Annotated in this window: 98 protein-coding genes, 1 tRNA gene and 1 pseudogene; 38 read left to right on the top strand and 62 right to left on the bottom strand. The window is 64.9% G+C overall.

Annotation, left to right across the window (positions count from 1 at the left end; all coding sequences use genetic code 11):
• Positions 1-480 precede the first annotated feature (480 nt).
• From zapE to G7Z99_RS14165, 3 genes are all read right to left on the bottom strand, one after another.
• The gene (gene zapE / locus G7Z99_RS14175) at positions 481-1,575 is read right to left on the bottom strand and encodes a cell division protein ZapE (protein ID WP_181094820.1); all 1,095 of its coding nucleotides are present in this window, start codon (positions 1,573-1,575) and stop codon (positions 481-483) included.
• 83 nt (positions 1,576-1,658) lie between these two features.
• Complete coding sequence (locus G7Z99_RS14170; protein ID WP_181094818.1) at positions 1,659-3,008, bottom strand: tryptophan--tRNA ligase; 1,350 nt, start codon at positions 3,006-3,008, stop codon at positions 1,659-1,661.
• Between the two features lie 25 nt (positions 3,009-3,033).
• Positions 3,034-3,669 carry an alpha/beta hydrolase gene (locus G7Z99_RS14165; protein WP_181094816.1) on the bottom strand — a complete coding sequence of 212 codons (636 nt, stop codon included), beginning with the start codon at positions 3,667-3,669 and terminating at the stop codon, positions 3,034-3,036.
• 139 nt (positions 3,670-3,808) lie between these two features.
• On the opposite strand from G7Z99_RS14165, the gene G7Z99_RS14160 reads away from it, so the two are divergent.
• On the top strand, positions 3,809-4,243 hold the full coding sequence (locus G7Z99_RS14160) for a YhcB family protein (RefSeq protein WP_060394913.1): 435 nt from the start codon (positions 3,809-3,811) through the stop codon (positions 4,241-4,243).
• Between the two features lie 239 nt (positions 4,244-4,482).
• Here the strand turns inward: G7Z99_RS14160 and G7Z99_RS14155 are convergent, their stop codons facing one another.
• The 4 genes from G7Z99_RS14155 to G7Z99_RS14140 form a co-directional block, all read right to left on the bottom strand.
• Positions 4,483-5,679, bottom strand: a complete 1,197-nt coding sequence (locus G7Z99_RS14155) for a methionine gamma-lyase (RefSeq protein WP_181094814.1) — start codon at positions 5,677-5,679, stop codon at positions 4,483-4,485.
• A 231-nt stretch (positions 5,680-5,910) separates the two neighbouring features.
• Positions 5,911-7,812, bottom strand: coding sequence for a sulfate adenylyltransferase subunit CysN (gene cysN / locus G7Z99_RS14150; RefSeq protein WP_181094812.1), 1,902 nt, complete (start codon positions 7,810-7,812; stop codon positions 5,911-5,913).
• Between the two features lie 15 nt (positions 7,813-7,827).
• A complete protein-coding gene (gene cysD, locus G7Z99_RS14145; protein ID WP_181094810.1) occupies positions 7,828-8,745 on the bottom strand; it encodes a sulfate adenylyltransferase subunit CysD in 918 nt (305 codons plus the stop codon).
• Between the two features lie 253 nt (positions 8,746-8,998).
• Complete coding sequence (locus G7Z99_RS14140; protein ID WP_181094808.1) at positions 8,999-9,757, bottom strand: Nif3-like dinuclear metal center hexameric protein; 759 nt, start codon at positions 9,755-9,757, stop codon at positions 8,999-9,001.
• Between the two features lie 203 nt (positions 9,758-9,960).
• Between G7Z99_RS14140 and algW the strand changes: the two genes are divergently transcribed.
• The 3 genes from algW to rhlB all read left to right on the top strand — a co-directional run bounded on the left by algW (position 9,961) and on the right by rhlB (position 13,503).
• Positions 9,961-11,130 (top strand): Do family serine endopeptidase AlgW, encoded by a 1,170-nt coding sequence (gene algW / locus G7Z99_RS14135; protein WP_181094801.1) that lies wholly within the window; start codon positions 9,961-9,963, stop codon positions 11,128-11,130.
• Positions 11,131-11,277: 147 nt separating this feature from the next.
• On the top strand, positions 11,278-11,934 hold the full coding sequence (locus tag G7Z99_RS14130) for an alpha/beta hydrolase (protein ID WP_181094799.1): 657 nt from the start codon (positions 11,278-11,280) through the stop codon (positions 11,932-11,934).
• A gap of 102 nt (positions 11,935-12,036) precedes the next feature.
• Positions 12,037-13,503 (top strand): ATP-dependent RNA helicase RhlB, encoded by a 1,467-nt coding sequence (gene rhlB / locus G7Z99_RS14125; RefSeq protein ID WP_308812294.1) that lies wholly within the window; start codon positions 12,037-12,039, stop codon positions 13,501-13,503.
• A 389-nt stretch (positions 13,504-13,892) separates the two neighbouring features.
• Here the strand turns inward: rhlB and G7Z99_RS14120 are convergent, their stop codons facing one another.
• The 6 genes from G7Z99_RS14120 to G7Z99_RS14095 all read right to left on the bottom strand — a co-directional run bounded on the left by G7Z99_RS14120 (position 13,893) and on the right by G7Z99_RS14095 (position 18,956).
• On the bottom strand, positions 13,893-14,342 hold the full coding sequence (locus G7Z99_RS14120; protein ID WP_181094795.1) for a GNAT family N-acetyltransferase: 450 nt from the start codon (positions 14,340-14,342) through the stop codon (positions 13,893-13,895).
• A 489-nt stretch (positions 14,343-14,831) separates the two neighbouring features.
• On the bottom strand, positions 14,832-15,278 hold the full coding sequence (gene moaE / locus G7Z99_RS14115) for a molybdopterin synthase catalytic subunit MoaE (protein ID WP_181094793.1): 447 nt from the start codon (positions 15,276-15,278) through the stop codon (positions 14,832-14,834).
• Positions 15,279-15,280: 2 nt separating this feature from the next.
• On the bottom strand, positions 15,281-15,526 hold the full coding sequence (locus G7Z99_RS14110) for a MoaD/ThiS family protein (RefSeq protein WP_181094826.1): 246 nt from the start codon (positions 15,524-15,526) through the stop codon (positions 15,281-15,283).
• On the bottom strand, positions 15,526-15,996 hold the full coding sequence (gene moaC, locus G7Z99_RS14105; RefSeq protein WP_181094791.1) for a cyclic pyranopterin monophosphate synthase MoaC: 471 nt from the start codon (positions 15,994-15,996) through the stop codon (positions 15,526-15,528). The genes G7Z99_RS14110 and moaC overlap by 1 nt, the downstream gene beginning before the upstream one ends.
• Before the next feature lie 99 nt (positions 15,997-16,095).
• Complete coding sequence (locus G7Z99_RS14100; RefSeq protein ID WP_181094789.1) at positions 16,096-17,490, bottom strand: PhoH family protein; 1,395 nt, start codon at positions 17,488-17,490, stop codon at positions 16,096-16,098.
• Positions 17,491-17,756: 266 nt separating this feature from the next.
• A complete protein-coding gene (locus tag G7Z99_RS14095; protein WP_181094787.1) occupies positions 17,757-18,956 on the bottom strand; it encodes a polysaccharide deacetylase family protein in 1,200 nt (399 codons plus the stop codon).
• A 129-nt stretch (positions 18,957-19,085) separates the two neighbouring features.
• Between G7Z99_RS14095 and yaaA the strand changes: the two genes are divergently transcribed.
• Positions 19,086-19,862, top strand: coding sequence for a peroxide stress protein YaaA (yaaA, locus tag G7Z99_RS14090; RefSeq protein WP_181094785.1), 777 nt, complete (start codon positions 19,086-19,088; stop codon positions 19,860-19,862).
• Between the two features lie 72 nt (positions 19,863-19,934).
• Here yaaA and G7Z99_RS14085 read toward each other — a convergent pair whose 3' ends face one another.
• Positions 19,935-20,801, bottom strand: a complete 867-nt coding sequence (locus G7Z99_RS14085; RefSeq protein WP_181094783.1) for a hypothetical protein — start codon at positions 20,799-20,801, stop codon at positions 19,935-19,937.
• 167 nt (positions 20,802-20,968) lie between these two features.
• Here G7Z99_RS14085 and G7Z99_RS14080 point away from each other — a divergent pair, with 167 nt between their 5' ends.
• Complete coding sequence (locus G7Z99_RS14080; RefSeq protein ID WP_181094781.1) at positions 20,969-21,433, top strand: multidrug transporter; 465 nt, start codon at positions 20,969-20,971, stop codon at positions 21,431-21,433.
• A 31-nt stretch (positions 21,434-21,464) separates the two neighbouring features.
• On the top strand, positions 21,465-22,289 hold the full coding sequence (locus G7Z99_RS14075; RefSeq protein WP_181094779.1) for an SDR family oxidoreductase: 825 nt from the start codon (positions 21,465-21,467) through the stop codon (positions 22,287-22,289).
• A 401-nt stretch (positions 22,290-22,690) separates the two neighbouring features.
• On the opposite strand, the gene G7Z99_RS14070 is transcribed toward G7Z99_RS14075, so the two are convergent.
• The 4 genes from G7Z99_RS14070 to G7Z99_RS14055 form a co-directional block, all read right to left on the bottom strand.
• A complete protein-coding gene (locus G7Z99_RS14070) occupies positions 22,691-24,121 on the bottom strand; it encodes an efflux transporter outer membrane subunit (RefSeq protein ID WP_181094777.1) in 1,431 nt (476 codons plus the stop codon).
• Positions 24,118-25,179: an HlyD family secretion protein gene (locus G7Z99_RS14065; RefSeq protein ID WP_181094775.1), complete on the bottom strand. Its 1,062-nt coding sequence runs from the start codon at positions 25,177-25,179 to the stop codon at positions 24,118-24,120. The genes G7Z99_RS14070 and G7Z99_RS14065 overlap by 4 nt, the downstream gene beginning before the upstream one ends.
• Positions 25,180-25,206: 27 nt before the next feature.
• On the bottom strand, positions 25,207-26,745 hold the full coding sequence (locus tag G7Z99_RS14060) for an MFS transporter (protein ID WP_181094773.1): 1,539 nt from the start codon (positions 26,743-26,745) through the stop codon (positions 25,207-25,209).
• Between the two features lie 183 nt (positions 26,746-26,928).
• Entirely contained in the window at positions 26,929-27,840 is a 912-nt protein-coding gene (locus G7Z99_RS14055; RefSeq protein ID WP_181094771.1) for a LysR family transcriptional regulator, read from the bottom strand.
• Positions 27,841-28,039: 199 nt separating this feature from the next.
• On the opposite strand from G7Z99_RS14055, the gene G7Z99_RS14050 reads away from it, so the two are divergent.
• The gene (locus G7Z99_RS14050) at positions 28,040-28,486 is read left to right on the top strand and encodes a universal stress protein (RefSeq protein ID WP_181094769.1); all 447 of its coding nucleotides are present in this window, start codon (positions 28,040-28,042) and stop codon (positions 28,484-28,486) included.
• Between the two features lie 40 nt (positions 28,487-28,526).
• On the opposite strand, the gene G7Z99_RS14045 is transcribed toward G7Z99_RS14050, so the two are convergent.
• From G7Z99_RS14045 to G7Z99_RS14030, 4 genes are read right to left on the bottom strand one after another with little or no spacing between them, the layout of a single operon-like run.
• Positions 28,527-29,387 carry an efflux RND transporter periplasmic adaptor subunit gene (locus G7Z99_RS14045; RefSeq protein WP_181094767.1) on the bottom strand — a complete coding sequence of 287 codons (861 nt, stop codon included), beginning with the start codon at positions 29,385-29,387 and terminating at the stop codon, positions 28,527-28,529.
• 10 nt (positions 29,388-29,397) lie between these two features.
• Positions 29,398-29,598: a DUF1656 domain-containing protein gene (locus G7Z99_RS14040; RefSeq protein WP_181094765.1), complete on the bottom strand. Its 201-nt coding sequence runs from the start codon at positions 29,596-29,598 to the stop codon at positions 29,398-29,400.
• Positions 29,588-31,765, bottom strand: coding sequence for an FUSC family protein (locus tag G7Z99_RS14035; protein ID WP_181094763.1), 2,178 nt, complete (start codon positions 31,763-31,765; stop codon positions 29,588-29,590). Before G7Z99_RS14035 ends, G7Z99_RS14040 begins: the two co-directional genes overlap by 11 nt.
• A complete protein-coding gene (locus G7Z99_RS14030) occupies positions 31,762-33,288 on the bottom strand; it encodes an efflux transporter outer membrane subunit (RefSeq protein WP_181094761.1) in 1,527 nt (508 codons plus the stop codon). The genes G7Z99_RS14035 and G7Z99_RS14030 overlap by 4 nt, the downstream gene beginning before the upstream one ends.
• A gap of 177 nt (positions 33,289-33,465) precedes the next feature.
• Here G7Z99_RS14030 and G7Z99_RS14025 point away from each other — a divergent pair, with 177 nt between their 5' ends.
• The gene (locus G7Z99_RS14025) at positions 33,466-34,413 is read left to right on the top strand and encodes a LysR family transcriptional regulator (protein WP_181094759.1); all 948 of its coding nucleotides are present in this window, start codon (positions 33,466-33,468) and stop codon (positions 34,411-34,413) included.
• Between the two features lie 202 nt (positions 34,414-34,615).
• Positions 34,616-35,590, top strand: a complete 975-nt coding sequence (locus G7Z99_RS14020) for a 2-hydroxyacid dehydrogenase (protein WP_181094757.1) — start codon at positions 34,616-34,618, stop codon at positions 35,588-35,590.
• Between the two features lie 31 nt (positions 35,591-35,621).
• On the opposite strand, the gene G7Z99_RS14015 is transcribed toward G7Z99_RS14020, so the two are convergent.
• From G7Z99_RS14015 to G7Z99_RS14000, 4 genes are read right to left on the bottom strand one after another with little or no spacing between them, the layout of a single operon-like run.
• Positions 35,622-36,560, bottom strand: coding sequence for a glycosyltransferase family 2 protein (locus G7Z99_RS14015; RefSeq protein WP_181094756.1), 939 nt, complete (start codon positions 36,558-36,560; stop codon positions 35,622-35,624).
• A complete protein-coding gene (locus G7Z99_RS14010; protein WP_181094754.1) occupies positions 36,557-36,925 on the bottom strand; it encodes a GtrA family protein in 369 nt (122 codons plus the stop codon). The genes G7Z99_RS14015 and G7Z99_RS14010 overlap by 4 nt, the downstream gene beginning before the upstream one ends.
• Positions 36,922-38,421, bottom strand: coding sequence for a glucosyltransferase domain-containing protein (locus tag G7Z99_RS14005; protein WP_181094752.1), 1,500 nt, complete (start codon positions 38,419-38,421; stop codon positions 36,922-36,924). The genes G7Z99_RS14010 and G7Z99_RS14005 overlap by 4 nt, the downstream gene beginning before the upstream one ends.
• A gap of 40 nt (positions 38,422-38,461) precedes the next feature.
• Positions 38,462-39,388: a DMT family transporter gene (locus tag G7Z99_RS14000; RefSeq protein ID WP_181094750.1), complete on the bottom strand. Its 927-nt coding sequence runs from the start codon at positions 39,386-39,388 to the stop codon at positions 38,462-38,464.
• 136 nt (positions 39,389-39,524) lie between these two features.
• Here G7Z99_RS14000 and G7Z99_RS13995 point away from each other — a divergent pair, with 136 nt between their 5' ends.
• Complete coding sequence (locus G7Z99_RS13995; protein ID WP_181094748.1) at positions 39,525-40,412, top strand: helix-turn-helix domain-containing protein; 888 nt, start codon at positions 39,525-39,527, stop codon at positions 40,410-40,412.
• Here G7Z99_RS13995 and G7Z99_RS13990 read toward each other — a convergent pair.
• From G7Z99_RS13990 to G7Z99_RS13980, 3 genes are read right to left on the bottom strand one after another with little or no spacing between them, the layout of a single operon-like run.
• Positions 40,398-40,724 carry a DUF3325 domain-containing protein gene (locus G7Z99_RS13990; protein ID WP_181094746.1) on the bottom strand — a complete coding sequence of 109 codons (327 nt, stop codon included), beginning with the start codon at positions 40,722-40,724 and terminating at the stop codon, positions 40,398-40,400. The genes G7Z99_RS13995 and G7Z99_RS13990 overlap by 15 nt on opposite strands.
• Positions 40,724-42,307 (bottom strand): PepSY-associated TM helix domain-containing protein, encoded by a 1,584-nt coding sequence (locus G7Z99_RS13985; RefSeq protein WP_181094744.1) that lies wholly within the window; start codon positions 42,305-42,307, stop codon positions 40,724-40,726. The genes G7Z99_RS13990 and G7Z99_RS13985 overlap by 1 nt, the downstream gene beginning before the upstream one ends.
• Positions 42,304-42,609 (bottom strand): DUF3649 domain-containing protein, encoded by a 306-nt coding sequence (locus G7Z99_RS13980; RefSeq protein ID WP_181094742.1) that lies wholly within the window; start codon positions 42,607-42,609, stop codon positions 42,304-42,306. The genes G7Z99_RS13985 and G7Z99_RS13980 overlap by 4 nt, the downstream gene beginning before the upstream one ends.
• A gap of 384 nt (positions 42,610-42,993) precedes the next feature.
• Between G7Z99_RS13980 and G7Z99_RS13975 the strand changes: the two genes are divergently transcribed.
• Positions 42,994-43,422, top strand: a complete 429-nt coding sequence (locus tag G7Z99_RS13975) for an HPF/RaiA family ribosome-associated protein (protein ID WP_181094740.1) — start codon at positions 42,994-42,996, stop codon at positions 43,420-43,422.
• Positions 43,423-43,594: 172 nt separating this feature from the next.
• Positions 43,595-43,897: a DUF3509 domain-containing protein gene (locus G7Z99_RS13970; RefSeq protein WP_181094738.1), complete on the top strand. Its 303-nt coding sequence runs from the start codon at positions 43,595-43,597 to the stop codon at positions 43,895-43,897.
• Positions 43,898-43,923: 26 nt separating this feature from the next.
• Here the strand turns inward: G7Z99_RS13970 and G7Z99_RS13965 are convergent, their stop codons facing one another.
• Positions 43,924-44,394: a phosphate-starvation-inducible protein PsiE gene (locus tag G7Z99_RS13965; RefSeq protein ID WP_181094736.1), complete on the bottom strand. Its 471-nt coding sequence runs from the start codon at positions 44,392-44,394 to the stop codon at positions 43,924-43,926.
• A 228-nt stretch (positions 44,395-44,622) separates the two neighbouring features.
• On the opposite strand from G7Z99_RS13965, the gene G7Z99_RS13960 reads away from it, so the two are divergent.
• On the top strand, positions 44,623-44,883 hold the full coding sequence (locus G7Z99_RS13960; protein ID WP_181094734.1) for a YebG family protein: 261 nt from the start codon (positions 44,623-44,625) through the stop codon (positions 44,881-44,883).
• 102 nt (positions 44,884-44,985) lie between these two features.
• Positions 44,986-45,792, top strand: a complete 807-nt coding sequence (locus G7Z99_RS13955; protein WP_181094732.1) for a SirB1 family protein — start codon at positions 44,986-44,988, stop codon at positions 45,790-45,792.
• A gap of 504 nt (positions 45,793-46,296) precedes the next feature.
• On the opposite strand, the gene maiA is transcribed toward G7Z99_RS13955, so the two are convergent.
• From maiA to hmgA, 3 genes are read right to left on the bottom strand one after another with little or no spacing between them, the layout of a single operon-like run.
• Positions 46,297-46,926, bottom strand: coding sequence for a maleylacetoacetate isomerase (gene maiA / locus G7Z99_RS13950; RefSeq protein ID WP_181094730.1), 630 nt, complete (start codon positions 46,924-46,926; stop codon positions 46,297-46,299).
• A 10-nt stretch (positions 46,927-46,936) separates the two neighbouring features.
• On the bottom strand, positions 46,937-48,229 hold the full coding sequence (gene fahA, locus G7Z99_RS13945) for a fumarylacetoacetase (RefSeq protein ID WP_181094728.1): 1,293 nt from the start codon (positions 48,227-48,229) through the stop codon (positions 46,937-46,939).
• Between the two features lie 3 nt (positions 48,230-48,232).
• Positions 48,233-49,534, bottom strand: a complete 1,302-nt coding sequence (hmgA, locus tag G7Z99_RS13940) for a homogentisate 1,2-dioxygenase (RefSeq protein ID WP_181094726.1) — start codon at positions 49,532-49,534, stop codon at positions 48,233-48,235.
• A gap of 171 nt (positions 49,535-49,705) precedes the next feature.
• Here hmgA and G7Z99_RS13935 point away from each other — a divergent pair, with 171 nt between their 5' ends.
• Positions 49,706-50,512, top strand: a complete 807-nt coding sequence (locus G7Z99_RS13935; RefSeq protein WP_181094724.1) for an IclR family transcriptional regulator — start codon at positions 49,706-49,708, stop codon at positions 50,510-50,512.
• A gap of 227 nt (positions 50,513-50,739) precedes the next feature.
• Here G7Z99_RS13935 and G7Z99_RS13930 read toward each other — a convergent pair whose 3' ends face one another.
• Positions 50,740-51,195, bottom strand: coding sequence for a flavodoxin (locus G7Z99_RS13930; protein ID WP_181094722.1), 456 nt, complete (start codon positions 51,193-51,195; stop codon positions 50,740-50,742).
• Between the two features lie 249 nt (positions 51,196-51,444).
• On the opposite strand from G7Z99_RS13930, the gene G7Z99_RS13925 reads away from it, so the two are divergent.
• The 4 genes from G7Z99_RS13925 to G7Z99_RS13910 all read left to right on the top strand — a co-directional run bounded on the left by G7Z99_RS13925 (position 51,445) and on the right by G7Z99_RS13910 (position 53,487).
• On the top strand, positions 51,445-52,059 hold the full coding sequence (locus G7Z99_RS13925; RefSeq protein WP_181094720.1) for a hypothetical protein: 615 nt from the start codon (positions 51,445-51,447) through the stop codon (positions 52,057-52,059).
• A 93-nt stretch (positions 52,060-52,152) separates the two neighbouring features.
• Positions 52,153-52,845, top strand: a complete 693-nt coding sequence (folM, locus tag G7Z99_RS13920; protein ID WP_181094824.1) for a dihydromonapterin reductase — start codon at positions 52,153-52,155, stop codon at positions 52,843-52,845.
• A 10-nt stretch (positions 52,846-52,855) separates the two neighbouring features.
• Positions 52,856-53,149 carry a DUF1244 domain-containing protein gene (locus G7Z99_RS19900; RefSeq protein WP_181094718.1) on the top strand — a complete coding sequence of 98 codons (294 nt, stop codon included), beginning with the start codon at positions 52,856-52,858 and terminating at the stop codon, positions 53,147-53,149.
• The gene (locus tag G7Z99_RS13910) at positions 53,146-53,487 is read left to right on the top strand and encodes a HopJ type III effector protein (RefSeq protein ID WP_181094716.1); all 342 of its coding nucleotides are present in this window, start codon (positions 53,146-53,148) and stop codon (positions 53,485-53,487) included. Before G7Z99_RS19900 ends, G7Z99_RS13910 begins: the two co-directional genes overlap by 4 nt.
• 49 nt (positions 53,488-53,536) lie before the next feature.
• Here the strand turns inward: G7Z99_RS13910 and G7Z99_RS13905 are convergent, their stop codons facing one another.
• Together G7Z99_RS13905 and fabV are read right to left on the bottom strand one after the other, a co-directional pair.
• Positions 53,537-54,217, bottom strand: coding sequence for an N-acetyltransferase (locus tag G7Z99_RS13905; protein ID WP_181094714.1), 681 nt, complete (start codon positions 54,215-54,217; stop codon positions 53,537-53,539).
• Between the two features lie 157 nt (positions 54,218-54,374).
• On the bottom strand, positions 54,375-55,586 hold the full coding sequence (fabV, locus tag G7Z99_RS13900) for an enoyl-ACP reductase FabV (protein ID WP_181094712.1): 1,212 nt from the start codon (positions 55,584-55,586) through the stop codon (positions 54,375-54,377).
• A 273-nt stretch (positions 55,587-55,859) separates the two neighbouring features.
• Between fabV and G7Z99_RS13895 the strand changes: the two are divergent.
• Positions 55,860-57,017: pseudogene (locus G7Z99_RS13895) on the top strand (5-methyltetrahydropteroyltriglutamate--homocysteine S-methyltransferase); the annotation flags it as partial.
• A 65-nt stretch (positions 57,018-57,082) separates the two neighbouring features.
• On the opposite strand, the gene G7Z99_RS13890 reads toward G7Z99_RS13895, so the two are convergent.
• Together G7Z99_RS13890 and G7Z99_RS13885 are read right to left on the bottom strand one after the other, a co-directional pair.
• Positions 57,083-57,547 carry a hemerythrin domain-containing protein gene (locus G7Z99_RS13890; protein ID WP_181094707.1) on the bottom strand — a complete coding sequence of 155 codons (465 nt, stop codon included), beginning with the start codon at positions 57,545-57,547 and terminating at the stop codon, positions 57,083-57,085.
• Between the two features lie 171 nt (positions 57,548-57,718).
• A complete protein-coding gene (locus G7Z99_RS13885; RefSeq protein WP_181094706.1) occupies positions 57,719-57,952 on the bottom strand; it encodes a hypothetical protein in 234 nt (77 codons plus the stop codon).
• 158 nt (positions 57,953-58,110) lie between these two features.
• On the opposite strand from G7Z99_RS13885, the gene G7Z99_RS13880 reads away from it, so the two are divergent.
• The 7 genes from G7Z99_RS13880 to G7Z99_RS13850 all read left to right on the top strand — a co-directional run bounded on the left by G7Z99_RS13880 (position 58,111) and on the right by G7Z99_RS13850 (position 65,361).
• A complete protein-coding gene (locus G7Z99_RS13880; RefSeq protein WP_181094705.1) occupies positions 58,111-59,910 on the top strand; it encodes a putative bifunctional diguanylate cyclase/phosphodiesterase in 1,800 nt (599 codons plus the stop codon).
• A gap of 432 nt (positions 59,911-60,342) precedes the next feature.
• Positions 60,343-61,716: a DUF6861 domain-containing protein gene (locus G7Z99_RS13875; RefSeq protein WP_181094704.1), complete on the top strand. Its 1,374-nt coding sequence runs from the start codon at positions 60,343-60,345 to the stop codon at positions 61,714-61,716.
• A gap of 16 nt (positions 61,717-61,732) precedes the next feature.
• Positions 61,733-62,350, top strand: a complete 618-nt coding sequence (locus G7Z99_RS13870; protein ID WP_181094703.1) for a GAD-like domain-containing protein — start codon at positions 61,733-61,735, stop codon at positions 62,348-62,350.
• A 135-nt stretch (positions 62,351-62,485) separates the two neighbouring features.
• The gene (locus tag G7Z99_RS13865) at positions 62,486-63,109 is read left to right on the top strand and encodes a GAD-like domain-containing protein (RefSeq protein ID WP_181094702.1); all 624 of its coding nucleotides are present in this window, start codon (positions 62,486-62,488) and stop codon (positions 63,107-63,109) included.
• Between the two features lie 160 nt (positions 63,110-63,269).
• A complete protein-coding gene (locus G7Z99_RS13860) occupies positions 63,270-63,890 on the top strand; it encodes a GAD-like domain-containing protein (protein ID WP_181094700.1) in 621 nt (206 codons plus the stop codon).
• Positions 63,891-64,033: 143 nt separating this feature from the next.
• Positions 64,034-64,651: a GAD-like domain-containing protein gene (locus G7Z99_RS13855; RefSeq protein WP_181094698.1), complete on the top strand. Its 618-nt coding sequence runs from the start codon at positions 64,034-64,036 to the stop codon at positions 64,649-64,651.
• Positions 64,652-64,866: 215 nt separating this feature from the next.
• The gene (locus G7Z99_RS13850) at positions 64,867-65,361 is read left to right on the top strand and encodes a GNAT family N-acetyltransferase (RefSeq protein ID WP_181094696.1); all 495 of its coding nucleotides are present in this window, start codon (positions 64,867-64,869) and stop codon (positions 65,359-65,361) included.
• A gap of 7 nt (positions 65,362-65,368) precedes the next feature.
• Here the strand turns inward: G7Z99_RS13850 and G7Z99_RS13845 are convergent, their stop codons facing one another.
• On the bottom strand, positions 65,369-65,941 hold the full coding sequence (locus G7Z99_RS13845; RefSeq protein WP_181094695.1) for a plasmid pRiA4b ORF-3 family protein: 573 nt from the start codon (positions 65,939-65,941) through the stop codon (positions 65,369-65,371).
• A gap of 427 nt (positions 65,942-66,368) precedes the next feature.
• Here G7Z99_RS13845 and G7Z99_RS13840 point away from each other — a divergent pair, with 427 nt between their 5' ends.
• Positions 66,369-67,121: a hypothetical protein gene (locus G7Z99_RS13840; RefSeq protein ID WP_181094694.1), complete on the top strand. Its 753-nt coding sequence runs from the start codon at positions 66,369-66,371 to the stop codon at positions 67,119-67,121.
• Here G7Z99_RS13840 and thrH read toward each other — a convergent pair.
• From thrH to G7Z99_RS13825, 3 genes are read right to left on the bottom strand one after another with little or no spacing between them, the layout of a single operon-like run.
• Positions 67,118-67,792: a bifunctional phosphoserine phosphatase/homoserine phosphotransferase ThrH gene (gene thrH / locus G7Z99_RS13835; RefSeq protein WP_258197035.1), complete on the bottom strand. Its 675-nt coding sequence runs from the start codon at positions 67,790-67,792 to the stop codon at positions 67,118-67,120. The genes G7Z99_RS13840 and thrH overlap by 4 nt on opposite strands.
• On the bottom strand, positions 67,792-68,409 hold the full coding sequence (locus G7Z99_RS13830) for a LysE family translocator (protein ID WP_181094693.1): 618 nt from the start codon (positions 68,407-68,409) through the stop codon (positions 67,792-67,794). Before G7Z99_RS13830 ends, thrH begins: the two co-directional genes overlap by 1 nt.
• A gap of 44 nt (positions 68,410-68,453) precedes the next feature.
• Positions 68,454-69,233 carry a 2OG-Fe dioxygenase family protein gene (locus G7Z99_RS13825; protein ID WP_181094692.1) on the bottom strand — a complete coding sequence of 260 codons (780 nt, stop codon included), beginning with the start codon at positions 69,231-69,233 and terminating at the stop codon, positions 68,454-68,456.
• A 110-nt stretch (positions 69,234-69,343) separates the two neighbouring features.
• Here G7Z99_RS13825 and G7Z99_RS13820 point away from each other — a divergent pair, with 110 nt between their 5' ends.
• Positions 69,344-70,228: a LysR substrate-binding domain-containing protein gene (locus G7Z99_RS13820; RefSeq protein ID WP_181094691.1), complete on the top strand. Its 885-nt coding sequence runs from the start codon at positions 69,344-69,346 to the stop codon at positions 70,226-70,228.
• A gap of 339 nt (positions 70,229-70,567) precedes the next feature.
• On the opposite strand, the gene G7Z99_RS13815 is transcribed toward G7Z99_RS13820, so the two are convergent.
• From G7Z99_RS13815 to G7Z99_RS13750, 14 genes are all read right to left on the bottom strand, one after another.
• Positions 70,568-71,086, bottom strand: a complete 519-nt coding sequence (locus G7Z99_RS13815; protein WP_181094690.1) for a cysteine hydrolase family protein — start codon at positions 71,084-71,086, stop codon at positions 70,568-70,570.
• A gap of 283 nt (positions 71,087-71,369) precedes the next feature.
• Positions 71,370-72,464 (bottom strand): fatty acid desaturase family protein, encoded by a 1,095-nt coding sequence (locus tag G7Z99_RS13810; protein ID WP_181094689.1) that lies wholly within the window; start codon positions 72,462-72,464, stop codon positions 71,370-71,372.
• Positions 72,457-73,593 carry a sterol desaturase family protein gene (locus tag G7Z99_RS13805; RefSeq protein ID WP_181094688.1) on the bottom strand — a complete coding sequence of 379 codons (1,137 nt, stop codon included), beginning with the start codon at positions 73,591-73,593 and terminating at the stop codon, positions 72,457-72,459. The genes G7Z99_RS13810 and G7Z99_RS13805 overlap by 8 nt, the downstream gene beginning before the upstream one ends.
• On the bottom strand, positions 73,590-74,210 hold the full coding sequence (locus G7Z99_RS13800; protein WP_181094687.1) for a phosphatase PAP2 family protein: 621 nt from the start codon (positions 74,208-74,210) through the stop codon (positions 73,590-73,592). The genes G7Z99_RS13805 and G7Z99_RS13800 overlap by 4 nt, the downstream gene beginning before the upstream one ends.
• A complete protein-coding gene (locus G7Z99_RS13795) occupies positions 74,207-75,490 on the bottom strand; it encodes a F390 synthetase-related protein (RefSeq protein ID WP_181094686.1) in 1,284 nt (427 codons plus the stop codon). Before G7Z99_RS13795 ends, G7Z99_RS13800 begins: the two co-directional genes overlap by 4 nt.
• On the bottom strand, positions 75,487-76,293 hold the full coding sequence (locus G7Z99_RS13790; RefSeq protein ID WP_181094685.1) for an MBL fold metallo-hydrolase: 807 nt from the start codon (positions 76,291-76,293) through the stop codon (positions 75,487-75,489). The genes G7Z99_RS13795 and G7Z99_RS13790 overlap by 4 nt, the downstream gene beginning before the upstream one ends.
• The gene (locus tag G7Z99_RS13785) at positions 76,286-77,302 is read right to left on the bottom strand and encodes an NAD-dependent epimerase/dehydratase family protein (RefSeq protein ID WP_181094683.1); all 1,017 of its coding nucleotides are present in this window, start codon (positions 77,300-77,302) and stop codon (positions 76,286-76,288) included. Before G7Z99_RS13785 ends, G7Z99_RS13790 begins: the two co-directional genes overlap by 8 nt.
• The gene (locus tag G7Z99_RS13780) at positions 77,299-78,306 is read right to left on the bottom strand and encodes a 3-oxoacyl-[acyl-carrier-protein] synthase III C-terminal domain-containing protein (protein WP_181094681.1); all 1,008 of its coding nucleotides are present in this window, start codon (positions 78,304-78,306) and stop codon (positions 77,299-77,301) included. The genes G7Z99_RS13785 and G7Z99_RS13780 overlap by 4 nt, the downstream gene beginning before the upstream one ends.
• A 273-nt stretch (positions 78,307-78,579) precedes the next feature.
• Positions 78,580-79,155 carry a PIN domain-containing protein gene (locus G7Z99_RS13775; RefSeq protein ID WP_181094679.1) on the bottom strand — a complete coding sequence of 192 codons (576 nt, stop codon included), beginning with the start codon at positions 79,153-79,155 and terminating at the stop codon, positions 78,580-78,582.
• Complete coding sequence (locus tag G7Z99_RS13770) at positions 79,152-79,619, bottom strand: helix-turn-helix domain-containing protein (protein WP_181094677.1); 468 nt, start codon at positions 79,617-79,619, stop codon at positions 79,152-79,154. The genes G7Z99_RS13775 and G7Z99_RS13770 overlap by 4 nt, the downstream gene beginning before the upstream one ends.
• Positions 79,620-79,826: 207 nt before the next feature.
• Positions 79,827-81,551 carry a ubiquinone-dependent pyruvate dehydrogenase gene (poxB, locus tag G7Z99_RS13765; protein ID WP_219854219.1) on the bottom strand — a complete coding sequence of 575 codons (1,725 nt, stop codon included), beginning with the start codon at positions 81,549-81,551 and terminating at the stop codon, positions 79,827-79,829.
• A gap of 223 nt (positions 81,552-81,774) precedes the next feature.
• Complete coding sequence (locus tag G7Z99_RS13760) at positions 81,775-82,254, bottom strand: DUF6882 domain-containing protein (RefSeq protein ID WP_181094675.1); 480 nt, start codon at positions 82,252-82,254, stop codon at positions 81,775-81,777.
• Between the two features lie 249 nt (positions 82,255-82,503).
• Positions 82,504-82,579 (bottom strand) — tRNA-Thr (locus G7Z99_RS13755).
• 79 nt (positions 82,580-82,658) lie between these two features.
• A complete protein-coding gene (locus G7Z99_RS13750; protein ID WP_181094673.1) occupies positions 82,659-83,069 on the bottom strand; it encodes a pilin in 411 nt (136 codons plus the stop codon).
• A gap of 325 nt (positions 83,070-83,394) precedes the next feature.
• On the opposite strand from G7Z99_RS13750, the gene G7Z99_RS13745 reads away from it, so the two are divergent.
• The 6 genes from G7Z99_RS13745 to G7Z99_RS13720 all read left to right on the top strand — a co-directional run bounded on the left by G7Z99_RS13745 (position 83,395) and on the right by G7Z99_RS13720 (position 88,914).
• A complete protein-coding gene (locus G7Z99_RS13745; RefSeq protein WP_181094671.1) occupies positions 83,395-84,603 on the top strand; it encodes a type II secretion system F family protein in 1,209 nt (402 codons plus the stop codon).
• A 50-nt stretch (positions 84,604-84,653) separates the two neighbouring features.
• On the top strand, positions 84,654-85,475 hold the full coding sequence (locus G7Z99_RS13740) for a prepilin peptidase (protein ID WP_375139159.1): 822 nt from the start codon (positions 84,654-84,656) through the stop codon (positions 85,473-85,475).
• Complete coding sequence (coaE, locus tag G7Z99_RS13735) at positions 85,472-86,095, top strand: dephospho-CoA kinase (RefSeq protein ID WP_181094667.1); 624 nt, start codon at positions 85,472-85,474, stop codon at positions 86,093-86,095. Before G7Z99_RS13740 ends, coaE begins: the two co-directional genes overlap by 4 nt.
• Positions 86,092-86,292 carry a DNA gyrase inhibitor YacG gene (yacG, locus tag G7Z99_RS13730; protein WP_181094665.1) on the top strand — a complete coding sequence of 67 codons (201 nt, stop codon included), beginning with the start codon at positions 86,092-86,094 and terminating at the stop codon, positions 86,290-86,292. Before coaE ends, yacG begins: the two co-directional genes overlap by 4 nt.
• Before the next feature lie 308 nt (positions 86,293-86,600).
• Complete coding sequence (locus G7Z99_RS13725; RefSeq protein ID WP_181094663.1) at positions 86,601-87,230, top strand: DUF1780 domain-containing protein; 630 nt, start codon at positions 86,601-86,603, stop codon at positions 87,228-87,230.
• A 388-nt stretch (positions 87,231-87,618) separates the two neighbouring features.
• Complete coding sequence (locus G7Z99_RS13720) at positions 87,619-88,914, top strand: NAD(P)/FAD-dependent oxidoreductase (RefSeq protein WP_181094661.1); 1,296 nt, start codon at positions 87,619-87,621, stop codon at positions 88,912-88,914.
• A gap of 48 nt (positions 88,915-88,962) precedes the next feature.
• On the opposite strand, the gene G7Z99_RS13715 is transcribed toward G7Z99_RS13720, so the two are convergent.
• Positions 88,963-90,156, bottom strand: coding sequence for an MFS transporter (locus tag G7Z99_RS13715; protein ID WP_181094659.1), 1,194 nt, complete (start codon positions 90,154-90,156; stop codon positions 88,963-88,965).
• Between the two features lie 149 nt (positions 90,157-90,305).
• On the opposite strand from G7Z99_RS13715, the gene G7Z99_RS13710 reads away from it, so the two are divergent.
• A complete protein-coding gene (locus tag G7Z99_RS13710; RefSeq protein ID WP_181094657.1) occupies positions 90,306-91,655 on the top strand; it encodes an aminotransferase-like domain-containing protein in 1,350 nt (449 codons plus the stop codon).
• Between the two features lie 73 nt (positions 91,656-91,728).
• Here the strand turns inward: G7Z99_RS13710 and G7Z99_RS13705 are convergent, their stop codons facing one another.
• From G7Z99_RS13705 to G7Z99_RS13685, 5 genes are read right to left on the bottom strand one after another with little or no spacing between them, the layout of a single operon-like run.
• Positions 91,729-92,979, bottom strand: a complete 1,251-nt coding sequence (locus G7Z99_RS13705) for an NAD(P)/FAD-dependent oxidoreductase (protein ID WP_181094655.1) — start codon at positions 92,977-92,979, stop codon at positions 91,729-91,731.
• Positions 92,980-92,982: 3 nt separating this feature from the next.
• Complete coding sequence (locus G7Z99_RS13700; RefSeq protein WP_181094653.1) at positions 92,983-94,560, bottom strand: aldehyde dehydrogenase (NADP(+)); 1,578 nt, start codon at positions 94,558-94,560, stop codon at positions 92,983-92,985.
• A 54-nt stretch (positions 94,561-94,614) separates the two neighbouring features.
• Positions 94,615-95,562, bottom strand: coding sequence for a dihydrodipicolinate synthase family protein (locus G7Z99_RS13695; RefSeq protein ID WP_181094652.1), 948 nt, complete (start codon positions 95,560-95,562; stop codon positions 94,615-94,617).
• Between the two features lie 37 nt (positions 95,563-95,599).
• Complete coding sequence (locus G7Z99_RS13690; RefSeq protein ID WP_181094651.1) at positions 95,600-96,526, bottom strand: 4-hydroxyproline epimerase; 927 nt, start codon at positions 96,524-96,526, stop codon at positions 95,600-95,602.
• 22 nt (positions 96,527-96,548) lie between these two features.
• Positions 96,549-98,174, bottom strand: coding sequence for an APC family permease (locus tag G7Z99_RS13685; RefSeq protein WP_181094650.1), 1,626 nt, complete (start codon positions 98,172-98,174; stop codon positions 96,549-96,551).
• A gap of 326 nt (positions 98,175-98,500) precedes the next feature.
• Here G7Z99_RS13685 and G7Z99_RS13680 point away from each other — a divergent pair, with 326 nt between their 5' ends.
• The gene (locus G7Z99_RS13680; RefSeq protein ID WP_181094649.1) at positions 98,501-99,277 is read left to right on the top strand and encodes a helix-turn-helix transcriptional regulator; all 777 of its coding nucleotides are present in this window, start codon (positions 98,501-98,503) and stop codon (positions 99,275-99,277) included.
• Positions 99,278-99,445: the final 168 nt, after the last annotated feature.

Here is a 99,445-nt window from a genome sequence, read left to right as displayed (position 1 = left end):
TATAACCTCAAGCGCCTCCACAGCTACAACGGCTACGAAACTCCCGTAGCCATGGAGGAAAAGCTCAAAGCGGCGGCATAAACCTTAATCGGTGTCCAAAATTACTTGACCAGTTCAGGGCCGCTCCTACAGGAGGGCCGCAGTGCTGATCTGACAGAACACCATCGCTCCGGTGTAGGAGCGGCCCCTGTGCCGCGATCGGCCCCGCAGGGGCCGTAAAATCAGCCACTCAACCCCTCCAGGCACAACGCGTGGGCCTCATGCAGCGGCAACTCGCTCGGCAGCTCCAGGGAGTGAGCAAGTTATAGCGTCAACCGAGACACAGGCGGCGCCCTGGCACATCAGCGCGCGGCCCATCTGTGGGGCTTGCCCGCAATGCAGGCGGTGCCTGAGCAGGCCCTGTCGCTGGCAAGCCAGCTATCACTGGCCCTCATTCCAAGCCACGGCCCCGGCATCAGCCTACTGACTGCCCCCCTGCACTCAAGGCTTGTGCGCCCGCGACAGGAACTCGTGGGACTGCATCTCCAGCAACCGGCTCAAGGTCCGCTGGAATTCGAAGCTCAGGCGCCCGCCGGTATACAGGTCCTTGAGCTCCACTTCGGCCGAGATGATCAGCTTGACGTTGCGGTCGTAGAACTCATCGACCATGTTGATGAAGCGGCGCGCGATGTCGTCGGTGGCAACGCCCATCTGTTCCACGTTGCTGAGCAGCACGGCGTGGAAGATCTTGCCCAGTTCGATGTAGTCGTTCTGGCTGCGCGGGCCGTCGCACAGGGCGCGGAAGTCGAACCAGGCCACGTCGTCGCAGGTGCGCAGCGCGTGGATCTCGCGGTTCTCGATCACCAGCACGTCGTTCTCCACCGCCTCGGTGCACTCGGGCGTCAGGGCCTTGAAACTCTGGCGCAGGCTTTCGTGGGCAGCGTCGTTGAGCGGGTAATGGAACAGCTCGGCCTGCTCCAGATGCCGCAGTCGGTAGTCCACGCCGCTGTCGACGTTCACCACCTCGGTATTCTGCTTGATCATCGCGATCGCCGGCAGGAAGCGCGCACGCTGCAGGCCATCCTTGTACAGGCCGTCGGGCACGATGTTGGAGGTCGCCACCAGGGTCACGCCGTTCTTGAACAGCTCTTCCATCAGCGTGCCGAGGATCATGGCATCGGTGATGTCGGAGACGAAGAACTCGTCAAAGCAGATGACCCTGGCCTCCTGAGAGAAGCGCTTGGCGATGAGCGTCAGCGGGTTCTTCTCGCCCTTGAGCGTTTTCATCTCTTCGTGCACGCGCTTCATGAAGCGGTGGAAGTGCGTGCGCATCTTCTGCTTGAACGGCAGCGCCTCGAAGAAGGTGTCGACCAGGTAGGTCTTGCCGCGCCCCACGCCACCCCAGAAGTACAACCCCTTGACGGGGGCCTGCTCCTTGCGGCCGAACAGCTTGCCGAACAGGCCAGGCTTGTCGTGCTCGGCGGCCAGCAGATCGTCGTACAGCCGCTGCAGGTGGCGCACTGCCGTTTCCTGCGCCGCATCGTGGAAGAAGTCGGGGCGTTTCAGATCGGCTTGATAGCGTTCTAGAGGCGTCATAAGTGGTCAGCAAGGCAACAAAAGCGGGCCGTCACTGTAGCGACGGCCCCGGGTAATGGCAATCGGACTTGCGTCAGATTGTCTCAGTCCTGAACGGGCTGCAGCGCAGCGCGCAGGCCTTCGATGGCGCGGTCACGCGCTGCGACGTCGGCGAACGTCGGGCTGTCGGCGACCTGCTCGCCGTCGAGCCAGACGCTGAAGCCCGTCGCCTCGGCGCGCAGGTCGAGCGCATCGCCTTGCTGCAGACGCTTGCTCACGGCGCCAGCGGCCTTGCCGTCGGCGAAACGGCGCGACAGCAACAGTTGCTCGCCATCGGCAGCCAACAGACGGAAGCGGAAGCTGCCATCGTCGTCACGGAAACTGACGAAGCGCGCAGCCTTGGCAGCCTTCTTCTTGGCCCCGCTGGCCACTTGAGCGCTGGCACGGAACGAGCGCAGGCCGACGGCTTCACGCAACTGCTCGAGGAACGGCGATGCGGTACGGCGTGCTTTCTGCGCGCCGGCCAGGAGGATGTCTTCCAGATCCGCCGGACGCTCGATCAAGTGGTGATAGCGCTCGCGTGCCTCGCCCAGCTGACCGTCGAGCAGCTGGAACAGACGCTGCTTGGCCTCGCCCCAGCCCAGCCCTTCCAGAAGCGCCTGCCGGAACTCGCCGGCCTGGGCAGGCGTGGCGAACGCCTGGTAGAGGGTGAACAGGTGCGACTGGTCGGGATCCTTCGGCTCGCCTGGCGCGCGCGAGTCGGTGACGATGCGCGAAATGGCGTCCTTCATGTCCTTGGCGCTGCTGAACAACGGGATGGTGTTGTCGTAGCTCTTGGACATCTTGCGGCCATCGAGCCCCGGCAGCGTGGCCACGCTCTCCTCGATCAGGGCTTCGGGCATGACGAAGAACTCCCTGCCCTGGCCGAACAGGTGGTTGAAGCGCTGACCGATGTCACGGGCCATTTCCACGTGCTGGATCTGGTCACGCCCGACCGGCACCTTGTGCGCGTTGAACATCAGGATGTCGGCAGCCATCAGCACCGGGTAGCTGTACAGCCCCATGCTCACGCCGGCATCCGGGTCTTCGCCGTTTTCCAGGTTCTTGTCCACCGAGGCCTTGTAGGCGTGGGCGCGATTGAGCAGGCCCTTGGCGCTGACGCAGGTCAGCAGCCAGGTCAGCTCGGGGATTTCCGGGATGTCCGACTGCCGGTAGAAGGTCACCTTGTCCGGGTCCAGGCCACCGGCCAGCCAGGTCGCGGCGATTTCCAGGCGCGACCGCTGGATGCGCAGCGGGTCGTCGCACTTGATCAACGCGTGGTAGTCGGCGAGGAAGTAGAACGAGTCGGCGCCAGGCTGCTGGCTGGCGAGGATCGCCGGGCGAATGGCGCCGGCATAGTTGCCCAGGTGCGGCGTGCCAGTGGTGGTGATACCGGTGAGAATCCGTGTCGTCATGGGTAATCGCTTGATCAGGCTTGGCTCAGTTCGAAAGACGCGGCAGCAGCAGATCCTTCAGATCGGTCAGCTTGCCATGAAAGAAGTGTCCGCATTCTGCCACTTTCAGCAGTTCGTGGGGGCGCGCCAGTGCGTCGGACCATTCGTAGACCAGCGTCGGCGCCACCACTTCGTCGGCATCCGGCTGCACCACGGTCAGGGTGCAGCGTTCTGGCAGCGGGAAGTCTGGGCCGAGCCGCATCACAGCTGGTGCGATCATGAACAGGTGCTGCACCGGCGTGTCGCGCGCCTCGAGTCGGCCGACCAGGCTGGCCGCGACGAAGCCGCCGAACGAAAAGCCCAGCACGACCAGCGGCAGGCCAGGATAACGCTCGCCGAGCCAGGCGGCGACGGCCTCGGCGTCGGCCACTTCGCCGGCGCCCATGTCATGGCTGCCGGCGCTCTGGCCGACGCCGCGGTAGTTGAAGCGCAGCGTCGCGTAGCCGGCGTCGCGTGCAGTGCGCTGGAGGGTCGAGACCACCTTGTTGAGCAGGGTGCCGCCCTGGACCGGGTTGGGGTGGCAGATCAGCGCGACGCCACGTGCGTCGGTGACGTCCAGGTGCAACGCTTCCAGCGGGCCGCAGGGGCCGTCGATGAACAGCGGGGTTTCGCGGATGAGCAAGGCACTACTCCGTGACCTCAGGACAGGTCGACTCGTCTAGCTTGGGAATTCTGTTCTGGCATATTGGCGATCGCTCGCGGTATACAGCGCAGGTCTGAGCCGGTAACGTAAAGCAAAGCCGTTTAGAGAGGAAGGACTCGTGGAACACTCGCTTCTAGTTTGGTTGCTACCCACCCTGGCCCTCGTGGTCGGCGTCGTGGTCGGTTTCGCCCTCGCTCGTCTGCTGCCCAAAGCGGTGCCGAGCAGCACCCAGCGTCAGCTGGATGACATTCAGCAGCGCTTCGACACGTACCAGAACGAAGTGGTCACCCACTTCAACAGCACCGCCACCCTGGTGTCGCGCCTGACCCAGAGCTACCAGGACGTCCAGAATCACCTGGCCGACGGCGCCAACCGCCTGGCCCTGGACGAGCTGACCCGTCAGCGTCTGCTGGCGTCGCTGCACGCCGAAGCCGCGCAGCCGCACCGCGATCGCCTGACCCCGCCCAAGGACACCGAGGCGCCTCGCGACTACGCGACCAAGGCGCCCGATGCGCCGGGGATGCTCGATGAAAGCTATGGACTGAAGCGCTGAATCGCGCAGTGACACCAAGGCCTCGCAAGAGGCCTTTTTTGTGGGCGGCGGCGAATGCCGCTCAAGGCAGGACGAGCAGGACATGAACGCAGTGCCTGCACCGCCCTCATCGCGGGCAAGCCCGCTCCCACAGGATAGACCGCTCTAGAGAGCCGTACGGCTCGCATGACCCGGTGACCGCTACAGGTGTGGGAGCGGGCTTGCCCGCGATGAGCGGTAAAGCACCGCGTTGAAGCTCATCATCCACAGGCCAGCAACGCCTGATCGACGTCCGCCAGTAGGTCTTCTACATCCTCCAACCCGACCGACAGCCGCACCAGCCCTTCGGAAATGCCATGCTGCAGACGCTCCTGGGGGCTGTACGCGCTGTGCGTCATGCTGGCCGGGTGCTGCGCCAGGGATTCGGCGTCCCCCAGGCTGACAGCCCGGCTGAACAGCTGCAAGGCATTCATGAAACGCTGCCCTGCCCTCACGCCACCTTTGAGTTCGAAGGCGATCATGCCGCCCGGCAGGCGCATCTGCCGTTGCGCCAGGGCATGCTGGGCGAAGCGTTCCAGCCCTGGGTAGCGCACCTGCTCGACCTGAGGCGCCCGATCGAGCCGCTGCGCCACGGCCAGGGCGTTGCTGCAGTGACGGTCCATACGCAGCGCCAAGGTCTTGATCCCGCGCATCAGCAGCGAGGCATCGTGCGGCGACATCACGGCGCCGGTCATGTCCTTGAGCCCTTCCAGACGAATCCGCCCCACCAGTGCTGCGCTGCCCACGACCAGACCGGCCGTGATGTCGCCATGGCCGCTGAGGTACTTGGTCGCCGAGTGCACCACCAGGTCGGCCCCCCATGCCAACGGGCGTTGCAGGTAAGGCGTGCAATAGGTGTTGTCCACCACCACCAGCACGTCATGGCGACGCGCCACCTCGACCACGCGGGCGATGTCCACCAGGCGCATGGTGGGGTTGGCCGGGGTTTCGAAGAAGATCATTCGCGTACGCGGCGTGAGGGCGGCGGCCAACGCCACCGGGTCGTCCAGGTCGACGTGCCGGACCGTGACGCCGAACTGGCCGATGCCGTGGTGCATGAATGCGAAGGTGCAGCCATAGACGGTCAGGCCGACGATCAGCTCATCGCCTGGCCGCAACAAAGTCCACAGGGTCGAGGTGATGGCGCCCATCCCCGAGGCCAGGGCGAGGGCCGCCTCGCCCCCCTCCAGGGACGCCACGCGCTGTTCCAGCACGGCCAGGGTCGGGTTGGAAATACGGCTGTAGAAGTGTCCGTCGATTTCGCCTGCGAAACAGGCCGCGCCGTGCTCGACGGTGGGGAAGGCATACGTTGAGGTCTGGTAGATCGGAGGCACCAGGGCGCCTTGATGGGCCTGGGGATCGTAGCCATGGTGGATGGCCCGTGTGGAAAAACCGTAGCGGTCGTCAGCATCGCCCATGACCTAATGCCTCCAGTGGTTTGGCATAAGCTTATGCCACCGTTGCGATCTGCGCGCTCGGACATGACTGAAGGTGTTGCGAAGGGTCCTGGAGTCGCGATCGTCTACACGCTGCTGCTGGTCGCGCCGCCTTGCCAGCCTGGCAGGGCTTCATCCTTCTGCCTGTCGATCATCCATGAAAAAACCCGCCAGGCTCATCGCCATGGCGGGTTTTCAGTCGAGCGTCGTGCGTCAGATCGCGCCACGCGTGCGCAGCACGTCCAGCACCTGCTTGACGCCTTCCTCCACGCTCGCGCTCTGGGTGTCGATCACCAGGTCGGCCTCCAGCGGCACGTCGTACGGGAAGCCTTCGCCCGGAATGTTGTCACCACCGGCGGCATACAGGCCCTGCGGGTCGCGCTCGCGGCACACCTGGGGCGATGCCTGTACGTAGACGGTGATCAGGCGCTCGCTGCCGATCAGGGCCTTGGCCTGTTCGCGGCCCTCGGCATCCGGCGCGACGAAGGCAGCCAGGGTCAGCAGGCCGGCTTCGTTGAACTGACGCGCCACGTGCGCAGCACGGCGCCAGTTCTCGGTACGACCGGCGCGGTCCTGCGGCAGGCCCTTGTTCAGGTCGTGACGCAGGTTCTGGCCGTCGAGGACGTAGACCGCACGGCCCATGTCGAAGAGCTTGCGCTCCACGGCATAGGCCAGGGTGCTCTTGCCCGCGCCGGACAGGCCGCTGAACAGCACCGTGGCAGGCTGCTGGCCGAAGCGCAGCGCACGCTCTTCGGTACTCACGTGCGACGAAGTGCCATGCTGACCCGTGCCACCGTGCGGCAGCACCGGCGGTGCGATGATCATGCCGGCGCCGACGGTGCCGTTGGTCAGGCGATCGATGACGATGAAGGCGCCCGTGGTGCGGTTGCTCTCGTACCCATCCAGCGCGATCGCCCAGTCGAGGCTGACCTTGACCTTGCCGATCTCGTTGAGCTGCAAGGCACTGGCCGCGCCCCGCTCCAGGGTGTTCACGTCGACCTTGTGGGCGATGCTGGCGATCGAGCCCGGCACGTAGCTGGTGGCACGCTTGATGTCGTACTTCTTGCCCGGCAGCATCGGCTCTTCGGCCATCCACACCAGCATGGCGTCGAACTGGTCGGTGACCGGCGGCACGTTGTCGGCATGCACCAGCAGGTCGCCACGGGAGATGTCGATCTCGTCTTCCATGGTCAGGGTCACGGCCTGGCCAGGGCCGGCGTGCTCCAGTTCACCTTCGTAGGTGACGATCGACTTGACCCGGCTGCTCTTGCCCGACGGCAGGACCACGACCTCGTCGCCCTTGTGCACGATGCCACTGGCCAGGGTGCCGGCGAAACCGCGGAAGTTCAGGTTGGGGCGGTTGACGTACTGCACCGGGAAGCGCAGGTCGGTGAAGTTGCGATCGGCCGCGACTTCCACCGTTTCCAGGATTTCCATCAGCGCCGGGCCGGTGTACCACGGCGAGCGCTCGCTGCGGTTGACCACGTTGTCGCCCTTGAGGGCGGACATCGGTACGAAGTGCAGGCTGCTGGGCTGCAGGTCGATGGCGTCGGCGAAGGCCAGGTAATCGGCCTTGATCGACTCGAAGACGCCTTCATCGAAGCCTTTCAGGTCCATCTTGTTGACGGCGACGACGATGTGCTTGATGCCCAGCAGGGAGGCGATGTAACTGTGGCGACGGGTCTGGGTCTGCACGCCATAGCGCGCGTCCACGAGGATGATCGCCAGGTCGCAGGTCGAGGCGCCGGTGGCCATGTTGCGGGTGTACTGCTCGTGGCCGGGCGTGTCGGCGATGATGAACTTGCGCTTGGCGGTGGAGAAGTAGCGGTAGGCGACATCGATGGTGATGCCCTGCTCGCGCTCGGCCTGCAGGCCATCGACCAGCAGCGCCAGATCGATGTCCTCGCCGGTGGTGCCGGATTTCTTCGAGTCCCGGGTGATGGCCTCGAGGTGGTCCTCGTAGATCATCTTGGAGTCGTGCAGCAGGCGCCCGATCAGGGTGCTCTTGCCGTCATCCACGTTGCCGCAGGTGAGGAAACGCAGCAGTTCTTTGCGCTCGTGCTGAGCCAGATAAGCGAGGATGTCTTCGCTGATCAAATCGGATTGGTGCGACATGGAGTAACCCTGAAGTTAGAAGTAGCCCTGACGTTTCTTGTCTTCCATGGAGCCGGCGCCGTCATGGTCGATGACCCGGCCCTGGCGCTCGGACGTTCGCGTCAGCAGCATTTCCTGGATGATGTCGGTGAGCGTCTCGGCCTCGGACTCCACCGCACCCGTCAACGGGTAGCAGCCGAGCGTGCGGAAACGCACCTTCTTCTTGACGATGCGGGCCTTCTCCTCGTCGGAGAGGTGCTCCAGGATGCGATCGTCGTCGATCATGATCAGGGTGCCATTCTTCTCGATGACGTCGCGCTCGGCGGCGAAGTACAGCGGCACGATCGGGATGCCTTCGAGGTAGATGTACTGCCAGATGTCCAGCTCGGTCCAGTTCGACAACGGGAAGACGCGGATCGACTCGCCCTTGTTGACCTTGCCGTTGTAGACGTTCCACAGCTCCGGGCGCTGGTTCTTCGGGTCCCAGCGGTGCTTGCTGTCGCGGAACGAGTAGACGCGCTCCTTGGCGCGGGACTTCTCTTCGTCGCGACGCGCGCCACCGAAGGCGGCATCGAAGCCATGCTTGTCCAGCGCCTGCTTCAGGCCCTGGGTCTTCATGATGTCGGTGTGCTTGGCACTGCCGTGGGTGAACGGGTTGATGCCCTGCGCCACGCCTTCCGGGTTGACGTGGGTGATCAGCTCCAGCCCCATCTCCTCGACCATGCGATCACGGAAACGGTACATCTCCTGGAATTTCCACTGGGTGTCGACGTGCATCACCGGGAACGGCAGCTTGCCTGGGAAGAAAGCCTTGCGCGCCAGGTGCAGCATCACGGCAGAGTCCTTGCCGATCGAGTAGAGCATCACCGGGTTATCGAACTCGGCGGCCACCTCGCGGATGATGTGGATGCTCTCCGCCTCCAGCTGTTTCAAGTGCGTCAGTTTGTCGACCATGGCTACTCACGAAAAACGATCTTATGGACGGCCGTCGGGCCGTGTTCGAGCAGGGCACTCTATCACAGCGACACTGTTCTATTTAGGCAGCGGGATAGACCGAAACAGTCTAACCATATGCCGTGAGGTTTGAGGGTTTCGGGCTGCGAGCAACGCGTTTTGAACCTGTGGGGCTTGCCAGCGATGACAGCGGTGTCGGCACTGTCGCTATCGCTGGCATGCCCCACAGGTTGCTGCTGGACTGTAGCTGTCGTCAGACCGGATTGGGGCAGTCGATGAACAGGTGCTCGACGGCAAAGCGCCGGGCCAGGTAGTCGCCCAGGGCCTGGACGCCGTAGCGCTCGGTGGCATGGTGGCCGGCGGCGATGAAACCGATGCCGTTCTCGCGGGCGCTGTGGACGGTCTGCTCGGACGCCTCGCCACTGAGGAACAGGTCCACGCCTGCGGCGATGGCATCGTCAATGTAGCCCTGCCCGCCCCCGGTGCACCAGCCCACGCGGCTGACCAGTCGCTCGCTGTCGATCAGCAGGGGTTCGCGGCCGAGCGCCTCATGGACGCGACGCGCGAAGTCGCGGGCCGGCATCGGTTCGGCCAGCGAGCCGATCAGGCCGATGACCTTCGGGTTGCCGGGATCGAGCGGCCCTTCGACCGTGATGTCCAGTTGCCGTGCGAGCTGGACGTTGTTGCCGACCTCGGCGTGCACGTCCAGGGGCAGGTGGAAGGCCAGCAGGCTGAGGTCGTTGCGCAGCAGGGTGGCGAGCCGTCGCTGCTTCATGCCGGTGATGCACGGGTTCTCGCCCTTCCAGAAATAGCCATGGTGCACCAGCACCAGGTCGGCGTCGGCCTGCACCGCCGCATCGAGCAAGGCCTGGCTGGCAGTCACGCCGCTGACGATGCGGCGTACCTGGGGCCGGCCCTGGACCTGCAGACCATTGGGGCAGTAATCCTGGATCTTCGCGCTGGCCAGGTAGCGTTCGGCTTCCTCGACCAAGGTATTCAGGGCAACGGCCATCGGGTATCTCCTCCATACGGCGGGTGGTCGGACCTGCGCCCGAAAAGGCCTCCATTATACGAAGGGCGGCCGTCACACGGGCAAACCCGTCGCCTGGCGGGCGCGATCGCACGCCGGCATCGTCGTCGCGACACGGGATGTGTATGATCGCGCGCGTTCCCGGGTGTGCCGTCACCCACCCTGCCCTTTCCAGGATGTGATCGATGTTCAAGTCCATGCGTTACTTTGCCTGGCCATTGCTGACCGGCGTGCTGATCGCCTTGCTGGTGATCCAGCGCTTTCCCCAGTGGGTGGGCCTGCCCAGCCAGGACGTCAACCTGCAGCAGGCGCCACAGACCACGCAGACCGTGCAGGGCCCGGTGTCCTACGCCGACGCGGTGACCGTGGCGGCGCCGGCCGTGGTCAACCTGTACACCACCAAGGCCAGCAAGGCCGCCGGCAAGAACGCCCACCCGCTGTTCGAGGACCCGCAGTTCAAGCGTTTCTTCGGCGACAACCTGCCCAAGCAGCGGCGCTGGGAGTCCAGCCTGGGGTCGGGGGTGATCATGAGCCGCGAAGGCTACCTGCTGACCAACAACCACGTGACCGCCGGTGCCGACCAGATCGTGGTGGCGCTCAAGGATGGCCGCGAGACACTGGCACGGGTCATCGGCAGCGACCCGGAAACCGACCTGGCGGTGCTGAAGATCGACCTCACCGACCTGCCGGCGATCACCATCGGCCGCTCCGACACCATCCGCATCGGCGACGTCTCGCTGGCCATCGGCAACCCGTTCGGGGTCGGCCAGACCGTGACCATGGGCATCATCAGCGCCACCGGGCGCAACCAGCTGGGGCTGAACAACTACGAGGACTTCATCCAGACCGACGCGGCCATCAACCCCGGCAACTCGGGGGGTGCACTGGTCGATGCCAACGGCAACCTGATCGGCATCAACACCGCGATCTTCTCCAAGTCCGGCGGCTCGCAAGGCATCGGCTTCGCCATCCCGGTCAAGCTGGCCCTGGAGGTGATGAAGTCGATCATCGAACACGGCCAGGTGATTCGCGGCTGGCTCGGCATCGAGGTCCAGCCCCTGAGCCAGGAGTTGGCCGAATCGTTCGGCTTGAAAGGCCGCCCCGGCATCGTCGTGGCCGGCATCTTCCGCGAAGGCCCGGCGCAGCGCGCAGGCCTGCAGGTCGGCGACGTGATCCTCAGCATCAACGGCGAGCCGGCCGGCGACGGGCGCAAGTCGATGAACCAGGTGGCGCGGATCAAGCCGAGCGACAAGGTGGTGATCGAAGTGATGCGCAACGGGCAGCCGCTCAAGCTGGTCGCCGAAGTCGGCATGCGACCGCCACCGGCGCCGGTCGCCACCCCGCCGGAAGGGTGAGCCTGGGTCGGGCTGCCGCGGCGGCCCGACCTCGATCGACGCATGTGCATAGGAAATTTCGCGGGGCCGTGACATGCTTCGAGGTCTTTCACGCCTCCGTCACGTTCCCCGTTCCGCGCAGAGCGTGCGTCTTTTCCAGGAGCTTTCATGACCGACCCGCTGATCCTCGAACCGCAACAGACCGCCGACGCCTGTGTGATCTGGCTGCATGGCCTGGGCGCTGACCGCTATGACTTCATGCCCGTGGCCGAGTTTCTCCAGGAACGTCTGCTGAGCACGCGCTTCATCCTGCCCCAGGCGCCGACCCAGCCCGTCACCATCAATGGCGGCTACGCCATGCCCAGCTGGTACGACATCAAGGCCATGACGCCGGCACGTGCCATCGACGAGGCGCAGCTCGAAGCCTCCGCCGAGCGGGTGATCGCCTTGATCGAGGCCGAGCGGGCCAAGGGCATCGACTTGACTCGCATCGTACTGGCCGGCTTCTCCCAGGGCGGCGCCGTGGTGTTGCACACGGCCTACGTCCAGTGGCAGGAAGCGTTGGGCGGCGTGCTGGCGCTCTCGACCTACGCCCCCACCTTCGGCGACGAGCACCAGCTCAGCGCCTGCCAGCAGCGCACGCCAGCCCTGTGCCTGCATGGCGTGCACGACCCGGTGGTGGTGCCGTCCATGGGCCGCACGGCGTTCGAGTACCTCAACACCTGGGGTGTCCCGGCGCGCTGGCAGGAATACCCCATGGAGCATGAAGTGGTGGTCGCCGAACTGAGCGACATCCACGACTGGTTGAGCGAAAAACTACGCTGAGCGCGCCCTTGGCCAGGCTCGTCGCGGCAATAACCTGCGCCGAGCCGGGTTCTTGCATTACACTGCCCGCCGTACATTCCTTAACCAATCGACGAGATGACCGTGCTCAAGGCACTCAAGAAACTCTTTGGCATGGGTGAGGCCGGCGTTCAGCCAGCCGCCGTCCCCGCTGCCATGGCGCCCCGCACGGCGCCCGTCCAGGCTGCCGAAGCGGCCCCGACGACACCTGCGCCTGCCGTGTCGCAGCCCGCGCCCACGCCGCCCACACCGCCGGTCGCCGCCCCGACTGTCGCGCCTGCCGCGAACACGCCGCAGCGCGCACGACCACCGCGTCCCAAGCCTCAAGCCTCTTTGTGGAAACGCGAGGACTTCGTGGTCGAGCCCCAGGAGGGCAAGACACGCTTTCATGATTTCGCGCTGTCCGACACGGTGATGCACGCGATTCACGACCTGGGCTTCCCCTACTGCACGCCCATTCAGGCCCAGGTGCTGGGCCATACCCTGCGTGGTGAGGACGCCATCGGCCGTGCCCAGACCGGCACCGGCAAGACCGCCGCGTTCCTGATCTCGATCATCTCGCAGCTGCAGCAGACACCCCCGCCCAAGGAGCGCTACATGGGCGAGCCACGGGCGCTGATCATCGCGCCGACCCGCGAGCTGGTGGTGCAGATCGCCAACGATGCCAAGGCCCTCACCCGCTACAGCGGCCTGAACGTGATGACCTTCGTCGGCGGCATGGACTTCGACAAGCAGCTCAAGAGCCTCGAGGCGCGCTACTGCGACATCCTCGTGGCCACGCCGGGCCGCCTGCTGGACTTCCAGCAGCGCGGCGAAGTGCACCTGGACATGGTCGAGGTGCTGGTGCTGGACGAAGCCGACCGCATGCTCGACATGGGCTTCATCCCGCAGGTCCGTCAGATCATCCGGCAGACGCCCCCCAAGAGCGAACGCCAGACGCTGCTGTTCTCCGCGACCTTCACCGAAGACGTGATGAACCTGGCCAAGCAGTGGACCACCGACCCGGCGATCGTCGAGATCGAGCCGGAGAACGTCGCCAGCGACACCGTCGAGCAGCATGTGTATGCGGTGGCCGGCAGCGACAAGTACAAACTGCTGTACAACCTGGTGACCCTCAACCAGTGGCAGCGGGTGATCGTCTTCGCCAACCGCAAGGACGAGGTGCGCCGCATCGAGGAGCGTCTGGTGCGCGACGGCATCAACGCCGCCCAGCTGTCGGGCGACGTGCCGCAGCACAAGCGCATCCGCACCCTGGAGAACTTCCGCGAAGGCCGCGTCAGCGTGCTGGTGGCCACCGACGTGGCTGGCCGCGGCATCCACATCGACGGCATCAGCCACGTGATCAACTTCACCCTGCCCGAAGATCCGGACGACTACGTGCACCGCATCGGCCGCACGGGCCGCGCCGGAACCAGTGGTGTGTCGATCAGCTTCGCCGGCGAGGACGACTCCTACCAGCTCCCCGGGATCGAAGCCCTGCTCGGCCGCAAGATCAAGTGCGAAATGCCGCCTCAGGAGCTGCTGGCGGCGGTGCCCAAGCGCACGCCTTGAACGGCAGGCTGCAACCGTCCGGCGAATGCATTTTTCAAATGCCAGCTTCAAGGAAGAAGGTGGCCGCGTATGTTCAAGCGGCCACCCTCACTCTTGTCGCCAAGCGTTTCACGCGATGACAAGGCGTTGGCCAGCCCCCTTCAAAGCTTGGGGCGCTCAGAAACGTCTACAACTGGCACAACCCTGTCCCGTGTTGCCATCAGCCATGGCATCGAAGCCAGCGTTATCAGCAAATCAGGTGGCTGTAATCATGTTCCTGATCCATCGGCGCACATGAGTGAGCATGATCCATATTGCTGTCTGGGAATGTACTGACGCGCTCGCTGGCCCGGAGAGCGCATGATATCGCTAAACCATTGCCTGCCAGATGGTAGATAGTGGGGCTGATCCTAAAGCCGTTTTTCCATAACGATGGTGCGCTCAGCTCCATGCACTTCGTCGCGGACTTTCTGATAACCCAACGCGCTATAGAACTCTTCAGCTGTGATCGACGATGGCACGCGTAGAGTCCCGATGCCGGCATGAACAGCAGTTGCGTGAATAACCTCCATCAAATACCGACCTATACCGACCTTTTGGTGAGCTGGATCAACGAAAACACTTCTGACTACGTCGCCGTCGAGCCCAGCAGTGCCGATAATTTTTTCGCCCAGCAATGCTACGAAAACCCTGCGCTTAGCAAGTTGTGCGATGACGACTTCAGGAGCAAAGCTCCGTTCAACCTGAGCAATCACATCAGGCGGGTAATCTTGTGAATTTGACTCACGCAGGGCGGCTAGCACTACACGGCTAATCGCTGCTGCATCTGCGCTTGTTCCAGGACGAACGTGATATTTCATGAAGAGACCTCAAGCCTAAAGACCACAGCTTAGTGCATCGTACATTCTCCTCCTGAGGGCTCACAGCAAGCTGAATGCTGGTAGACGGCGCAGGAATGCACAACAGCGCTCATAAAGACATTGTTGATCTTGGAGGGAATGATTTACAGACCTTGTGAGCCCTGCGTGTCTAACCGCGGCCAGTCCGGCGTCATGGGTTTGGACCGCATTGCTGGTCTGACAGACCGGCACACGCCCTTTTGTGGGAGCGGGCTTGCCCGCGATGCAGGCGGTGACGGACCGGACGCCATCGCGGGCAAGCCCGCTCCCACAGGGCCGTGACAGCCGGTCTTGTGACGAGATGGCTACAAATGAGCGGCTCCGGAAATCGCTCAGCGATCAAGCCTTTCAATCCTGCTGGTCATCACCCTATCCTCTGCGCGACCGCGCAGCGCAAAGGCGGCGAGTGGATTCCCCATAGCTACAGAACCCTGCCACTTGCCGCCCTTCTCACCACCGCTGCGCCGCGTCCTGATCGCTCTGGCGCCCTTCGACCCAACGGGGGCCGTCGGGCGTGGTTTCCTTTTTCCAGAACGGCGCCTGGGTCTTGAGGTAGTCCATGATGAAGTCGCAGGCCTGGAACGCGGCCTGGCGATGGGCGCTGGCCACGCCGACGAAGACGATCGGCTCGCCCGGTGCCAGGGCACCGATACGGTGCAGCACCTGCACGTTCAACAGGGGCCAGCGCGCATGTGCCAATGCCACGATCTTGGCCAGGGCCTTCTCGGTCATGCCTGGGTAATGCTCGAGGAACATTCCGGCGACGTCGCGCCCATCGTTGAAGTCGCGCACGTAGCCGACGAAGCCGACCACCGCCCCCACGCCGACGTTGGCAGCATGCAAGGCCTCCAGTTGCTGGCCGGGCTGAAAGGGGGCCTGCTGGACCTGAACGCTCATGCTCAACCCCCGGTCACGGGTGGGAAGAAGGCGACTTCATCGCCCTCGGCGACCGGTTCGTCGAGCCGGCACAGGTCCTGATTGCGCGCGCACATCAGGTTCTGCTCGCCCAATACCGCATAGGCATCGCCCTTGGCCAGCAACGCACGGCGCACGTCGTCGAGCACGGTGAACGTGCCTTCCAATGTGTCGCCCTCGCGTCCGATCCGCTCGCGGTAACGCGCGAAGTACACCACTCGAACCTGCATCATGCCTCCGCCTGGTAAGGGCCGCTCTTGCCGCCGGTCTTTTCCAGCAGACGCACCTGCTCGATGACCATGCCTTTGTCGACGGCCTTGCACATGTCGTAGATCGTCAACGCGGCGATGCTGGCGGCGGTCAGGGCCTCCATCTCCACGCCCGTCTGCCCGGCCAGCTTGCAACGCGCACGGATGTGCACCGCGTCGGTGCCCTCGGCGTGCAGCTCGACCTTGACGCTGGTCAGCATCAGCGGGTGGCACAGCGGGATCAGGTCGCTGGTCTTCTTGGCGGCCTGGATGCCGGCGATGCGGGCCACGGCGAACACGTCGCCCTTGGGGTGCTCGCCGTCGACGATCATGCGCAGCGTCTCCGGGCGCATGCGCACCCGCGCTTCGGCGATGGCTTCACGGGCGGTGACGGCCTTGTCGGTGACGTCGACCATGGCGGCGCGCCCTTGGGAATCGAGATGGGTCAGCACGGTTTTCCTCCGGTAAGAGGCAAAGAGTGTAAACCCGACGCCGAGGTTCCCGGAACGGAAAAAGCCGGGCGGCCAGGCGCCCGGCGGGAGGGAGAAGCCTTACAGGTGCGATTCGGCGTATTCGGCCAGGACCGAACGTGGCACGCCTTGCAGGGTGATGTGCACGCCGTGGGGGAAGTCCTTGAAGCGTTCGGTCAGGTAGGTCAACCCGGAACTGGGGGCCGACAGGTAAGGGGTGTCGATCTGCGCCAGGTTGCCTAGGCAGACCACCTTGGAACCCGCGCCAGCCCGGGTGATGATGGTTTTCATCTGGTGCGGCGTGAGGTTCTGGCACTCGTCGATCAGGATCAAGCTCTGCTGGAAGCTGCGGCCGCGGATGTAGTTGAGCGACTTGAACTGCAAGGGCACGCGCTCGAGGATGTACTCGACACTGCCGTGGGTGTTCTCGTCGTCCATGTGCAAGGCTTCGAGGTTGTCGGTGATGGCGCCCAGCCAGGGCTCCATCTTCTCGGCCTCGGTGCCGGGCAGAAAGCCGATCTCCTGGTCGAGCCCCTGCACGCTGCGGGTCGCGATGATGCGCCGGTAACGCTTGCTGACCATGGTCTGCTCGATGGCGGCGGCCAGGGCCAGGATGGTCTTGCCCGAGCCGGCGGCGCCAGTGAGGTTGACCAGGTGGATGTCCGGGTCGAGCAGCGCGAACAGCGCCAGCGCCTGGTGAATGTCACGCGGCTTGAGGCCCCAGGCCTCCTGGTGCAGCAAGGGCTCCTGATGCAGGTCGAGCAACAGCAACTCGTCGCCGCGCACGCCCTTGACCCAGCCGACGAAGCCCTGCTCGTCGATGATGAACTCGTTGACGTGCACCGGGGCGATGGTTTCGTTGAGGTGGACGCGGTGCCAGGTGCGGCCACGCTCCTGGCGCGTCTCGACCTTGTCGACCCGGTCCCAGAACGAGCCGGTCACCGAGTGGTAGCCCTTGGACAGCAGCGACACGTCGTCGACCAGCTGGTCGGTGCTGTAGTCCTCGGCGGCGATGCCGCAGGCCCGCGCCTTCAGGCGCATGTTGATGTCTTTGGTGACCAGCACCACGCTCAGGTCCTTGCGTCGGGCACGCACTTCCAGGACCTGGTTGATGATGATGTTGTCGTTGAGGGTTTCCGGTAGCAGCTGGGCCGGGTCGTTGCGCGGGGTCATCAGGATCGAGAGGTAGCCTTTCGGGCCGCTCTTGCCGCGCTGGATCGGCACGCCGCGCTCGACGTCCTGGGGCGAGGCGTCGCCCAGGGTCTGGTCGATCAGGCGGATGGCCTGGCGACACTCGGCGGCGACGGTGTGCTTGCCGGCCTTGAGCTTGTCGAGCTCTTCGAGCACGGTCATCGGGATGGCGACGTAATGCTCCTCGAAGTTGAGCAATGCATTGGGGTCGTGGATCAGGACGTTGGTATCGAGCACATACAGGATTGGCTGGTCGGAAGAAGGGGTGCGTCCTTGGTCATCCATACTCTGTCACCTTATGTGGGAGCCAGACGGCGCGCTATCACCGCGCCGCGAAGTGACACCGTTCTCCCCGTATCCGCGTCGTTACGGGCGGGGAGCGCACCTGCAGCCATGCGGGCCTGGATGACGCCACCTGTGCTGCAGGATTCGGCTGTCCATCTCCTACATACCGCAAACCCATGGCAGGCAAAAGTCTTTTCCCGTGGTTGCGCAGTTTATTTCTTCCGACTGACCACACGCCTTGGTTTGTCGTCCAGGTGCGACTACAGTCAGTGGTCAACCTCCTCGTGTTCATCCTCCGCCGGCACGAACACCTCGGTGCCCTGCTCGGCCTCACGCACGGGCGGCGCCTGGAAATCCCCATGGCAATCGGCCCAGCCGATGCCGCTCTGCGCAGTGAGCGTCAGCACCTGCTGCACCGCAGGTTGCGCCTTGGCCGAGGTCTCGTTGAACTGCACGATGCCGTGGCGCCAGAGCAGCATCAGGCTGAGCACGCGCTGCGCCGACTGCTCGGCGCTGAGCGGCCCGTTGTCCTGGGCGTCGATGTCCCACAGCGAAACCCGTAGCTGGCGAGCGGCCATGAACGCCTGGCCATCTTGGCGCCGTTGCCCATAGGGCGGGCGGAACCAGCCGACGTATTGCTGGGGCGCATCGCCCTGGATCCTGGCCTGGCTGCGCTGCAGCGAGGTTTGCCAATCCTGCCACTGCGCGTGGGAGCGGTACTCCCACCCTTGCAGGCCGACGCAGTGACCGGCATAGCGCTCGCGCAGCGTGGCGGCGGACGTGGCGTCGCGACGCTGCTGCCAGCGGCTGCCCAGCACGAAGAACAGCGCGGAGACCTGCTGCTCGCGCAAGTAGTGGGCGAGCGTTTCGGACGCGCCATCCGTCAGGTCAGGGCCGCCGACGACGCTGAGCAGGAACAGGCGGTCGCCGAACGTACCGCCCGTGCCTTCAGGGTCCAGGAACCGTTGGACCTCGCTTTCCAGGCGCGGCAGCAGCGCGGCCTTGCGCAGCAGGTCATCCAGGTAGCGCACGTGGAACTGCCGGCTGGGCTCGATCCAGCCGGCGTAGAACGCGCCGACCTGGGTATCGAAGGTCGCGGCCAAGGTGCGCAATTCGGCCAGGGACTCGGCCGGGAAGCAGAACGAGGCATCCAGATCACAGCTCTGCAGGGCCTGCTGGTAGTTGTCCCACAGTCGCCCCCACATCCTGGCGCGCACGGCACGCACCGACTGCAGGTTGATCTGGCGCAGCTGCAGGCGGTCGGCCAGGGCCTGCTCATCGAGCCCCTCACTGTCGTGCAGGACCTGGGCGAAGGAGAGAATCTGCGCGCGCGAGGCGACGTCGAACAGCACCGGGCTGTCCAGCCGCTCCGGCCAGACGCTGCGGTCGAGGCTGACGAACGGCGTCGGCGCGGCCTGGGCCACGGTGGCGAGGAAAACGGCCAGGACGATCCAGGCGACACGCATGCGGCAACTCCCTGTGGACGAGCCGCGTACTATAGCCGTCGTCAGCCGATCGTGGCAGTTCGAGGCCATGGGGTTTGGCGTGACCTGCCAGCCGCTTTAGAATCGTCCGCTGACTTCAGGAGCCGAACCATGCTGGCCGTACTTTCACCTGCCAAGACCCTCGACTACGAAACCCCGCCGGTCACCCAGCGCCATACCCTGCCGCAGTACCTGGACCATGCCCAGCTGCTGATCGATCAATTGCGCGATTTTTCGCCCCAGCAGATCGCCGAGCTCATGCACCTGTCGGACAAGCTGGCCGGGCTGAACGCCGCGCGCTTCGGCAGCTGGTCGGCGCACGTCACGCCAGACAACGCCAAGCAGGCACTGCTGGCGTTCAAGGGCGACGTCTATACCGGACTGGACGCCGACAGCCTGAGCGAAGATGACTTCGACTACGCCCAACAGCACCTGCGCATGCTCTCGGGGTTGTACGGCCTGCTGCGACCGCTGGACCTGATGCAGCCCTACCGGCTGGAGATGGGCACGCGCCTGGCCAATGCCCGGGGCAAGGACCTGTACGCCTTCTGGGGCACGCGCCTGAGCGAGGGGCTGAACCAGGCCCTGGCCGACCAGGGCGACGACGTGCTGTTGAACCTGGCGAGCAACGAGTACTTTGGTGCGGTCAAGCGTGACGCGCTCAAGGCACGCGTGGTCGACATCGAGTTCCGCGACTTCAAGAACGGGCAGTACAAGATCATCAGCTTCCACGCCAAGAAGGCCCGTGGACTGATGGCGCGCTTCATGATCCAGGAGCGTGTCGAGGATCCTGCGCGACTGAAGGCGTTCGATGCGCAGGGGTATCGGTATGAACAAGACGCCTCGAACGCAGACAGACTGGTCTTTCTGCGCGACGAGGCGCCTTGAGGCGACACGGCACAGGTGCCCTGACGCCAGGGCACGGCGTCAGGTGCCAGGCTCAGGATGACCCATCGGCAATCAGCCACGTCTCACATCAAGCTTGCCATTCACAACGGTCAGTGGTTCGTTCGAGCGTCTGAGGTTGAACGTGTAGGTGAAGGCCACGTGCGTCCTGTCCTCATTCCATGAAGCCTCTGTGATGGTGAAGGTGTCAGGGTCTGCCGGGTACAAGCCATACCCAACCAGGAGTGCAGCCTTGTCAGGCATCACGACGCCTTCAGCCACGCTGAAGCCAAGGCGTGCGCCTGCACGTCCCACGTTTTGCTCATCGTACTCCACCAAGGTGACAAAGCCTTTGGATGCATTGGCGTCGTAATGAAGCTCGAAGCGGTTGGCCGTGAACTGATCGATCGTCATGAACGCCGGACTGATCGACGCCGAGCCGGAGCCAGTCGCCGTCAACTCGCTGCTGTCGAAGGATGACAGCGCGTTCTCACCTTCGACATAGAACCTCCCGTCAGTGATGGAAAACGCTTTATCGTTCTCGGCTTTGCCGTCGAATTCGAAGTGAGCGACTTGCAGGGTGCCTGCGTCCTTGTCCCACTTGAGGCCTCCAACCTTGCCACCTGTGGCATAACCGCCCGTCGAGCCGGCAAAATAGGCCCACACGCCTGTCTCCTTATCGCCAATCTCATGATCGCCATCCTTGATGCTGGTGGGGAAGCCCAGGAACATGTAGATCGGATCGGAGGCTTGAGCGCCGTCAGAGCGCTCCTCGCGGATCATGCCCAGGACACCCACCGTGCTCTCGGTCCGAGAGAAATGAACCGACGTTGCGACGAATTGATTGCCAGGTACCCATCCAGCGGGCGAAACCGTGGCGGACAGCGAGCCGGTGGCGTTGTCGGTCTGCAAAGCGCCAGCGACCATGTGTTCGATTTGCATGTTCTTACCCTCTGATGACTGCGTGATGCAGCGTTGTAAAAACCCTAAAGGTTTTGCTCAAAGCCGGACCACTGGCAGAAGTGCTAGCCCTTGCCGCGACACAGGCCTTTTGAAGGCACACCCCTGACGGGATAGGATGTCACCTTCACTCCAAGGACATGGCCCTCATGATCATCGGCGCATTGCTCATCCTCACCTGGCTGGTGTTGCTGCTGCGTTATCCGGCCAAGGCGCTGGTGATTTCGCTGGCGGCGGTCTGTGGGCTGGGGCTGGTCGCCGTCTGGGTCGCCTGGCAGGATCATCGCGAGGCGACCCAGCTGGCGCGCCTCGCGCTTGGCCTGCACTACGCGCCTGACCAATGCCCGGCCGATCGCGCCTTGCGGGTCGAGATGAAGAATGGCAACGACGTGCCCCTGGTCGCGCTGCGCTGGCAGGTCGCTGCTTATGCGCCAGGCGATACGATCAACCTGGCCGAGAACACCTACGACTCGCCACGCTACCAGGGCCCGGGCCAGTTGCAGCCGGGCGCCGCCTGGGCCGACTGCCTGCCTCTGCCACCGGTACGGGCCGGCTATCGGGTGCAGACGCTGACGTTCCGCGCCGAGCAGGTGCAAGGCCGCTTCGCGGATTGACCCGCCCCTTCACGTTGACAGGTAACCCTGCATGTCCGTCGTTCTGATCACCGGTTGTTCCAGTGGCATCGGCCACGCCCTCGCCGAAGCGTTTCGCGATGCGGGCCATCGCGTCTGGGCCACGGCGCGCCGCCATGAGGACGTCGAACGGCTCAATGCTGCCGGCCTGCGTGGGTACGCCCTGGACGTGACCGACGCCGCGGGCGTGTCGCGCCTGGCCGAGCGGCTCGAGGCCGAGGAAGGCGGGCTGGACGTGCTGATCAACAATGCGGGCTACGGCGCCATGGGGCCGTTGCTGGACGGTGGCGGCGAGGCGCTGCGTCGGCAGTTCGAGACCAACGTGTTCGCGCTGGTGGACGTGACGCGCGCGCTGTTCGCGTTGCTGCGCCGCAACCGAGGCCTGGTGGTGAACGTCGGCAGCGTCTCGGGCGTGCTGGTGACGCCGTTCGCGGGTGCCTATTGCGCGTCCAAGGCGGCCGTCCATGCGGTAAACGATGCATTGCGCCTGGAGCTGGCGCCATTCGGTATCCAGGTGATGGAGGTGCAGCCAGGGGCCATCGCTTCGCGCTTCGCCACGCACGCGGAGCGTCAGGCCGAGCAGGTACTGACCCCCGACTCGCCGTGGTGGCCACTGCGCGACGGCGTCCGTGCCAGGGCCCGCGCCTCGCTGGACCGACCGACGCCGGCGACGGTGCTGGCGCATGACGTACTGCAGGCGTGTTCACGCCGTCCGGTCCCGATCCGCGTGCGGGTAGGCAACGGCAGCCTGGCGCTGCCCTGGCTGGCCCGCTGGGTGCCGCGACGGTGGTTGGATTGGGTACTGAAGAGACGTTTTGGTTTGCTGCGTTCGCTTTAGGCCACGGTTGGGTACGTGTCCCCATGCAGACGATAACTGGTCAGGCGCCGTCGCTGGCAAGCCAGCGTCCGCCAAGGGCGGTGCGAGCTGCCAGAAGGCAGGTCGTGCACGTCCGTATCAATGCTCCATCCCATGGGCTGATTCCATGAGCCCTGCGGGCCCAATCACTGATCTGACAGAGCGGTTCACCCTCTGTGTGGGAGCGGGCTTGCCCGCGATGCAGGCGGTGATGGGCCGGACGCTATCGCGGGCAAGCCCGCTCCCACAGGAGGACTGCGCTTGCCTGTACCAGGCCGATGAACCTGTGGATGCAACAATGACCTGTGGACGTATGCCTCGTCATGGCCATCGAACGACGCTGACCAGCCTGCTCCCCCCTCTCCAAGCCTGGACGGTTTCGACTACTCGAACGCCTGCCACCCACCGCCCAGGGCTTTGTACAACCCCACCAATGCCTGCGACACGGCAGCCGAACTGTCGATCCACTGCTCTTCGCTGGCCAGCAAGGCGCCTTGCACGGTCAACACGTTGACGAAATCCACCGCCCCTTCCACGTACTGGCGCTGGGCCGTTTCCAGGGCGATCCGGTTTTCCTTGACTGCCTCGGCCAGGTGATCCCGACGCAACTGGCTGGCGTTGTACAGGCGCAGCACATCGTCGATCTCGTGCCAGGCGCCAAGCACCACCTTGCGGTAGTTCAAGGCCGCCTCCTGCTGCTGGGCCTCGCGCAGGTGCAGATTGCCCTTGAGGCGCCCGCCTTCGAAGATCGGTAGCGACACCTGCGGGCCGAAAGCGAAGCGCCGCGCATCCCAGCCGGCAAAATCGGACAGTTGCATGGCCTGCAAGCCGACGCTGCCTGACAACCGGATGCTCGGGTAGAAGTCCGCCTGGGCCACGCCGATGTTCGCAGTGGCGGCGTGCAGCCGGGCTTCGGCCTGGCGGATGTCCGGGCGACGCGCGGCCAGTTCCGACGGCACGCCGATGGCGAAGGCCTGACGCGGTGCAGGCAGGTCGGCCTCGGCCAGCAATGTCGTCTGCAGGCTGCGTGGAGGCTCGGCAGCCAACAGGCTCAGCGCGTTGATCAGATCGTCACGGCGTGCTTCGAGGCTGGGCAGTCGTGCTTCGATCGAGGCCACCTGCGCGCTGGCCTGGGCCACGTCCAGGCGCGTGGCGACCCCTTCGGCCTGCCGGCTGCGCGAAAGCCTCAGGCTGTGCCGGGCGACGTCGAGGTTTTCCTGCGTCACCCGCAAGGTGTGCTGGGTCGCACGCAACTGGATGTAGTCACCCGCCGTTTCGGCCAGCAAGGCCAGGAGCACGCCGCGCCGGTCGTTTTCCGCCACGGCGACGGAGGCATCGGCCGCTTCCACCTGGCGGCGCACCCGCCCCCACAGGTCCAGCTCCCAGCCTGCGACCAAGTCGCCCTGCCAGAGATCGTAGGCCGACTTGCCGCTGCGTCCAGACGGGTCGTTGAGGCCTTCGGCGCTGTTGCGTGCGCGGTCATAGCCCGCCTGGACCCCGACCGACGGCACCTCGTCGCTCGCCACGCTGCTGCGCAGTGCCCGGCTTTGCAGCAACCTCGCACTGGCCATCTTCAGGTCGAGGTTGTGTTGGGCAACGCGCTCGATCAAGGCGCTGAGACGGGCGTCATGGAAGGTGTCCCACCAGCGCATCTGCAGGGGCTGCGCTTCAGGCTGGCTGGCAGCACGCTGCCCCTGCACGGGCTCCCAGGCGACAGGGGCCTGTGCGTCGGGACGCTGGAAATCCGGCCCCAGGGTGCAGCCTGTCAGCAGGAGAATGGCCAGCCACGGGCTCAGGCGTGTCAGGGCGCTCATCGTGCGCTGACCTGCGCGCCGCCCAGACGATCGCTCTGGGTGTCGACGGTCGCCTCGACCGACATGCCGACCCGCAGCCGCGCCAGCAGAGGCTGGCCGTCGTCGAAGACGATCTTCACCGGGATCCGCTGGACCACCTTGGTGAAGTTGCCCGTGGCGTTGTCCGGCTTGACCGCCGCGAAGGTCACGCCAGTGGCCGGGGCGATGCTGTGCACATGGCCGTGCAGCACCGCGTCGCCGAAGGTGTCGACACGCAGGGTGACCGCCTGGCCCGGTTGCACATGGGTCAGTTGCGTCTCCTGGAAGTTGCCCAGCACGTAGGCCTGGTGCAGCGGCACCACCGACAGCAATCGGGCGCCTGGATTGACGTAGGCGCCCACGCGCAACGCGCGCTCGCCCACCATGCCGTCGACCGGTGCGGTGATGCGCGTGTAGGACAGCGCCAGGCGCGCTTGTTCCACGCCTGCCTCGGCGCGCTTGAGCTGGCCGTCCGCGCTGGCGATCTGCGCCTGCAGCACGTCCACCTGCTTGCGCGTGGCCTGCAACGCGGCCTGGGCGTTGGCCTGGCGGGCTCGCGCCTGATCGACACGACTGCGGGCCTGCTGAGCGTTCTGCACGGTGCCCGCGCCCTGCTCGGCCAGGCGGCCATAACGCCCGACTTCCTGGCTGGCGAACGCCGTTTCGGCCTTGGCCGCCTGCAATGCAGCCTCGGCCTGGGCGATCAGCGCCTGCTGCCGCTCCAGCGTGGCCCGCGCATCGACGCTCTGGGCACGGGCGACCAGCCGCTGCGCCTCGGCGGCTTCCAATGCGGCCTGGTAGTCCCGTGCATCGAGGGTCGCCAGCAACTGGCCGGCCTTGACCTGCTGGTTGTCTTCGACCAGCACCTGCTCGATGAAACCGGCGACCTTCGGTGCGACCACGGTGTAGTCGGCGACCACGTAGGCGTCGTTGGTGCTCTGGCGTTCATCGCTGCCGAGCAGCCAGGGCCCGACGAGGGCCGCCAGCACGGCCACGGCGAGCACCGAGCCGATGATGAGGGTCTTGCGAGGGTTGTTCATGCGAAGAATTCCGAATGCAGCCCCAGGTCACGCCACCGCGCGCGGTGGATAGACCCGGGTAGGGACCAGAGGAATGAGACCGATCAAGGCCACGGCGATTCCTGCCACGACCAGATAGAGGTCGGCCGAGGTCAGCACCGCGGCCTGTTCGTGAATGCGCTGGGCCAGGCCGGCGGCGCGGTCGTCGATCAGCGGTGCATTGCCGAGGCTGTCGACCAGGTGGTTGGAATGAAAATGCCGACGCAGCGTCCCCAGCGCCTCGAGCAGGCCACCGGCGACCACCGCCGACAGGCCCTTGACCGTGTTGAACCAGGCCGAGGCGAACGGCCCTTCCTGCGGGGTCATGCCGTTGGTCGACATCATCAGCAACGGCAGCACCGACATCGGCTGGCCGAACACCTGAAGCAGGTAGAACCCGTAGAAGTCGTCGCGGATCCATTGCGAGGTCAGCAGATGGCTGCCGAAGCAGGACAGCGCCATCAGGCCCAGGCCCGTGGCCAGCACCCAGCGGCAGTCGACCGCACGGATGTTGCACAAGGCGGCGGTCAAGGGCAGTGCGACCAGCTGAGGCAGGGCCACCAGCAGCATCAACGGGCTGACCTGGGCAGGCCGGTAGCCCTGCAACTGCGCCAGGTACGCCGACGGCAGGCTGCCGCTGCCCGACAGCACGATCAGCACACCGGCCAGGGTCACCAGGGCGAAACTCAGGTTGCGGCGGGCCAACAGGCGCAGCTGGAAGAACGGCAGGGGTTCGGACCACTCGTTATAGAGGAACAGCACCAGCAACAGCACGCCGCCGCCCAATAACCCGGTGATCAATGGCGAGTCGAACCAGCCCCAGCGATCCCCCAGGCTCAGGCCCAGGACCAGGCAGCTGATCGCCGGCAGCCCCAGGACCACACCGCGCCAGTCGAACTGGGCGAAGCGCTCCAGGCGCAGCGGGTCCTGGGGCAAGCCCCAGCCCACGCAGGCCATCGCCAGCAGAGAGGGCACGATGATCTGCCAGAACGACCATTGCCAGCCGACGTACTCGGTCCACAACCCGGCCAGCGGGGTGCCCAGGTTGGGCCCGAAGGTGGCAGTCAGGGCATAGCAAGCCAACCCATAGATCTTGATGCCGGGCGGCAAGAAGCGCAGCGCCACGCTCATCAGCATCGGCGGCAAGGCGCCGGACGCCAGCCCTTGCAGCACCCGAAGCAGCATCAGGCTGTGCAGGTTCGGGGCATAGGGCTGGGCCAGGCCCAGCACCGCGAACAGGCCGATCGCCGTCAAGGTGAACCGGCGCAACGAGAAGGTCGTCGCCAGCCAGGGCGAGAAGGCCATGGCCGACACCGAGGCGGCCGAGTACACCGCCAGCAACCAGGCGCCTTCATCGGCGCCGATGCCCATGGCACCGCGGATGTCGGCCAGGGACAGCTTGATCACGCTTTCGTTGAGACCCGCGCACAGCACGGCCAGCAGTACGCCGAACAGCCCGGTGACCACCCGTGGGCCGAAGGTCGTGTGCGCAGGCGCAGCAGCCGGCGGTGCGACAGGCGCGGTGGAAGACAGGGACAGCGACGCCATGGAGCAGACATCTCCAGCAACAAATTAGGGAAGCTGGGCATTCTAGGAGAGCGGCGGGCTGAGGAAAACTGACTTGTCGGCAGGTTTAGAATGCGTCTGACGCACGAATCAGGCAGTTGGCGCGTGCTGTTGCCGCACGCCCGCTGAGCCTATGGGCCGGGTGGGTTTTCGGCTGTGGGCGCCTCAACGCTCAGGGTCGGCGCTGCAGCAACGCTTCAGAAGCTGCCGCAACCAGCGGTGCGCCGGATCATGGTGAAAGCGCGGGTGCCAGGCCTGCATCACCGTGACCCGCTCCATCGACAGCGGGATCTCGAACGAGCGCAACGGCAGGTCGAGCTTGGCCACGCTGTTGAGGATGTTGGCCGGCATCGGCAGGAGCAGGTCCGAGTCGGGCAGCGAGAACATCGCCGAATGAAAGCTGGGCGTGATCAAGGCGACCCGGCGCTGCGCCTTGAAGTTGGCCAGCTCCACGTCGATCGGCCCATTGGCACGCCCACGCCGGGACACGCTGATCTGCGGGTAGGCGGCGAAGCGTTCGGGCGTGATCGGCGCCTCGAAGATCGGGTGATCACGCCGGGCCAGGCCGATGTAGCGGGTATGGAACAGGCTCTGGACCTTGATCTCGGGCCCCAGGTCGATGCTCGAGCTGATCAGCAGGTCGGTGCGCCCGTCACGCAGCACGGCATCGTCGTCGCCGCCGGTCTCCGGCACGAAGCGCAGCACCGTGCGGGGCGCCTGCTGGTGCATCATGCGCAGCAGCTGCGCACCGTACAGGGCGATGAACAGGTCGTTGGTGCGGATGTTGAAGGCACGGTCCAGGTTCGCCAGGTCGACCTCGTCGCCACTGCGAAACACCTGCCCGGCCTGCTCGACCAGGGCACTGACCTGCTCGCGCAGCGCCAGTGCCCTGGGAGTCGGTACCAGCCCTCGCCCCGCGCGGACCAGAATAGGGTCGCCCAACGCCTCGCGAATCCGCCCCAGGGTCCGGCTCATGGCCGCCGGGCTCAGGTTCATGCGCTGCGCTGCGCCCACCACGCTGCCTTCATCGAGCAAGGCATCGAGGGCGACCAGCAGGTTCATGTCCGGGAGTTGCATGCGTGGTGTCCGTGGCAGGTGGGGCACGAAGCTTACCAGTTGCGCGGATTGCGCCGAACGCAATCGGTGAGTGCGGCAGCGGGCATTTCCCGCGTGGGGCCGGGGTGTTACACCTGTTGGCCCTGATTCCGGCAGGCCTTCGACGAGGGATCGTCCGCAACGCGGCGCCTGCCATCACCACCGCCCAGGAGCCCCTGCCATGCCCCGCACCGTCCTGATCGCCATCGACGCCTCCGTCGCCTCCCATGCCCTGCTGGACCTGGCCGAGCGCTACTGCACCCCGCAGGCCCATGCCGTGCACGTGGTGCTGGCGATCGATGCGACGTTCGCCGTGCACGGGCGCCCGGCCGTCTTCACCGAACAGGAACTGGACGACTTTCCCGCGGCCTGCGACGAGCAGCGCCAGGCCGACCAAGCCATGGCCGGGGCGCTGCGGCGCCTGCGCGAGGCCGGGTTCGCCTGCACCGGCGCCCTGCTCGCCCAGACGCCGGTGGAGGCGATCGTGACCCAGGCGGCCACGCTGGACTGCGAGCTGATCATCATGGGCCACCGGCACCTGTCACGCCTGGGCCGGCTGCTCGACCCATCGATCAGCGCCAAGGTGATCGACCAGGTGAGCGTGCCGGTGCTGGTAGGCGTCGCCTGAACCTCAGAAGCCCTCCTCGGGCCACTGCGCACGACCGGGACTAACCCTGTGACGGCCGTACCACCACCGTACAGGTCATCCCCGCCGCCAGCAGGAACCCGTCCGGCACCTGGTCCAGGTGAATCCGTACCGGCACCCGCTGGGCCAGGCGCACCCAGTTGAAGGTCGGGTTGACATCAGCGACCAGCTCGCGGCTCTGGGGGTTGTCACGGTCGTAGATGCCGCGGGCGATGCTCTCGACATGGCCCTGCAACTGCTCGCCGCTCATCATCTGCAGGTCGGCCGGGTCACCCACCCGCACGTGCGGCAGCTTGGTTTCCTCGAAGAAGCCGTACACCCAGAACGAGTGCTCGTCGACCACGGCCATGACCGCCTCGCCGGTGCGCGCATAGTCGCCCCGGTGCACGTTGAGGTTGGTGACGTAACCGTCGACGGTGGCGACGATCCGCGTGCGCTCCAGGTTCAGCTCGGCGGCGGCCAGGGCGGCCTGTGCGCGCTGGTAGTCGGCCTGGGCGGCCAGGGCGACGCTGTCGGCGTCGTCGCGGTTCTCGCGGGAGATCACCAGGTTGTCCAGGTCGGCGCGGCGGCGGGCGTTGTCCTTGCGCATCGCCCAGGTCGCCTTGCGCGACGCGACCAGTGCCTGGGCCTGCTGCACGGCCAGGCGGTAGTGCGCCGGGTCGATCTGCATCAGCAGGTCGCCCTTGCTGACCCGCTGGTTGTCGCGGACCGCCACGTCCACCACGTAGCCGGGCACGTCGGCGGCGACGTTGATGATGTCGGCACGTACGCGGCCGTCGCGGGTCCAGGGCGTGGTCATGTAGTGCAGCCACAGCTGGCGGCCGATGACCACGGCAGCGGTCAGCACCAGCAGGGTGGCGAACAGGCTGAAGAACTTTTTCATCGCGGATTTCTCACCAGTAGACCCACAGCGCCAGGGCGCCGAACAGACAGACGAACAGGCTCAGGCGCAACAGCGCCGGGTGCCAGAAGAAGCGGTAGCCGTCATGGCGGGCGATGCAGCGATCCAGCCCCCAGGCCAGGCCTGCGGCGAACAGGAACATCAAGGTCATGGTGGGCAGGTAGACACCATGGAAGGCGATCTCACGGGGCATGGTGCAGTCCTTGTGCCGGCATCAGCGGCGAACGGGGGTCGAGCAGCGAGCTGCGGATGAAGTGCAGGTAACTCTGCACCCGGCGCAGCACCGAGGTGTCGAAATGCCGGGCGAAGGGCTCATCGGCGGCCTGGACGCTGGCAATCGCCTGGTCGACCGCCCACAGCGCGCGTTCGTGGTTGCCGGGGTTCGGTTGCAGGAACAGCCGCGCCAGCGCGCGGCCCATCACCCGGATCGCCTGGCGCCAGGGTTGCCATTCGGCGTAGGCCGGGTGCACGGGCACGTTCGCCTGCTCCTTGCGCAGCTCGATGATCGCGTGACCGATCTCCAGCACCGCGAACATCCAGCGCAGCAGCTCGCCTTGCACCTTGGGCTGGCCGGCCGCCAGCCCATAGGCCTGGTGCAGCAGGTCGCGGGTGCGGCTGTCGAAGGCCGAGCCCAGGCCGCGCAGACGGCCGCTGATCGCCCACAGCACCTGCTCGCGCAGCTCGCGTTGCAGGCGCGTCCACAGCCAGCGACTGTTGGGCGGCAGGATGATCGCGCCGGCCGCCGCGCAGACCAGCATGCCCAGGAGCATGCCGAGGTAGTCATTGATGAAGCTGTACGGGTCGTACACCGTCAGGTTGTTGGGCACGCTGCCGATGGCGAAGAACACCAGCAGGCCGACCCCATAACCGGCATAGGCCGGGCGCGAGGCGAGAAAGGCGCCGAGCGCGAACACCGGTGCCAGCACCAGGCACAGCAAGGCGAAGCCATCGATCCACGGGAACACGAAGAAGGTCTCGAAAAACCCCACCAGCGCCCCGAGCAGGGTGCCGCAGGCCATCTGGAACGACAGCCGTCGCGGGTTGGGCGAGGCGGCCGAGAGGCCGGCGGTGACCGTGGCGATCAGGGTCATCATCGCCCCGCTCGGCCAGTCGCTGAGCAGCCAGTAGCTGCCCAGCAGCAACAGCACCGCCGCACCGCGCACACCGGCGGCCAGCGAGACCAGCCAGCTGGTCTGGGCCACGTAGGGCTCGTCCCAGCGCTCGCGCTCGTGGGTATGGGCGGCCAGCGACGCATGGGTCTGGGCATAGCTGTAGAGGTCGTCGATGAAACGGTACAACAGCTCGAAGGCGGTATGGAAGTCGAGCAGCTCCGCCTCGCTCGGCGCCCGCTCCAGGAAGGCGGCGCGCAGGGCGCGGACCTGCCCTTGCAGGCCGTCCTTGTAGGCCGCCAGCTCCAGGGTCAGGCGCACGGCATCGGCGTCGGTCAGGGCACGCCCGGCATACGGCCAAAGCAGCTCGCTCAGGGTGTCCAGGCCCGGCGCGAGCGCATCGACGATCTGCGACGGCCCGCGCAGGCGCAGGCGCTCAAGCAACTGATGCAGGGCGTTGAAGCGCGTGCCGATGGCCATGAACTCGCTGTTCATGCGCATCAGGCGACCGCTGCGCCGGCGCATGTGCGGGTCTTCGAAGGCGGTGACGTTGCGCAGGCTTTCCAGGCCCACGGCTTCGGCGATGAAGCGCACGCTGTCCTGCTCGAAACGCTCGCGCGACCCCGTGCCCCGCAGGGCCTCGACGACGAAGCCGGCGAACGCGCCGAAGCGCTGGTACAGGGCGTTGCGCATGGCCGCGCTGGCCGACTGCGGCAGGATCGCGGCGCTGACCAGGGTCGAGACCAGGATCCCCAGGCAGATCTCCAGCACGCGCCAGATGGCGGCCATGAACGCCGCCTGCGGGTGCTCCAGCACCGGCAGGCCGATCATCGCGGCGGTGTAGCCGGCCAGCACGAAGCCGTAGGCGCGAAAGGTGCGGTAGCGCATCGCCCCGGCCGAGCACAGCCCGACCCACAGCGCCAGGCTAGGCAGGAACAGCTCGGTGTTCTGCGGGAACCAGGCGATCAGGGTGACCATCATCGCCGAACCGGCCAGGGTGCCGAGGATGCGGTAGAAACTCTTGGCCAGCACGTGGCCGCTCTGGGGCTGCATGACGATGAACACGGTGATCATCGCGGTGCGCGGCTGGGGCAGCTCCAGGCGCATGGCCAGCCAGAGCGTCAGGAAGGCCGCGACCAGCACCTTGACGATGTAGACCCAGGTCACCCCATCGGTGCGTGCCCAGGCGAAGAACCCGCGCCGCCACTCCAGGGTGCCCAGCCAGCGAATCGGCGAACGGGCAAGGCTCATCGGGCGGCCGCCCGGCGCTCGAAGACGGCCAGCGCGGGCGGCACGGGCGGTATGGCCTGCTGCTGAGCACCAGGCACGTCGCGCCCGGCCTGCACGCCACCGCCCAGGGCGGTCACCAGCTCGGCCTGCGCCACCAGGCGCGCCGCCTGCACCTGCCGTTCGATCTGCTGCTGGCGGAACAGCAGCGTCTGGGCATTGAGCACTTCCAGGTAGCCGGTCAGGCCGCGCTCGAAGGCCAGCGTGGCAATGTCGAAGGTCTTGCGGGCAGTGGCGACCGATTCGGCGGCCAGGCGCGCCTGCACGTCCAGCGAGTGACGGCGGATCAACTGGTCCGATACCTGGCGGAGCGCGTTCACCAAGGTCTGGTCGTACTGGGCGACGGCCTCGTCGTACCCTGCTGCGGCCACGCCCAGGCGCGCGCGCAGGCGTCCACCGTCGAACACCGGCAGGCTGAGGGCGGGGCCGACGCTGTAGTTGAACTTGCGTCCCTGCAGGAAGGACAGCGCGCCGCCGCCCGTGGCGACGAAGCCCAGGCCGGCGACCAGGTCGACGTTGGGCAGGAAGTCGGCCTGGGCGACATCCAGGCCACGCGCCTGGGCAGCCACCTGCCAGCGACGGGCGACCACGTCAGGACGCTGCCCCAGTAGTTGCGCAGGCAGCGCCGAGGGCAAGCCGATCGGCGCTCCCAGGTTCAGGTGCGGTCGGGTGAGGCTGGCCCCTGCACCCGGCCCCTGACCGGCCAGCGCAGCCAGCTGGTTGCGTGCCAGGGCGATGGCCTCGTCCAGGGCATCGAGCTGCCGATGGGTTTCCGGCAGCGGCGCCTGCGCCTGGCTCAGTTCGAATTCGGTGCCGATGCCGGCCGCCAGGCGACGCTCGGCCAGGGCGACGATCTGCTCCTGCTGGTGCAGTTCGTCGCTGACGATGTCGCGGCGGGCGAACTGCAGCGACAGGCCGATGTAGGTCTTGACCACGGTGTTCTGCAACTCGAGTTCGGCCTGGCGGGCCTCGGCCACGCGCACATGGGCCTGGTCCAGGGCCTGCTCGCTGGCGTTGCGCTCACGGCCCCACAGGTCCAGGGCATAGCTCAGCCCGAGGTTGGCCTGGTTGTCCCAGGTGTCGGCGCCCGAGAGCGCACCAGGGCCGTAGAACTGATCCTCCGGCCAGGCATGCCGCTTGAGCGTGCTCTGGGCGGTGCCTTGCAGGTGCTCGTCGGCTTCGACCACACCGGCCAGCGCCTTGGCTTCGCGCACGCGGGCAGCGGCCAGCGCCAGGCTCGGGCTGCCGGCCAGTGCCAGCGTCACCCAGTGATCGAGTTGCGTGTCGCCGAACGCGCGCCACCACTGCTGGGCGGGCCAGCCGGCCTCGCGCACCGCCTCGCGGATGGCCGCATCGGTATCCAGGGTCTCGGCCGTTGGGGCCTTGCTCCGGGGCGCGATGCCTGCGGTGGAGAGACAGCCCGTCAGGGTCAAGGCAAGAACACAGACGCTGAGCGCAGGGAGCGCTCCGATGAGGCGACGCGGCACGACGGCGGTTTCCGAGCAGGGAAGAGGGGCGGCGCAATTCTAGGAGGCCGGCGCACTGGCGATAAGCAGGGATTCCTGCGAATCTTTATTACCGAAAACGCGATAATCAGGCTTTCGTCTGACGGCCGGCGCTGGCTTGTTCGTGTCACAATCCGTCGTCTACTTCGAGAGCGACCCATGGACACCCTGCAAAACATGCGTGCCTTCAGCTGCGTGGCCCAGGTGGGCAGTTTCACCGCCGCTGCCGCGCAACTGGACACCACCACCGCCAACGTCTCCCGCGCGGTTTCCAACCTGGAAGCGCACCTGCAGACACGCCTGCTCAACCGCACCACCCGGCGCATCGCGTTGACCGAGGCGGGCAAGCGCTACCTGATGCGCTGCGAACAGATCCTCACCTACGTCGAGGAAGCCGAGGCCGAGGCCAGCGACGCCCATGCCCGCCCGGCTGGCGTGCTCAAGGTGCATTCGATGACCGGCGTCGGCCAGCACTTCGTGGTCGACGCCATCGCGCGCTACCGCGAGACGCACCCGGACGTCACCTTCGACCTGACCATGGCCAACCGCGTCCCGGACCTGCTCGACGAAGGCTACGACGTGTCCATCGTACTGGCCAGCGAGCTGCCCGATTCGGGCTTCGTGTCGCAGCGGCTGGGCATCACCTACAGCATCGTCTGCGCCTCGCCGGACTACGTCGCGCGCCACGGTGTGGCACAGCGCCCGGCGGACCTGAGCCAGCACGCCTGCCTGCGCATGGTCAGCCCGGTGATCCCGCTGGAGAAATGGAGCTTCGACGGGCCGCAAGGGCAGGAAGTGGCGACCATTGCCCAGTCCCCCTTCCAGGTCAATTCCGCCGACGCCATGAAGGCGGCGATCCGCAGCGGCATGGGCGTGGGCGTGCTGCCGATCTATTCGGCCATCGACGGCCTGCGCGATGGCAGCCTGGTGCGGGTGATGCCGGCATACCGGCTGCAGGAGCTGAACCTGTATGCGATCTATCCGTCGCGGCAGTACCTGGATGCCAAGATCAAGACCTGGGTGGAATACCTGCGCAACTCCCTGCCCGAGATCCTCGCGGCGCACGAGGCGGACCTCAAGACCCACGAGCTGCTGATCGCGAACTGAAAAGAGGGCTGTCTGCCCCGGGACGGGAATGGTAGGTTGCTATCGAGTAATGCGCAGCACCCGCAGTCGGTCCTGAGCCGAAGGGACCGTCTGCGAAGGCGGTCTGCCGCCCATCGTGCGTTCAGCGAACCGCGACACGCGCCCTGGCGCGCCAACCACACCGCATCTCGCCCCTTCCACCCTCTTGCAGAAAGGTTGTCCGATGAAAAAAACCGTCCTGGCCTTCAGCCGTATCACGCCCGCCATGGCCGAGCGCCTGCGGCACGACTTCGACGTGATCCTGCCTGACCCCAAGCAAGGCGACCTCAACGCCCAGTTCAACGAAGCGCTGCCCCAGGCCCACGGCCTGATCGGCGTGGGCCGCAAGCTCGGGCGGGCGCAGCTCGAAGGCGCGGGCAAGCTGGAAGTGGTGTCGAGCGTCTCGGTCGGCTACGACAATTACGACCTGGACTACTTCAACGAACGCGGCATCGCGCTCACCAACACCCCTGATGTGTTGACCGAAAGCACCGCCGACCTGGGCTTCGCGCTGATCATCGGCAGCGCCCGACGTGTCGCCGAGCTGGACGCCTGGACCAAGGCCGGCCGCTGGCAGGCCAGCGTCACGCCGAACCTGTTCGGCAGCGACGTGCATGGCAAGACCCTGGGCATCGTCGGCCTGGGCAACATTGGCGCGGCCATCGCCCGCCGTGGGCACCTGGGCTTCGGCATGCGCGTGCTGTACACCGGCAACAGTCGCAAGCCTGCACTGGAGCAGGAACTAGGCGCCGCGTACCGCAGCCTCGATCAGTTGCTGGGCGAGTCGGACTTCGTCTGCCTGGTGGTGCCGCTGAGCGACGCGACGCGCCACCTGATCGGTGCGCGCGAACTCACGCTGATGAAGCCCAGCGCCTTCCTGATCAACATCGCTCGGGGGCCGGTGGTGGATGAAGCGGCGCTGATCGAGGCGCTGCAGTCGGGTACCATTCGGGGCGCCGGGCTGGACGTCTACGAGAAAGAGCCCCTGGCCACCTCGCCGCTGTTCGCGCTGCCCAATGCGCTGACCCTGCCCCATGTCGGTTCGGCCACCGCCGAGACCCGCGAAGCCATGGCCAACCGTGCCCTGGACAACCTGCGCGCGGCGTTGCTGGGCGAGCGGCCACGGGACCTGGTCAACCCGCAGGTCTGGAAAGGCTGAGACGCGGCCGCCAGCCAGCCAAGGCATCGCGCTAGCCTGGCTGGCGCTGCCTGCCCTGGACCTTGCGCACTACATAGCGCGGGCGGTGCTTGGTCTCCTGATAGATGCGCCCGATGTACTCGCCCAGGATGCCGATGCCGATCAGCTGAACGCCGCCCAGGAACAGAATCGCCGACATCAGCGAGGGGTAGCCAGGCACATCGGCATCGAAGACCACCGTGTCGATCAGCAGGTACAAGACGACCAGCAAGGCTACCAGCGAAACGGCGCCGCCCACGTAGGTCCACAGGCGCAGTGGTACGGTGCTGAACGAGGTGATGCCATCGAGCGCCAGGTTCCACAGCCGCCAGCCCCCGAACTTGCTGCTTCCGGCCACACGCGGGGGCCGGTCGTACTCGACGATCTCGGTACGAAAGCCGACCCAGGACAACACCCCCTTCATGAACAACTGCTGCTCGGGCAATTGCCGGATGGCCGTCACCACTTTGCGGTCGAGCAGACGGAAGTCGCCGACGTTTTCCTCGATGTGGGTCGAGGCGATACGGTTGTGCAGTCGGTAGTACATCCGTGCACTCCAGCGCTTGAGCCGTGTATCGGCACTGCGACTGCGCCGCTTGGCCAGCACCACGTCGGCGCCTTGCTGCCAGCGCTCCACCAGTTGGGCGATGACCTCGATCGGGTCCTGCAAGTCGACGTCGATCGGCACCATGGCCTCACCGCCTGCGTACTCGAGGCCCGCGAACAGAGCGGACTCCTTGCCGAAGTTGCGCGAGAAGTTGATCACCGTGACCCATTCGTCACGCTCGGCCAGGCGCGTACAGATCGCCTCGGTGTCGTCGCTGCTGCCGTCGTTGACGAACAGGATCTCGACCGTCATCGCCTGTAGCGTCGGCGCCTCGCGCACGGCCCGGTAAAAGCGCTCCACCGTGGCCTGCTCGTTGAACACCGGCACGATCAGGGAAATGTTCATCGCACGCTCCTTCTGAACACCACGGTGTTCGCATAGCCATACCCTGCGACCAGGCTGATGGCGGAAAAGACCAAGATCGTGAGCCACGGCGACCACGTCAGCTGGTCGGCGACCCACCCGGTCGCCAGACTCAACGCCCCCATGCCAGCCAGGAACAGCACATAGCGTTCAGGTCCGGGGGCGTTCGCGAAGGTGAAATGCGCATTGATCCAATACGACAGACTGGCTGCGAAGCCGAACGCCAGCGCATTGCTCGGTGCCTGAGGCCAGCCCAAGGCCTGGTGCAGTGCGAAGAACACCAGCCCGTGCGTGGTCGTGTTGCCCACGCCTACCAGCGCATAGCGCGCGAACCGTCGACGGCTCACCCGCGCGAGCCTTCTGGGTCGCGGGGCGCTTTCATCAAAACGTAGCCCACATCACCCACGCGGTGGATGGCATAGAACAGGGTGTCCACCTGTGGCTCAGGGCTTCGCTGGAGCACCTGTGCCCTGTCAAGTCCCGGCGCGCAGTTGAACGCGTCCACGCCCAGCCTGGGCAGCATTTCCGGCAGGACCAAGAAGTCGATGTTCAGCACGTAGCGCAAGGCAGGCATCGCGGCATAGGAGCCCCTGGCGGCTGGCAACCACTGACCGTTGGGCGCACTCATCAGGTGATAGCACGCCAACCCGGCAAGGCCGGGCTGGGATGTCATGTCCTTGGCCAGGCTGAAGGCAACGGCCTGCTGCAGCTCTTTCTGCATGACCATGACCCGACCGTGGGCGAACGCGAACGTGAGCATGGCCAGCAGCGGCACGGCCAGGCTCCAGCCAAGGCAGGGGTGCACCCGCACCAGCACGCGATGGGCGAGCCAGGCGACCAGCAGCATCAGCACACCGAAGGCCATCAGCGTACGCGCGCCATCGTTGAAGACCGCGAACCCCAGCGTGAAGCCAGGCACCAGCAGCACAAGGAGCGGCAGGGGAACGATCAACACAGCAAGCAGCCCGAATCGGTGCGCCCCAGGCGTTCGTTGCCGAAGCACATGGACGACCGCGATCGTCAGGCTGGCCAGCGCCAATACCGACAACAGGCCGATGAACCACAGCGTACCGGGTGTCACCAGCAGCGCGATGCGCTCATAGATCCATACCAGCCGTTGCAGCATCGTCGCCCACCACTGGCTGTCCAGCGGCACCCTCGTCTGACGCACAGGGCCCATGGCCTGGTAGGCGGTGACGTAGTAGACCAGGCATCCACCCCCCAACTGTGACAGACGGCCCAGAACCTGGCGCAACACCGCCTCGAACCTGGCCCCCTCCACGACACGGCGCACCCCTTCGACGCAGCACAGCGCGGCGAACACGTTCAGGCTGATCTGGTAGAAGCTGCAGGCGATGGCTACCCACAGGGCACCGGCCAGGGCATCACGCCATCGGTAGACCGGCGTGACGATGCCCATCGTGCAGGCCGCCAGTGCCAGTGCCATTCCAGCGCCGTCGTATTGATAGGACAGGTTTTGCAGAAACAGCGGGTTGTACCAGAGTGGCAACACCACCAGCACATGACTGGCGGTCGGCGCCTCGAAGTAATGCCAGACCAGGCGTGCCAGGGCCAGGGCGGCGAGCATGGCGGCCAGCAGCAAGGGCAAGGGGAACAGATTGGGGGCAGTGCCGCTGAACGACAATCCGGCGTACAGCCACTGCATCAGCACCCGGCCTTCGACCGCCCAGGCGCTACCCGCCTCCAGCGAGCGCCAACTGTCATCGATGTAGAAATGATCAGCCAGCAGCAGGGGAAGCAGGTGAATGGCCAGCGCGATCAGACAGCACACTTGAGTTTCGCGGTAGCTCAGCGGTCTTTTCCAGAAACTGGAACGCGGCATGGCCGGTCTCGAAGAGGGCTGTCTGCACTCAGTGTAGTGTCTATCTCGAGCCTGTCGACCGCGCGAGCGACGTGGTGCCGGTCAGGCCTGGACAGCGGACCTTGGGCGTGCGGAACACCCACACGTTGCCGGCCATCACCAGCGCCAGCCCCGCCAGGCTGACCGCCGCCCACTGATAGCCCTCGACCAGGGCGGACACGTTGAGCGCCACCAGCGGGAACAGCACGGTGCAATACGCGGCCCGCTCAGGCCCCAGGCGCCCGACCAGGGTCAGGTACGCGGTGAACCCGATCACCGATCCGGGGATGACCAGGTACGCCAGGGCGCCCAGGTAGCGTGCGCTCCAGTCGATGCCGAACGGCACCTGCGCCACCGCGCAGTACAGCGCCAGCGCCAGGGCACCGTAGAGCATGCCCCAGGCGTTGGTGGTCATCGGCTTGAGCCCGGCGCGCTGCTGCACGCTGGAGAGCAGGTTGCCCGCGGAAAAGCACAAGGTCCCCGCCAGCGCCAGGCCGACGCCGAGCAGCGTGTGCTCACCGACGCGGTGGTGGCTCAGTTCCGGCCAGAACAGCAGGCCCAACCCCAGCAGGCCCAGCACGCCGCCACCGATCACGTTGGTCGCGATCGTGCGTTTGAAGAACAGGCGTGCGCTCAGGGCATTCCACAGGGTGGCGGTGGAGAACACCACGGCGATCAGACCGCTGGCGATCCACTGGCTGGCGTTGAGAAAGCACAGGAAGTTGACGCAGAACAGGCACAGGCCCTGGGCCAGGCAGATCAGGTGCGCGCGCCGGTCCATGCGTTGAAGGCGGCCACTGAGCACCAGCAAGGCGAACAGGATCAGCGCGGCCAGGGCGAAGCGATAGACGATCGAGACCGGAATGGGCACCACGCCGAGCTGCCACTTCAAGGCGATCCAGGTGGTGCCCCAGATCAGGACGGTGAGGACGTACAACGAGAGGTTCATGGGGCGGCACTCCTGGGTTCAGGCCGACAGTGTCGACCGGCGACCCAGGACGCGCTTGCACAAACTTGCGGTTTTGCGCAGCACCCTGCTGCCCTACCTCGCCTCTCGCAGTACGATGGCCACAGAGGAAGCGCCCATGACCCCACTGAACCAGCTAGACGTCTTCAACAGCATGCAGGCCTCGCCCAACGCGCGCCTGGAACTGAGCGCGACCCTGGACACCGGCATGGCGGCCGCAGTGTGGTGCAACCGCGACGATGCCCGCGACTACCAGGCGCCGACCCACCATACCTTGTCGTGCTACATCGCCGATGGCACCGGCACCTTCCGGCGCCAACAGCCTGGTGCCAAGGGCGCGCCGAACAAGCTGTGCGTGATGCCGGCCGGGCATGAATCCAACTGGGTGGTCAACGGCGCGATCCGGCTGGCGCACCTGTACGTCAGCGAGGAGCAGTTCGCCCTGGGCTGCGTGCGCCTGCTCGACCGTGAGCCTCGAGAGCTGCAACTGCACGAGGCGACCTTTCTCGACGACCCCCACCAGGCGGCGCGTTTCCGTCGTCTGATCGCCCTGGACTGGCAGGAGCCTGGCGAACGGCTGCTGGCCAGCAGCCTGGGGCAGACGATCATCGACCATGCCTTGCTCGGACAGGTCGGTCTGCGCCAGGGCTTGCGCCTGAAAGGAGGACTGGCGCCGCATCAGCGTCGCCACCTGGTGGACTACATCGAAGCGCACCTGGACCGGCCGCTCACGCTGGACGAGCTGGCGCTGCGCTGCAACCTGTCCAGCTATCACTTCGCTCGCATGTTCCGGGTCAGCTTCACCCTGCCGCCCCATCGCTACGTGCTGCTTCGCCGCCTGGCCCATGGCTGCCGCTGGCTACGCGACAGCGACCTGCCGCTGGGCCAGGTGGCGTTGCAGTGCGGGTTCGCCAGCGCCAGCCACTTCAGCAACCGGTTCCGTGCCGCCTTGGGAGCCACACCGGGCGAGTACCGCGCCGCGTTTCGAGGCTCAGGTCGGCCATAGCGCCAGGACCGGCCCCAGCACCAGGCTGACCGCCGCCAGGCCCAGCACGATCCGCGGCTGATACGGCAGGCCGAAGACCCAGACGAGCAGCCCCGCCATGGACACGGCCACCCACTGCACCAGGCCATGCCCCCAGCCCTGCCCCTGCACGGCGAGCAGCAGCGACACGAGCAGCAACCCCCAGCCTGCGACCCGCACCAGGCGTGACTGTGCCCGACTCAGCTTGCGCTTGAGCAGATCGTTGGCGTGCTTGTCCATCGCCAGGCACAGGGCGGCGAGCCCGGCGAACGCCAGCATGGCCACGCCGAGCATCAGCTGGCCTCCACGTCGGCCATGCCCTCACGGGCGGCCTTGACCGTCCGGGGGGCACGCTTGATCACCACGGCGGGTGCGGTGAGCATGCGCCGTGCGGTCCAGGCCAGGAGCAGCCCGGTGGCCAGGGCGGTCAGGTCGAAGCCGGCCATGGCCCAATCACCGACGGCCAGGGAATGGTTCAGGCCTTGGCCGGTGGTCAGGCCGTTGAGCAGCGGCAGGCCGGCGAAGGCCAGCGCACCCAGCGTCAGTTGCTCGCCCCAGGCCCGACGCCCCGGGCGCAGCGCAGCGTGGACCAACGCCGCGGCCCAGACCATGAAGAAGGCGTCGACCTCTGCACCGGCGCGCCCTTCGAGCGCCACCGGCAACAGGCGATTGGCCCAGAAGAACGCCGCCACACCCAGCAGCAGGCCGCTCATGCTGGCGATGTTGAGCACTTCCACCAGGCGCAGCTCACCGGGCAGGTGGGGCTGCTTGGCATGCTTGAGCTGCCGCTTGCCCAGCCACATCACCAGGCCGGTCCCGATCACCGCCGTGCCCGCCATACCGAAGATGGCGTACAACCAGCGCAGCCAAGGGCCAGCGTAGTTGCCCATGTGCAGGCCGACGAACGTGAAGGAGGTCAGCATGGCCACGCTTTCCGGTGCGCCCTGCGACAGCGTCGCGCCACTGACGCCGTCGAACGTCCATGTCTCGCTGCGCTTGTACGCCACCTGGTCGGCGGCCGAGCGGGTGAAGCTCACGCGGGCCGCCTGGTCGTTGGGGTTCTGCACCTGGATGAAGCCCATGCGCGCGCCTGGCACCTGCGCCTGCACCTTGGCGTACAGGCCGGGCAACGCGGTCAGGGGCGCCGCGATGCCCGCGGCGGGCACGTCCTGGTCACGCCCGAACAGGTCGGCGAAGTAACCGTCGGGGCTGCCGTAGCTGGCGAGGATGCCGGCCGGCATGATCAGGTACATGAAGATCACCAGGCTGCTGTAGCTGATCATCAGGTGGAACGGCAGCACGAGCACCCCGAGGGCGTTGTGGCCATCCAGCCAGGAGCGCTGGCCCTTGCCTGGGCGGAAGGTGAAGAATTCCTTGAAGAACTTCTTGTGGATGATGATCCCGGTCACCAGCCCCAGGAGCATGATGAAGGCGCAGAAGGTCGACAGCCAGCGCCCCCAGGGATGGGGCATTTCCAGCTGGAAGTGGAACCGGTAGAAGAAGTCCCCGCCTCGGCTTTCGCGGGCCTCCACGACCTCTCCACTGCGTGCGTCGAGTTCCTTGCCCGAGAAGCCTCGGCGGCCGACCGCGTCCTTGTCGCGCCAGTTGACGCTGATGGCCGGCTCGCGCTCGCTGGGCAGACGGATGAACCAGCTGCTGGCATCGGCGGCATTGGCCTGCAGGTAGCGCTGGGCCAGCGCCAGGCTGGCGGCGGGGTCGAGTGCATGGCGCTGGATCTCCGGCTTGCTCCAGTGGCTGATCTCTTCCTTGAAGTACGAAAGCGTCCCGGTCAGAAAGATCGCAAACAGCAGCCAGCCGAAGATCAGGCCGAGCCAGGTGTGCAACCAGGCCATCGCCTGGCGGAAGCCCTCTTTCATGGATGGGCCACTCCGTAGACCAGGCCATTGACTGCCCCCAGCACCAGGCTCGGCGCCAGCACACCGAGCCAGGCGCGCCAGGCGCTGCGACAGGCAAAGCACCAGAGGAAAGCCAGCACGTAGAACACGAACGACAGCATCGAGCCGATGAGCACGGCGTCGACCTGCGCGGCAGGCAGCATCAGCGCGAAGCCGACGCTGACCATCGACGCCAGCAGGTAGCCCCCGAGCAGGGCGGCCAGACAGCGCGAGACGACGGCCAGTCGGTAATCGAGCCTGAGCCTGGCGGCGTTGCTTTTCATCGCGGGTGTCCAGAGGGAAGAAATGAGGATGCAATAGTAATGAGTTGGATTCTCATATGCCAAGCGCCACGTGGCAAGCACATCAGATGAGGGGTGCCGTGAACGTCGGCTTCAAGGTGCGTCGAGAGACGAAGGCGCCGACCTGGCGGGGTGATTTTCTCTGGATAGCTGTCACGCCATACCTGCTCCAGCCTGCCAAGTTCTAACGCGATTCGCCGCCTCTCGACGGCTGGCACGGTCCTTTTGCAACAGGACATTTATCTGGCCAAGGGGGTTGATTTCCATGCACTTTTGCCCGACCTTGGAGTCAAGAGGCAATAGATCCCTTGGCCTTTTCGGCCAGGGCAAGGGCCTCTCGCGAGCCAGCTGAATAAGGATTGAACCATGCAGATCCAAGTCAACAGCAGCAATCAGATCGAAGGCGGCATCCGTCTCAACGACTGGGTGACGACCACCCTGAACAGCGCGCTCGAACGCTATGAGGAAGACCTGACCCGCATCGAGGTGCACCTGAGCGACGAAAACGGTGGCAAGTCAGGGGCCGATGACAAGCGTTGCCAGCTCGAAGCACGTCCCAAGGGCCACCAGCCGATTTCCGTGACCCACAACGCGCCCTCGCTCGAGCTGGCCATCGACGGCGCGGCCGAGAAGCTCGACCATGCGCTGGAGCACCTGTACGGCAAGCTGCGCGACAAGCGCGCGGTGCCGGAACTGATCGAAGACCCGGACTTGAACGCTCCGGACGACGCGCAAGAGCTGGAAGGCCTGCAGGATCTGCAAGCCCTGGAAGAGGCCAAGGCCTCGAAAGCTTGACCGATGCGCCGAACGCGAGGCTCCATGCCTTGCGTTCCGACCTGCGTCCTGTTCGTCCATCGAGGCGACAGGGCGCTCCCTGCCTTCGGTGGCCAGTGCCGCTGCCCTGCGTGAACCAACCTTCATCGTCGCCGGTCAATCCTTGCACGTCCTTCGTCACAGAACCGGCCCCATGAACAATCCGTTCAACCTCATCAGCGATGCCTTCGCCCCGCGTTACCGGGTCAATCTGAGCATCGAGCGGCTCGATGGCAGCATCACGTTGACCTTGTCCACCGAGCACGGCGTGGCCGCCAAGCGCCTGATCACCCCCGAGCAGCGCAACGACCCCCAGCGCCTTCGTCACCTGATCGACAGCATTCGCCTGGACCTCGAGGCCGAGCATGCTGGAGACGCCCTGCCCCTGCTGCCAGGCATGCCCTGTGATCCGCGCCCGTCTGCCTCATCCACACCCGTGACCGGCATCGCCCTCTGAGCGCCATGTCTCTCACCGGTGGTCGATCACTTGCCGTCGTCCAGGTCCTTGCCCTGGGCGTCTAGCGCACGCCCCGAGGGGTAGCGGTAGGAGGCGTACCGCACCACGAGGATGGAAAACGCCAGGAGCAGGATGCCACCGCACAGGTAGAGCAACCCCACATCGGGCGCCTTGTGGTGCGAGACGTCGCCGATTAGCAGGCGCGTCAGTGCAGTGATGGCCACGTAGAGCAAGAAGCGGATCGGCATGTGGTTGGTCTTGAAATAGATGCCGACCATGGCCCCCAGCTCCAGGTAGATAAACAGCAGCAGGATGTCGTCGACGCTCGCGCCGCCCTGCCCCAGCATCTCGAGGAAGGTCATCACCGCGGCCCAGGCGGTCACCCCGCCGATGCCGAACAAGGCCAGGTAGTGGAACGACTCGACGCACAGGTTGCCCAGCGAGTCGGCAGAGCCATGCAGCCCCTTGCGCAGTTTTTCAGCCCATTTGATGTTCACGGTGTCCGGCTCCCAAGGCGACGGATGGAAAAGTACGTCATGCGTATGACGGTTGTAGCCATGCAGGCACGGGGCCAAGCCCTTGTCTGAGATGGCGACCGCGTGTCGCGGGGCACGTCGAGGCGAGGATCGACGGTCACCTTGCGGCTTGCGTTGAGCACGCGAATACGGAATACTGTATATAGATACAGCAATCTACAGACAGCGATAAAGGCATAGAGGTGATGAATGGCCGTCGAAGTGGTGTACCGCAGCAGTCGCGACCCGGAGCGTTTGTTCATGGATAAAGCCGAAGCAGATCGTCATGACAAGATGCTCGAACTGGCCGAACGCCTGGCCGACGTGCTGCAAAAAGCCGTACCGTCATTGAACGAGAAACAGGTCGAAGAGGCAGGCATCTACATGGCCAGGCACCGGGATGTGTTCGCCCGGGCATTCAAGAGCCAGCCGGATGCACTGGGCGAGTTGCTCGAAGACAAGGCCGACTGATCCAGCGGCCAACCCAAGGCGTGACGCCTTGATACGTTCACACGCGTTCACTGGACGAACCGGGGCCCGGCAGCTAATAGTTAAGACGTCGGGAGATGCCTCATGAATCCACGTCACGCTTGCCTGGCCTGCCTGCAACACGATCCGCCGAACCTGGTCGAGGCCGCCCTGTGGGTCGCTGCCGAGCATAATCGAAAGGTCGTCCCCGAGGCCTGGCTGCTGCACGTTCAACACGTGCAGCATGAGGTGCAGGTTCACCTGCCTGCGTTGCCGGCGGCCGAACTCGCCCAACTGCTGCTGCGCCAGCTCAATGCGCTCGGTTTTCAACAAGACGAGCAATTCCCCCTGCGGCCCCATGCTGCCCTGCTGGACCAGGTGTTGCTCAGGCGCCGAGGCCAACCACTACCGTTGGCGATCCTTGCACTGGAACTGGCGCGGCGTCTGGATATCGCGCTCGAGGGTGTGAATTTTCCGGGGCATTTCCTGCTGCGGGTGCCCGGTGCCGACTACCTGCTCGACCCCTGCGGTGGGCGACGCCTGTACCCGGCCGACTGTCGTGAACTGCTGGCCCGCCAGTATGGCGCGCAGGTGTCGCTCACGGCCGACCACCTTCAGGTCGCTACGCCGTCGCAGATGCTGCAGCGCCTGTCGCGCAACCTGCGTCAGTTGCATGCCGACAACGATCAACCCCTGGCCGCGCTGATCGACGCCGAGCGAGTCATGCAGCTGGGCGCGCCGAGCGCAGCGGATTACGTCGCACGCGCGGTGCTGTACCAGCGGCTGGCCTGCCCGGAAGCGGAGCGGTTCGATCTCGAGCATGCCCTGTTGTTGAGCGACGACCCGGTGCAGCGGTTGCGGTTGAGCGAGCGGCTGGGGCGTTTGCCGGTGACGGGGCATTCTCTTCACTGAGGCAGGGTCGTGACGACGGGTGAGCTGCCGCAGCCGGAGCGCCGGACGGACTCCCATAGGTGCACCAGCATGATGCATGCAAACGCAGTCCATCCTGTGTGGGCTTGCCCGCGATGGCGTCCGGTCTGTCACCGCCTGCATCGCGGGCAAGCCCGCTCCCACACGTGGCCGGTGACTGGGCTAATGCCAGGTAGTGGCTTGGAACGGAGGCCAGTGGGAGCTGGCTTGCCAGCGATAGGGCCCGTTCAGGCGCCGCCTGCATCACGGGCAAGCCCGCTCCCACACGTGGCCGGTGACTGGGCTAATGCCAGGTAGTGGCTTGGAACGGAGGCCAGTGGGAGCTGGCTTGCCAGCGATAGGGCACGTTCAGGCGCCGCCTGCATCGCGGGCAAGCCCGCACACAAAGGGCTTGTGCGGGTCTTCCAGATCAGTGAGGCGGTCCAGGTTGTGAGGTACTGCCGGGACACTGGACCAACCGCGGCTGGATGGGAGGGTCCCGCCTGATCAGCCTGGCGTATCCACTTGTGCCTGCGGATGGGCAACGATGAAGGCCGGATGCCGTTCCGCCAGCGCCATCACCCGCTGGATTCGTGGACAGGCCTCCAGCCCTACGCCGAAGCGCCGGGCTGCATACACCTGCGGCACCACGAACACATCCGCCAACCCCGGCGCGTCGCCGAGACAATACCCCTCCTCGCCCAGCATCTGCTCCACAACCGCCAAACCACGACCGATCCAGTGCGCAATCCAGGCCTGCACGTCGGTCTCGTTCACCCCAAGCCCCCGTAGTCGTTGCAGGACAGCCACGTTGTGCAAGGGGTGGACATCGCACCCAATCACCCCGGCGATGCTGCGCGCCTGGGCACGGGCCAGCCGGTCGGCTGGCAGCAGCGGCGGCGTGGGCCAGCGTTCTTCCAGGTATTCGAGAATGGCCATGGACTGCGTCAGGACCTGCCCTGTCTCCAGGCGCAGGGCCGGCACGCGGCCTTGGGGGTTGGCGGCCAGGTAGTCAGCGTCGTGTTGCGCCCCCGTCAGCAGGTTCACCGGGAGCGCCCGAGCCTCCAGCCCCTTGAGCGCCAGGGCGATGCGTACCCGGTACGAGGCGGTCGAACGGTAATAGGTGAACAACTCCATACCCACCCCCTCACTGCGCGGGCATCACCCTGCCACGGCACTCGCCGAACCCGATGCTGACCTGACCTTCGCGCACGCAGCGCGCGCGCAGGATGATCTCGTCGCCGTCCTCGAGAAACTGTCGTCGTTCGCCATTCGCCAGCTCGACCGCATGCTTGCCACCCTCGGTCATCTCCAGCAGGCTGCCGAACGAGCCTGGGTCGGTGCCCGACAGGGTGCCGGTGCCGAACAGGTCGCCTGGCTGCAACTGGCAACCATTGACGCTGTGGTGGGCGATCATCTGCGCCACGGTCCAGTACATGCTCAGCGCATGGCTGCAGGCCAGACGATGGGCCGGCAGCCCGGAGGCGCGCATGCGCTCGGTCAGCAGCAGCACCTCCAGCTCGATGTCGAACGCGCCCTGGGCCTGGTCCTGGGGGTCGAACAGGTACGGCAACGGTTGTGGATCGCCTGCCGGACGGGCGGGTTGCGCACGACGGAAAGGCGCCAGCGCCTCGGCCGTGATCACCCAGGGCGACAGGCTGGTCATGAAGCTCTTGGACAGGAACGGCCCCAGCGGCTGGTATTCCCAGGCCTGGATGTCCCGCGCCGACCAATCGTTGAGCAGGCACAGGCCGGCCATGTGCTGCCCGGCCTCGGCGATCGGAATCGGCTCGCCCAAGGCATTGCCTGGCCCGATCCACAAGCCCAGCTCGAGTTCGTAATCCAGCCGGGCGCTCGGGCCGAACACCGGCTGGGCCGCGCCGGCCGGCAGGGTCTGGCCACGAGGACGTTGCATCGGCGTGCCCGAGGGCCGCAGCGTCGAGGCGCGCCCATGGTAGGCGATGGGGACGTGCTTGTAGTTGGGCAGCAAGGGGTTGTCAGGCCGGAACAGCTTGCCGACGTTGGTGGCATGCTGCAGGCCGACATAGAAATCGGTGTAGTCGCCGACCCGTGCCGGCAGGTGCATCTGGCAATCGTCCATGGGGTACAGGGCGCTTTCCAGGCGGGTGCGATGCTCGCTGTGTTCGGCCAGCAGAGCCTGCACGCGCTCGCGCAGGGCCACGCGTGGCGCCGCACCCAGGGCGAACAGCCCGTTCAGCGTGCCGTCCTCGGTCGCCGCGACGGCAGCCTGGGCCGCCCCGTCGAGCAGGCCGGCAGCCGAAACGGCCTGCAGGTCGAGAATGGCGTTGCCGATGGCCACGCCGCAGCGCGGTGCTTCACGCGGTCGGCTGAAGATGCCCAGCGGCAGGTTCTGCAAGGGGAAGTCGGCATGGCCGTTGGCATGTTCGACCCAGCTGCGGGCAACGGCGGTCTGGCTCATCGGTCATCTCCGGTCCGGGGTGAAGGTGCGGGGCAGGGTCGCCCAGCACTGGTCGTAGTCGGGCTGCAACTGGGGGCTGCTCAGGGCCTGGTGCGTGGGCCGCAAGACCTGGGAGGTCTCGAACATGAAGGCCATGGTGTGCGCCAGGTACTGCGGCTGCAGCTCGGCAGCGATCGCCTTGGCGCAGGTGTCGGCATCCGGCCCGTGGGCGCTCATGCAGGGGTGCAGCGAGGCACCGCCGGGCAGGAAGCCTTCGGCCTTGGCATCATAGGCGCCCTGGATCAGCCCCATGAACTCGTTCATCAGGTTGCGGTGGAACCAGGGCGGGCGGAAGGTGTTCTGCGCCACCATCCAGCGAGGCGGGAAGATCACGAAGTCCAGGTTGGCCATGCCAGGCACGCTGCTTGGCGAGGTCAGCACGGTGAAGATCGACGGGTCGGGGTGGTCGAAGCTGACCGTCCCCAGTGTGTTGAAGCGGCGCAGGTCATAGGTGTAGGGCACGTTGTTGCCATGCCAGGCCACCACATCCAGGGGCGAATGGCCCAGCTCGCAGGCCCAGAACGTGCCAAGGAATTTCTGTACCAGCTGGGTCGGCCGTTCGAGGTCCTCGTAGGCGGCCACGGGCGCCAGGAAGTCGCGCGGGTTGGCCAGGCCATTGCTGCCGATCGGCCCCAGGTCCGGCAGCCGCAGGGGCACGCCATGGTTTTCGGCGAGGTAGCCGCGCGCCTGGGCATCGAGCAGCTCGACGCGAAACTTCAGCCCCCTGGGCAACACCAGGATCTGCAAGGGTTCGACCTGCAGCACGCCCAGCTCGGTCACCACCCGCAGGCGCCCCTGCTCCGGAACCAGCAGCAACTCGCCGTCGGCGTTGTAGCACACACGCTCCATGGAGCGGTTGGCACGGTAGAGGGACACGCTGACGCCTGTCGATTGCTCCGCCGCTGCCGTGGCCGCCATCGGCAGCCAGCCATCGAGGAAGTCGGTAGGCACCTCGGGCACCGGGTGAGGGCCCCAGCGCAAGCGGTTCGGCGTGCCCTGCGCCAGCGCATCGGCCAGAGGTTGATGGGCCAGGCGCTCGAAGCGTGGGTGCAGGGCCGACGGGCGGATGCGGTACAGCCAGCTGCGCCGCTGCTCGGTGCGCGGCAAGGTGAAGGCGGTGCCTGAAAGCTGTTCGGCATAGAGCCCGTAGGGCGCCCGCTGCGGCGAGTTCTGCCCGACCGGCAAGGCGCCGGGAAGTGCCTCGCTGGCGAACTCGTTGCCCCAGCCACTCTGGTAGTGAATGTCCGAAGACGCGCTGGCTGTCATCTGTACCTCCGTGCGCCGGAAAGCCCAGCCGCTGGTGGGTGCTCGCACTGAACCCTGGCGGATTCGGCGAACGCGTTGTTTTTATCGTAAACAGATTACGATAAACGTAATTTGCCCGCCGCCGATCGTCAAGCTATAAAGGCGACCCCCGACTCACTGGATGCCCTGCCCATGGCCAACGTCAATTCCGCTCCCGACACGGGCAAGCAAAAGGTGCGTTCAGCCGAAATCGGCACCGACATCCTCAAGGCCCTCGCCCAGCTGGCGCCCTCGACCTCGCTGTCGCGCCTGGCCGAGCACGTCGGCATGCCCGCGAGCAAGGTCCACCGCTACCTTCAGGCGCTCATCGCCAGCGGTTTCGCCGAGCAGGAGGCCGCCACCAACCACTACGCGCTCGGCCGTGAAGCCTTGCGCGTCGGCCTGGCGGCGTTGGGCAGCATCAATGTCTTGAAAGTGGCGGCGCTGCCGTTGGCGCAGTTGCGCGATGAACTCAACGAAACCTGCTTTCTCGCCGTCTGGGGCAACCAGGGCGCGACGGTGGTCAGCATTGAGCCGGCGGCGCGCGCGGTGACGCTGGTGACGCAGATCGGCTCGGTGTTGCCGTTGCTGTCGTCCTCGACCGGCCTGGTGTTCGCGGCCTACCTGCCCGAGCACCAGACGGCCAGCCTGCTCGATGAGGCGCTGGCCGCGTTCGGCGACGATCGCCAGCCGCTGCGCACGCTGCAGGCGATTCGCGAGCGTGGCCTGCACCATGTGCATGGGTCGTTGCTACCCGGGGTCGATGCGCTGTCGGCGCCCATTCTCGATGCCCGAGGCCAGATCGCGGCGGTCATGACGGTAGTCGGTCCGGCGTCGACCTTCGATGCCGATGAACGAGGGCCCGCGGCTCGACGCCTGCTCGCTGCGGCGCAGGCGAGCAGTTGGCGAATGGGCTATCAAGCCGAGGACGGCGTGGGGGGCGACGCAGCAAGCGGCTGACTGTTGCCTGACGTGCAACAGTGAATGTCAAAACCGGTGGTATTTCCTTCAGGGTCAAGCGCTTATGCTGGACCAACTGATTGGCAGGGGTGACAACTCCCCCTCTTCACCCCTGCCGATGGGTACCTCGACGCGGATTTTGAAGCTCCTTGATCTGTCGTCTCGATTGGCCGCTGCCTCTGGACAGCGGCTTTTTTTATGGCCGGTCGTGCCGAGACGATGTCGCCCTACCCCTTCAGGGCGCCCATGAAATCGTCCAGCCAGGGCTCGGCGTCGGTTTCCTGGTCGACCGTTTCGCTGGCATCCAGGCGCAGCATGGGGACCACCTCCTGCACGCCGAGCTCGGTGTAGAGTTCGCGCAGCTGTTCGCCGCCGCCGCAATAGGTGTCGCCGTAGCTCGAATCGCCCAGCGCGATGACGCCGCCCGGCAGGCCACGCCACTGGCTGGGCAGGGTGTCACGCAGGCTGTCGTACAGTGGCATCAGGTCGTCGGGCAGCTCGCCCATGCCGGTGGTGGAGGTGATGGCCAGCAGCGCCTCGGGCGCGAACGCCTGGATGTCCGCGAGCGTGCCGCGCGGCGAGTGCCAGGTCTCGAAGCCCGCCTTGCCCAGCAGGGTGGCGGCGTGGCGAGCGACGTCCTCGGCAGTGCCGTAGACCGTTCCTGAAATGATGGCGACTTTCATCGGGTGAAGGTTCCGAACAGAGTGAAACCGTAGGATACGCGGATTCATCGATAGCAAAAGGCCAATGCATGAACACGGTCTTCACATGTCCTGAGCTATGATGTCGGCCATGCTGCCTGTGATGCGCCGAACGCTCTTTCGCGTGACGACAGCCGGAGCCCCACCGACGAGGCGTGGGCAATGTTTCAACGCGACTGCACGGCTTGCCCGCGCGATCGCCGCACTTGATGAGCGTCTTCGAGTTCGACCATGTCAGACAACCTTCTCACTCAGGATGAGCTGGATTTCATCCTGGACATGCAGCGCCTTCCTCAGGCCAGCCCGGCCGATCCGGGCCCCAGCCTGCGCGTGGACGGCGACCGGCGGGTCCAGGACCTGCTCACGCGTCTGGTCGGCCACGAGCAGGTCACCCTGCAGGCGCACATCAACAACCAGCAGATCAGCTTCCCGTTGCACCTGGTGGAGGACGAATTCCACGCGTTGCACCTGCAGCTGGGCATGCCCGACATCTACGAAGACGGGCCCATGCTGCGGCCGTGGCGCCTGACGCTGGAGACGCCGGTCGCCCTGCTCGACGACCGTGACCGTGCCAGCCGGCTGTGGGTGCGCGACATTTCGTTCAGAGGGGTCCTGCTGGAAGCGCAGGGCACGGCCAGGACACCCACGCGCTTCAACATGCGCTTCGCACCGCCGGGCGAGGTGCCGATCCGTCTGCGCGGCTTCAAGCGGCGGCAGATCGACAGTCGTCTGGCGGCCTACGACCTGAGCGAAAGCGCCGAGGACGAGATCGAACGCCTGCGCGACTACATCCTCCAGGCGCATCGGCGGGTGCACCCGGACGTGCATGACCCGCTGCAGGAATGAGCCCCGCCCGCCGCGCATGCCTGCGCGAGGCCCTGGACTTCGGTTATGCTCAACGATCTTCACACTGAGCAGACACCGTTGACCACCCAGCACATGAACAGCCCCATTCTCGTCACCGGCGCCAGTCAGCGAGTCGGGCTGGCCCTGGCACTCGCGCTGGCCAAGGCCGGCCATACCGTGGTCAGCACCAGCCGCAGCATCGGCACCGACGCCGCGCACCCGAACATCATCCCGTTCCAGGCCGATCTGTGCGTGCCGGCCGAGCGCCAGGCGCTGATCGACCACCTGCGCAACGACTACCCCGGCCTGCGCGCGATCGTGCACAACGCTTCGCTCTGGCTGGACGACGGCCTGGACCAACTGCAGACCATGTTCCAGCTGCATGTCGAGGCGCCCTATCACCTCAACCTGGCGCTGGGCGAACAGCTGGCGAAGGTCGAGAAGGCCGACATCATCCACATCTGCGACGAGACCTCGTCACGCGGCAGCAAGAGCCACATCGGCTATGCCGCGACCAAGGCCGCGCTGCAGAACATGGTACTGTCGTTCGCCGAGAAATATGCACCGACCGTGCGGGTCAACGGGATCCTGCCGGGGTTGCTGATCTTCAAGGAAGACGGCGACCAGGCCTACCGTGAACACGCCTTGAAAAAAGCCCTGCTGGAGTTCGAACCAGGCGCCGGCCCTCTGGTCGACGCCGTGATGTTCCTGCTCGACAGCCGCTACAGCACTGGAAGCCAGGTGGTCATCAACGGTGGCCGCCATCTGAAGAACCGAATCGCCTAGGAGGTCGCCCATGACGCCCCAACAACAGCTCGAACTCGAGGCCGCTGCGTTCCGTCGCCTGGTCGAACACCTGCGCAGCCGTACCGACGTGCAGAACATCGACCTGATGAACCTGTCGGGCTTCTGCCGCAATTGCCTGTCGAAATGGTACAAGGCCGCCGCCGACGAACAGCAGCTCGAGGTGAGCCTGGACGATGCCCGCGAGGCGGTGTACGGCATGCCCTATGCCGAGTGGAAAGACCGTTATCAGACAGATGCCAGCCCTGCCCAGCAGGCGGCCTTCGAAAAAGGAAAAACCCCGTGACTGACCTGGCCACCCTGCGCGCCCGCCTGACCTCTGGCGAGCATGCCTTCGCCGACACGCTGGCGTTCATCGCCGAACACTACCGCTATACGCCGCAAGCGTTCGACAACGGCGACGTGCACAACGCCGCCGGGCAGAACGAAGGCTCTTGCAAGACCCTGGGCCTGGCCGTACTCGAAGGGCTGAGCGACCAGGAGGCGCTGCTGGCGTTCGGCGAGCACTACCGCAGTGTGCAGGCCACGCCGGACGGGACCGATCATGCCAACATCCGGGCGCTGATCACCTATGGCCTGGCGGGCGTCACCTTCGCGCAACGCCCGCTGGAACGTTTGGCCTGACACCCATGGCATGGGCCCTGGTCTGGGGCACGCCCAGGCCAGTCCCGCGTCACGCCGTGGCCACGCCGCGCACCAGCGGCCGGCACAGCTGTTCCAGGCGTGAACCCTGGTAGGTCGTCTCGCGGAAGAGGCGCCAGCGCCCGAACAGCCCGTACACGTGGGTGATCCGCCCCATTTCGACGTACCCCATGCGCATGTGCAGACGCATGGCCGGCACGTTGTGGCTTTCGACCACGTCGATCGTCGTCGTGCAGCCCTTCTCGCGCATGCATTCCCACATGGTCAGCTGCGCGGTCTGCGACAGGCGCGTGCCGTAGTAGCGGCGGATCAGCTCCCCGCTGTGGGCGAAGTACTGGCCTGGCGCTACCTTGAACGTGCAGCCGTAGTAGTGCTTGTCGTAGTAATCGTCGGTGGTCGACCACATCACGCCCACGACATCGCCGGCCTCGTCGATCCACATGTGACCGACATGGCCTTGCTCGGCGAACTCACGCATGACGCCCACGCGATCACCGAAATGCCGCTGGAACCGGTGGACATTGCCTGGGGTGATGTCGAGACGAGTGAGCGGTGGATGCTCACGCAGCTTGAACCGCTCGATCGGCAGGCTCAGGTCACGCTCGGTCCAGATCAATTCCCAATGGAAGAACACGTACCGTTCGAAGGCCGTCTTCAATGAACGCTTCAGGCCTTTCTGCCTGAGCTTTTGCAACAACGTACTCGCTCCCATCTTCGTTCCCCTAGCTGATGAACCTGCTTCCCCAGGAAGCGGTATAGGCTAGAAGCGGGAAGAATGCTCGCGCGCACGTGAAATAATTTGTATCAAATAGTTTCAAATCGAAAGAAAACCCGCACGCTTCGAAAGCCGTGCGGGTTCGGGGCGAAGCTTACAGCTGGACGCAGTCGAATTGCACGTCGGTCGCCACGTCCTGGTCGTAGTCGACGTCACTGCGCTCGAAGCCGAACAGGTTCAGGAATTCGCGCTTGTAACCGGCGTAGTCGGTCAGCTCGAACAGGTTCTCGGTGGTCACCTGCGGCCACAGCGCCTTGCAGGCGTCCTGCACGTCGTCGCGCAGTTCCCAATCGTCCAGGCGCAGGCGGCCCTTCTCGTCGACCTCGCCTGGCTGGCCGTCGGCGCGGTACAGACGGTCACGGAACATGCGGTTGAGCTGGTCGCCGGTGCCTTCGTGGATGCCCTGCTCTTTCATCACCTTGAAGACCATCGACAGGTACAGCGGCATGACCGGGATGGCCGAGCTGGCCTGGGTCACCACCGACTTGAGCACGGCCACGTTGGCACCGCCGCCGAGGGTCTGGGACAGCGTGGCGTCCAGACGCTGGGCGGTGTCGTCCAGGTCCTGCTTGGCCTTGCCCAGGGCGCCGTGCCAGTAGATCGGCCAGGTGATCTCGGTGCCGATGTAGCTGAACGCCACGGTGCGTGCCTGTTCGGCCAGCACACCGGCCTCGGCCAGGGCCTCGATCCACAGCTGCCAGTCCTGGCCACCCATGACGGTAACGGTGTCCTGGATTTCCTGCTCGGAAGCCGGCTCGATCGCGGCCTCGATGATGGTGTCCTTGTTGGTGTCGATGGCGGTCGACTTGTACGGCTCGCCGATCGGCTTGAGGGCCGAACGCACCAGCTCACCGGTCTTCGGCAGCTTGCGCACGGGCGAGGCCAGGGAGTAGATCACCAAGTCGACCTTGCCGCCCATCTCGTTCTGGATCAGCTCGATGACCTTGGCGCGGGCTTCGTCGGAGAAGGCATCGCCATTGATCGATTTGCTGTACAGGCCTTCGGCCTTGGCGAACGTGTCGAACGCCGCGGCGTTGTACCAGCCGGCGGTGCCAGGCTTGGTCTCGGTGCCAGGCTTTTCGAAGAACACGCCCAGGGTGTCGGCCTTGAAGCCGAAGGCTGCGGTGATGCGCGCAGCCAGGCCGTAGCCGCTGGAGGCGCCGATCACCAGGACCTTCTTCGGCCCGTCTTCACGAACGCCCAGTGCGCGGGTCGCCTCGATCTGGTCGCGAACGTTGAGTTCGCAGCCTTTCGGGTGGGTCGTGGTGCAGATGAAACCGCGGACTTTGGGGTGGATGATGGCCAACGTCTGTACCTCTTCGGGTGTTTAGTCTGTGAACGGTCCTTCGATGGACGCGCTCGCGTGATCAGAGGGTGAGACTACCCCTGCTCCATAGCCGACACATATTAAGGGGAGATCGACGGGTTTCAAGGCCGGCGTCGGTCGGGTGCTCGACGGTACCCACGGAACAAGGCAGCGACTGCATTAGAATTCTTCACCATCAAAACGAATTAAATGAGATTTTCTCAGGCTCGAAGGCTCGGCAAACTGCATGCATCTGATTGGAGACTTCGACACATGGCCGTTGCACACACCCTGGGATCCCCGCGCATCGGGCGCGACCGTGAACTGAAGCGCGCCCAGGAGGCTTTCTGCCGAGGTATGCTGGATGAGGCCGGCCTGCGGGCCGTGGGCCGGGCGTTGCGCGCTGCGCACTGGCAGGCGCAGAAGGAGGCCGGCCTCGACCTGCTGCCGGTGGGCGACTTCGCCTGGCACGATCAGGTCCTGACCCACTCCCTGACCTTCGGTGTCATCCCCGAGCATGCTCGACCGCAGGGCGATGCGGCACCGACGTTGCACACGCTGTTCGCCATGGCGCGCGAGGTGACGGCCGAGACCGTCAGTGGTGACGACACCGCAGCCCAGACAACGACCCCATGGTTCGACACCGACTACGCCTACCAGGCGCCGGTGTTCAGCGCCGACCAGACGTTCCAGCTGAGCTGGACGCAGCTGTTCGAGGAAGTCGCTGAAGCCCAGGCGTTGGGTCACGCCGTCAAGCCGGTGATCCTGGGCCCGCTGACCTACCTCTGGCTGGGCAAGGCCCAGGACGAAGCCTTCGACAGACTGGAGCTGGTCGAGCGCCTGCTGCCGCTGTACGACCAGATCTTCCATCGCCTGGCCGACCAGGGCGTGGAGTGGGTGCAGATCGACGAGCCGATCCTGGCCCTGGACCTGCCCCAGGCCTGGAAGAACGCCTACGAGCGTGTCTACAACCTGCTCCAGCGCGCCCCGCTGAAGAAGCTGATCACCACCTACTTCGGCGGCCTGCAGGACAACCTCGGGCTGGCTGCCAACCTGCCGGTCGAAGGCTTGCACATAGACCTGGTGTGCGCGCCGGAGCAATACCCGACCCTGCTCGACCGCCTGCCGACCTACAAGACCCTGTCGCTGGGCGTGGTCGACGGGCGTCATGCCGCGGGCGGTGACGTGGACAAGGCCATCGAGGTGCTGCGCCATGCGGCCGAGCGGCTGGGTGATCGGCTGTGGGTGGCGCCATCGTGCGCCCTGCTGCACGCCCCGGTGGACCTGGCGCTCGAAACGGGACGGGGCGACGGACTGAAAGACTTTCTCGCCTTCGCGGCGCAGAAGTACCAGGAGGTGGTGTTGCTGGCCAAGGCCGTCAACGACCCTGAAGCGGCTGCGGCCATCGCGCATGTCGAGCCTGGTCTTGCGAAGGCGGGCTGAGCCACGAAGACAAGGCGCACGAGGCCCTCAGGCCACCGTGCGCATGGCCAAGGTCATGCGGCGTGCTGGGCGCCTTTGAAGTCTTTCTTGTACTGCTCCATCTGCTGGCCCAGGGTTTCCAGCTCGGCGTCGGAAAACAGCTCGCGCGCCTTGGGGAACATCTCGCTTTCCTCTTCCTCGATGTGATGTTCGAGCAGCTCTTTCATTACCTTGGCGCGTCCGGAAAACTCCACGGTGCCGGTGTCGGTCTTCATCAGGTCCGGCAGCACCAGCGCATCGACGGTGCGGTGCTCTTCCTTGGCCTCGTAGTACATCGTCGCTTCTTCTTTCTTGCCCGCCTTCTTGAACGCGGGGTAGAGGATTTCCTCTTCCAGTTGCGTGTGCAGCTGTATTTCGTAGTTCAGCTTGTCCAACAACTCGGCACGTTTCTTCACGGCGCGCTCGGTGGTCGAGGTCAGGTCTTCCAGCAGCTTCTTCACGGTCTTGTGATCGTTGGTCAGCAGTTCGATAGCGTTCATGAAAACCTCATCAGGGCCAGGGTTCGGTTCACGGGGTCACCAAAGGTTGAGTCGAGGAATGAGCCCCAGGTTCAAATCGGGTGATCATCGGAAGGCACAGGCCCGGTCAGCCAAACGCCAGGCGTAAAAAAGCCCGCATCCGCGGGCCAAAGAGCACACGCAATACGGGCGTCAACGCGGGTCGGGCTGGCCATCGAACTCGGCGTTGTCGGTTTCTTCATTCGTCGGCTGCGGGTCGAGCGGTGTGTCGCCGCCGTCGATCGGCCGGTGATCGTCATCGTCGGGCAACTGCTCCACGCCGGCATCACGTGAGGGATGAACATCGACACGGCCCGGGCTCAGCGGGTTGTTCGAACCGGGCAAGGGATCCACGGGTGGCAGACCCTGATCGTCTGGCGAGGGCATGGCAGTTCTCCTCTTGAAATGGCAACGCCTATGTCGATACGAGGGGCCGCCACGCCGCCAAGTTCGATCCGTGCACGACCGCTTGTCAGTGCGCCCTTCATATCTGGCCTCGTGTGCCGATAAGCATAGCGAAGAAGTCCCGCCAACCTGGATGAACCATGCAAGTCAAGTATTGCCCGATGCCGGCGCACGAAGACGCTCGGCTGCACATGCTCAGGGACCTGGAGGCCGAGGCGCGCAGCCAGGAGGATCCGGTCCTGGCCAAGCTCGTGGCAATGACTGCCTCCGTACTCGATGCGCCGATCGCGTTCATCTCCATCGTCGAGAGCGAACGCCAGATCTTCCGTGCGCAGATCGGCCTGGCCGTCGAGTCGGCGCCACGTGACGAGGCAATCTGTGCGCACACCATTCTCGAGCCGCGCCTGCTGGAGGTGCTCGACACCTGGCAGGACATGCGCTTTGCCAGCCTTCCTCTGATCGTCGCCGATCCGGAACTGCGCTACTACGCCGGTTACCCGATTCTCTCGACCGACGGCTTGGGCCTGGGCAGCCTGTGCGTGGCCGACACCTGCCCGCGCGGGGCGATGAGCGAAAAGCAGGCGGCGTTCCTGCAGCACATGGCCGAGCTGGTGATGATCCGCCTGAACAACCTGCGCAGCGCGTCGTACATCGACCCGCCCACCGGTCTGTACAACCGCTCCAAGCTCGAACAGGACATCCTGCTGTCGATGAGGGCCAAGCGCGCCACCGAGCTGGTGGCGATCGACGTGATCTCTCCCAAAGCCTTGAACGACGTGGTCAAGGCCTTCGGCTACACCTTCGCCAGCGACATGATGCTGGCCATCAGGGATCGCTTTCTTGCGCTGCTGCCTCCCCAGCATGCCCTGTACAAGGTCAGCCCGACCCGCTTCGGCCTGCTTCTTGAAGCACCCTGCGATGGCCCCCTGCTCTACCAGTTGATCCTCGACCGCTTCAGCGTGCCCTTGGTCAACGACGGCATCCCGCTGCACATGAACATCGGCATCGGCGTGCTGCCCATCGACGCGCAGACGCCGCCCGACCAGGACCACATGCGCCTGGTGGTCGGCGCCTCCGACAATGCCCGCGCCAAGGGCCTGGGCTGGACGCTCTATCAACCCGAGATCGACGCGGCGCAGCAACGGGCGCTGAACCTGGTGAGCGCCCTGTCGGTGGCCATTCATTCGAGCGACCAGTTCCGCCTGGACTACCAGCCCAAGGTCTCCCTGCGCGATGGCCGTTGCACGGGCGTCGAAGCACTGTTGCGCTGGACCCACCCGGTGCTGGGGGCGATCTCGCCTGCCGAGTTCATCCCCCTGGCGGAAAAGACCGCCCTCATCGAAAGCCTCAGCTGTATCGTGGCCCGGGCCGCCATCGAACAGGCCGGTGCGTGGCACCGCCAAGGCCTGCACATGCCGATCGCCATCAACCTGGCTGCGCCGGACCTGGAGAACACCCGCCTGGCCGACCTGATCATCGGCCTGCTGGCCGAGCAGGCCCTGCCCCGCGGCAGCTTCTCGATCGAACTGACCGAAAGCTCGCTGATGCGCTCGCCCGAGGTGGTCTGCTCGCAGCTGCACCGGCTGCGCCAGGCCGGCGTGCGCATCGCCATCGACGACTTCGGTTCGGGCTACAGCAACTGGGTCTACCTGCGCGACCTCCCCGCCGAGATCATCAAGATCGACCGCACACTGGTCCACAACCTCGCGACCGAAGAGAAGGACCAGCGCCTGGTCAGGGCGATCATCGACCTGGCGCGCAAGACCGGCTACACAGTGATCGCCGAAGGCATCGAGACCGACATCGAGCGCGTGCTGCTGGCCGACTGGGGGTGCGATGAAGGGCAAGGCTTCCTGTTCGCCCGGCCCATGCATGCGGATCGGGTGGTGCAGTGGCTCGAGGCGCACGAACGCGACGCTCGGGCGAAGGCGCAGGTGTGAGAGGGGCACCGTCGCGGGTGTGCGCTTCCTGTTGAAACAGGAAGCGCTAATACCCACGGACAACAACGCGTTTAAATTATGTAATTTTGTTGTAGGAATTCTTCCACTTTTCCTACGACCTTGTAGTCCCCTTCCCAAATATCGAACTTTTACACTTAAGCGGTTGCAACGCGCATAGCGCCTTACTTACGCTTGGCCTGTCGCCGCTTTTACATGACCGTTACTTAAGCCTTTCCAAGTTAAATGCGGCGCTTTTGTTCAACTGCCGTACACGCGATCACTTTTTCGTTAACAAAGATCCTATTCCAAGTTCGGAACGTGCGCGCCTGCACGCGAATAAACCTGACATCGGCTTATCAACTGTCGATCGCTATCGAGCGCGCGACTTGGCCGCTTATTACCTGAACGACTGGCATTGCGCAGGAGCGACGCATGATCCCATGGACGTGGATTCTCGACTGGCTGACGCTGGAGACCAAGGTCGAACACCTGTTCGACGTTCATGCCCCGGCCAATCCCGATCCGTACTCACCCACGTTCAGCGCGTATGGCTCCCCCCACCGTGCGAGTCTTCACCTGCTCCGGCGCAGAATCAGGAGCGTTCGTCATGCCTGCGACCTGGCCGAACGTGAAGCGGCCCACCAGTTGCTCAAACGCTTCGCCGATCTCGATATCCACGACATCCTCGACGACCTGATCGAGGTGGTGGCCGAAATGGCCATGATCGTCGTCGGCAGCACGGTGACCGGCGCCGTGATCGGTGGGGGGGTAGGGTTTTTCGCCGCTGGCATCGGCGCCGTGCCGGGCGCAGCGAGCGGCGCGCTGATCGGCGCCCAGGCCGGTGGCTGGCTGCTGAGCATCCTGGGCCTGGCGTCGGTCGCCGAGTTCTTCATGGACGGGCTCCCGGCCATCATCGAGGGATATGTGCGTGGCATCGCCACGGCGTGGCGCGGCCCGCGAGAATTGCCCAACGACCCCCTGAACACCTTCTACGACGACCCCACGGCGGCCCAGCAAGGCGCATGGGACATTGCGCGGTCCCACGAAGCCGTGGTGGTTCTGCTGCTCGGCGCGATCGTCGCCTACCTGACACGAGGTGGCGGCTCGGCGATGGTGCTCGCCCAGGACATGCAGCGCAGCGCACGGGGCAGCAGGATCGCGCAATGGATGCTCAAGCATGAAGACAAGCTCAAGCGGCATCCTGACCTGAAGACTCCCGAGCCGCGACGGGTTGAGGGCGGCCAGGGAAACGGGTCGTCATCGTCCCCAAAACCGGATGATCGCCACGAAGGGTCAGGCAAGGGCAAATCGACTACCATGCCTGTGCATGAGGTGGAGTGTTTCAGGGCGGATCGATTGCCGGCGTCGAAGGGTGATGAGTTTGTGCGGCAGTTGAAGGGGCAGGAAGGGGGATTGAACCGGCTGACGGTTGAGGAGTATTTGGAGAATATTGCTAACCCAAAAAATCGTGACAAAACAGCTGCACGGCTAGCACGTGAAGCCCTTGAGCAAACACTACAAAACCGTCTTCAACTTGAATATTCAAGAATCATGGATGAGGTCAAAGCCGAAGCGACCGCCAAGCGTGAGGCAAAAGCAATAATGCGGCAACTGGCGGGCCTGCACAATCCAGATCTAGTGGCAGGAGGGAAAGACATCATCGCGGACTTCGGTGATCGTCAAGTAAATTCGAGCATAGGCGCTCAATGGGGAAAGAGAATAAAAGGAATAAAGCACATGGCCGAACAAATCCCCATCGCAGAGCGATCTTCCACTTTTTTGAATTTAAAATTAACCAAATGCTAAGCGCCGTGAGACTTTTATGGATGCTGTATTTTCCCGATTTATTGAAAAAATAGGCGCTCAAATGGACTGCCAGACAGTGCCAGAGTCCAGTATTGCACTGTACACAGGCAAGCTCCCCGATCAGCTTATTGACTATTGGCAAGAGCATGGGTGGGGTGGCTATGGAAAAGGCTTGTTCTGGACCGTCAACCCACAAGAATACGAAGGCGTCTTGACCCATTGGATCGAAGGCACATGTTTGGATACGCGCGATACCTATCATCTCATTGCGCGTAGCGCATTCGGAGATCTTTACTTGTGGGGGGAAACGACAGGCCCTTCAGTCGTAATCAATAGCGTATTTTCACGCTGTGCGATCCAAAACCTAGGGCTGCGCCCTGGTGAAATGAATAAAATGGTCAAAAATTTCTTCTTGTCGGTAGAGGTCAAATACAACAATTTTGCCGGCCTGTTTGAGCGTGCGCATCGAAAGTTGGGCACGCTCACACGCGACGAAATGTACGGGTTCGTTCCAGCATTAATGCTTGGAGGTTCTGAGCATATCGATCACCTGGAAAGGGTCAAGACCCTCGAACATCTCACCTTACTGTCTCAACTTGCCGAGCTTGAGCCTTATGGCTTTTCAGACCTCTGATTTGCATACGTTCACAACGAGAGAGCGTCTATAGGCACTTATGACCACACTCATCCGTTGCTGGATATTACAAGTCTGCAGCTTACCTTATATGCGGTGGCACCTCGCATGAAGCTGATCGAAAGGAGGATTAGAATGGATGAAGCTATTAAGCTTTTCATTGACGAGATGGGCACCCCGATCACTCAAAAAGCTGTACCCACATCAAGCATCGTACGTTACAGCAAAATATTGCCAGAGCGCCTGCTCAATTATTGGCAGGATTATGGCTGGAGCGGCCATGCAGACGGAATTTTTTGGATCGTAGATCCTCAGGAGTATGAAGGCGTCGTTAGCGCGTGGCTCAAAGACACAGTGTTCGAGACGCGAGACACCTACCATGTCATCGCACGCACTGCATTTGGAAAACTCTATTTGTGGGGCGAAAAGACGGGGCAGTCCCTGACCATTGAGAGTTGTTATTCGCTTTATGCTTATAAAAGACCAGGGACGACTGCAGAAGACCTGGACAGGCAATGCTTGAGCTTCTTCCTTTCTGCCAGCTTCGAATTCAGCGATTTCCTAGACCTCTTCGACCCTGCTAAAAGAAAACTCGGCATCCTGCAAAGTGACGAAATATATGGTTTCGTTCCAGCGCTGATGATTGGTGGAAGCGAAGATTTGAAAAATTTAGAAAAGCTCAAGATCATAGAACACCTGACGTTTCTGGCGCAGCTCGCTCCCTTAGAGCCCTACACACTGGCAAACCTTTATCCATGAATGCTCAGTTGCACCGAAAATATACGCACCGCTGAGCACGTTTTCGTTGCAAACGTTTATCTGACTCAGCTTACAAGAAACCTGTTCGATCACAATGAGGCCTCCCCGCCGGCACGAAAACATACATTCTCACGTGTAAAATTTAAAATAAGGAATTTTGATGAATGAGGCAGTCAGCCTTTTTATAGAAGAAATGGGAAATCCAACTTCACACACACCGGCGCCATCAACGGCCATTGAACATTACAGGAATAAATTACCTGGACGCCTGTTAAACTACTGGGAGGACTATGGCTGGAGCGCTCATGCAGGCGGCATTTTCTGGATAGTCAACCCAGCTGAATACGAAAGCGTTGTACGCTCGTGGCTTGGGGGAACAGCCTTCGAAGCAAGGGATACCTATCATGTAATCGCACGCACTGCATTCGGATGCTTGTACCTATGGGGCGAAAAAACAGGTTATTCCCTGAAAATTGAAAGCGTCTTGTCTCGCTACTGCGCCTATGAACTGGGTACCACTGAAGACTCGCTGAACAGACAAAGCCAGATTTTTTTCATGAACCCCAGTATCGAAAGTAGCGACTTTCTAGGCTTTTTCAGCCGCGCGCGGAAAAAACTCGGACCTCTGAAGAGCGGCGAAATGTATGGCTTCGTTCCTGCGCTCATGCTGGGCGGCAGTGAAAAATTGGAGAACCTGGAAAAAGTGAACACCATTGAGCACCTCACCTTCTTGTCGCAACTGTCCCCTTTGGAGCCCTTTACGCTTTCCGATCTGTATTGATGCGTTCGCTCGACGGCTGCCCATGCTTGTCGCCAAACACATCAAGGCGCAATTCAGCAGCAGACATCAGTGCGTTACCTCGTAGACCACTTGACCCAGACTTACCTTTTCCACACCCCCCTAAACCCTCATGAACTGACACTATGACCACCACACTCAACCACTGCCTTGCCCACTTCGGTGAGCCCTTCGACCGACAAGCCGTTCCCGCCTCGCGGTTAGAAGACTACAAGGACAAGCTGCCTGACCTGTTGTTGGACCATTGGCGTGATTACGGCTGGTGCGGCTATGGCGACGGTTTGTTCTGGCTGGTCGATCCGCAGGCGTACGCAGGCGTCGTGGAGGCTTGGTTAGAGGGCCACCCCCTGTCCCACCTCGATACGTACCACACGTTTGCACGCAGCGCGTTCGGGGACCTTTACCTGTGGGGCGAAGAGAGCGGACTGTATCTGACCATCGACAGCTGTTCGTCGACGTTCATGATTCACAACATGGACATTCCCCGAGACGAATGGAGCCGCGAACTGCAACGCTTCCTGCAATCCGTGACGCCCGAGGAGAACGATTTCAACGGCCTGTTCGACAGCGCGAAGGCGCAATTCGGTACGCTGCGCAGCGATGAGATGTACGGCTTCTGCCCGGCCATCCTGCTCGGCGGGGCGGCCAAGCTCAAGTACTTGGACAAAACCCAGGCCATCGAACACCTGACCCTGCTGTCGCAGTTGGCCGCGCTGACGCTCGACGACTGTTCCGAAGAATGAGACGGCTTCAGCAGGCATGCGCGTGAACACGCGAAATGGAACGCTCCATCACCCAGCGTCCTGCCTTCATGAACCGGCGCCCAACTTGGCCGCATGCAGCCCTTATGGAATCGATCAAAGTGATAACCGTGTCACAGATCAATACCTGCGATCTTCTGCACCGTACCCTGGCCGAGCATGATGCGTAACTGAACACCCGCACGGTACGGAAACACATGGACATCAGGAAGATCCAAGCCAGCGACTTTGCAGGCTTCCATGCGCTGTTCGCCGAGGTAAGTGGCGAAGGCCTGTTTTCGGTCTCGACCCAGGCGCCGCCGATCCAGGCCATCGAGCGCGCCCTGGTCGCCGTGGAGCAGCATGACTGGCCCGTCTACGTGGCCGTTCAGAACGGGCAGATCGTCGGCTCGGCCGAGGCGTTCCCGGACAGCTTCTGTCGTCCTCAGGGCGATCCGCAGTTGGGTCTGCTGGGCATGCAGGTCAAGCGCGAGTTTCGCCGACATGGCCATGGGGCGGCGCTGCTCGAAGCCGTCATGCGCCATGCACGGCGCATCGGCTTCACCGGTATTGAACTGACGGTGCTCAAGTCCAACCGAGCAGCCTTGGCGCTCTACGACAAGGTCGGGTTCACCTGGGTGCAGGACTTGGACACTTGTCTGCTCCCAGGCGGCGTACAGGACCAATTGCAGCGCATGCGTCTGGCCTTCTAGGCGCCCCTCAAACCTCAAGCCCTTTCAACCAGAAATTCGTGTCGCGGTGCGAAAAGTCTTCTGGATCGAACCCGTACGGGAAGTATTCCTTGAACAGGCCATATTCCGGATGCTGAGCGTCCCCGAGCGCTTCGAGCATCATTTCGTACCCACCCAGGCCACCGATGTCTTCCGGCGGGCAAGCGTTCTCGCCAGCGATGCAGGTCGGCAGGTTGCGGTACTTGCTGCGTGGCACCACCGCTTCCACCGTCACCACATGGTCCCAGCTGTCACCGAGGTCGTAGACATAACGGAAGGTGGTCTCCGTGCCCAGTGTCTTGACCAGCGAGCGACGCGCCTGGGACGTGATCGTGCTCTCACCGTCCGGGTCAGGAACGCCGTACCAGACGCCATTGATCAGGTATTGGTGCAGATGAGCGTTTTCCCAGCCCATGGCGACCTGGATGACAAGGTGCAGGCGGGCCAAGGTGATGGTCTGGGGCACGATCACGCGGCGCCAGATCAGAGGATCGCTGCCCGCCAGGGCGATGTGAAGTTGGTAGAGGCCTGGTTTTGCAGGGGTGCGGGGCGAAGTGGTCATGGTGAGGCTCGTGAATAGGAAATTCTTGGGGCACGACGCGGGGAGCGCATACGCATGAGCAATGCAGTCGTCCTGTACGATTTGCTGGTCACGGATATGCATTCAGGGGTGCCAGGTGCGGCTGGGCAGCCCCGTACGTCAGCGACGCATGCATGGACTCTACCGTTTGTCCCGCTCTAGTCATAGCCACACAAAAGCGCGAAGTCCACGCGCATCGCCGGAAGAACAGGTCGCAGCCGGTTCGGCACCCTAGTAAGGACTACTCTTGCATTCGTAGTCACATCGTAATCCCCAAACTACTGCGGTCCCAGGAGCGGGCTTGCCCGCGAAGCCAGGACTGCGATTGGCAGTTGCTCACATCACTGGCCGTCCCGTCCCTCGTCAACTTTCACGTACCATACCCACACACCTTTTCATGGACCCACCCATGCTGGTTTTCTGCCCTCACTGCACGGCTCTCACCCATGGCCTTCCTAAACAGATCAACACCTGCGCTGGCTGCCACAACGGGTTCGCCCTGGTCGACGCCTTCTGCACCGTCAGTGGCAAGCCCCTGACCCAACTGCCGAGCACCGTCCTCTATGATTCAGTGGCCATGCACGCCCATGGCGTTGCCAGGTTGTACCGCACCACGGACAACTACAGGTGCGACTACGGGCTCAAGACAGGCGTGCGCAGCATTCGTGATGAAGGCATCAAGCCTTTTCGTGCCTACTACGTTGTCGCACTCATCTACTTCGACCAGATACGGATCTACCATGGTACCGATTCGAGCCGCCTGGACGGCATCAGGAAAAACGGGCTTTGTCCCGTGGACCACGTTACCGTCCAGAGACGCCACGGATTCGAGAGCGAAGGCCTGCTGCGGTTTGCTGGCGTCGACAAAGGCCCGGCCGTGCACCATGGCAACCACCTCGTCGAGTGTGACCTCAGTGGCTGGATCGCGGCTCTGGACACGCCGTTCACAGGGGAGCACCTCAACCGCTACCTGGCCAGTCTGCCGCATGAGGTATGCGGCATCGAATACCGGGAGCATGGACGCGCTCTGGCACTGGCGCCCCATGCGCAGGTGCAGGTGATACACGCTTCATTGCCTGTAAGCACGCCGAGGCCTCATGGGCACGGTGGGTCGTGGCAGCGCCTACGCAGGTTCGTGCTTGGGCGGTCAGGCTGTGACTAGTGCGATGGTTCAGATGACTGGTAAAGCCGTCTTGCTTGCCGTCGTACCTCGTGTCGAACGGCGCCAAGGCTCATATCACCGCGCTCAAAATCTCTCCAAGACTTCGGACTACTCGCATATCCGGCACGGCTTCCAATGTCGCCGGGGATGGATTGATCAAGAACCCTTGGCTGCCGAAGCATTGCCACGTCATTGAAGGCATCGCCCACTGCCACCACGTGCAGCCCCCTGGCCAAAGCATGTTCCACATGCGCCTCCTTGCCTCTGCGAGGGAAATAGTCGCAACCAGAAATGAATCCCTCACAGTCCGTCAGCAAGCGATGGCACGCGATGGCAGGGCTGCCCAACGACCGGAGCATGGGCGCCGCTAGTTCCCGGAAGCAATCGGAGATCAGGATGACCTCATACCCTTTGGCGGCGAGCGTACGCAGGAACGCTGCCGAGTCGGGAAACGGCTGGACCGTCTCGACGAGGTGCTGCACAGCACTCAGCGTGAGACCATGCTCGCGCAGCAACGCGATACGTTGGCACATCAGGGCGTCATAGTCCGACACCTCTCGCGTGGTGGTCGCCAAGGCCCGTATGCCCGTCAACGCCGCGATCTTCGGCCAGAGTTCGGGAATCAGAACCCCTTCCAGATCGATACAGGCCAGTTTTTTCGAGTTAGGCATCAGCGACCAACGCCTGGCAGGACCAGCATGACCCCTAACCCGATCAATGCCGAGCCGATCACCTTGTCGATGATGCCTTGTCTGGCAAGCAGGCGCTGTCGTAGAGCCTCGGTCGAAAAGAACAGTGCAACCAGGCTAAACCAGATCCAATGGGCTGCCGACATGAATAGCCCATACGCAACATTGGCGCTCCATGACGGTGTGTTCTGAACAACTTGGCTGTAAGTAGCGACGACGAACAACATGGTTTTGGGGTTCAACGCATTGGTGAAAAACCCCAGGCTGAACGATTGACCTGCTGAAGGAGACGTCCCTTTCGACACATCCAGTTCCAACGATGAGTGACTCGTGAGTGATTTCCATCCCAGGTACACTAGGTAGCCCGCTCCCAGCAGCTTCATGCCCATGAACAAGACCGGTGAATGGGTAATGAGCAGCGCCACGCCGAACACGGTGTAACACACATGCACCTGCACGCCGCAGCCGATGCCGAAGGCCGCCAGTAACCCACTGCGCCGTCCATGGGTGTAGCTGGTACGTGTAACCATCGCGAAGTCCGGACCAGGACTGATCACAGCCAGGAGTGTGATTGCCGCCACGGCTATCAATTCGTTCATGGATGACTCCCTCGCGGTACGTGTTCAGTCCGCCGTGTGTTTGTTCAACGCTTCTTGAACGTGACCACCAAGACATCCCGGAACGCAGGTTGCCCGGGGTCAAGTTGCAAGATCGGCGTTACGCCATGCATGACGTGTTCATCGTTGACGATGGCGGCTTCCATTTCGTTGACGAGCGTGTGCTGGCGCAAAAGCCGTCCATCGAGGTCATAGAGATGGGTCTCGCCATTGATCACGTTGACTCGGTTCACCATCATCATGAGGATGAAGTTGACCCCATCGCGATGCACGCCTTCCGGGGTGGGTGATACCTCGCGTTGCGAAGCGTAAATTCGAAACTGGTGGACTTCGACGTGCCAGGCGAAGAAAGGCGCCATTCGACCGAACAGTGTGCAGCAAAGCTCAAGCGTGGCTATCAGCAGCTTGTTTTGGAGCATTTCTGACTCAACCGGAGCGAACTCCCGACTGATGCCTCCGTTGAGAGGGTTGTACTCCAGACGCTGATAATGAGGCTGATGAGGCTCTTGCCGTGCGGAGGTTTGGCCCGGTGCAACGCTGTAGGTCGCATGACGGCGAAAACGATAGGTCCCTCCATCACGCATGAAGCTGTCCTGTTCCAGACGATCCCAACTGCGCTGAAAGGTAGCCCAACTGGCGACAGCGTCTGGATCGATCGCGCTGAGTAGCCCCATCACTTGGCGAGAGGGCAAGAACGCACAATCGTTACGGGCGATGTTTTCGCACAGATAGTACAGACTGTGCTGACTCGCAAAGTAGACATGGTCGAGCGTGTCTTGGGAAATGACGCGGCACCTCGTCTTCATTGATGTCCTCCTGATTCACCACTGAGTCGCGATCCAGCCAGAGCATGGTCGCTTGTGGTGCCCAAGAAAATCGATTTATATACGCTGATTTATGTGAGGATTCATCGCTCATGAAACTGCCGGCCCTCACGGCTTTCCACTTCTTCACCGTGGCCGCGCGCACCCAGAATTTCGTCCAGGCCGCTCGTCTTCTTCATGTGACTCACGGCGCTGTCAGTCGCCAAGTCAGGCAATTGGAGGACGCCCTCGGATTCGACCTGTTCGAACGGCGCAACCGCGCTGTGTTTCTGAACGATGCTGGAAGGCAGCTGTACAGCCTCACAGGTCCGTTCTTCGAGCAGTTGGAGAAAACGCTGTGTGCGCTACAACGCGAATCTCGAGAAGAGACGCTGGTGGTTTCCTGCGAACCTACGATCGCGATGAAATGGCTCATCCCGCGCTTGCCTGACTTTCAGGCGGCCTACCCTCATCTACAAGTACAACTGCTTACGGCAGGCGGCCCTATCGATTTCCGTCGCTCGGGCGCGGACGTGGCCGTCAGACGAGATGACTTTTACCGTGATGCCTCGGTCTACGCGGAGACACTCTGCGAAGAATGGGTAGGCCCTGTGTGCCTCCCATCATGCTGGCAGAATGCTCGCCAACTGGATGGCGTGGCGTTGCTGCATAGCAAGACGCGACCGCAAGCGTGGGAAAACTGGATACGCGCGCAAGGCATCTCCACACCCGATTCGACGAGGCTGGATTACGAACATTTCTATCTGTGTATCCAGGCCGCTGCCTCAGGACTGGGCGTTAGCCTGTCTTCGGCCCTGATGGTTCAGGATGAGCTCAAGTCCGGCCAACTGATCGCACCCTTCGGGTTCAGCCGCGATGGATCAAGGTACTGCTTGTTATCGCCCAAACCGTTCAAGGGAAGTGGTAAGTGTGAAGTGTTCCTGGAGTGGGTGACGGGACAAATGCGCCTGAGTATCGAGGGGCTGCAGGGGGCTTGAACTGCAGCCTTCGACGCGGACGCTGCGTGGTCTATCCAGCTCGGCTCATGAGGGCCACGCCCAGCTGCCTACGTTCAACCCCTTCATCTGGTCCCAGCTGGAAGCTTCGATGCTGATCGACGTTGGTTTCAGGTCGCTGTTCTTGAAGCGATGTGCAGTCGATAAGAAACGGGTTGTACGGATGTTCGGGCGCTGCTCGTGGCTCGGCTCGCCGATAGAGGTTGCGCACCTCGTCGCAGGACGAACATCGGCTACAAGGGTGCGCCTCTGGCGCTACTACGTGCTGACAAGCACCCTTCATTGCTGAGCTGATGATCGTCTCCTGCCTCTGATGCTCCGCTAGAAGCGCCACGCCTGCGCCTGAACCACCCGACAAAACGCCCCCTCGAGCGTCGCATTGTGATGCGCGACGATCGCCTCGGCATGCAGCTGAGGTGTGTCGGAACAGGTGTGGCCGTCTGCGATCAGCACGGCGTCGAACCCGAGGCCGCGCGCTGCTCGGCAGGTGCTGTCGATGCAGTACTGCGTTTTCATCCCTGCGATCACGATCCCTGTCACACCACTGGCGCGCAATCGATCGGCTAGGTCGGTCGCTTCGAACGCGCTGGGGCGCCGCTTTTCGAAGATCACCTCTGTGCCCGCCAGCCTGAGTTCTGGCGCGATCCGCGTCAGTGCGCTGCCGGGCTCGAGGGGCGAGCCGGCGGGGCCGACGTGACGCGCGAGAAAGATCGGGGCGCCGGCACTGCGCGCCTTGTCCATCAACCCATTCACGGTCTCCAGCAACGCGTCGCAGCGCCAGGGTGTTTCCGAGCCGTGAACGAGACCTGTCTGAACGTCGAGTATCAACAGAGCGAACATGCGTGCATCTCCTTGCAATGAGCCAGCGACGCAAGGGCATGAAAAAAGGCCCTGTCCATCGCTGGCGGGCCTTTTGAAGTACGTGTGCTACCGGCTCACGACACTTCGCACGGGCCGCCTGTGGCGGTCGTGGTGGTCGGGGTCGAGGTGAGGCGATGAGCAGGCATGGGTCGACCCTAGCAACAGGATGGCACGCTGGCAAGACCGGCCGGAGTACGACTGCTGCATGCCAGCCAGCTGACGATGACCCACACCCATCGACGCCCCTGCCCTGCCCCCCTCGTCACACTTCTTCGCCACCCGCAGGCGCCCGCCCCATGCTGCGCAGGAACAGCCGCTGCTGCCTGAGCAACTCGCGGTAGTCGATGCAGCGATAATGCAGGCCATGGCGCGGCGCCAGCTCAGCGATGATCGCGGCCAGCGCCGGATAGTGCCGATGGCTCCAGCCGGGGAACAAGTGGTGGGTCAGATGAAAGTTGAGCCCGCCGAATACGTGATGCAGCCAGCGTGGCGAGGTCTGCCAGTCGCAGGTCGTGGAAAAGTTGTGGTGATACCAGCCATGGGGCATCACCGTGGTTTCAGGGGGTTCATAGAATTCTGCATCGGCCCAGTGTGTCCCGAGCAGCAGGAAGACGACCCAGAGCGACGCCAGCATCTGGCTCGACAGATAGGCCAGCAGCACGGTCGTCCAGCTCCCGTCGAACACCACCAGCGGCACGACCAGCACCAGCAGGAAATGGCATGCCTTGCTCGCCAGAAAGACGGCCCACCCTCGCCTTCCGGGCAACAGGCGCTTGGCCTTGAGCGGCGTCTTGCCCAGGCGGTCCGACCAGTCGAATACCCAGGCGATGTACGGCAAGGACAATGCAGCGATCAACGGCCAGTACAGGTGCTGATAGCGCATGTGCCTGCGCCAGCGCTGGAAAGGGGATTGTCGCAGGACGCCGTTCTCTTCGGTGTCCAGGTCGTAACGCTCGACGTTGGCGTAGACATGATGAAATTGCACATGCCGGGCACGCCAGTAATCAGGGTCGATGCCGAGTGGCAGGGTCATCAACCGCCCCAGCAGCCGGTTCGCCCAGGACGCCTGGAAAAACGCGTTGTGGGCAGCGTCGTGGAACACCATCACGTTCAACAGCATGCTGCTGAGGATGAACACGAAGTAGCAGGTCACGAATGACCAGGACGTTTCTTGCAGAAGGCTCAAGCCATAGAAGCCCCCGCACAGCACGGTCAACAGCAAGGCCGTGAGCCGCTGTCGGGCATTGGCGTATCGATGGTCGTCGCCCAGGTAGGCGCGCGCCGCCCGCTTGAGCGCACGATGAAACGCCTGTTCGTCGCCGACCGGGAATGAGAGTGACGCTCTTGTTTCAGTCATGTGATGCCCCCTCTGGCGTGGTAGTGGCCAGGCTTGCATGGCGACAGGCCACGGCCACGCCGAGACTGTGCAGGGCGAGCGCGACCATGGGCACCTGCCAGTACAGCTGCGACCAGCCGCAATAGCCCAGGAACAGAAGCGGCAGACCGAGACCGACCAGCAGCCAGACCGGAATGCTCCATGTCCTGGCCTCGCTCATGCCACCCAGCGCCACCGAACCCAGCACCAGCGCGATGAACAGCGCCACTTGTGGCCAGTGGATGGCGTCATAGCCGTAGCCGTACTGGTAGATGTAGCCGACCACCAGCGCGAACAGCAACAGCGCACCGCTGAAGACACCTACCCCTGAAACATGTGAGCCGCCGCGCGTCTCGCGCGGTGCTCCGGGCAGGCGCAGGTAGCGCAGGAACGGCACGTTGCTGGCCCAGAACGGGTTGGCCGACGAGCGAGGCCCGCCGATGCCGTACGCATGAGGCGTCGAGGGTGGCCCCGAGAACGTACCGAACAGCTTGTCCCAGACGATGAAGGTGCCGCCGAAGTTCTTGTCCGAGTAGGCCCTGTCCTTGATGTGGTGCACGCGATGATGCGCCGGCGTGACCAATAGCGTCTCCAACACGCCCAGCGTGGGCGTCAGTGCATTGTGGTTAAAGAACTGCATCGAATAGTGCAGGATCGACACGGCGACGAAGACGTGCAACGGCACGCCCAGCACCGCCAGCACCACGAAGAATGGAATCGACGTCAGCGACGAGTACCACGAGTTGCGCACGCCCAAGGACAGGTTGAAGTGCTCGCCCTGGTGATGCACCACATGCACGGCCCACAGCACACCGACATGATGGTGGAAGCGGTGAAGCCAGTAGAAACAGAAGTCCCACGCCAGGAAGGCGAACGCCCAGATCGCCCACGAGGGCCAGGCATCCAGCAGATCCAGGTTGAGGTAGGTGCTCACGAGGCCGTAGCACAGGACTTCCAGGCCACGAAACAGCCAGAGCACGATGTGCCCGGAATTCAGGTTGAACACCACGTCGTGCCAGTCGACGGCTTGGCGGCGTACCCAGCGCAGAATCACGGCTTCACCGGTCACCATCAGCAGCATGACCACGATCGGAAGGGCCAGGTCGTTCATTGCGGATCCTCCTGAAGGACGGCGCGCCGGGTGCGGCCGAATGCCTGGCTGAGCCAACCGGCGGCCAGGGCCAACGCTGCACCGCTGACCACGTCGATGAACAGATGGCGACGCAGCTGCAGGATCGAATAGGCGATGGCAACGACCCATACCAGGAAGAACAGCGTGCGACGGGTACGCCCCGCCGTACCGATGCCCCAGACCGCCAGCACCATCAGGGCCATGTGCAGCGAAGGCAGGCAGTTGTTGGTCGAATCCACCGCGATCAGCGCCGCCAGCAGCGTCGAGCTGAACGTCGCGCCTTCGTCGACCGGGTACACCATCGTCGTGGGCCACGCCAGGTAGACCAGCCCGGCGCCTAGGGCGGTGAGGCGCATGGCGCGCGACAGCCAGCGGACCTGGTGCAGTGGTGTCAGGCAGTAGCCGAGCGGCACTACCAGGAAAAAGGACAGGTACAACCAGATCGCATGCGGCGTGAACGCGACCATCCGGTCGAGGGAGGACGGCTGCATGATCCGCCCTGCCCCTTGCCAGTGGTCCGTCAGCGTATAGACCAGGCCGACCGATCCCCACCCCAGCAGCATCTGCCACAGCCTGAACATCACAGGTGCGTTCATGCCTCCACCTCCCGAACGATGCGGCGCCGCTTTCGATCGAACTGCGGCATCACGGCCTGGACCGTCAGTTGCCAGTCGAGCGCCTCGGTGGCGATGCCCTGCTGCGCGAACACCTCGGCGAGCGCTGCACGACTGCGCTCGATGTCCGCCGGGGTGCAGTCCGCGATCAGGTGCAGTTGCGTCATCGACCGCTGGATCAGGCGGTAGTCGCTGCTCAACGGCAGCGCATTGGCAAGGGCTCGGCTGCACAGGTCGGCGAAGACGACCCGTGGCGTGCCCTGTCGATCGGGCAGCACGAGCTGGTCGTCGCGACGCCCCTCGATGCGGGCGATGGCCATGGCGTGCTGGCCGCAGGGGCAAGGTGTCGACTGCCGGACCAGCACGTCGTCCAGCCGGTAGCGAACGATGGGCTGCGTGCGGCGGGTGAAGTCGGTGATCACCGGCGTGAAGCGCTCGTCATCCAGCCACTGCGGCTCGATGTGCACGAACGCCTCGTTCAGGTGCAGCGTGCCATGGGCGCAGGTGGCGGCCAGGAAGCCTTCGGTGGCCTGATAGACCTCGCCGACGTCCCGGAACACCGATTTCAGCAACTGACGATCTTGCGCCTCCAGCACTTCCGCGACGGAAATCACCTTCTTCACGTCCAGCCGAAGTCGCCCGTCCAGCACGGCCAGGGCCAGGGCACGCAGGACCTGCGCCGGTGCCACGATCAGGGTCGGTGCCTGCGCCTGCAGGCGGCTCAACTGCGCGTCGAAGGGCGAGAACAGGTCATAGAAGGTCAGGCTCAGCCAGCGGTTGTCGACGCTGTGGTACAGGTTGCTGTCCGCCCGCAGGAACAACGCCACCCGCTCGCCGGCGAAAAGACCGTCGGGGAGCATCTTGGCCAGCATGCTGCCTGCCCAGACCTGTTGCTCCTCGGGGCTGACGACGAACACGCCACGGCGCCCCGAGGTGCCTGACGACAGCCCGACGCTGAAGCGCCCGACCCGGGGCGTGAAGTCCCTGTCGGCCTCGCCGCGCTGTGCGCACGCGAGCAACTGCTCGACCTGCAGGCCTGCGGTGTTCATCTGGTCGAACTGCGCCATCATCAGCGCCTTGTCCATCAACGGCCACTGGTCGAGGGGCAGGTCGCGCCAGGGTCGAAAATAGGGGCTTTTCGCCAACACACGCCTGGCGAAACGTCGGAGTTGCCGGTGTTGATAGCGCTCCAGCGCCTGGCGACTGGAAAACTGAAGCCGCCGCGCGCGCCAGTAGTGCCAGAGCGTCATGAGCGCGATCACAGGTCCCCCTCGTGGCACAGGCGAATGTCCACATGGCCGCCGGCCCACAGCTGGTTCAGGCGGTTCAGCGTCTGGTAGTACGCCATGCTGTCGTCCATCAGCACGTTGGCCAGCACCGACGGCCCGCGCAGCTCCTGATAGCTGGTCGGCGACCACGCCGAATCGCTGGCCAGCAAGACCCAGCCCTCGTCGGTCAGCACGAACGCACCGATATGGCCGGCCGCGTGCCCCGGCAACGGTACCAGCACGACCTGCCCTTCACTGCCGGGCAGCGCATACCCCTGCGTGAAGGGCAGCAACTGCTCGGACAACGCCACCGGCTCGAAGCCTTCGATGAACTGCAAGGCCGACTCGAAGGTATCGGGAATCAGGCCAGGGACGAAAGCCCGCTTGAGCGCCGCGACACCCCGCAGTGAACGCGTCTTCTGCCAGCCTTCGCCCGAGCAGATGAAATCGAGGTGGCTGAAGTCCCGCAGCCCGGCAATGTGGTCGGCGTGGAAGTGCGAAATGATCAGTGCCTGGATGTCACGGGCACCGTACCCGGCCTCGCGCAGTTGCTCGACCAGCGTCTCGCCGGCGTTCAGGTACACCGGCGTGACCTGGCTGTAGACACGGAAGATGCCCGATCGGGTGTGCTGCTGAAAATGGTTGGCGTAGCCGGTATCCCACAGCCAGCGGCGCTCGCCGACTTCCAGCAGGTATGCCCTGGAGGGAAACTTGCAGACACGCAGGCCTGCCCCCTTCAGCGCCATGCAACCGAGGTGTGTGCAATAGCCCACGTCGAAGGTGGTGATGCTAGCCATGGAGATTCACCCCTTGCGCTATGAGCCAGTGGCCCGTGAGTTCAATGCCTGTTTCCAGCGAGTACAACGGGCGATAGCCCAGATCCTGGAGGGCACGGGCCTGGCTCAACGTCATGTCGAAATGGACCGCCGCCACGCTGTAGCGCGTCAGCGCAGGCTCCTTGCCCGTCACGCAGGCCAGCCCCTCGAGCGCCATCGCCAGGGCATGCAGCAACCGGTAGGGCATGGGCTGGACACGGTAGCGAAGCGCGAGCTGGTCGTGCAGCAACAGGTGGAGCATGTCCACCAGGCGCATGGGCTGGTGGTTGGTGACGTTGTACGCGGCGCCCGAGACCAGGCCGGGCGTGCGGCTGGCCAGGTCCATCGCATGCACCACGTTCAGCACGAAGGTCAGGTCCAGCAGCGCCTGACCGCCGCGTGGGAGACGCAGCACACCCCGGTCGCGCTCGATCTGCGCCAGCAGGCGCGGCAGGATCACCCGGTCGTGAGGGCCGAACAGACCGCGGGGCCTCAGGATGACGAAGGTGGTCTGCGGATGGCGCTTCACCGACGCCTGGATAGCCTGCTCGGCCAGGTACTTGCTGCGGGCGTAATGGTTGGCGAATCGCCGCGCCCGGTACTGCTCCTCGACCTGCGCGTGGTCCTGGAAGTCGAAATAGATCGCCGGCGTGGAAATGTGCACGAACCGCGGCACGCCACTGCGGCCCGCGGCCTCGGCGAGCCGTTCGGTGGCCAGCACGTTGGTCGCGTGGAACTCGGCCTGGCTGCCCCAGGGCGACGACTTGGCCGCGCAGTGCCAGACCACGTCGCAGCCGTGCATCAACCGTTCGTACGCCTGCACGCTGCCTTGCGTCAGGTCCATGGCCGTGAACGCCGCGCCCTGGCGTTGCAGTAGATGCCCCACGGCGACGTCGCGCCCGGTGGCATGCACCTCGTGCCCTGCATTCAGGAGCCATTCGGCGGCGTTGCGCCCCAGGCCGCTGGTGGCCCCGGTCAGCAGTACCTTCATGGCACCAGCACCAGGCCTGCCAGCGTCAGACCGGCAGCGGTGCCGATCAGCATCACCGGCTCGCCCGGCCTGTAGCGCCCCGTCGTGAACGCGGTGTGCAGCGCGGTGGGAATCGAGGCCGAGACCTGGTTACCGTGTTCACGGTAGATATCCACCAGCACCTCGGAAGGAACGCCCAGTCGCTTGCGCATGTGTTCGAGCGACAAATGGCTGGCCTGGTGAGGCACCACGGTGGCGATATCGCCCAGCGACAGACCGCTGCGCGCCAGCAACCGCGCGAGGAAGCCCTCAATCAACGCAGCCGCCTGGCGGAACAGCGGCTTGCCTTTCATGTGGAACAGGAAGTCCTTGTCCGTCATGCCCGCACGTGGGTTGCGGCGCGTGCCGCCTGCCTGGATCTCGCACAGGTCGCTGCCTTGCGGGTACGTTTCGACCAGGCTGCCCAGGATGCCGCCGTTGCCCTCACCCCGCTCGACGATGGCGCAGGCTGCACCGTCGCCAAGGATCAGCGCGCTTTCGTCGTCGTCCCAGTCGATGCCGCGGGACACCAGGTCCGACGAGACGATGGCGATACGCCTGTAGGTCCCGGCGTTGAGCAGCCCGGCCGCCACTTGCAGCGCCGTGATGAAGCCGACGCAGCTGCAATTGATGTCGAACCCTGGCGTGCCGGGCGGTAGGGAGGCAGCTTTGAGAATCAGGGCGGCCGTGCAGGGCAAGGCCTGCATGGGCACGGCCGAGGTCGAAATCAGCAGGTCGATCGAGGTTGGCTCGATGTGCTGCCGGGTCAGGGCGTCCTCGAGCGCTTGCGCCGCCAGGTCCGCCTGGCTGGCATCGAGCGTGGCGTGATAGCGATGACGCACGCCGGAGCGTCTTTCAACATAGCCGGCGGGCTTGCTCAACGCGGCGTCGAGTGCGCAAGAGTCCACCCGACCGGGCGGTAATGCAGCGCCGGTCGCGATGATGCTCAGCGGCAGCAGGGCCGCGTGGGGAGTAGGTACTGTCATGGGAGTGTGGGCTTCGCATCCATGTGGGGCTTGCTGAACCACGCCCTGAAGCCTGGGCCGAGCGCCTGGACGTGTTGGGGTTCAAGAGCTGGGACGAGCGTGCCAGGCAAGTAGGCACAGTATACGTGGGGGGTGGGAAAGGAAGATGCGTGGGGGGATGTGTGGCTCGCGGGTTTCCCAGCTTCAAGGGGGGATGGTGCCTTTCTCGATGGAATGCAGAGGAGACAACAAGCCAGCACTTACGCTGGAGAGGCCATTCCAGCCTGCTCAGGATCAGATCACCGATTCATAAACGGAAAGATGCTTGACGATTTCTGGAAGCCGTTGCTTGAGCAAGGTATCCAGCAGCTCGCGAGGCGTGTGTGTAGGGTTCTTCAAAAAAGCACGCTGTTTCTGAACGGCTTCAAGCACGGCTGCCTGATCCAGGTCCCAGATGTCGGAAAGAAAAACATCGGGATGCAGGGCCTCGATATCGAAGCGCCTCAGGATCTGTGCAGGGAAATCCTTGAGGTTATAGGTCACGATGACCGATGCACCGCATTTGATGGCAGCAGCCAAAACGTGTCGGTCATCTTGATCAGGGAGCTCGATCCCTTGAATCAATGACTCATGGTCAACTACCAGGCAATCAGGAATTACCTGGTTCATGAGTTCAACGGTTCGATTGAGCTGCGCTTCTGCCAGATCGGGACGGTTTTTCAGCACATTGCGTGTCCACTCGTTGTGAATCTGTTCAGACCAGCGTGCGCGATAGACGCCCGTCAGAGCCAGGTGCATCAACAGATCGCGTAAAGGGGCTGGATACAGTACACAGGCATCGTAGATGACGGTGAAGGACGAGCGCCTCATTGATACCCCATGTCGAGTGCTTGGGCTTGCGCAGCCAATTCCTCCATGGCGGCCTGGCTTGCCTTGTTGCGATCCGCCTTGTAAGCCATGAGGTCGGTGAACTTTATGCGACGGTGGCTACCGGTCTTTGTGTGCGGAATCTGTCCCTCGTCCAACAGCTTGACCAGATGAGGTCGTGAGACATTGAGCATGTCGGCGCCTTCCTGAGTCGTCAGCTCCGCGTGGATCGGTACGACCTCTACGGCGTTGCCCAAGGCCAGCTCGCTGAGGATGTCGCCGAGTAATTTGAGCGCGAACGTGGGGAGTTCGACACTCTGACGTTGCTGGGCGTCATCAACCAGTTCGATACGTTGAGTCTCCAGCTTCGTAGAAACGAAAGCCGCAATCTGTCGGCTTGATTCAGTCGCTGCAGCGATTGCTTTTTCATCTGGGAGGAGGCCTCGAACAGGGTCTGCGGTAGCCATGGCGTGTCTCCAAAGAAGCGGCTTGAATGCTTGGGCTCATAGGGCTGGCAGCAACTTTATAATCGAAATAAACGAAACAGGCAACGACTGAGACACTGCTGCTGCGAAAGGAGGATCATCTCGACCCTCCCTTCGCAGGCCTGGCATGTCAGGCCTGCGAAGGGCGGGCGCAGAAATACTCGACGACCTCCACGTTTGTAAAAGTACCTAGCGCAGGAGATTGGTCTTCGCCAAGTCCAGCACCTCGTCACCGCGCCCGCTCATCACTGCCTTGAGCATGTACAGGCTGAAGCCCTTGGCCTGCTCCAGCTTGATCGCCGGGGGCATGACCAATTCCTGAGTGGCGGTGACCACGTCGATCAATACCGGGCCGTCGTGCGCAAGAGCACGGCGCAGGGCCTCCTCCAGGTCTTCCGAGCGCTCCACACGAATCCCCAGGATGCCCATCGCGTTGGACATGGCGGCGAAATCGGGGTTGCGCAGCTCGGTGCCGGTGTCGAGGTAGCCCGCTGCCTTCATTTCCATGGCGACGAACCCCAGTGAGGCGTTGTTGAACACAATCACCTTCACGGGCAATTGCAGCTGTGCGAGCGAAATGAAGTCACCCATCAACATGCTGAAACCCCCGTCGCCACTCATCGAGATGACCTGGCGACCCGGGAAGGCGGCCTGCGCGCCCATCGCCTGCGGCATGGCATTGGCCATCGAGCCGTGGTTGAACGAGCCGACCAGGCGGCGCTGCCCGTTCATCTTCAGGTAGCGCGCGGCCCAGACGGTGGGCGAGCCGACGTCGGCGGTGAAGATCGCGTCTTCGCTGGCCAGCTCGCTGAGCAGGCGCGTGACGTATTGCGGATGGATCGGCCGGTCACCCTTGGACGGCACCGCCAGATCGTCCAGCCCTTCGCGGGCCTTGCCGTAGGCTTTCAGCGCGCCGTCCAGGAAACGGCGGTCGGTCTTGCGCGTCAGGCGTGGCAGCAGTGCGGTGAGGGTTTCACCGACATCGGCAGCGATGCCCAGCGACAGGGTCGCGCGTCGCCCCAGCGCCTGCGGGTCACGGTCGATCTGGACGATCCTGGCGTCGCTCGGGAAGAACTGCCGGTAGGGGAAGTCGGTACCCAGCATCACCAGCGTGTCGCAGCCCAGCATCGCGTGATAACCCGAGCTGAAGCCGATCAGTCCCGTCATGCCGACGTCGAAGGGGTTGCCCCACTCCACATGCTCCTTGCCGCGCAGCGCATGGACCACCGGCGCGCCGAGCGCATCGGCCAGAGCCACCACCTGGTCATGGGCGCCCGCACAGCCGCTGCCGCACAGCAAGGTCACCTTGTGGCTGTCTTCCAGCAAGTCAGTCAGGCGCTGCAGGTCGACGTCCGTGGGCAGGATGCGCGGCTGCTGCAACGCGGGCCAGGTTGCTGGCTTTTCCTCGACCTCCAGCAGCGACACGTCACCGGGAATCACCACCACCGCCACACCACGATTGAGAATGGCCGAGCGCATGGCACGGTGCAGCACCTGCGGCATCTGCGCCGGGTTGCTGACCAGCTCGATGAAATGGCTGCATTCCTTGAACAGCTCCTGCGGATGGGTTTCCTGGAAGTAGTTCAGGCCGATCTCCGACGAGGGGATCTGCGCGGCGATGGCCAGCACGGGCACCCGGTTGCGGTGGCAATCGAACAGGCCGTTGATCAGGTGCAGGTTACCCGGCCCGCAGCTGCCCGCGCACACCGTCAACTCCCCGGTCACCGCCGCCTCGGCACCAGCGGCGAAGGCCGCGACTTCTTCGTGGCGCACGTGCATCCACTCGATGCTGTCCATGCTCCGCAGGGCGTCGGTCAGGCCGTTGAGGCTGTCGCCGGTGAGGCCCCAAATCCGTTTGATACCGGCCTGCTCGAGGGTCGAGGCCAGTTGCTGGGCCATGTTGATCTTTGCCATGAAAACTCCTGGTGCGAAGGGAAGGAAGTGATCGATGGAGTAGAGACAGGGGCGTGGTGAGGGGTGTTCGTTTGGGTGTGTGAAGGAATCGTCATGTGGTGTGCAGCGCTTGTGGACCTGTCGCCAAATGCCTGCGCGTGTGGTGGTCGTCAGGCTACCGCTCCGGGCAGGAGCGGGTCCACCCGTGCACATGGGCGCAGCCGTGCCACGCGCTGCGCTGCATTCAGTGGCTGGCGTGCTTGAGCTCGGTGAGGGCGAGGAACACGGTAGGCCCATTACCCGACGATGCCGCCCGATAGCAGCCCAGCGCGCCCAGGTGCTGCACGGCAATGGCCGCCAGCTGCCAGGCCATGGACTCGTCCTCCAGGCTGAACGCCTCTTCGGCACCGAAGAAGTCCATTCCCGTACTTGTTGCCAGCTCCTTCAAGACCAGTGCGCGTTCACGCAGCGGCTCAGGTATCGAAGGGTTGCTCCAGGCCCACTTCCAGCTCGAATGTGCAGGTGAGAACGAGCCGATGTTGAGGATTTGCCCCTCGACGGCCAGGCGGTCCTGCTCATCGAAGAACTGCACGGTGGCCGTCTCCTGATCGAGCGACCAGCGTGCCATGTCGCCCAATGCGTATTGATCGTGCAGCGCTTGCTGCTTGTCCATTAGTGCGTTCATGGACGTGTCTAGCAGGTGTTCGAAGGCGTGTTCCGACATGGGGCTTCCTTGCATGTCTGTTTAGGGTGTGGGGAGTTTGGCACAGGGCTGTGCGTTGCGTCCTGCGGAGATGGTCTGAGGCTTGCTGGATCTAGGCGGCTTCGCGGCACTGTACGAAACTTCAGGAAATCTGATACGGCCCGGCTGGCGGCTGTCGAATTTCGACGGAACGCCATAACGTAAAAACCCGCCAGAAGGCGGGTTTTACGGGAGGCCAGAGATGTTGGTAGCCTTAGCTAGGACCTGAACTGGTGCCGGAGACAGGAATCGAACCTGCGACCTTCGCGTTACGAGTGCGCTGCTCTACCGACTGAGCTACACCGGCGTGGAGGCAAACCTACCACTCCCGGCCCGTTTACGCAAATCCTTGTTCCCTCTCGATTTATTCTCCGTCCCCTGCCCCCTCACGCCCCCGTGCACCCCTTCGGCGCATGGTCGGCCTCCAGCGTGGTCGTGCACCGCCAGCCGCTGGCGCTGCGGTTCAGCGTCAACGCCTTGCCCGTCACGTTGCCAGGCCCGTCGATCAGCGTGCAGCTGAGCGTCGCCGTCCCGGCAGCGGCGTTGCCCGTGGCAGTGATGGTGCAGTGCGCGGTGGTGCCCTGCCCGCCCAGGCTGGCGGCGTCGGACACGTCCTGGCCTTGGGCCAAACGCAACTCCATCGGGGTCTTGAGGGCAGCGATTTCCATCAGGCCGGCGGTGGCCTTAGTACGGGACTGGTGGTCGGTGTACAGGGGGACGGCGAGGGTGGCGAGGATGCCGATGATCGCCACGACGATCATCAATTCGATCAAGGTGATGCCGCGTTGTCCTTGCATGCGGGAAAGCTCCTGGCGGTGTAGTGAAGCGAACGACGGTGGTCGACCCGGCGGGTGGAACACGGCGTGGCCGATACCTTTTGTCACGCCTGGACGAAGGGCCGTCGGGCTGGCTGGACTACTCTAGTGGGCGCTGAGCGACAGGGGCATTTGAAGCTGTTACGGCGGTTGTCGCAAGGTGATGTCGAGGGGCAGGCCTGAGGGCCGACAAGGGCGTCGAGCTTGGATCGCTGGCAGGTCGGCGCACCCTGGCCGCGCACGGTGTCGCGTGCGGTCGATGAGGTGGCGTCTGCCCTGTGTGGAAGGGGCGTAGAGGAGATCGTTCATGGATGAACGCAATCGTGTCTTCGTGTGGCAAGGGGTGGATGCGGCGGGGGTCGCGCTCAAGGGGCAGCGGTCAGGCCGTAGCGCGGCGCTGGTGCGGGCCTTGCTGACACGCGAGGGGATCCGGGTGACGCGGGTGAGCACGGCGCCACCTGCCTGGTTGCGGTGGCCGATACGGCAGGGCCGGGTGGACCCGGCGGGGTTCAGCCGGCAACTGGCGACGATGCTCAAGGCCGGGATACCGCTGTTGCAGGCTTTCGAGGTGATGAGCCGCACCACCACCGAGCCCACGCGCGCGACGCTGTTGTCGAGCCTCACGCGTGAGGTGGCGGGTGGCCTGGGGCTGGCCGAGGCGATGCAACGGCACCCGGTGTGGTTCGATGCGCTGTACTGCAACCTGGTGCGGGTGGGCGAACAGTCAGGAACGCTGGACCGGCAACTGGAGCAGCTGGCCGACATGCTCGAGCAGCGTCAGGCGATGATCAGGCAATTGCGCAAGGCGATGCTCTATCCGGCGCTGTTGTTGCTGGTGGGGCTGGGCGTGTCGGCGCTGCTGTTGCTGGAGGTGGTGCCGCGGTTCCAGGGGCTGTTCGCCGGGCTGGGGGGTGAGCTGCCGCCGTTCACGCAGTGGGTGATCGCCGCGTCCGAGGGGCTGGCAGGCGCACTGGGGTGGCTGCTGGCGGCGCTGGCAGGCAGCTTGGCCGGCGCGCGAGCGGCGTGGCGACGGCGCCCCGAGGTACGCCTGTGGACGATGCGCGCGGTGCTGCGCGTGCCGGTGTTCGGTGCCCTGCTGAGCCAGGCGGCGCTGGCACGGTTCGCACGCGGCCTGGCGACGACCTACGCGGCCGGGGTGCCGTTGCTGGATGCGCTCGGCACGGTGGCCAGGGCCTGTGGCGACCCGTTGCACGAGCAGGCGATCCTGGCGCTGCGCCAGGCCATGGGCAATGGCCAGAGCCTGCAAGGGGCGATGGTCGGCGAGCCGTTGTTCACGCCCTTGCTGGTGCAGATGGTCGCGATCGGTGAGAGCAGCGGCCGGCTCGACGACATGCTCGAACGGGCGGCGCAGCATTACGAGGACCAGGCCCGACAAACGATGGAACAGTTGACCGGCTTGCTGGAGCCCACGATTGTGCTGATCCTTGGCGTCGTGGTGGGCGGTCTGGTGATCGCCATGTACCTGCCCATTTTCCAGCTGAGCGCACTGATGTGATGAACGAGGCATGGACTTTTCTCGCGCAGCGACCAGGGGCTTTCCTGGCCATGGCGACCCTGCTCGGGCTGCTGGCGGGCAGCGCGCTGAACGTGGTGACCTGTCGGCTGCCGGCGCTGCTCAAGCGCCACTGGGAGGACGAGGCCCGGGCGCTGCTGGGGCTTGCGCCCACCGTGCATGCGCGCTGCGATACATGGCTGCCAGCCTCGCATTGCCCAGGCTGCGACCGTCGCCTGCTGGCCTGGCAGCGCATCGCCTGGCTCAGCTACCTGCCAAGGCGCCAGCGTTGCGACCGGTGTGGCCAGCCTGTCGCCGGGCGGCGTGCTTCGATGGAGCTGGGCTGCGCGGCGCTGACCGGGGTGGTGGCCTGGTCCCTGGGCCCTGGCGAACAGGCCGTGGCCTTGGCCGTGCTGACCTGGTGCCTGCTGGCGCTGAGCGTGATCGATGCGCGGCATCAGGTGCTGCCGGACGTGCTGGTGCTGCCGATGCTTTGGCTGGGCCTGATCGTCAATGCGCTGGGGTTGTTCGTGCCGCTGCACGGGGCGCTCTGGGGCGCGGTGGCAGGCTACCTGTCGTTGTGGACGGTGTTCTGGCTGTTCAAGCTGATCACGGGCAAGGACGGCATGGGCCATGGCGACTTCAAGCTGTTGGCGCTGATCGGCGCCTGGGGCGGCTGGCAGGTGTTGCCGCTGACGCTGGTGCTGTCGTCGCTGCTCGGTGCGGTGGCAGGGCTGTGGTTGCTGCGTCGGCCAGGCGTGGTGCTGGGGACGGTGATGCCCTTTGGTCCTTATCTGGCCATCGCGGGGTGGATTGCCGTGCTCTGGGGTGATGAAATAGGCGCCTCTTACCTGCAACTGATCGGATTTCGATGACGACCCTCGGCACTACCCCCTGGATACTTGGCCTGACGGGCGGCATCGGCAGCGGCAAGAGCGCCGCCGCGCACCGGCTGGTCGAACTGGGCGTGCACCTGGTGGACGCCGACCAGGCGGCGCGCTGGGTGGTCGAGCCTGGGCGCCCGGCCCTGGCGAGCATCGTCGAGCGGTTCGGCACGGGCGTCCTGCAAGCGGACGGGCAGCTCGACCGGGCTTCCCTGCGGCAGTTGATCTTCGCCGACCCGGTACAGCGGCAATGGCTCGAAGCGCTGCTGCACCCGCTGATCGGGCAGGAGATCTTCAGCTACCTGGCCAAGGCGCAATCGCCGTACGCGGTGTACGTCTCGCCCCTGCTGATCGAATCCGGCCAGTACCGCAAGACCCAGCGCGTGCTGGTGATCGACACGCCGCGCGAACTGCAGGTGCAGCGTACTTTGCAGCGCGATGGCACCACACCGGAACAGGTGCAGGCGATCCTGGCGGCGCAGCTGTCGCGTGAAGCGCGCTTGCAGCATGCCGACGACGTCGTGACCAACGACCGTGACCTGGCGTGGCTGCACGCGCAGATCGATCGCCTGCACGATTTTTACCTGACTTTACGAGGAGGCCAGCCATGAGCCAGCCCATGACCGTTGAATGCCCCACGTGCGGCGCGCCCGTGGAATGGAAGGAGGCCAATGCGTTTCGGCCGTTCTGCTCGGACCGCTGCAAGCTGATCGACCTGGGGGCCTGGGCCGCCGAGGACCACAAGATTGCCGGGGCGGCGGAGTCCGAGGATGAACTGTATTCGGGGGATCTGGAGCCTCGGCACTGAGAAGGTGAGGGCTACCGGTAGCTTGGCTTTGGTCAGGTAACGGGTTGGCTGATGGTATGGGCCCTGCGGGCCCAATCGCGGCACGGGGGCCGCTCCCACATGGGACCGCGATTGCCTACGATGCCGTGGTGCGGCTACGGGGTGAGCGGCCCCTGTGCCTCGATTGGGCCCGCCAGGGCCCATTTTCACCTCGACCTCGCGATCGGACTCGAAAGGCCCATGAAGTCCATCGCCCTCTACACGCCTACCCCACCGTCTCACTCACCGCTCGCCCTCATACCGTCACAGTTTGCGACTACGCTGTGTACATGGATGACTCAGATTACCTGCGCCTGCTCACCATCCAGGCCGAGCAGGCCAACGCCTTCCTCTCCAATGCCCGCAAATGGGAGCGTGAGCGTTGGGTCTGCCAGCGCCTGCTGCAAGGCCTGAACATCGCCTACCGCAGCGAAGACTTCACCCCCGCCGAGCAGGAGCCGCCGGACGTGCTGTTCCGGGACGCGGCGTTCGAGGTGTTCTTCGTGCTGGACGAAGGGCGGCGCCTGAACGATGAGTGGCGCGAGGAGTTGCAGCGACGCCGCAGTGCCTTCTCCCTCAGCCAGCTGGTGCGCCGCGAAGCGCGTCCCCGGCGGATCAGCGCGGCGGAGCTGCTGCAACGGCTGGCACCGACCCTGCGCAAGAAGGCCCACAACTACCGCGAGCGCGGCCTGGACCTGGGCACGCTGGACATCATCGCCTTCACCAGCCTCAAGCGCGAAGTGCTCGACCTCAACAGCCACTTCCCGCCGCCGACCGAGTACCTGCGTCAAGGCTGGCGTTCGCTGTCGCTGGTCGGCCCGACCTTCGCCCGTGTGCTGTTCGCCCACCCCGGCGCGCCGGACTTTCTGCGTGCCAACCTGGGCCGCAGCATCCTCTTCGATGTCGGCATCAGCCTGTGAGCCTCTGCCGCCTCGACGCGCGATAGCGTACACTCTGCCGCATTAAGGACGTTCACGCTCCCCGGTCGAGCCCCTGCGCCAACGCCCGAGGTCGCGCCTGCACGTCCCAGTGCCCATTCGACGAGGCCCCGCATGACCAGTCGCCTGTCTCCACGAGACCCGCGTCCTGTCGTTGACCACCGCCCCTCCCCTCGGCCCTGTGCCGGGCATGCGCCTGCAGGGCGTCTGTCGTGCCCTGCGCGCTCATGCGCCGTGGTCGGGTCGGGCCTCGTTTCGCCGTCGCCCCAGTGGACAGGTGCTCTGAGCCGCCTTGCGCTCGCCCTCCGCTGCCGGACGCCATGGCCGGCCTTCCAGGCCACGCATTCCTTTAACCTTACGAGACTCTCCCATGACACATCGCATCGTGATCGTCGGCGGCGGCGCCGGCGGCCTGGAACTGGCGACTCACCTGGGCAAACGCCTGGGCAAGCGCAAGCAGGCCGACATCACCCTGGTCGACGCCAACCTGACGCACATCTGGAAGCCGCTGCTGCATGAAGTGGCTGCCGGCTCGCTGAACTCTTCGGAAGACGAGCTGAACTACGTGGCCCAGGCCAAGTGGAACCACTTCAACTTCCAGCTCGGGCGCATGAGCGGGCTGGACCGCCAGGCCAAGCAGATCCAGTTGGCCGCCACCCTGGACGAAGACGGGCGTGAACTGCTGCCGGCGCGCGTGCTGGGCTACGACACCCTGGTCATCGCCGTGGGCAGCAACACCAACGACTTCGGCACCCTGGGCGCGGCGCAGCACTGCCTGTTCCTGGACACCCGCAAGCAGGCCGAGCGCTTCCACCAGCAACTGCTCAACCACTACCTGCGCGCCCATGCCGGCGATGTCGCCAGCGAGAAGATCAGCGTGGCCATCGTCGGCGCGGGCGCCACGGGGGTCGAGCTGGCCGCCGAGCTGCACCATGCGGCCCATGAGCTGGCCGCGTACGGTCTGGACAGCATCCAGCCCCAGGACATGCACATCACCGTGATCGAAGCGGGCCCGCGCGTGCTGCCGGCCCTGCCAGAGCGCATCAGCAAGCCGGTGCACAAGACCCTGGAGAAGCTGGGCATCACCGTGATGACCAATGCCGCGGTCAGCGAAGTCACCGAAGACGGCCTCAAGACCGCCAGCGGCGAGGTGATCCAGGCGCGCTTCAAGGTCTGGGCGGCGGGCATCCGTGCGCCGGCCTTCCTCAAGGACATCGACGGCCTGGAAACCAACCGCATCAACCAGCTGGTGGTGCGCCCGACCTTGCAGACCACGCTCGACGACGACATCTTCGCCTTCGGTGACTGCGCGGCCTGCCCGCAGCCGGACAGCGATCGCAACGTGCCACCGCGCGCCCAGGCCGCGCACCAACAGGCCTCGCTGCTGGTCAAGAGCCTGAAGGCGCGTCTGGAAGGCAAGCCGCTGCCGACCTACGCCTACCGTGACTACGGCTCGCTGGTCTCGCTGTCGCGCTTCTCGGCAGTGGGCAACCTGATGGGCAATCTGACCGGCAGCGTGATGCTCGAAGGCTGGCTGGCGCGGATGTTCTACGTGTCGTTGTACCGCATGCACCAGATGGCGCTGTACGGCACCTTTCGCACCCTCATGCTGATGCTGGGCAGCCGTATCGGCCGCGGCACCGAGCCACGCTTGAAACTGCACTGACCTGCGCGGCGGGCAGCGTCGAGGCTGCCCGCCCTGCCCGGTCTGGGGTCAGGACGCCAACGGTCGTGGCTGCCGGCCCTTGCCAAGCAGCACCCCCATCGCGATCCATACCGCGACGCACAGCACCAGGCACAGCACGTTGGTGCCATCCCAGCCCACGCTGCTGAACAGCAGCGAAGGCGCGAAGGCGCCCACGGTCGCGCTCAGGGCGATCACCAGGTCGTTCTTGCCCTGCATCTGGAACGCCACCGGGCTGCCGTGCAACGCCTGGGTCAGCAGCGCCCCGCCACCCACGTAGGTCAGGTTCCAGCCCAGCCCGAGCACCACCAGCGACAGGGTCATCAGCCCATGGCCACCCCCGGCCAGGTTGAGCGCCATGCAGCCCAGCAGCAAGGCGAAGCCCGTGTGCAGCGTGGTCTTGATCCCGAGCCGCCGGATGATGTGCCCGGTGAAGAAGGACGGCGCGAACATGGCGATCACGTGCCACTGGATCGCCAGACGAATGTCGGCGAAGTCCGCGTGCAGGTGCCGCATGTGCATCGAGGCCTGGATCATCAGCAGGTTCATGACGCCATACCCGATGCCGGCCACGGCCATGGCCACGGCGATGTCCGGCGTCACCCGCCCGGCCTCGGCCGAGGCGGCAGGCTGCTGACGCTGGGCTAGCTGCGGCGCGTCCGCCGGCAGGCAGACCGCCAGCAACCCGGATACCACGGCCAGCCCGATGAAGGCGGCGTAGCACAACGAAAACACCGGGAAGCCCGCCACGCCCCTCAAGGCCTCCGTCAGCAGCGGCCCGAACACGGCCGCCAGCACGCCGCCGGCCACCACCAGCGACAATGCCTTGGGCTTGAGCGAAGGCGCCAGGTGGTCGGTCGCGGCGAACCGGTTGAAGTTGGCGAAGGCAATGTAGACGCCCAGCGCCGCATGGCTGAGCACCAGAAGCGAGAACTGCTGGTGTGCGATCGCGAGGTACCCCGTCACGCCCGCGACCAGCAAGGGGATGGTGCCCAGCAGGAAGGCTTTCTTGCGGCCGATCGACGCCATCAGCCGGGCCGCCGGGTACGTCGCCAGCAGTACGAAGAGGAACTGACACCCATAGGGCACGGTGGCCCAGGCGGCGCTGGGGGCGAGCGCCGAGCCGACGATGGCGGCCATGGTGACCGACATGACCGCAGCCGTCAGGTTGATCGACTGCGCGGCGAAGTACAGGTAGGTGCGGCGGGGCAACGCGTCGGTCATGGCAGAGGCTCGTGCAGGTCGAGCGACGGAGTGTCGCTGTACAGGGCTCATGATCCCACCGTGCGCGCAGTGATCGGCGCACAGTCGACAAGCGTCCTCGCTAACTGTTAGCGTGCTTTTCCTAACAGCTGGCCTGCCCCGTGATGCCCATGAGCCCAGACACCTTCTACCTGTCCTTGAAGCGACGCCTCCAGGCAGGCGAATGGGTGGCCGGCCAACGGCTGCCCTCGATCCGCACGTTCGTCGCCGGCCAGGATGCCAGCTACCACACCGTGGTGCGTGCCTGCGCGCGACTGGTCAGCGAAGGCCTGCTGATCGCCCAGCCGGGGCGTGGCTATTTCGTCGCGGGCCAGGCTGCCGCCGCCGAACCCCTGACGCCTGAATTCACCGTCAGCGACCCCTTGTTCAAGCTGCTGCAAGGGGGGCCGCAGTACACCAAGCTGGGCTGCGGCTGGCTACCGGCCGCCTGGCGCGACACCGACCTGCTGACCAAGGCGATCCGTCGAACGGCACGCCTGGAGCAAAGCGCGCTGGTGGAATACGGCGACATCTCTGGCCACCTCCCCCTGCGCAAGCAGCTCAGCGTGCACCTCAAGCGCATGACCCGCGTCGAGGCCTGCCCGAGCCAGATCCTCACCACCTTGGGCGCCACCCAGGCACTGGACCTGGTGGCCAGGCTGCTGATCACGCCGGGCGATCGGGTGTTCGTCGACGAGCCGTGCAACGGCAACCTGATCAAGCTCCTGCAACTGGCCGGCGCGCAGGTGATCGGCATCCCGCGCCTGCAGGACGGCCCCGACGTCACGGTCATGGCGCAGCACCTGGCCCAGTACCGGGTGAAGGCGTTCTTCTGCAACAGCACCTTCCACAACCCCACCGGCGGCAACATCGCGCCGCACACCGCCTTCAAGGTGCTGGGCCTGGCCGTGGCCCATGACCTGGTGGTGGTGGAGGACGACGTCTACGGCGACTTCAGCACCACCCCGCGCCAGACCCTGGCCGAACTCGATGCGCTGGACCGGGTGATCTACATCGGCAGTTTCTCCAAGTGCCTGTCGGCGTCGCTGCGCGTGGGCTACATCGCCTGCGCCCGTGACTTCATCGAACCGTTGACCCGCTTGAAGCTGCTGACCTGCGTGGCCGTGCCGGCGTTCTGCGAACGCTTCGTCAACACCATCCTGGCCGACGGTACCTATGCCGGACACATGAAGGACCTGCAGCAAAAGCTCATCACCCGTCAGGCCCAGACCCAGCGCGCCCTGCGCACGCACGGCTGGACCTTCGACATCGTGCCCGCAGGCGGCATGTTCCTGTGGGCCTCCCACCCCGCGCTACCGGACCTGCAGCCGTTCATGCAGGCCCTGGAACGCCAGCGCGTGCTGCTGATGCCCGGCTCGTCCTTCTCGGTGACCCGCGACTACCGCCACCTCGCCCGCATCAACTGCACCCATTTCACGCCCGCGCTGGAGGGGTTCTTTGCGGTGGATCCGGTGGGTTAGGGAGGGCTGCAAGCTGCAAGCAGACTGCAGTGGCGCGACAGCCCTGCCCAGCCTGGCGCTTGTCGCTCGCCCCTCAGAACCGCCCCAACCGGTAGGCCGCCAGCCCCTCCCCGTTCGCCTGTTCGGCCAGACGGCCGATCCATTCGGCGGTCACGGCGGCCTGGGTCAGCCCCAGGTGCTGGTGGCCGAACGCCAACAGCACGCGGCCGTCGCAGACCCGGTCGATGACCGGGAGCGAATCCGGCAGCGACGGGCGAAACCCCATCCACGGCGTGGCGTCGCGTGCGTCGAGCGCCTGCCGGAACAGCCCATCGCTCAGGCGGTGCAACTGCCAGGCGCGCTGCATGTTCGCCGGCGCATGCAGTCCGGCGAACTCCACCGTGCCGGCCAGGCGCAGCCCTTCGGTCATGGGCGTCATGATGAACTTGCGCTCCAGCGAGGTGACCGCGAACGGCAGGCGCTGGTGCTCGTGGGGCAGCATCAGGTGGTAGCCGCGCTCGGTGTCCAGCGGCACCCGGATGCCGGTGAGCGCCTGGGTCAGGTGCGCGGAGTGCGCGCCGCAGCTGATCAGCACCTGGCGTGCCGTCAGCACCCCTTGGTCGCTGCGCAGGCTGACCCCGTCGCCGTGCAGCCAGCCGTCGTCGACCTGGGCCTGGAGAAAGCGCACACCGCTGGCCTGGGCGGCGGCAAACAGCTCGCGCACCACACGGTAGGGGTCGAGAAAGTGGCCGGTGCGCGGGAAGTACAGCCCACCGCGCACCGCCTGGCTGAGCTGAGGCGCGACCGCCTGGACCGCCTCGGCTGCCCAGGCCTGCACCGGCACGCCGTGCTGCTGCAGGCGTGTGCGCAACGCCTCGAGCACTGGCTGTGATTCGGCCCGCTCGAACACCAGCAGCGAGCCGTCCTCGCGAAACAGGTCGCTGCGGTCGATGGACGCCAACAACCGCTGCCAGGCCGCCAGGCTGGCTTCGTTCAGCGTGCGCAGACCGGCCACGCTGCGCCGAAACGGCGCCGGGCGCAGGTTGAGCAGCAACCGGGCGAACCAGGGCGTGGCCTGGGGCAGGTATTTCCAGTCCAGGCGCAGTGGCCCCATCGGGTCGCGCAGCATGCCGGGCAAGCGCGCGAGGATCGACAGGTCGGCGATCGGAAACACCTGTTCGGTGGCCAGGTGTCCGGCGTTGCCGAAGGAGGCGCCCTGGCCCGGCGCCTGCCGGTCGATCAGGGTCACCTGACGGCCCTGGCGCGCCAGCTGCAGGGCACAGGCGACGCCGACGATGCCGGCGCCGACCACGAGCAGGTCATGGGCGGGATGAGGGTCGCGCATCGGTCAGCCTTCCCGTTCGCCGTCGAGCAGACGCCGCAGATGCAGCGGGTTGCCAGGCTTGAGCGCTTCCGGCAGCAGGGCCTCGGGGAAGCCTTGGTAGCACACCGGACGCAGGAAGCGCAGGATGGCCGCCGTGCCCACCGAGGTGCTGCGCGCATCGGACGTGGCCGGGAACGGCCCGCCGTGCACCATGGCATCGCACACCTCGACCCCGGTGGGCCAGCCATTGACCAGGATACGCCCGGCCTTGCGCTCCAGCGTCGGCAGCAGGGCCTGCGCACGGGCCAGGTCGTCGTCGTCCAGATGCAAGGTCGCAGTCAACTGACCGTCCAGGTGCTCAGCGACCTGCCGCATCTGCTCGTCGCTGTCGCAGGTGACCAGCAAGGCCGTTGCGCCGAAGACTTCAGCCTGCAACGCAGGTTCGTCGAGAAACGCCTGGGCCTGGGTGACGAACAGGTGCGCCTGGCCCTGGTTCGGCCCGGTGCCAGGCTGCCCCTGGGCGATCAGCTCGGCCTGGGCCTGTGCGCCCAAGGCCTCCACACCGGCCTGGTACGCGCCGTGGATGCCTGGCGTGAGCATGGTCTGCGCAGCGCTCTGGTGCAGCGGTTCGCTCGCACAGGCGACGAACCGCTGCAGAGCCGGCCCCTGCCGTGCGATCACCAGCCCCGGGTTGGTGCAGAACTGCCCGGCGCCCTGGATCAACGAGGCGACGAACCCCTGCGCCAACGCCTCGGCCTGCGCGCTCAACGCCGCCTCGAAGAGGAACACCGGGTTGATCGAGCTCATCTCCGCATAGACGGGGATCGGCTCGGGACGCGCCTGCGCGGCCTGGCACAAGGCAAGGCCACCACTGCGCGAGCCGGTGAAGCCGACGGCCTTGATGCGCGGGTCGCTGACCAGCGCGATCCCGACCTCGCGACCGGACCCATGAAGCAGGGAAAACACCCCTTCCGGCAGGCCGCAGGCCTGCACGGCACGGGCCACGGCCTGGCCGACCAGCTCGCTGGTGCCGGGGTGGGCGCCATGGGCCTTGACCACCACCGGGCAGCCGGCCGCCAGGGCCGAGGCGGTATCGCCCCCGGCCACCGAGAAGGCCAGGGGGAAATTGCTGGCGCCGAACACGGCGACCGGGCCCAGCGCGACCTGTCGCTGGCGCAGATCGGGCCGGGCCAGCGGCTGGCGCTCGGGCTGCGCGGTGTCGACACGCACGTCGAGCCACTCACCGGCCCGAACGACGCGGGCGAACGTGCGCAATTGACCGCAGGTCCGGGCACGCTCGCCCTGAAGACGTGCGGTGGGCAAACCGGTTTCGGCAGCGGCGCGCTCGATCAGGGCATCGCCCAAGGCCTCGATTTCGTGGGCGATGGTGTCGAGAAATCGCGCGCGGTCCTCCAGCGACGTCTCGCGGTAGCGGTCGAACGCCGACCAGGCCAGGGCGCAGGCACGCGCCACATGGTCGGCGTCGCCGCCGCGATAGGCGGGCGCCAGCACCTGGCCAGTGCTCGGGTCGATGCCGTGGATGGCCTCGCGGTTCCCGGCCACGGGTGTCTGGCCGATCAGCATGTTGCCTGTCAGGGTCATGGAGCCTCCGGGGGAATTCAAGGGCGTCTGGGGCCGCCTGACGGCCCCGCGGCGTCAGGCGACGTTCTGTTGCGCCGACCAGTCGGCGTACCAGCTGCGGAACAGGCCGTACTGCTGCTCGGCGTAGTGGCGCTGGGCATCGCTGAGCGCATCGCTGGCGTTGAAATGCAGGCTGTACTCGGTGTCGCCGTTGAGCACCATCAGGTGCTTGTAGTACAGCACCAGGTCGCAGCCTTCATCGAACGACGAGAGCACCGCCAGGGCGGCTTCCAGCTCCCGGGCCAGGCGCCGGGCGCGGGCATCGCCCTTGGCCGCCTGCTTGCTCAGGCTCACCAGGTGCAGCACTTCGCGCGGCAGGGCATTGCCGATGCCGGTGATGGCGCCGGTCGCGTTGCAATTGACGAAACCGTGCACGACCTGGGTGTCGACCCCGACCATCAAGGTCACGTCGTCGTCCTGGGAAGTGATGTGTTCGGCGGCGTAGCGCAGGTCGGCGCCACCGCCGAACTCCTTGAAGCCGATCAGGTTGGGGAACTCACGGCGCAGCGCGAAGAACAGGTCGGCGCGGGTGGCGAACCCGTAGTAGGGGCTGTTGTAGATCACCGCAGGCAGCGCAGGCGCCGCGGCCAGAATGGCGGAAAAATGATGCCGTTGGGCGATGGGCGAAGCGCCACGGCTGAGCACGCGCGGGATGACCATCAGGCCGGCAGCGCCGACCCGGGCTGCATGGGCCGCATGGGACACCGCCTCGCGGGTGTTGACCGCCCCGGTGCCGACGATGGTCGGCACGCCGGCAGCCACCAGGCGCGCTACGCCTTCCTGGCGCTCGGCCTCGGTCAGCAGCGGCCAGTCGCCCATCGAGCCGCAGTACACCACCGCGCTCATGCCCGCCTCGATCAGCTCGCGGCCCTTGCGCACCAGGGCGTCGAAGTCTGGGGTGCGGTCCGCGGTGCAGGGGGTCATCAGGGCGGGCATGGTGCCCGTGAAGATGCTGGTGTTCATCGTTGTCGCTCCTCGTGGTCGTGTGGGAAGGCCGGGGTCAGATGCCCCAGGCGAAAGGGTCTTGCTCGTCGATCAGCAGCGTGCTGTCGGCGGTCATGTGCGCCCGGCCGGTGATGAACGGGCGAATGCGCTCGCCGTCGCGCTCGTAACGGCCCTGGAACTGGCTGCCGGTGATGCTGGCCTGAACCCAGGCCTGGCCGGGAGCCAGCTTGCCGTCGGCGGCCAGGCAGGCCAGCTTGGCGCTGGTGCCGGTGCCGCAGGGCGAGCGGTCGTAGGCCTTGCCGGGGCACATCACGAAATTGCGGCTGTCAGCCTCGGCGTCGTCGGCGAACAGCTCGACATGGTCGATGGGCGCGCCGTGCTCGCCGGTGATGCCTTGGTCGGCCAGTGCCTGGAGCAAGGCCCAGGTGTAGGCGGTGAGCGCGTCGCGGTTGTCCAGCGTGAGCCGCTGGCCATGCTCGGCGACCAGGAAGAACCAGTTGCCACCCCAGGCGACGTCGCCGTGCACCACCCCGTGGCCCGGCAGCTCGACGGCCACCTGCCGGCGGTAGCGGTAGGACGGCACGTTGCCGACGGTGACGGCACCATCCGCATGCAGGGTGGCGCTCACCTGGCCGACAGGCGTGTCGATCAGGTGCACGCCGGGATCGATCAGCCCCAGGTGCTGCAGCGAGGCGATCAGGCCGATGGTGCCGTGGCCGCACATGTTCAGGTAACCGGCGTTGTTGAAGAAGATCACCCCGCACGTGGCCTCGGGCGACACCGGTGGGCAATGCAGCGCGCCCACCAGCACCTCGTTGCCCCGTGGCTCCAGCAGGCAGGCACGCCGCCAGTGGTCGTGCTGCTCGCGCAGTTCGTCGCGCTGCTGGGCCATGTCACGCCCGTGCAGGGCGGGAAAGCCGCTCATGACCAGGCGCGTGGGCTCACCGCCGGTGTGGGAGTCGATGACGTGGATGCGTTTCATAAGCCTGTCCTGTGCAAGAAGCTCAAGCGGTTCGAGAGGCGACGGCCGCGGTGCGTGGCGCATCTGCCCGCTCGGCGTCGGTTTCGCTTTCGTCGTCGTTGTCCAGGCGCACCAGGTGCGCCGGTACACCGGTGGCCGCGCCCCAGTAGTAGATGCCCAGGGCGCAGACGGCCACGATCACCGTGTCCGCCGGGTGGCCAATGACACCCAGGCCACCGAAGCTGCCCAGCCAGGACAGCAGGATGGTCACCGCGTAGAAGCCGATCAGCCAGGCCGAGCTGCGCACCTGCTGGGCCAGCGACAGGTGATGGGTGGGGACGAAGCGCGCGCACAGCAGGTACAGCCCGAACATCACGATCTGCAGGGCCAGCAGCCAGGACACGGTCTTCCACCCGGACCAGTACACGATCAGCGCGGCGATGATGAACGACAGCGGGCCGAGCACCCCCATGCCCATGACCCGGAACGGGCGCGGCAGGTCGGGGGCATTGCGGCGCAGTGCGGCGACGGTGACCGGGGCCACGGCGTAGCTCAGCACCAGCGCGGCCGACACCACGTTGATCAGCGCTTCCCAGGACGGGAACGGCAGCGTCCAGAACACCGACAGGCCGAAGGTCAGCCACAGGGCCGGCCGCGGGATGCCGGACTCGGCGTCGATGCGGGTGAAATAGCGGAAGAAGGTCCCGGTCTGTGCCCAGCCGTAGATCACCCGTGGGGTGGCGTTCATGTAGATGTTGCCGCAGCCGCTCGGCGAGATCACCGCATCGGCCACCACCAGGTACGCCAGCCAGCCCACGCCCAGGGCCAGGGCGATGTCGCGGTACGGCAGCGCCAGCGCCTGGGTCACGCCTGCCCAGCCATTGGCCAGCATCTCGGTCGGTACGCTGCCGAGGAAGGCCAGTTGCAGCAGGGCGTAGATCGCCGTGGACAGCAGCACCGAAAGGATCAGCGCGATGGGGATGGTGCGCTGCGGGTTCTTCACTTCGCTGGCGACCGAAATGATCGGGGTCAGCCCGAGGTAGGCGAAGATGATGCCGCCGGCCGACACGGCCATTTCCACACCGGACAGACCGAACGGGGCAAAGCCCTGGACCTCGAAGTTTTCCGGCTTGAAGAAGGTGAACAGCACGCCGATCACCAGCAGCGGCACGATGAACTTGAAGACGCTGATCAGGTTGTTGGCCTTGGCGAAGGTCTTCACGCTGCGGTAGTTGAGGAAGAAGAACAGCCCCAGCAAGGCGAACTGCACCAGCCACCCCAGGACGGTCGGGTCGCTGGAGCCGGTCTTGGTCAGCGCCGGGAACCAGGCGGCGGCGTACTGCCGTGAGGCGACCACTTCGATGGCGATCAGGCTGGAGAAGGCGATCAGGGTGATGAAGCCCATCAGATAGCCGAGCAAGGGGCCGTGGGAGTACACCGGATAGCGCACCACGCCGCCGGCGCGTGGCAAGGCGGCGCCCAGCTCGCAGTAGACGATGCCCAGCAACAGCACGGCGAAGCCGCCCAGGAACCAGGAGAGGATGCCGGCCGGACCGGCGATGGCCGAGACGTGGCTGGCGGCGAACAGCCAGCCGGAGCCGAAGATGGCGCCCAGGCCGATGAAGGTGAGGTCCAGCAAGGACAGCTGTTTCTTGAATTTGCCTGACATGGGTTCGCCTTTTTGTTGGTTATTGGATAGGCAGGTCTGTCACGAAAACGGTATGGCGTGCCGCGTTGTGGTGGGAAGGGGCGGCTTGCGTGGGACATAGCGTGAACCGAAGCGCGGTCCGGTTCTTGATACTTTTGCGCGCGAGAGATGACGAAATCGGCACAGTGTTGGAAAAGGCTGGCGCTCGCATGGGCCGCATGGCTAGGCTGTAACCCACGTCGTACAAGGGCTGCGGTGTCGGATCAGAGGCACGCGCGGCCCCTGGTGCTCCCCTGCCCTCGCCCGGACGTTCGCGCACAGCCTTGCCCATCACCGAGACCTTTACCATGTCCGCCAGCGCACTGAATCAGCTCTACCGCGGCCTGGCGCAGCATCGACCCGTCTCGCTCGACACGCTGCTGGGCGGTGTCGCCCTGTTGCTGCCCATCCTCGACGCCCTGCCCAATGCCGCGATCTTCATCAAGGACCTGGAGGCCCGTTACGTGCTGGCCAATCACACCCTGGTACGGCGCTGCGGCCTCAAGGACCTGGCGCCCCTGCTGGGCAAGACCAGTGCCGAGGTATTCCCGGCGCAACTGGGGCCGGGCTACACCGAGCAGGATCGTCGCGTGCTCGAACATGGCTGGGTCCTGGAGGACCAATTGGAGCTGCACCTGTATGGCACCCGGGAACCGGGCTGGTGCCTGACCCACAAGCGCCCGCTGCACGGCGCGAGCGGCGCCATCATCGGCCTGGTCGGCACTTCGGTCGACCTCGAGTCGGCGGCCGACACGCACCCGGCGTACCAGCGCCTGGCGGCGGTGGACGAACACATTCGCCAGCACTTTCACCAGCCGATCAGCCTGCGCGAGCTGACACGCATCGCGGGTTTGTCGGTGGCCCAGCTGGAGCGCTACTGCAAACGGATCTTCCACCTCACCCCGCGACAGATGATCCACAAGGCGCGCCTGGAGCATGCGCACCGGTTGTTGCACACCGAGGTGCCGATCACCGAGGTGGCGATGCAGTGTGGTTATACGGATCACAGTGCGTTCAGCCGCCAGTTCAAGCAGCTCACGGGGTTTACGCCGCGGCAGTATCGGCAGGCGACGGGGGTTGGGTGAGAGGCAAGGGAGGGGGTGGGAGAGAGGCCGCTGCGCGGCCTATCGCGGCACAGGGGCCGCTCCTTGTATCTCGACTTTTGCCTCATTGCAGGCCAAAGTTCTCGACTGATCATCGAGGGAAGGCCATGAAGCAGAGCCGCTCCTAGGGCATCGAGCCCGCATTGTAGA

It is taken from the genome of Pseudomonas entomophila, assembly GCF_013523165.1.
GTDB classification, from domain to species: domain Bacteria; phylum Pseudomonadota; class Gammaproteobacteria; order Pseudomonadales; family Pseudomonadaceae; genus Aquipseudomonas; species Aquipseudomonas entomophila_A.
This window is presented reverse-complemented; position numbering and strand designations above follow the sequence as displayed.

Bases quoted from the DNA above. Each gene is read 5' to 3' on its own strand.
- zapE (WP_181094820.1), bottom strand. From the start codon at position 1,575: ATGACGCCTCTAGAACGCTATCAAGCCGATCTGAAACGCCCCGACTTC.
- G7Z99_RS14170 (WP_181094818.1), bottom strand. From the start codon at position 3,008: ATGACGACACGGATTCTCACCGGTATCACCACCACTGGCACGCCGCAC.
- G7Z99_RS14155 (WP_181094814.1), bottom strand. From the start codon at position 5,679: ATGGGCGATGCTGACGACCGCTACGGTTTTTCCACACGGGCCATCCAC.
- cysN (WP_181094812.1), bottom strand. From the start codon at position 7,812: ATGTCGCACCAATCCGATTTGATCAGCGAAGACATCCTCGCTTATCTG.
- cysD (WP_181094810.1), bottom strand. From the start codon at position 8,745: ATGGTCGACAAACTGACGCACTTGAAACAGCTGGAGGCGGAGAGCATC.
- G7Z99_RS14140 (WP_181094808.1), bottom strand. From the start codon at position 9,757: ATGGCCGTTGCCCTGAATACCTTGGTCGAGGAAGCCGAACGCTACCTG.
- algW (WP_181094801.1), top strand. From the start codon at position 9,961: ATGTTCAAGTCCATGCGTTACTTTGCCTGGCCATTGCTGACCGGCGTG.
- G7Z99_RS14130 (WP_181094799.1), top strand. From the start codon at position 11,278: ATGACCGACCCGCTGATCCTCGAACCGCAACAGACCGCCGACGCCTGT.
- G7Z99_RS14120 (WP_181094795.1), bottom strand. From the start codon at position 14,342: ATGAAATATCACGTTCGTCCTGGAACAAGCGCAGATGCAGCAGCGATT.
- moaE (WP_181094793.1), bottom strand. From the start codon at position 15,278: ATGAGCGTTCAGGTCCAGCAGGCCCCCTTTCAGCCCGGCCAGCAACTG.
- G7Z99_RS14110 (WP_181094826.1), bottom strand. From the start codon at position 15,526: ATGCAGGTTCGAGTGGTGTACTTCGCGCGTTACCGCGAGCGGATCGGA.
- G7Z99_RS14100 (WP_181094789.1), bottom strand. From the start codon at position 17,490: ATGGATGACCAAGGACGCACCCCTTCTTCCGACCAGCCAATCCTGTAT.
- G7Z99_RS14095 (WP_181094787.1), bottom strand. From the start codon at position 18,956: ATGCGTGTCGCCTGGATCGTCCTGGCCGTTTTCCTCGCCACCGTGGCC.
- yaaA (WP_181094785.1), top strand. From the start codon at position 19,086: ATGCTGGCCGTACTTTCACCTGCCAAGACCCTCGACTACGAAACCCCG.
- G7Z99_RS14085 (WP_181094783.1), bottom strand. From the start codon at position 20,801: ATGCAAATCGAACACATGGTCGCTGGCGCTTTGCAGACCGACAACGCC.
- G7Z99_RS14080 (WP_181094781.1), top strand. From the start codon at position 20,969: ATGATCATCGGCGCATTGCTCATCCTCACCTGGCTGGTGTTGCTGCTG.
- G7Z99_RS14075 (WP_181094779.1), top strand. From the start codon at position 21,465: ATGTCCGTCGTTCTGATCACCGGTTGTTCCAGTGGCATCGGCCACGCC.
- G7Z99_RS14070 (WP_181094777.1), bottom strand. From the start codon at position 24,121: ATGAGCGCCCTGACACGCCTGAGCCCGTGGCTGGCCATTCTCCTGCTG.
- G7Z99_RS14065 (WP_181094775.1), bottom strand. From the start codon at position 25,179: ATGAACAACCCTCGCAAGACCCTCATCATCGGCTCGGTGCTCGCCGTG.
- G7Z99_RS14060 (WP_181094773.1), bottom strand. From the start codon at position 26,745: ATGGCGTCGCTGTCCCTGTCTTCCACCGCGCCTGTCGCACCGCCGGCT.
- G7Z99_RS14055 (WP_181094771.1), bottom strand. From the start codon at position 27,840: ATGCAACTCCCGGACATGAACCTGCTGGTCGCCCTCGATGCCTTGCTC.
- G7Z99_RS14050 (WP_181094769.1), top strand. From the start codon at position 28,040: ATGCCCCGCACCGTCCTGATCGCCATCGACGCCTCCGTCGCCTCCCAT.
- G7Z99_RS14045 (WP_181094767.1), bottom strand. From the start codon at position 29,387: ATGAAAAAGTTCTTCAGCCTGTTCGCCACCCTGCTGGTGCTGACCGCT.
- G7Z99_RS14040 (WP_181094765.1), bottom strand. From the start codon at position 29,598: ATGCCCCGTGAGATCGCCTTCCATGGTGTCTACCTGCCCACCATGACC.
- G7Z99_RS14035 (WP_181094763.1), bottom strand. From the start codon at position 31,765: ATGAGCCTTGCCCGTTCGCCGATTCGCTGGCTGGGCACCCTGGAGTGG.
- G7Z99_RS14025 (WP_181094759.1), top strand. From the start codon at position 33,466: ATGGACACCCTGCAAAACATGCGTGCCTTCAGCTGCGTGGCCCAGGTG.
- G7Z99_RS14020 (WP_181094757.1), top strand. From the start codon at position 34,616: ATGAAAAAAACCGTCCTGGCCTTCAGCCGTATCACGCCCGCCATGGCC.
- G7Z99_RS14015 (WP_181094756.1), bottom strand. From the start codon at position 36,560: ATGAACATTTCCCTGATCGTGCCGGTGTTCAACGAGCAGGCCACGGTG.
- G7Z99_RS14005 (WP_181094752.1), bottom strand. From the start codon at position 38,421: ATGCCGCGTTCCAGTTTCTGGAAAAGACCGCTGAGCTACCGCGAAACT.
- G7Z99_RS14000 (WP_181094750.1), bottom strand. From the start codon at position 39,388: ATGAACCTCTCGTTGTACGTCCTCACCGTCCTGATCTGGGGCACCACC.
- G7Z99_RS13995 (WP_181094748.1), top strand. From the start codon at position 39,525: ATGACCCCACTGAACCAGCTAGACGTCTTCAACAGCATGCAGGCCTCG.
- G7Z99_RS13990 (WP_181094746.1), bottom strand. From the start codon at position 40,724: ATGCTCGGCGTGGCCATGCTGGCGTTCGCCGGGCTCGCCGCCCTGTGC.
- G7Z99_RS13985 (WP_181094744.1), bottom strand. From the start codon at position 42,307: ATGAAAGAGGGCTTCCGCCAGGCGATGGCCTGGTTGCACACCTGGCTC.
- G7Z99_RS13980 (WP_181094742.1), bottom strand. From the start codon at position 42,609: ATGAAAAGCAACGCCGCCAGGCTCAGGCTCGATTACCGACTGGCCGTC.
- G7Z99_RS13975 (WP_181094740.1), top strand. From the start codon at position 42,994: ATGCAGATCCAAGTCAACAGCAGCAATCAGATCGAAGGCGGCATCCGT.
- G7Z99_RS13970 (WP_181094738.1), top strand. From the start codon at position 43,595: ATGAACAATCCGTTCAACCTCATCAGCGATGCCTTCGCCCCGCGTTAC.
- G7Z99_RS13960 (WP_181094734.1), top strand. From the start codon at position 44,623: ATGGCCGTCGAAGTGGTGTACCGCAGCAGTCGCGACCCGGAGCGTTTG.
- G7Z99_RS13955 (WP_181094732.1), top strand. From the start codon at position 44,986: ATGAATCCACGTCACGCTTGCCTGGCCTGCCTGCAACACGATCCGCCG.
- maiA (WP_181094730.1), bottom strand. From the start codon at position 46,926: ATGGAGTTGTTCACCTATTACCGTTCGACCGCCTCGTACCGGGTACGC.
- fahA (WP_181094728.1), bottom strand. From the start codon at position 48,229: ATGAGCCAGACCGCCGTTGCCCGCAGCTGGGTCGAACATGCCAACGGC.
- hmgA (WP_181094726.1), bottom strand. From the start codon at position 49,534: ATGACAGCCAGCGCGTCTTCGGACATTCACTACCAGAGTGGCTGGGGC.
- G7Z99_RS13935 (WP_181094724.1), top strand. From the start codon at position 49,706: ATGGCCAACGTCAATTCCGCTCCCGACACGGGCAAGCAAAAGGTGCGT.
- G7Z99_RS13930 (WP_181094722.1), bottom strand. From the start codon at position 51,195: ATGAAAGTCGCCATCATTTCAGGAACGGTCTACGGCACTGCCGAGGAC.
- G7Z99_RS13925 (WP_181094720.1), top strand. From the start codon at position 51,445: ATGTCAGACAACCTTCTCACTCAGGATGAGCTGGATTTCATCCTGGAC.
- folM (WP_181094824.1), top strand. From the start codon at position 52,153: ATGAACAGCCCCATTCTCGTCACCGGCGCCAGTCAGCGAGTCGGGCTG.
- G7Z99_RS19900 (WP_181094718.1), top strand. From the start codon at position 52,856: ATGACGCCCCAACAACAGCTCGAACTCGAGGCCGCTGCGTTCCGTCGC.
- G7Z99_RS13905 (WP_181094714.1), bottom strand. From the start codon at position 54,217: ATGGGAGCGAGTACGTTGTTGCAAAAGCTCAGGCAGAAAGGCCTGAAG.
- G7Z99_RS13890 (WP_181094707.1), bottom strand. From the start codon at position 57,547: ATGAACGCTATCGAACTGCTGACCAACGATCACAAGACCGTGAAGAAG.
- G7Z99_RS13885 (WP_181094706.1), bottom strand. From the start codon at position 57,952: ATGCCCTCGCCAGACGATCAGGGTCTGCCACCCGTGGATCCCTTGCCC.
- G7Z99_RS13880 (WP_181094705.1), top strand. From the start codon at position 58,111: ATGCAAGTCAAGTATTGCCCGATGCCGGCGCACGAAGACGCTCGGCTG.
- G7Z99_RS13875 (WP_181094704.1), top strand. From the start codon at position 60,343: ATGATCCCATGGACGTGGATTCTCGACTGGCTGACGCTGGAGACCAAG.
- G7Z99_RS13870 (WP_181094703.1), top strand. From the start codon at position 61,733: ATGGATGCTGTATTTTCCCGATTTATTGAAAAAATAGGCGCTCAAATG.
- G7Z99_RS13865 (WP_181094702.1), top strand. From the start codon at position 62,486: ATGGATGAAGCTATTAAGCTTTTCATTGACGAGATGGGCACCCCGATC.
- G7Z99_RS13860 (WP_181094700.1), top strand. From the start codon at position 63,270: ATGAATGAGGCAGTCAGCCTTTTTATAGAAGAAATGGGAAATCCAACT.
- G7Z99_RS13855 (WP_181094698.1), top strand. From the start codon at position 64,034: ATGACCACCACACTCAACCACTGCCTTGCCCACTTCGGTGAGCCCTTC.
- G7Z99_RS13850 (WP_181094696.1), top strand. From the start codon at position 64,867: ATGGACATCAGGAAGATCCAAGCCAGCGACTTTGCAGGCTTCCATGCG.
- G7Z99_RS13845 (WP_181094695.1), bottom strand. From the start codon at position 65,941: ATGACCACTTCGCCCCGCACCCCTGCAAAACCAGGCCTCTACCAACTT.
- G7Z99_RS13840 (WP_181094694.1), top strand. From the start codon at position 66,369: ATGCTGGTTTTCTGCCCTCACTGCACGGCTCTCACCCATGGCCTTCCT.
- thrH (WP_258197035.1), bottom strand. From the start codon at position 67,792: ATGCCTAACTCGAAAAAACTGGCCTGTATCGATCTGGAAGGGGTTCTG.
- G7Z99_RS13830 (WP_181094693.1), bottom strand. From the start codon at position 68,409: ATGAACGAATTGATAGCCGTGGCGGCAATCACACTCCTGGCTGTGATC.
- G7Z99_RS13825 (WP_181094692.1), bottom strand. From the start codon at position 69,233: ATGAAGACGAGGTGCCGCGTCATTTCCCAAGACACGCTCGACCATGTC.
- G7Z99_RS13820 (WP_181094691.1), top strand. From the start codon at position 69,344: ATGAAACTGCCGGCCCTCACGGCTTTCCACTTCTTCACCGTGGCCGCG.
- G7Z99_RS13815 (WP_181094690.1), bottom strand. From the start codon at position 71,086: ATGTTCGCTCTGTTGATACTCGACGTTCAGACAGGTCTCGTTCACGGC.
- G7Z99_RS13810 (WP_181094689.1), bottom strand. From the start codon at position 72,464: ATGACTGAAACAAGAGCGTCACTCTCATTCCCGGTCGGCGACGAACAG.
- G7Z99_RS13805 (WP_181094688.1), bottom strand. From the start codon at position 73,593: ATGAACGACCTGGCCCTTCCGATCGTGGTCATGCTGCTGATGGTGACC.
- G7Z99_RS13800 (WP_181094687.1), bottom strand. From the start codon at position 74,210: ATGAACGCACCTGTGATGTTCAGGCTGTGGCAGATGCTGCTGGGGTGG.
- G7Z99_RS13790 (WP_181094685.1), bottom strand. From the start codon at position 76,293: ATGGCTAGCATCACCACCTTCGACGTGGGCTATTGCACACACCTCGGT.
- G7Z99_RS13785 (WP_181094683.1), bottom strand. From the start codon at position 77,302: ATGAAGGTACTGCTGACCGGGGCCACCAGCGGCCTGGGGCGCAACGCC.
- G7Z99_RS13780 (WP_181094681.1), bottom strand. From the start codon at position 78,306: ATGACAGTACCTACTCCCCACGCGGCCCTGCTGCCGCTGAGCATCATC.
- G7Z99_RS13775 (WP_181094679.1), bottom strand. From the start codon at position 79,155: ATGAGGCGCTCGTCCTTCACCGTCATCTACGATGCCTGTGTACTGTAT.
- G7Z99_RS13770 (WP_181094677.1), bottom strand. From the start codon at position 79,619: ATGGCTACCGCAGACCCTGTTCGAGGCCTCCTCCCAGATGAAAAAGCA.
- poxB (WP_219854219.1), bottom strand. From the start codon at position 81,551: ATGGCAAAGATCAACATGGCCCAGCAACTGGCCTCGACCCTCGAGCAG.
- G7Z99_RS13760 (WP_181094675.1), bottom strand. From the start codon at position 82,254: ATGTCGGAACACGCCTTCGAACACCTGCTAGACACGTCCATGAACGCA.
- G7Z99_RS13750 (WP_181094673.1), bottom strand. From the start codon at position 83,069: ATGCAAGGACAACGCGGCATCACCTTGATCGAATTGATGATCGTCGTG.
- G7Z99_RS13745 (WP_181094671.1), top strand. From the start codon at position 83,395: ATGGATGAACGCAATCGTGTCTTCGTGTGGCAAGGGGTGGATGCGGCG.
- G7Z99_RS13740 (WP_375139159.1), top strand. From the start codon at position 84,654: ATGGCGACCCTGCTCGGGCTGCTGGCGGGCAGCGCGCTGAACGTGGTG.
- coaE (WP_181094667.1), top strand. From the start codon at position 85,472: ATGACGACCCTCGGCACTACCCCCTGGATACTTGGCCTGACGGGCGGC.
- yacG (WP_181094665.1), top strand. From the start codon at position 86,092: ATGAGCCAGCCCATGACCGTTGAATGCCCCACGTGCGGCGCGCCCGTG.
- G7Z99_RS13725 (WP_181094663.1), top strand. From the start codon at position 86,601: ATGGATGACTCAGATTACCTGCGCCTGCTCACCATCCAGGCCGAGCAG.
- G7Z99_RS13720 (WP_181094661.1), top strand. From the start codon at position 87,619: ATGACACATCGCATCGTGATCGTCGGCGGCGGCGCCGGCGGCCTGGAA.
- G7Z99_RS13715 (WP_181094659.1), bottom strand. From the start codon at position 90,156: ATGACCGACGCGTTGCCCCGCCGCACCTACCTGTACTTCGCCGCGCAG.
- G7Z99_RS13710 (WP_181094657.1), top strand. From the start codon at position 90,306: ATGAGCCCAGACACCTTCTACCTGTCCTTGAAGCGACGCCTCCAGGCA.
- G7Z99_RS13705 (WP_181094655.1), bottom strand. From the start codon at position 92,979: ATGCGCGACCCTCATCCCGCCCATGACCTGCTCGTGGTCGGCGCCGGC.
- G7Z99_RS13700 (WP_181094653.1), bottom strand. From the start codon at position 94,560: ATGACCCTGACAGGCAACATGCTGATCGGCCAGACACCCGTGGCCGGG.
- G7Z99_RS13695 (WP_181094652.1), bottom strand. From the start codon at position 95,562: ATGAACACCAGCATCTTCACGGGCACCATGCCCGCCCTGATGACCCCC.
- G7Z99_RS13690 (WP_181094651.1), bottom strand. From the start codon at position 96,526: ATGAAACGCATCCACGTCATCGACTCCCACACCGGCGGTGAGCCCACG.
- G7Z99_RS13685 (WP_181094650.1), bottom strand. From the start codon at position 98,174: ATGTCAGGCAAATTCAAGAAACAGCTGTCCTTGCTGGACCTCACCTTC.
- G7Z99_RS13680 (WP_181094649.1), top strand. From the start codon at position 98,501: ATGTCCGCCAGCGCACTGAATCAGCTCTACCGCGGCCTGGCGCAGCAT.